Consider the following 114,314-nt stretch of genomic DNA (forward strand, 5'->3'; position numbering starts at 1 on the left):
CGCCACCCCCGCGGTTCCGCCCGCAGCACCCGCCCATGGCGTGCCCCCGGTGCCGATCATGCCTCCGGGCCCCGTGCCCCCGCCTGCTCTCGGACAGCCGCCCGCACCCGCTGCTCACACGTATCAGCCGCCCGCATTCCCGGCGCCGCCCGTTCCCGGTTCACCCGCTCCGGCTCCGGCGCCCGGTGCGTACGAGGCACCCGGCGCGTACGTGCCGCCTGCTGCGCCGCAGGCCACCCCTTCCCCGGCTTTCACGCAGACCGACTCCGCGGCTGCGGCGTTCACGCCTCCGACTCCTCCGGCTGCTGCCGGCGACCCGTCTCTGATCGCGTACGTCCCCGGCGTGACGCAGCCGGGCCCGGTCGTGCGCCAGGATCCCGAGGACGAGGATCTCGACCCAGAGCTGTACGAGACCGTCATCCAGGGGCGCACGCCCGCGCAGCCCGAGCCGACCCCTGCGCCCGCGCTATGGACGGAGGCGGGCGCCCCTGCCGCACCGCAGCCAGTGCTGCCGGCATCCGCTCCCGCAGCTCCCGCCGTGCCGGCTCCGGCTCCGGCGGCGGTGCCATCCGCCGCACCCGTGGCGCCGACGGCCCCCACGCCTGCGATCTCCGAGCCGCCTGCGTCGGCATCCGCACCCGTCGATCCTCACGAGGCCGAGATCGAGGCGACGCGCATCAGCATCCCCGGCCACGGCCTCGTGTTCACCTGGGATGACGGTGTCCGCATGACCGTGAGCCGCCGCACGATCTTCGGACGCAACCCCGCTCCTGAACCGGGCGCGGCGCTCGTGACCGTGCGCGACGAGACGCTGTCGCTGTCGAAGACGCACTTCGAGGCCGCCGCCGAGGTCTCCGGGGGATGGGTGCTGGATCGCCATTCGACCAACGGCATGACGATCGTGCGCGACGGCCAGCGCATCGCCTGCCCTCCGGGTCAGCGCGTTCCCGTGAGACTGGGCGACGCGATCGAGATCGGCGACCGCATCGTCGTCATCGGCGGCTACGCATGACGCCCGCGATGGTCGTCGCGACCGGGTCGGCGACGCACACGGGTCTCCGCCGCGCGCTGAACGAGGACTCCTATCTCGCCGATGCTCCCGTATTCGTGGTCGCCGACGGCATGGGCGGGCACGAGGCGGGCGAGCGCGCGAGCGCCACGGTGATCGAGGAGTTCTCGAAGTATCTCGGCCGTTCGTCGCTCGAGCTCGCCGAGGTCCGCGGCGCGCTGGAGCGCGCCCGCAACGGAGTCGAGCATCTGTCGACCACAGGCAACGGGCGTGCCGGCACCACGCTCAGCGGCGTCGTCGTGGCATCCGTCGACGGCATCGGGTACTGGCTGGCGATCAACATCGGCGACTCCCGCACCTACCGTCTCGCCGACGGCGAGCTCGAGCAGATCACCGTCGACCACTCTGTCGTGCAGGAGCTCATCGAGGCGGGCGAGCTGACCGCCGAGACCGCGGCGACCGACCGCCGGCGCAACATCATCACCAGGGCCATCGGTGCGAGCAGCACGGGGGATGCCGACTACTGGATGTTCCCGGCCGAGCTGGGTGATCGCATGATGATCTGCTCGGACGGGCTCACCTCGGAGCTCGGAGACGAGCGCATCCGCGAGATCCTGAGCGCGGTGAAGGACCCGCAGGAGGCCGCCGATGCGCTCGTGGCCGCGGCGCTGCTCGCGGGCGGGCGCGATAACATCACGGTCGTGATCGCGGATGCGGTGCATGTGGCCTCGAGACAGGGCGCCCCGCGCGCGACCGACGACATGGACGTGGACACTCGTCCGCGTGAAGCAGCAGGAGGGGTTCGCTGATGCAGACGATCTACCGACCGGGGCAGTGGTACCTGATCGTGATTCCGGGCGCGCTGGTCGCCCTGCCGCCGGACGTGCCCAGCGACATCATCTCGCGGCTCTGGGACCGTCTTCCCGCCGAGAAGACGCTCGCGAGCGTGGTCGACGTCCTGACGACCGCGGCAGGCGGCTCGTTCGTGGCGCTGCCGCCGTTCGTCGCGGCCGTCGCCGAGGGCGCGGACGTGCGCATCGCGCTGCGCGGCGGTGCCGTCGCTCGCGTCAGCTGCGGGACGGGTGCCGCATACGAGCTCTCCGGCGCCGAGGTGACCACGTGGAGCGAGCGCTTCGTCGCGGGCGCCACGCGCATCGAGATCACGGTGGAGGAGACAGATGCCGCCTCCGCGCTGCCCGTGAAGAGTGGCATCGTCTGCGCCGCGGCGGTGAGCGCTGAGCTCGAGACGAGCGACGCCGAGCCGATCGTCGCGGTGCTCGGCCCAGCCCCGCGTATCGACGAGATCGAGGCGGGTGCTTCGGCCGCGTCTCTGGGCGGTGGCCCGGCGCCCGCGCTCGCGCTGTTCGGGGTGCCGTCGGCGCCGCACGTCGACGATGTGCCCGATGCCCCTCCCGCCGTCGACGCCTCGCCGGTCGTCGACGCCTCGCCGGTCGTCGAGCAGGCGGAGGTAGATGGAGCACCCGTCTCGGATCAGGACGAGGAGCCCGCGGTCGTCGAGCAGCCGGAGGAAGACGAGACGCCGGCATCCGACCTCGAAGACGAGCCTCCGGTCGTCGAGCAGCCGGAGGAAGACGAGACGCCGGCATCCGACCTCGAAGACGAGCCCCCGGTAGCCGAGCAGCCGGAGGAGGACGAGACGCCGGTCTCGGACCAGAACGAGGAGCCCCCGGTCGTTGAGCGAGCGGAGCGAGACGAAACGCCCGAACCCGTCCTCGAGGCGATCACCGCCGAGGAGGCGGAGGAGGACCCTTCGCTCGACGACAACGGCCTCGACGAGCACACCTGGGAGCCGCCGGAGCAGACGTTCGCTCCGGCAGACGACTCCGCCGCGAGCGACATCGACGAGTTCGAGCAGCTGTTCGGCGAGACCCTGCACTCAGGCACCGGCCAGCCCATCGGTCAGCCCGCTGCTGCGCCCGCGATCCCGCCGCTGCCGGGCGCAGACCTCGGCGATCACGACGGCGCGACCATCTCGGCATCCGAGCTGGCAGCGCTGCGTCAGCAGCGCGCGAGCTCCGACGAGACCGCCACACAGGTGCTCCCGGTGCTCCCCGCAGTGCCCGGTGCCTCCGGCCGAATCCGGATCTCCACGGGGCAGGTCGTCGAGCTCGATCGCACTGTGATCATCGGCCGCCGACCGCGCGCGACCCGCGCGAGCGGCGACAGCATGCCGCACCTCGTCGCGGTCGACAGCCCGCAGCAGGACATCTCCCGCAGCCATCTCGAAGTGCGTCCGGAGGCCGGTTCCGTGGTCGTGATCGACCTCCACACCACCAACGGCTCCACTCTGCTGCGGCCCGGAGCCGACCCCGTTCGTCTGCACCCCGGAGAGCAGACGCTCGTCCTGTCCGGTGATGTCGTCGATCTGGGAGACGGAGTGACGGTCGCCTTCGAGGGCGTTTCGTGAGCCGACGTCCGTCGCCGCCGCCGCAGCTGCCCGGATTCACCTACCTCGAGCCGCTCGGGACGGGTGGCTTCGCCGACGTCTTCCTCTACGAGCAGCAGATGCCGCGCCGCCGTGTGGCGGTGAAGGTGCTCCTCGCCGATCGCCCCTCGGCGCAGGCCGCGAAGGAGTTCGCCGACGAGGCGAACGTGATGGCGATGCTGTCGGCACATCCGGCGATCGTGACGATCTACCAGTCCGGCGTCGCCGGTGACGGGCGCCCGTACCTCGTCATGGAGTACTGCCCGCGGCCCAACCTCCAGGTCCGAGCCCGCAAGGAGACCTTCCTCGTCGCGGAGGCGCTGCGCGTCGGCATCCAGGTCGCCGGTGCGGTGGAGACCGCTCATCGAGCGGGGGTCCTGCACCGCGACATCAAGCCCGCGAACATCCTCGTGACCGAGTACAACCGCCCCGCGCTCACCGACTTCGGCATCGCATCGACCACCGATGCCACGGGAGAGTCCGCGGGGATGTCGATCCCGTGGTCGCCCCCCGAATCGTTCGCCGAACCGCCGCAGAGCGGCCCGCGCACCGATGTGTGGGCGCTCGGCGCGACCCTCTACACGCTTCTTGCGGGGCGCTCTCCGTTCGAGCGGCCGGGCGAGCGCAACTCCAGCGCCGACCTCATCGAGCGCATCGAGAGGGCGGCGCTTCCGCCGCTGGGCCGCCCCGATTCGCCCGAGAGCCTGCAGCGCGTGCTCGAGCGCGCGATGGCGAAGAACCCGGATGACAGGTTCCCCAGCGCGGTCGCGTTCGCGCGCGCCCTGCAGAAGGTGCAGATCGAGCTGTCGCACTCGGTGACGCCCATCGACATCGTCGACGAGCATCCGGCGCCCGACGAGCTCGAAGACGACGGGGACGGCCTCACCAGGGTCCGCGACGTCCGCTCGATCAATCCTGACAGTCCCACGGCGACGCGTCCCTCCGCGACCACGCTGCGCAAGCAGCCGGGCGGCGAGGCCGTCGAGGTCCCGCGATTCGACCGCCCGCCCGCAGCCGACTCCCTCGCAGCGACCCAGCACCGTGCTCCGGCCGTTCCGCAGCCCGACGACGACGCGACAGCGCTGCGTGCGCCTGCCGTGGTCGTGCCCGAGATGCTGACGCCGCAGGCTCCCCCATGGACTCCTGCAGCCGAGCCCGTCGCGCACGAAGCCCCGCGGCAGACCAGGAGCGGCATGCCCTGGTGGGGATGGCTCATCGCCGTTCTCGGTCTCGTGCTGCTCATCGGCGGCGTCGTGTTCGCAAGCAGCCTGACCGGCGCTCTCGTGCCCGCGCCCACGCCGACCACGGAGGAGCCGGAGCCGGTGGACCCTCTTGCAGGCGTTGTACCTGGTCCGGAAGATGTCACCGGCGTCACCCAGGGCGGGATCGTCTCGTTCACGTGGACGAACCCCGACCCCGAAGAGGGCGACACGTACATCTGGTACGAAGTCACGCTCGACGGACCCGGCGAACCGCATATCGTGGAACAGGCGAACGCCACCCTGGAGGGGGAGCGGACGGGACGCACCTGCATCGAGGTGCTGATCAAGAGAGCTGACGGGCGTTCGACGCCCGAGGGGGTCAGGGGGTGCGTGGGCTGATGGACATCACAGTCGAATTCGCGGGAGAGTACTACTCACCGCAGCCGGACGAGCCGTTCTACGTCGGACGACAGGGAGACCTGGAGCTGGACGAGGACAACCTGTTCCTGCACCGCCACTTCCTCGAGATCTCGCACACCGACGGCCTGTGGTGGCTGTCGAACGTCGGAGCGAGGCTGACGGCCACCGTGACCGACTCCTCCGGGGGCGTCAACGCCTGGCTCGCACCGGGAGCGCGCCTGCCGATCGTGTTCGAGCAGACCACGGTGGTCTTCACCGCGGGCCCCGTGACCTACGAGTTCACGATCCACTCCAAGGCGCCCACGCTGCGCATCGACTCGAGCGGGGGTGCGGACAGCGGGCAGTCGACGATCGGCCACGTGCCGCTCACCGTGCGGCAGAAGCTTCTGATCCTCGCGCTCGCCGAACCCGCCCTCAAGCGCGAGGGCACCGGCGCCAGCGAGATCCCCAGTTCTGCACAGGCCGCGCAGCGGCTGGGATGGACGAGCACGCGGTTCAACCGCAAGCTCGACAACGTGTGCGAGAAGTTCGACCGCATCGGCGTGCAGGGTATGCGCGGCGGCCAGGGGAGGCTCGCGATGAACCGCAAGGCCAGACTGGTCGAATACGCCGTCTCCAGCCGGCTGGTGACCAAGGACGACCTGGCGCTGCTGGACGCGCCAGTGGCCGACGCCGAGGACGACGAGGACTCGTAGCAGCCGGCGCCATCGCACGGGAGGCCGGGAAGCCGGCCGTGCGCGCGATAGTGTGAAACGCGCGTGTTCAATCAGAAGCAGGGGGATCGATGTCGCCTCAGACGACAGCTGCCGCATCGTCGCAGCTCATGCGCCTGTCGGTGCAGTGGGAATCCGAGCGCATCGATGTCGGCGTCCCCGGCGGCGTCCCGATCGCCGAGGTGCTTCCGTCGCTGACACGCCGTCTGCGGATGCTCGACAGCCATTCGGCGTCTTCGGGCTTCCGGCTGGTCCAGGCCGATGGACAGGTGCTGGACGGCGACCGGACCCTCGCGGCCCAGGGTGTGCAGGACGGCGACTTCCTCGTGCTGGAGCAGGGGGCGTCGGCCGCCCGCACGAAGCGCTATGACGACCTCGTCGAGGCCGTCGCCGACGCGGTCGAGCACAACGCGCCCGCCTGGTCGGTGCAGAACTCCGTCACGACCGCCACGGTGGTCGCATCCGTGCTGCTGCTGCTCGGACTCGTTCCCGCAGTGTGGGCATGGGCCGACACCGGCACGATCGTGACTGCCGCCGGCGCTGGAGCCGCCGCGCTGGTGCTCCTGATCTGCGCGCTCGTGATGGCGCGCACCGGTGCGCCGAAACAGGCGACGATGTCGCTGGCGCTCGTGTCGTCGGTGTACGCCGGGGCGTCCGCGTACACGCTGCTTCCGCGGGGCGACGCGTGGGGCCTGCCGCTGGTCCTCGGCGGCGTCGCGATGCTCGTGTCCGGAGTCGTCGCGCTCCTCGCGCTGAGGGATCTCCGGGAGTACGGGCTCATCCCCGTCGCGGTCGGCGGCGTTCTTCTCGCCATCGGCGCCGTCATCACCTGGCTCGATGCGCCGGTCGCGGGAACCCTCGCGGCCGCGATGGCGCTCGCGGGCATCGCCGGACTCGGCGCTCCCTGGGTCGCCCTGGCGTCCGTGCCGCTGCGCGTGGTGTCGGCGCGCGACGAGTCGGAGGTCTACGACGCTCCCACGCACATCTCGCCGGCCGAGGTCGCCAAGCTCTACAGCCGTGCTCACCGCTACCAGGTCTCGCTGCGGATCTCGCTCTGCGTGATCGTGCTGGTCGCGACGGCGCCGGTCGTGGCATCCGGCTTCTGGGGGCTGCTGCTGTGCGCGGTGACGTATATCGGGATGTTCCTAGGAACGCGGCAGGTCTATTCGCGCTTCGACATCGTGGCGGTCGCCTCCGGCGTCCTCTCCGGCGTCGCGCTGAGCGTCGTCACGGCGATCATCGCGCACCCCGCCTGGATGGGCGGTCTGGTGGCCGGACTCGCCGTGGTCGCGGTCTGCATCATCGTCGTGGTGCTGCTGAATCCGAAGACGCGGCTCGCGCTCACCCGGTTCGCCGACTTCGCCGAGTGGGCGACGATCGCGCTGCTGCTGCCCTTGGCCATCATCGCCGGGGGCTGGTTCTGAGACATGGCATCCAAATCCGAGCTGCTGCAGGCGCAGGCCTTCAACCGTCGGCGTCTGCAGCGGGCATTCGTCAGCGGCGCCCCCGGCGGCCGTGAGCTTCCACCGGGCAAGCCGTTGCGCGGGGTCGTGGTGAGCGTCGCGCTCGGCATCCTGACGATCATCGTGTCGCTCCTGATCGGCACGTTCACGGGCAGCCTGCCCAAGGACTGGCGCGAGGGCGCGATCATCGTCGTGCAGGGCGAGGGGTCGCGCTATGTGGCCCTCGACGGCACGCTCTATCCCGTCAAGAATCTCGCCAGTGCACGGCTGCTCACAGGCGGGGTGAAGATCACCTCGGTGCCTGCGAGCAAACTCGACGGCATCACGCGCGACCCGTCGCCGGTCGGCATCGACGGGGCCCCCGACTACCTTCCGGCACCTGACCGACAGTACGACGACGCCTGGCTCAGCTGCGTCGCCGCCGATCGTCCGCTGGAGATCTCGACGCGGCTCCTCGGCGATCGTGTCGGCCCGCTCGACCAGGGCGCGCTCGTGAAGGACGATCGCGACCGTTACTGGTTCGTCGAGGGCTCCCGCCGGTACGCAGTGCCCGAAGACAACGTGGCGGTCGTCGCGAGCGTGTTCCTCGGCATCGATGACGTGTCGTCCGTGCCGACGGTGCCGGCGCTCTGGCTCAACCTCGTCTCGCCCGGATCGCCGCTCGCGGTCGACCTGGGCAGCGAGCTGGGCGAGGATGCCGGGGCAGCCGGCCTCGTCGTCGGTCAGGCCGTGCAGACGCAGGCCGACGGGAAGGTCGTCGCGGAGTACATCGCGGATGCCGACGGGCGCCTCGTTCCCGCCACGGCCTTCGCGCGGCAGCTCCTCACCGCATACGTCGGAGTGGACCCGGTCATCATGACCGTCGCCGAGGCGACAGACCTCGCCGACGTGAACTCGGACGCGATTCCCGAGGACTGGCCCGAAGATGCGCCGTCGCCGTCGGGAGACGGCTCCACAGCATGCCTGCAGATGACGCCTGGCTCGGACGGCCCCGTGGTGTCGGTGGCCACGAGCCCGGAGGACCTGGAGCCTGGGACGCGGGTGATGCCCGGAGCGGGTTCTGCGATCACGTCGAAGTCCAAGGGCGAGGGAGCCACCTACGGCTTCGTCTCGGAGGCCGGGGTGTACTTCCCGGTCGAGACGGCGGCGGATCTGGCGCTGCTCGGCTACTCGACCAAGGAGTCCGTGACCGTGCCCTCCGCGTGGACGCAGCTGCTCGAGCAGGGGCCGGCGCTCAGCCGGGCCATCGCGCAGAGGACGGCGTCGGGGCAGGACGGCTGATGCGCACGCGCAGTCTGCGCAATGCGGCGGCGATGGTCGGACTCGTCGCGATGCTGGGAGCCGCGGGGACGGGCATCTCCGGTATGGCGATCGCTGATGAGACCCCGACCGGACCAGCCGTCGACGCGGGGCAGCAGTGCACGCCCGGTTCGCAGGTCCTGGTCTCGGGCGCGAGCTACCTCGTCGAGCGGCTCGGACTCGAGGAAGCCTGGACGCTCAGCCGGGGTCGTGGCGTGACCGTCGCGGTCGTCGATTCCGGCGTCGAAGCAGCCAACGTCCATTTCGCGGATGCGCTCGTGCCGGGGGTCAGCACGTTCGGCGACGGCACGGCTCCGGCGGCCGATGACCTCTTCGGCCACGGAACGGCGGTGGCCGGCCTGATCGCTGCTCGCCCGGCAGAAGGCTCTGGCGTCGTGGGCATCGCACCCGAGGCGAAGATCATGCCGGTGCGCGCCTTCGAATCGGCGCCTGAGGACGGGCAGTCGTCGCGCGACCTGGTGGCGCCGAGCGCGGCATCCGTCACGTCCGGCATCCGCTGGGCGGCCGATCATGGCGCGCAGATCATCAACGTCTCGCTGTCCGACGACCAGTCGGCAGACCTCTACGCCGACGCGGTGGCGTATGCGCACGCACGCGGCTCGCTCGTGATCGCGAGCGCAGGAAACCGCAACACAGCGAACGCCGACAGTCCGGATCCGGCGCACTTCTATCCGGGTGAGCTGCCGGGCGCCCTCGCCGTCTCCGCCGTGCTGAAGGACGGCACATGGAATGCGGACTCCTCATACGCCGGCGCGCACGTCGACATCGCGGCGCCCGGTCAGTCGATGCCCTCGGCTTACATCTCGGGCGGCGACTGCGTGTTCAACGGCGACTCGGCATCGTCGAGCTACGCGACCGCGGTGGTGTCCGGGGCGGCGGCCCTCGTCGCGGCACGCTATCCGACGGAGTCGCCCGACCAGTGGGCGTTCCGCCTGACGCAATCGGCCATGCGGGTGTCTCCGGCGGAGCGCAGCGACACCGTCGGCTGGGGCGAGGTGCGCCCCGCCGAGGCGCTCTCGCTGGTCGACGATGGCGCGCTCCCCGGCCCGCAGTCCCCGGCCTTCCCCTCGGCGACGCCGACGCCGGAGCCGACCCGCACGATCTCGGTCGACGCGGACGCGGACCCGCTGGACCCTGCTCGGGCGATCGTCGGGTGGGGCTTCGGCACGGCCGCCACGATCTCGGTCATCACGCTGCTGCTCGCCCGCGGGCGAGCACGGCGCAGCTCCGCGGGCCCGAGCACCCGGTAGGGGAGCCTATGGGGACTTCTCCCCCTATGGGCATCACGCACCGCTTCGTAGGATTGCCTCAACGGTCTACGGAAGAGGAGCCCATGGTCAGCATGGATATGGCGGATGCCAACCGCCTGATGGCGGAGCTGCGGCAGACGGCAGGCGAGCTGCAGCGCGAGCTGCGGGCCCTCGCCACGGCGTCGGAGCAGCTGACTCCGATCACGGTGAAGGACGATCGCGGGGCGGTCACGCTCTCGCTCGACGCGAAGGGATCGGTGCAGTCGCTGCTCCTCGACGAGGACTGGCGCGACACGATCGGCGAGGGATCGCTCGGTCTCGCGATCAGCTCCTGCTACCAGGACGCGATCAGCCAGCGCTCGGCGCAGTGGATGAAGGCGTACTCCGAGAACGCCGACCAGAAGGGCGAGGCGACTCCGCTCCCCGCCCCTCAGCCTGTTCAGCTCGGCGACCCGAGCTCTTCCTGGGGCATCGAGGGCCGCGAGAAGCTGCGCGAGCTGTATGCGGCAGCGGATGCCGAGCAGCAGGACTTCCTCGCGCACCGCGCGCAGCGGGCGCGCCAGCAGCGCGACGGCGTGAACTCGACCAAGACGGTGACGGTCACGCGCGAGGGCGACACCATCACCGCGGTGAAGGTCGACGAGCGGTGGGTGCGGAACACGAACGACGAGGTGATCGAAAGGGAGATCGTCCGCGCGATGAACAACGTGATGGCGATGTCCGCCCGCGAGCGGGAGAACAAGTACGAGGGTTTCCCCGCGATCGAGGAACTGGCCAAGATCGCGCACAACCCCCACGAACTGATGCGCCGCATGGGCGCCATCCGCTGAGGCAGGGAGAACAGCAATGGGAATCGGAGATGCATTCGGCGATTTCGTCGACGCGGTGAACCCTGTCGACGAGATCGTCGACTTCGGAAAGAACGTCGCAGAGGGAGACGTCCTCGGAGCGTTCGGCAACGTACTCGACGCGGCCACTCCGCTCGACGAGGCGGTGAGCGCGGCGACCCACCTGCTCCCGTCAGGCGGAGGAGGGGTGAGCAACCCCGGGCTGCAGAGTCCGACGGCGACGCCGATGCCGAACACGCAGGGCCACTCCGTCCTGCCGGAGCCGACACCGCAGCCGCCGGCCTCGTCGTTCACCTCCGGAAGCGAAACCGGCTTCGAGGTAGACACCAACACGCTGTACCAGGACGCGGGCAAGTTCGAAGCGGCCTCGGAAACGTACAGTTCCATCCAGTCCGCCGCCGAGGCGCTGACGATCGACTCGGCAGCGTTCTCGTTCATCGGAGGACAGGCGTCGGCTGCGTACAACAACTTCCAGGCGACCATGGTCGCGATCCTCGACACCGCGCCGGAGGCGCTCACAGGGTTCGCCGATTCGCTTCGCAAGACCGCCGAGGACTACGACAAGCGGGAAGATGAAGAAGCCTGCAACTATCCGGGTAACACCGGCGACGCCGGCGGTGACACCGGCGGCACGGGGGGTGGCACGGGCGGTGGCACGGGTGGCGGTACCGGCGGCGGTTCTGGCGGCGGCGTCGGCGGCGGCACGGGTGGTGGCGGCCCCGCGCAGATCGATGACCCCCGCGTCGACGGCTCGCTCGAGGGCGAGACGGGCGACGACGAGGCACAGGCCGAAGCCGATGCCAAGGCTGATCAGCTCGATGCTCGCGCCGATGCGCTCGACAGGCAGGCCGATCAGGCCGACCAGCACGCAGACAAGGCGCAGGAGCAGGTCGACGAGCTCGACAAGCAGATCGATGCTCTCGAGGAGCAGGCTGCAGAGCTCGACAGCAGCGCTACCGAGACCGAGTACCGGGCGACCGAGCTCGATCTGAAGGCAGAGCAGCAGGAAGCGGCCGGCGACCAGGCGGGCGCGCTGCAGACCCGTACCGAGTCGGCAGCGCTGCGGGCGGACGCCGCAGCGCAGCGCGCGGAGGCCGCCGACATCCGTGAGCAGATCGAGAAGCTCGAGGACAGTCGCGACGATGCTGTCGAAGAGGTGACGGATGCTCGCGAGGATGCCGCTGAGCTGCGCGACAAGGCCGCCGAGCTCCGCGACCAGGCCGCCCAACTGCACCACGAGGCCACAGGTCTCGACCACGGCCCGCAGACCGACGTCTCAGGTGAGGTGAGTGTCGAAGGCGACGTCGAAGGCGGCACCGACGTGAACGCGGGGACGGAGGGCACCGACGGGACTGATGGAACCGACGGAACCGATGGAACCGACGGAACCGATGGAACCGACGGAACCGATGGAACCGACGGGACCGATGGCACGGACGGGACTGACGGCACCGACGGGACTGATGGAACCGACGGGACCGATGGGACTGACGGCACCGACGGCACCTCGAACGACGACGATGCGCCGGCATCCGAGACCGGCACGGGCGATGCCGATGACGATGATGCGCAGCCGACACCGACCACGGATGGCGAGGCGGATCAGCGCTTCACCATCGGCACCCTCCCCGACGACATCATCGACACTGCGATGCCTGCCCCGCCGCTTCCGGCATGGCAGACCCGGCTGAGCAGCTGATCCCGAATCACGACTGAAGGAAAGACGTCATCATGGTTAGTACTCGCAGAGGTCCGCACGGCGGCGGTTCGGGTTCGCACGGCAGCAGCGGTTCGCATGGCACAGGCAGTTCCCACGGCCGGAGCGGTTCTGGTTCGCACGGCGGCGGCGACAACGCGGGCGATGTCGCACGCTCCACGTCGAAGTTCGATGAGATCCTCGACCGGACGAACTCGGTCATCGACATCATCAACGGCGTCCTCGAGCTCGCCAGCCACATCCCGCTCATCGGCGAGCTGATCGACAGGATCAACGACCTCATCGGCAGGATGTTCGAGAAGGTCAACGAGGCGATCCAGCAGACCACGCAGATCTTCGCCTTCGTCGGCAATCCGGCCCTTCTGCGTCAGACCGGCACCACCTGGGTCCAGACGGTCGGCACACCGGCAACCGTGGCGACGTCGACCGTCGTCCTGACCGCGCTGCCCAGCACGGGTCACTGGACGGGTGCGGCGCACGACGCCTACGCGGCGCGCGTGGAGCTGCAGAACCCGGCATCCGAGAGCATCTACGCGAAGTGCGAGATGATCGACCAGGAGCTGAACACCTTCGCCGACGCGATCGTCGACTTCTGGGTGAACTTCTCGATCTCCGTCCTCATGACCGCGATCGGGGTCGGCCTCGGCATCGCCGAGATCGTGTCGGTCTGGGGCGCGCCGGGCGGCGTCGTCACGATCATCGCCGAGATCGTCTCGATGATCGCCGATGTCGTTAGTCTCGTGGACATCATCAACACCGCGAACCAGGCCGCTGCGGACTTCATGACCAACGTGACCAGCGAGCTCGCTGCGGCCAGCGCGTTCCCGGGCGGGGCATGGCCGCGCCACACGGCAGCATGACGACGGCGGACCTCGAAGCGGTTGCCGACGTGACGGGCGGTGCGCTCGTGCTCCAGTGGGGCGATCGGCGCGAGCGCATCGCGGCCGGGACGACGTTCGTGATCGGACGCGGTGCCGACCTCTCCATCGGGGACAACCAGTACGTGCACCGGCGCTTCCTGGAGATCGCGCAGCAGGAGGGCGTCTGGCGGCTGTCGAACGTCGGCTCGAGGCTGACCGCATCCGTCGCCTCGGCCGACGGGATGGCCCAATCGTGGCTGGCGCCTGGCGCATCGATGCCTCTGGTGTTCGACTCGACCGTGGTGATGTTCACCGCCGGTGAGACGACCTACGAGCTCACGCTCGTGGCGGAGAACCCGTTCTACCAGGTGTCCGCACCGTGGACGGAGGCGGACGATGGCGTCGCGGGCCTGCTCTCGCCGATGCAGAAGATCGTGCTGACGGCCCTCGCAGAGCCCATGCTGCGGCTGAATACGCCGGGTTCCGTGCGCTTGCCCGCGATGGACGAGGTGGCTCACCGTCTGGGCTGGTCGCAGGAGAAGCTCGAGCGCCGAGTCGGCAGCCTCGTCGACAAGTTCGCGAGGCACGGCGTCCGGGGCCTGGAGCGCACCTCGGCAGGAGAGCTGCCGGATTCCGCACGCTCGCGCCTCGTCGAGCACGCGGTCGGGGCCCGAATCGTCACGGTCGACGACCTCGATCTGCTCGAGGCCTTCGCACGGGACGCCTTCGTCGGCGCGGCTTCCTGATCTCGCACGAGTCGACGTCGGCACAGTGACGGGACGTCGTCCAGGGGTCGCCACCGTTGGATCTGATGCGGCGAGGAGGGTGCGCACATGAGTATGCCGGCTGGATGGTACGACGATGGTTCGGGGCGTCAGCGGTGGTGGGATGGCGGGCGCTGGACGGATGACTTCGCTCCCGCTCTCGGGGCTGTGGGGCAGTATTCTCGGTCCCTGAGCTTGTCGAAGCGTCAAGGGGCTCCGGTGCGGGGTTTCGTGGGTCTGGGGCTCGCGGTTCTAGGCACGGTGCTGGCGTGCATTCCGGCGGTGTTCGGGATCGGCGTGGTCGTGCTGGTGGCGGCTTTCGTGGTGTCGCTGATCGGGTTGTTCCGCAAGGGTGCGGCGAAGTGGCCGTCGATCGTGGGGATGATCCTGTCTGTCGTCGGGGCGTGGTGGGCGCGGTCGTGGTGGTCGTGTCGCTGCTGGCGAGTGTTCAGGGTCCGGTGGTCCCTCCGACCGACGTGCCCACGTCGGCCTCGCCAGAGGAGCCGTCCGAGTCGCCGAGCGCGGGCACCAGCGAAGGGCGTCCCTCTCCCGAAGAGATCGCTGAAGGCTTCAAGGCCCTCGCGCAGGCGGAGGGGCTCACCACCTACGACGACATGCCCGACTTCTACCCCTGTTTCGGGCAGCACCTGTACGACTCCGATGTGTCGGACGAGAGCCTTCGACTCGTCGTCGCGGGACAGGATCCCCTCGCGTCTGAGCGCGAATCCGCCGGCCAGGCGATCATCGACGCCACACTTGCCTGCGACCCGCATCCCTAGCGCCGGGGGCTCAATCGCGGGCGAGGGCGAACACCGATGAACGTGATCTGGTGAAGACAGGCACCATGGATGCGATGCGGTTCTGCAGCCCCAGCGAGTGCCGACTGGCGTTCGCGGAGCGTGGACAGGGGCTGCCGGTGAACCGGTGGCGCGCAGTTCGCGAACGTAGGATGGTGCGAGTTATTGCGAGGAGGAGGGTGCGCGGATGAGTATGCCGGCTGGGTGGTATGACGATGGTTCGGGGCGTCAGCGGTGGTGGGATGGTGCGCGGTGGACCGATGATTTCGCTCCCGCCGGTCAGCCGTCGCCCTCTGGGCCATCTGGCCCGGCTTCGTCCGTTGGTCTGGTTTCGTCCGCTGGGTCCCTGAGCTTGTCGAAGGGTCCTGGGGCTCCGGTGCTGGGTTTCGTGGGTCTGGGGCTCGCGGTTCTGGGCACGGTGCTCGCGTGCATTCCGGCGGCGTTCGGGATCGGGGTCGTGGTGCTGCTGGCGGCTTTCGTGGTGTCGTTGATCGGGTTGTTCCGCAAGGGAGCGGCGAAGTGGCCCTCGATCGTCGGCATGATCCTGTCGGTCGTGGGCGGGATCATCGGCAGCATCGTCCTCGTCGTGTCGCTGCTGGCGAGTGCGCCGGGTCCGGTGGATCCGATCATTCCGACCGATACACCGTCATCGAGTTCCTCGGAGCAGCCCTCGACGGACCCGACCGCGGGGCGCCCGTCGCCGGAAGAGCTGAGCGAGACGATCCTCGCCGACCTCCAGCGTTCCGGCATGCACCAGTACGATGACGATCCCGAATGGGTCGCCTGCTGGGGGGAGTACGCCTACGACTCCGATCTGTCGGATGCCGCGCTGCGCGAGTATGTCGAAACCATGGACGTCGTCGGGGAAGAAAGGGAGCTGATGAAGACCGTCAGCTCGGACGCGACGGTGTTCTGCAGCTCACAGTGAGCTGACGAAAACCGTCGCCGGGATTCTGAGCGCTGTCCATGGGGACAGCTACCCATGGAAAATCATCGAACCTGCAGATTAGTATTCTCGTGCGGAACGTCGGAGGGGTACGTGATGGTGATCAAAATGCAGCGGTTCCTCGAGATGGATCTCGAGACCGCGGAGACCCAGGTCGACCTGGTGGTGGAGGCATACGACTCGGTCGTGTCGTCGCGAAAGACGTTGGGAGAACTCGCGGACGGTCAGACCGCGTCGTTGTGGACTGCAGACGGCAAGTCCGTAGCCCTCGCAACGGCCCTGACCACCAGATACACGGCGGCTCTCAAGTGGCTGGACGCCATCGAGGCCAATCTGAAGGCGGCAGCCGAGAACATCAGCCTTGCCATAAAGGAGACGACTCAGCTGAACGAGTCGCAGAAGGACGGATACTACGCACAGCTCGAGACGATTCTCGGGACCGGTTCGGTCGAGGCCTGAGGGGGGACCATGGGAAAGAACCTTGAGCGGCTCGGAAGGCTGCAGGCCAACCGCACGAGCATCGCGGTGATCGGTGTCCAGACTGGGCAAGTGGTGATGCAGACCGCTGCCCAGGCGGCCACCACCGAAGCGACCACAAGCATCCAGAAGGCCGCACGCACGGAAGGGTTCGGCGGCGAGTACGGGGTGACCGTCGCGGAAGCGCTTACCATCATCCGTGCCGATCTCGACAAGTTCGCCGACTATCAGGCCGCTGTGAGCACGGCCTTCGCGCAGGCGACCCAAGCACTCCAGGACACGGCGAACGGCGTGACCGGGCTCCCGGATGCGGGCCTCACGCCGGCGCAGCAGGAGACGATCGCCATCCATTCGGCGACGAACAGCCCTGTGCACGTTCAGCCCGGGGTGACGATGACTCCCGCCGAGGCCCAGCAGTACTACCTGGAGCAGGCAGCTGCAGCACAGGAGGAGCAGGCCGCCAAGCTGGCTGCAGCTCTCGACGCTCGGCTGCAGGAGATCATCGACGGGATGCCGACCTCGGACTACGACCCTCCGAAACCGCCGGAGGATCCGTCGGGTGACGACGAGACCGGAGGCGACGGGTCGGGAGACTACCCGGGAGTGACCGGTGGCACCGGGCCCGGAGGCTCGAACGACACCGGTGGTGGTGGCGGCGGTGGTGGCGGTTACGTCATCGGGCATCCCTCTGAGCCCCACCTCTTCGTCGATCCGCCTTACGATCCGGATGGTCACGACGATCCCGTGTACGACCCTCCCGTCCACGACCCGCGATTCCCCCACCCCGACGACGACGGTACCGACGATCCGAACGTGGATGGAAACGTCGACGGTGAAGTTCCCGGTGTTCGCCCCGGGGGGAACGTCCCCAGCCCCGGCGGCAGCGGTGGAGGCGGCGCAGGAACGGTCGGCGGTGCTCTGGGCGGCCTCGCCGGAGGTGTCGGGCTCGCCGCCGGTGGCGCTGCTCTGGCTCGGCGCCTCAACGGTGGCGCGGGTCTGCTCGCGGGTGTAGGCGGAGTCGGAGGAGTCGGCGCCGGCGGTGTCGGTGGAGCCGGTGGAGCCGGCGGAGCCGGAGCATCAGGGGTCGTCGCCGCTCAGCCCGGCGGCGCGACCGGCGGACGAGGCGGCATGGTCGGCGGTGCAGCAGCCGGTGGTGGCGCTGGCGGCGGGCGCGGCAAGCGCAACCGTCGCCGCGGACAGGACCTGATGGCCTTCGAGGTCGAACCCGACGATGATGAGGCAGTGCCCGACATCGGTGAAGCCGGCGCCGCCGGCCGTTCGACCTCAGAGGGCCGCGAAGAGATCACCTGGTAATCCGGTCGTCGATCGAGAAGCCGCTCGTCCGCATTGCGGGCGAGCGGCTTTCGTCTGCCGTGGGGTCGGGGTTCAGACGGTGACGACGCGGATGACGCAGTCGCCGAGCTGCAGGACCATGCCGGGGAGCAGTCCGAACCGCTGATGCGGGGTCATCGGACCGGATCGCCCGTCGGCGGTTCGCAGTGACGAGCCGTTGCCCGAGCCGAGGTCCTCGAACCACGTCTGCCCGTCGACGATGCCGAATCGGCCGTGCGTACGCGACACCGAGCGGTCGCCGTCGGGCACGGCGACCAGCGAGGCGTTCGGATGCTCTCCTTCAGGAAGCCGGGGAGCGCGTCCGATGTAGCCCAGGCCCAGGATCGGCGCCGTCGTGCCGTCCTGGAACTGCAGAGCGAGGACGGCGGGGGCGGGTGCGATAGCTTCGGCAGGCGGGCCCGCCTGCGCCGCCGCTGCCGCTTGTGCGTTCTCCTCGGCGAGGGCGGGCCCGGGCTGCGCAGCTCTGCGAAGGGGCGCATCGCCCGAGGACGCGGACGCGGGCTCCTTGTTCCCGCGAGCGGACACACGCTGGAACGCGAGTTCCGCGTCTCCTCCGAGCACCAGGACATCACCGGGGACCAGGAAGCACGGGACGTGCGGCGCGAGCTCGGTCACGCTGCCGCCGAGGTGCCGGACAGACGCGCCGTTGGCGGAGCCGAGATCCTGCACCCAGAGCTGGTCGTCCTCGACGCCGAACGCCGCGTGGGTCCGCGAGAGCGAACGCGTGCCGTCGGGCACGCGGATCAGGATCGCGTCCGGAACCGACTCGGGAGCGCGTGGTGCTCGGCCGATGAACCCGAGGCCCGTCGCCTGGATCACGGTTCCGTCAGCGAGCTGGAACACAGGAATTCCTCCTGCGTCTGCAGGAATCGAGGGAGCAGGAGCGGGCGCCTGAGTCTGCGCGACCGGGGCCTGCGCAGGCGGAATCGCGGTCGGCGCCTGCGTGATGACTCCCGGCGCCGGCGGGGGCGTGAGAGGCGTCTGCGTGATGACTCCGGGCTGGGCGGCGATGACGCTCGTCGACGAGTCGGCACCCGTCACCCGCGCCTCGAGGTCGAGTTCGCGACGCGCTCCGCCGGTCGCCGACTGCCGGGCCTTGCGCACGTCGATCATCCTGGCGCCGGCGAGACCGTCGAGAAGACCGGAGGCGGCGAGGCCCACGGGCAGCAGGACGGGGACGATGTGAGAGATCCCGAGCACGAGGCTGCGGAAGAAGAGGCCTCGGGCGCCGACGCTGATGTCGGCGTCCCTCTGCACCGTGCGGATGCCGCAGATCAGGTTCCCAGGGGTCGCTCCGGTGTGACCCTCCCACACCCAGCCGATCGCCCACAGCTCGATCACAGTGACGGCGAGCAGGACGAGGGAACCGGTCGTGAGCCAGACCAGGAGGCCGATGAGCGAGACGATCAGGATGTCGATCAGGTAGGCGCCGGCTCGCTGTCCGGCGGTCGCGCGTGCGGCGGGGGAGGCCGCCGCGCGCGGAGGCGTCGAGCGGGCCTGCGACCTCAGTGGAGCAGCCGGTGGAGAGATGGTCACGAGAAGACCTCCAGAATCTGTCCGGCGATCCCGGAGCCGTACAGCAGCGCCGCCGGCGCCAGCGCGAGGAGTATTCCTTCGACGATGTCGCCGGTGCGTGACCAGCCGAGTGAACGCCAATCACGCGAGAGCGGCACGGTGAGGCATCCGACAACGGCACCGGCGAGCATGAGGATGAGGGCGACGAGCAGGGGGCTGAGCTGCAGCGACATGATCAGGGCGGCGGCAGCGATCGCCGTGATGAGGGCGCCCGTCACGAGTGCGGCCGCACGCGCGAGCCCATTGCGGAGCATCCTCGAGGTGAGCAGGAAGTAGCAGCCTGCGCCCAGGGTTCCGCCGAGCACGCACCAGGTCTCGATGGAGTGCCCGGTCGCGGAGGTCACGGTGTACAGGGCCGAGAGCAGCGCGAGTGCGCATGCCGAGATGATCCCCGCCTCCGAGCGCCTGCGAGCGAGCAGGAACTGCCGCTCGGCCTCCTCGGCATGCACGGGAGAGGGCTCGACCGGGGCCTCGAAACGAAGGCCCTGCGCATCGCGGATCACGAAGGGGATGTCGATGAGATCGTGCGCGTCGACATCGAGGGCGGCGGCACGGATGTAATGGAACACCGGCACGGCGCAGGCGAGCTGCACCGCGGTGATGGCAGCGGCCGGCACCCCGGCCAGGAACGCCGCGGTGTCGACGACCGCGACGACGGCCCACAACACGGCGATCACCGCCGTGGTCGACGCCGGGACGGAGCCGGTCACCCTCGCCTGAGCGTGCCGGACGCATGCGATGGTGGCGCCTGCGACGGCGCCAGCCGCCATCATCCCTCCGGCGTCGCGGAAGGTCGCGAGCGCCACCGCACCCGCCGCGCAGCCGAGGAAGGGAGCGACGAACGCGACATAGGTGGTCGCATCCGTCACGGGCTGGGCGAGCAGAGCGAGCGCGGCCGTCAGGAGCAGCACCGAAGATGCCGACACGATCAGCGGAGCGGGTTCGATCACGGCGCAGCCGACGAGCACGGAGGTGATCACAAGGAGCAGTGCGAGCAGCAGCGGATGCTGCCGGGGCGAGGAGGGAGCGGCGCTCTTCGACGTCGGGTCTGTGCGCAGGCCGGCCTGGGTGCGGTCGAAGAGCCAGATCACCCCGCCGTCGCCCGGGCTGACAGACACCTCGCTGTCGGGGTCGATGGCCGCGCCGGAGGTGGTGATGCCGACGTAGCGCCGCAGATCGACTCCGCCTACCGCGAGCAGCTCCGACACGGTCGAATCGGCGGCGACGACCAGATCGTGCCGACCGTGCGCGTCCGCGACGGTGAGGCGAATCGTCTTCGCTGACATCCCCGCCCCTCGAAGTTCCGCAGCTCCGATGCCGGTTCGTCGCGGCATCCTGACACAATAGTAGGCGACTCGAGGAGGGCCAGTCGTGAGCATCACCAGCAATCGCCGTGCACCGAAACCGCCGGCAGGCGGGCAGCTGACCCTGCAGCAGGCGCCAGAGCTCCCGAAGCCCGAGGGTGCGTCGAACACCCTCATGATGGCGCTTCCGATGGTCGGCAGCCTGGGATCCGTCGCGGTGCTCTCGCTGACCCAGGGAGGCGACTCGACGCGCACCTACATCATGGGCGGGCTGTTCCTGTTCATGGCGCTGTCGATGGTCGGCGGCCAGATGTGGCGGCAGAAGTCGCAGCACTCGGCGAATGTCGAGAACACCCGCCGCGAGTATCTCGCGTATCTCGCCGAGACCCGCGAGGCTGTGCGCGAGGTCGCCGCACGGCAGCGCAGGTACGAGGAATGGATCCTGCCCGCGCCCGAGTCGCTGCCCTTCATCGTCGAGGACGGCTCCCGCGTCTGGGAGCGCCCGGTCGGAGACCCGCAGTTCCTCGTCACGCGCGTGGGCACTGCCACGCAGCCGCTCGCGATGACCCTCGACGAGGCGCCCATCCCGCCGCTGGCGCAGCTGGACCCCGTGAGCGCCTCGGCGGCGCACCGGTTCGTGCTCACGCACGATCAGGTGCCCGACCTCCCCTTCGGTCTCAACATCGGCACGTGCGCCCGCCTCGAGCTCGTGGGTGATGTGACCCGTGCCCGTGGCCTGGCCAGGTCCATGATCGCGCACCTGGTGACATTCGCGGCCCCCGAGGATCTGCATATCGCCGTGGTCGCGTCGGGCGTGGAGCTGCCGTACTGGGAATGGATCAAGTGGCTTCCGCACGCGCAGTCCGAGAGCAGGACGGATGCCGTCGGCGGCGCCCGTCGCATCGGCTCGTCGTGGGCCGAGGTCGAGCCGCTCATCGCGGACATCCGGTCGCGGGGGCCCGTGAGCGGTCGCGGCGGGGGAGCCGTGCCGCACGTCGTCGTCATCACCGACGGAGTGGATCTGCCTCCCGGGAGCATGCTCGCCGAAGACGGCGGGGTCGACGGCGTCACCGTCATCGACATCGCGCGCGAGTGGGACCAGCTCGCCGATCCGCTCACGATCCGGCTCATCCTCGAGGGCGAGGAGGGATCGAAGCTCACCGTCGCCCGTCGCGGAGCCGGCGCCGTCTCGGCATCCGCCGACTTCCTCGGCATCGCATCGGCCGAGGCCGTCGCCCGCCGCCTCACGGGCCTGGGTGAGAGCGCGCAGGATGAGGACGCCGCGGGAGGCGCGCGCACGATCAGCGCGGAGCTGACCGACCTGCTCGGCCTGCCCGACGTGCGCGACTTCGACCCCGAGCTGGCGTGGAAGCCGCGCTCGGCCAGAGACCGGCTCCGGGTGCCGATCGGACTCACCACGACCGGTCAGCCCATGATCCTCGACATCAAGGAATCGGCGCAGCAGGGTATGGGCCCGCACGGCATGCTCATCGGCGCCACCGGCTCGGGAAAATCCGAGGTGCTGCGCACGCTCGTGCTCTCGCTGGCGATGACCCATTCCTCCGAGGCGCTGAACTTCGTGCTGATCGACTTCAAGGGTGGTGCGACCTTCGCCGGCATGGCCGACATGCCGCATGTGTCCGCGGTCATCACGAACCTCGGCGACGATCTCACGCTCGTCGACCGCATGCAGGACGCGATCCAGGGCGAGATGACGCGGCGGCAGGAGCTGCTGCGCGATGCCGGCAACTTCGCCAATGTGACGGACTACGAGACCGCGCGCAAGGGAGGGCGCACCGACCTCAAGCCGCTGCCCGCGCTGCTGATCGTCGCCGACGAGTTCTCCGAGCTGCTTTCGGCCAAGCCGGACTTCACCGAGCTGTTCGTCGCGATCGGCCGCCTCGGGCGCTCGCTGCAGGTGCACCTGCTGCTGTCCACGCAGCGTCTCGAAGAGGGCAAGCTCCGCGGGCTCGACTCGCACCTGTCGTACCGGATCGGCCTGAAGACCTTCTCCGGCGCCGACTCCCGCGCGGTCATCGGCGTCCCCGACGCGTTCACGCTCCCCGGCGGCGGTGGCCACGGCATCCTGAAATCCGATGCCGAGACGCTCACGCAGTTCCGTGCGGCCTACGTCTCGGCCCCGCCCAAGACGCGACGTCGCAAGCCCGGTGCGGCCCCGGAGTCCGCAGAGACCGGGCAGCCGATCCGCGCCATCGAGGCGCGCGCGTTCACGGCAGCCCCCGTGCTCGCGCAGGAGAATGCGGAAGAGCAGGCGCCCGAGCAGGGCTTCGCCGGCGCCGAGCCGCAGGAGAAGCGCGTCACCTTCGACATCGCCGTGTCGCTCATGAAGGGCCGGAGCATGCCCGCGCACCAGGTGTGGCTGCCCCCGCTCGATGTGCCCTCCACCTTCGACGAGCTGCTCGGCGACCTGGTGGAGGACCCGCAGCTCGGGCTCATCTCCCCGCGCTGGCGCCAGGCCGGCCCGCTCACCATTCCGCTCGGCATCGTCGACCGCCCGCTCGAGCAGCGCCGCGACAGCCTCGTGATGAGCCTGACCGGTGCCGGCGGCCACCTGGCTATCGTCGGCGGTGCGCGCAGCGGCAAGAGCACGCTCGCGCGCAGCGTTCTGACGGGCATCGCGCTGACTCACACGCCGCAGGAGGTGCAGTTCTACGTCATGGACTTCGGCGGCGGCACGTTCGTGCCGTTCTCGAAGATGGCGCACGTCGCGGGCGTCGCTGGCCGCAACCAGCCCGACGTGCTCCGGCGCATGTTCCAGGAGGTCGTGGGCATCGTCAATGCCCGCGAGCGCTATTTCACGGCGAACGCGATCGATTCGATCGAGACCTACCGTCGGCTGCGTGCTCAGGGCCGGGCTGACGACGGCTACGGCGACGTGTTCCTCGTGATCGACGGCTGGCCGACGATCCGCGCCGAATTCGACGACATGGAGTTCGAGATCCAGGCGCTCGCGGGCCGGGCGCTCACGTTCGGCGTGCACCTGATCGCGACCACGACGCGCTGGATGGACTTCCGAACCGCCATCCGTGACACCTTCGGATCCAAACTCGAGCTGCGCCTGGGTGACACCAGCGACTCGGAGATCGACCGCAAGGTGGCGGCGAACGTGCCGATCGGTCGCCCGGGGCGCGGTCTCGCGCCGTCGAAGCACCACATGCTGACCGCGCTGCCCCGCGTAGACGGCTCGGGCGACCCCGAGACGCTCAGCGAGGGCGTAGAGCACCTGATCGAGCGCGTGAACGCCGCATGGAAGGGCCCGCGCGGACCCAAGCTGCGTCTGCTGCCCGAGATGCTCGAGCTGTCGCAGCTGCAGCAGCTGGCTGCCGGCACCCCCTTGCAGAACCAGGTTCTGCTCGGAGTCGACGAAGCAGAGCTCGCTCCCAGCGCGTTCGACGTGCGCCGCAACCCGCACCTCTACCTGTTCGGCGACAGCCAGTCCGGCAAGTCGAGCTTCCTGCGCACGTTCGCCCGTGAGGTGATGCGCACGACCACGCCGAAGACCGCCCAGCTCTTCGTGGTGGACTACCGGCGCGCGCTGCTGTCCGAGATCCCCGACGAGTATCTTGCCGGCTACTACACCACGGCGCAGCAGGTGTCGGAGGAGCTGTCGGGGCTGGCGGAGTACCTGCGCAGTCGTCTGCCGGGGCCGGACATCACGCCGCAGCAGCTGCGCGATCGTTCCTGGTGGTCGGGCGCCGAGGTCTACGTCCTCGTCGACGACTACGACCTCGTCAACACCCAGTCCGGAAATCCCATCGCCGTGCTGCAGCCGCTTCTCGCCCAGGCCGCGGACGTCGGTCTGCACCTGGTGCTCGCCCGCCGTTCCGGCGGGGCGTCGCGTGCGACCTTCGAGCCCGTCATGCAGACCCTGCGGGATCTGGCGACACCCGGCATCCTGCTGTCTGGCAGCCCCGACGAAGGCCCGCTGATCGGCAACGTCAAGGCGACGCCGGCCATCCCCGGGCGCGCGAAGGTGATCACGCGCGAGCGCGGAGTGCAGACCATGCAGCTCGCGTACGCACCGTCGTCGCATCTCTGAGCAGGTGGGGACAAGGTGGGCAGAGCTACCCATGGGCATCGTGACACACGACCCGTAAGGTGTTATTTGTCGCCGGGCATCGGCGTCACGGCCCCTCCCGGGGCTGAACCACTCGGGGCGAAAACGCCCTTATGACCAGGAGGTGACCGTGGCCGGAGAAGTTTCCGCAGCGGATGGTGCCCTGCAGCGGGGTGCCAGTATCGTCAACAGCTCGAAGACGGACATCATCGGTGAACTGAACGCGATTCAGAACCAGCTGTCCGGCATCGGCTCGTCGTGGGCAGGCTCGGGGGCCGCCGCCTTCCAGCAGACGTTCCAGGCGTGGCAGGAGAAGTCGCGCAAGATCACGAACGCGCTCGACGGGTTCGAGCAGAACCTGCGCGACTCGCAGTCGACCTACACGGCGACCGACGACGACTCGGCGCAGGCGCAGAACAAGTTCATGGGCCGTCTCGGCTGAGACCGGAGGGATAGACATCATGGGTGGTAACGGCTACAAGATGCAGTTCGGCGCCGTCGACACGGCGGGTACCGACCTCGTCGCCGGCGCAGGCAAGATCGAGAACAAGCTCAACGAGATGGAGAACGCGCTCAAGCCTCTCCAGGCCGACTGGACCGGTGAGGCCTCCGAGGCCTACATCCAGGCCAAGGCGCAGTGGAACTCGGCGATCAGCGAGATGAAGGTGCTCCTCAGCGACATCGGACGCCAGGTCTCGCAGGACTCGGCCGACGCGCAGTCGACGGAGACCCGCAACCGCAACCGCTGGTGACCTTGAGTCGCTGACGCGGTCAGTCTCTGAACCGGCTGTCATCCCGAACGGGATGGCAGCCGGTTCTCGCTTTCTCCAGGGGATGCAGCGGCCAGGGGATGCAGCGGCTAGCGGATGCGGCGGCCAGCGGGCGGGGCTCAGCGGGCGGCGTCGGCCAGATGCCGGGCGTTGTGGCTGAGCACCTTCACCATGATGCCGTGCCGGCGCAGCTCCGCCACAGCGCGGCGGCCCTCTTCGGCGTCGCGTCCGAGAGCGTTGATGTTCGCGACGACGAGCACGTCGCCCGTACGCAGCGTGGCGATCAGCCGGGCGATGCGATCGCTCCAGCTCTCCAGGATGTCGGGCGCCGGATGCCGGAACCCTTCGATCGGCACTCCGAAGCGCGCGAGGTCTTCACGCTGCTGGACGACCGACGGCATCCCCTCGCGCGCCACAACGAGCCCGACCAGACGCGAGCCGTCGGGGCGCGCAGACCAGAAATCGCGGTTCTGCTGCAGCTCGGTGAAGCACTTCGGGCACTCGGCCGCGGCATGCGGCAGGTGCAGGGGGCTCGTCAGGGCGTCATCGACGGATGCCGTGGACTTCGCCGTCTCGTTCGTCTCGCTCATCGCGCACCTCCGGCATCCATTCTGCCCTGCTCGGGCCGCGTCGGGATACGCCGTCGTCGCCGCGGACCGGTGCCGTCTTCAGAGCAGACCGAGAGCTCGAACGGCCTCGCGCTCTTCGACGAGCTCGGCCACGGAGGCGTCGATGCGAGCGCGGGCCCAATCGTCGATGTCGAGCCCTTCGACGATGCGCCATCGACCCTCGACGGACCGCACGGGGAACGAGGAGATGAGTCCCTCGGGAACGCCGTACTCTCCGTGCGAGACCACCCCCGCCGACGTCCAGTCGTCGGTGCCGAGCACCCAGTCGCGCACATGATCGATCGTCGCGCTCGCCGCGGAGGCGACAGACGAGGAGCCGCGCACCTGGATGATCTCCGCGCCGCGCTTCGCGACCCGCGGGATGAACGTCTGCTCGAGCCAGGCGGGCACGTCGCCGACGATCTTCGCGAGCGCTTCGGATGCCGGCAGGCCCGCCACGGTCGCGTGCGAGATGTCGGGAAACTGCGTGGCGGAGTGATTGCCCCAGATCGGCACCCGCCGCACCGTGCCGACGGGCATCCCTAGCGTCTGCGCGAGTTGCGCGCGGGCCCGGTTCTCGTCGAGCCTGGTGAGCGCGCTGAAGCGCTCGGCCGGCACTCCCTCGGCGGATGCCGCGGCGATCAGCGCGTTCGTGTTCGCGGGGTTGCCCACGACTGTCACGCGCACCCCCGCAGCCGCATTCTCGGCGATCGCCCGACCTTGCGGGCCGAAGATCCCGCCGTTGGCCGCGAGCAGATCACCGCGCTCCATGCCCGGTCCGCGCGGGCGGGCGCCCACCAGCAGAGCGAGATCGCAGCCGTCGAATCCCACGGCCGCGTCATCCGTCGCCTCCACGTCCTCCAGCAGCCCGAACGCGCCGTCCTGCAGCTCGAGCGCGGCGCCCTCGGCGGCCCCGAGCCCCTGCGGGATCTCGAGCAGTCGCAGCCGCACTTTCTCGTCGGGCCCGAGAAGATCTCCTGCCGCGATGCGGAAGAGAAGCGCGTAACCGATCTGTCCGCCGGCGCCGGTGATCGTGATCGTCGTCGTCATGTCAAGAGCCTACGTCTGCGGCGGCCCCGGAGTACCCTCGATCCATGACGTTCAATCCGGATGCCGACATCTCGACCAACACCACGCGTCGTCGCGGACGCGGCGCGGTCGTCGCCGGTGCCGGCGGCATCGGCCTGCTCGGTATCATCGCGCTGATCGCCGGCCCGCTGCTGGGGATCGACCTGACCGGCCTGATCCCGTCGGGCGACGGGGGAGGCGGAGGGGGCGCGGGGTCACCGCAGGAGTCCACCCTCAGCGAATGCAAGACCGGCGAGGATGCGAACGAGAACGTCGACTGCCGCATGGCCGGCGCCGAAGTGGTGCTGAACGCCTACTGGGAGGATCACGTCGACGGCTACGTCAAGCCCGGCCTGGTCGTGGTCGACGGCTCCGCATCCACAGGATGCGGCACAGCATCCAACGCCGTGGGCCCGTTCTACTGCCCGCCCGATCAGACCGTCTACATCGACCCGACCTTCTTCGACCTCATGAGGCAGCAGTTCGGAGCCTCAGCCGGCAACCTCGCGCAGCTCTACATCGTCGGACACGAGTGGGGCCACCACATCCAGTACATCACCGGCACGATGGACAAGTATCCCAACAACGGCACCGGACCGGACAGCAATGGCGTGCGCACCGAGCTGCAGGCCGACTGCTACGCGGGAGCGTGGATCGGCGAGATGACGAAGGAGAAGGATGCGGACGGCGTGCCCTATCTGAAGGCTCCGACCGAGACGGAGCTCGCCGATGCGGTCAACGCCGCGTACACCGTCGGCGACGACCACATCCAGGAGCAGTCCGGCGGGTTCGTGAGTCCCGAGAGCTTCACGCACGGCACCAGCGAGCAGCGTCAGTTCTGGTTCGCGAACGGCTACAAGAACGGCCTCGATGTGTGCGCCGCGACGTTCACCCTGCCTGGGGATCAGCTCGGACCCCAGTAGCGTTGACGGCGTAGGTCTGTGATCTGGAGGGTCGACGACGATGAATCTGGATGCGCTGTATCCGCCGATCGAGCCGTATGAGACGGGTGAGCTGCTCGTCGGCGACGGTCACCGCATGTACTGGGAGGCCAGCGGCAACCCCGAGGGCAAGCCCGTGGTATTCCTGCACGGCGGACCGGGCAGTGGCACGTCGCCATGGCAACGGCAGTTCTTCGACCCCGAGGTGTACCGGATCGTGCTGCTCGACCAGCGCGGGTGCGGGCGCAGCACCCCGCACGCGGGCGACCCCGACGCCGACCTGCGCTACGTCACCACGGCGCACCTGATCGCCGACATCGAGCTGCTGCGCAAGAACCTCGGTATCACGGCGTGGCAGGTGTTCGGCGGTTCGTGGGGGAGCGCACTCGCGCTCGCCTATGCGCAGGCGCATCCGGATGCGGTCACCGAGCTCGTGATCCGCGGCATCTTCACTCTGCGTCGTGAAGAGCTCGAGTGGTTCTACGAGGGCGGAGCCGCAGCGCTGTACCCCGATCTGTGGGAGGCGTTCGTCGCCCCGATCCCGGTGCTCGAGCGCACGCGGATGATCGAGGCGTATCACCGGCGGCTGTTCGATCCTGATCCGGCGGTGCACGAGCCGGCCGCGATCGCCTGGTCGAGGTGGGAGGCGTCGACGGTCACGCTGGTGCCGGATGCCGAGCAGATCGAGGCCATGTCGGACCCGCGAAAGGCCACGGCGTTCGCGCGCATCGAGAACCACTTCTTCGTCCACCGGGGCTGGTGGGAGGAAGGGCAGCTGATCGCGGGGGTCGACGGCATCCGTCACATCCCCACTGTCATCGTGCAGGGGCGGCACGACGTGTGCACGCCGATGATGACCGCGTGGGATCTGCACCAGGCCTGGCCGGAGGCCGAGTTCGTCGTGGTCGACGATGCCGGGCACTCCGCGGCCGAGCCCGGCATCCAGCGGGCCCTTCGCGCCGCGACCGATCGATTCGCCGGGCGCTGACGCTCAGGCCCTGACGGTCAGGCGCGCAGCGCCTTCAGCAGCGTCTTGACGAGCAGGCCGGCGCCGCCCTTCGCTCGGAATCTCGTGAGCCCCTCGCTGACCTCGGCACCGGTGCGTGCGGATACGAACCACGGCGGCTTCGGGAGGATCGTGCCCTTCGACAGGCTCAGTGACCCAGGGGAGCGAATCGCCCCGGAGAGCCAGCGGGGGAACGGCCGGAACGGCCCGCGGATGATGGAGCGCTCCACGCCGTCGAGCAGCAGCGCGTTGTGAACCACGCCGATTCCGCTGCCGACGTCGGCGATCGTGCCGCCCGGGAACGCGCCCCAGGTGAGAGTCGGCGTGATGAATCCGAAGGCGGTCCAGCCGTTGATCGCGATCGAGCCGTAGCGAAGCTCGGCGATGGCCCGCTCGAAGCCGGTGCCGAGCGTCTTCTCGGTCGCAGGATCGATCAGCAGATTCGCGCCCAGCGTGCCCTGCAGTCGGTCGTTCGAGTAGGCCACGGCTGCGTCGAGGAAGGCCTGCCCCGATCCGGGCAGCGCGACGACGCCCAGCACGGGAGCGAAGTACTCGGTGCTCCGCAGCGCGGCGGAATCGTCGTCGTCGCTGATCTCGACCAGCAGCCGGTCGCCGAGGACGAGGGCGTCGGGGTAGGCGTCTGCCGCGAGGCCCATCCGCGACGGCGATCCTGGGTACCAGATGGGCCTCTCGGGCGCGTTCGCATAGGCCCGGCGGAGTTCGGCGCGGAACTGGTCGGCCTGCGCCCAGTCGCTCGACATGATCACGACCTGTCCGGCGATGCAGTTGTGTCCGCTGTTCTGCAGGCGCATGGTCGCGATGTGCTCGGCCTGATAGGTCAGGTCGGCGGGCGTCCATTCTCCCGGGACGACGATGATCGGAGACACCCCGCCGAGCTCGGCCGTGATGGGCTTCTCGAGCAGCGGACGGTTCTCGCGCCGGCGACGCGCGGCCGATGCGGACTGGGCTCCTGAGCCCGTCGAAGGACCCCACACGATCGCATCGAACGTGGCCGCCGAGCCTGTGATGTGCACGTGGGAGAGATCAGGGTGCGCGGTCAGGTAGGCGCCGACCTCGGGGCCGCCGCGGACGATGCGCAGCAGGCCCGGTTCGATGAGCGCGGCGAAGGCGCGCTTGTACACCGGCACCAGGGCGTCCTGAGTGGGGTTGACCTTGAGCAGCACCGTGCGGTTGTGCGCCAGGAGTTCATACAGGACGTCGAGCACGGGGATCGAGGTGACGTTGCCCGCCCCGAGCACGAGGCCGACTCCGCCCGATTCCGTGGGCGTGCGCTGTGCGAGTCCGGCGGCGGCGCGCGCCCGGTTGGGTGTCATGCCCGGCTCGAGCCACACCTCGCCGGTGAACCCGGACAGCAGGAACCGGTCGATGCCCGTCAGCGGGAAGGCGTGCACCCTGACCCGCCCGCCCGGAGCGCGGTCGATCGTGATGCCGTCGAGAGGGTTGGTGCCGTTCGCGAGTCGTGACAGGGTCTCGATATAGGCGTCGAGTGCCCCGAGCGTGCTGTACGGGCCGCTCAGCCACTCCTCGCCTCGGAGCGGATGCCGAGCATCGAGACCCTTCGATGCCGCCGCAGTGTTCGCCCAGTCTTCGGCCGTCGCTGCGACGCTCGTGCGGACGGCCCGCAGCAGCGTGACTCGCTGCGCGATCGTGAGTGCCGACCAGATCGACGTCCCGGTCTGCAGGTCACGGATCACCGCGTCGAGGTCGGCGCGGCGGCCGTCGCTCAGATCCGGGAGGGCGGGGGAGCCGGCATCCGTCTTCCGGGCCGGTGCCACAGCATCCGTCTTCCTGGCCTTGCCAGCGGGCGTTGTCGCAGAAGTCATCGGCGCCTCCTTAGAGCGGGATCCCAGCTTATGCCGCCCGGTTGTCGCATGCGCGACGGAGTTCCCGCATGCGAACCGGGACGCGCGGAGGCATGCTCAGGCGTCGATGTCGCTCCGCCGCAGGCGATACCGGGCGAGCGTCGCGAGACTTGCCATCATGAGCAGTGCGGGGAGGATGCTGAAGCTCAGCACGATGCCGGTGATGGCGGCGTCGGGCTGCTGCGTCGCGGCTCCGGCGACCGTCGAGACGTACCCGGTCGCGGCGAGCGTGAGCGAGACGAAGGTCGCACCGAGGGCGAAGCCGACGGTCTCGCCGGCGGTCCACACGCCCGTGAACGTTCCGGCCTGGCCCGGGGTGTGAGCACGCTCGTCGTGCGCGATCACATCGGGCAGCATCGCCATGGGCAGCGACTGCAGGCCGGCATAGGCGATGCCCGCGACGGCAACGGAGGCGTAGATCCAGGCGCCCGGCATCCACACGGCCGCCGTGATGCTCGCCGCGGCGATCGCGAACACGACGCTGGCGACGCGGAACGCGCGCTCCTTGCCCGAGCGGCGGGCGATCGCCGTCCATCCCGGAGTCGCCAGCAGCGCCGGGCCCACGAGCGCGAGGAAGACCAGCGTCACCGCGTCTTCCGAGCGCAGCACCCACGTCGCCACGTACTGAGCGCCGGCGAGCATGGTTCCCGTCGCGAGCGCCTGGAGCAGGAACGTCGCCAGCAGAGCGCGGAAGGGCTGACTGCGACGCAGGGCGCGGAATCCCGACGCGTACTGCTCGCGGATTCCCGCGGGATGCTCCGCGGCAGCGGCCGGGGCGATGCGGGTCGCCGCAGCATCCGCCGTCTTCGACGCCACGTACATGCCGAGGCCGATCGCAAGACCGGCGGCGACGCCCATGACGAGGTAGCCGATGACCTGATCGCCGCCCGCTCCGCGCAACTCGGGTCCGCCGGCGCCGAAGAGCAGGATGGCCGCGGTCAGCACGACCACTCGCCAGCCGAGCAGGCGGGTGCGCTCGTCGTAGCTGTCGGTGAGCTCGGCGGGCAGGGCCACGTAGGGCACCTGGAACAGGCTGAACGCGGTCGCCGTCGCGAGGAAGGCGAGCAGCACGCAGAGCGCTCCGGCAGCCGGCCCCCACGTCGGGGGCACGGCGAACGTGAGCGCGAAGAACAGCGGAAGCGTTGCCGCTCCGGCGATCATGAAGCCACGGCGCGACCCCGTGCGGGCGAGCTGGCGATCGGATGCTGCGCCGATGAGCGGATCGATCACCACATCCCAGATCTTGGCCGCGGTGACGATGAGGCCGGCCGCGAGCGCGGAGACGCCGAGATTGTCGGTGAGGAAGTACGTCAGGACGAGCCCGGGCAGTGTCGCATATCCGCCCGTGCCCAGCGACCCGATCGCATAGAGCGCGATCGTGCGGGGCCGCAGGCGGGCGGCGGATGCTCGTCCGGGGCGAGCGTCGGTGCTCATCGCGCCAGTGTAGCGGCGCGGTGCGTGCTCAGATCAGCGAGAGCTCGCGGAGCTTCGCCTCGACGTCGGCGTTCGAGGGCTCGACGTGGTGCGAGGAGTCGGGGTACACGACCACGGGGATGTTCGTGCGGCCCGAGATCTCCTTCGCGACATCGGCCGCAGCGGGATCGGCGACCAGGTCGACATAGGCGTATTCGATGCCGAGTTCATCGAGCTGCTTCTTCGTGCGGATGCAGTCGCGGCACCAGTCGGCGCCGAACATCGTGATCTCGGATGCTGCGGGAGTGCTCATGCATCAAGCCTACGGCCGCCTCGCTGAGGGAGGGCCGTGCTCGTTCCCGACTCCGTACCGCCTGCTGCATCGTCGCACGGATGCCGGAACCCCAGATTCCGGCCCCCAGCCGTGCGGTGCTGTCAGGCGGTACGGGCGGGGGTCAGTGACCGGCCGCCGCGACCGGCGTCGCGCCGGCGGTGATCGCATCGAGAGCGCGCCGCAGCGAGGAACTCGAGGTATGAGCGGTGTAGGGGAAGTACACGACTTCCACCCCGACCTCGGCGAACTCGCGCTCGAGCCGCAGGCCCTTCTCCGTGCCGCGCCAATCGTCACCCTTGAAGAAGTGGGTGAACTGCACGTCGCGCCACGAGTCCATCTTGGATGGCGTGGTCTCGACGTAGACGTCGTCGACGAACGAGATGTGTCGAACGATCTCGGCACGCTCCGCCGTCGGGATGACGGGCTCGATGCCCTTCACCTGGCGCAGCATCTCGTCGCTGACGACGCCCGCGATCAGAATGTCGCAGTGCTGCTTGGCGTGACGAAGAAGGTTCAGGTGCCCGACGTGAAACAGGTCGAAAGCACCAACGGCATAGCCGATGCGCGTCCCCATGATCTCCCCAGATCAGTATTCCCCAGAAGCGGATCCCCATCCGCTCGGCGACTCCCACAGCCGCCTCGGGTCAGCATATCAGACGGGGGCTGTCGATGACAGAGCGGGAGAATGGTTTGAAAATATCGTTTCCAAACCCCCACGGATGGGTTCTCAACTCATAGCAAGCCGTGAAACGATAGTCGTGCAGCCGTAGAGGGGGAGCAGTGGTGACAGAGGTCACGGTCATCGTGCCGACGTACAACGAGCGCGACAACGTCGCGGAACTCGTCGCACGCACGGCGGCCGCGCTCGACGGACGTGACGCCGAGATCCTCTTCGTCGACGACAGCACTGATGACACGGCGCTCGAGATCGAACGCGTCGCCGCCGACGCGCCGCTCCCCGTGCGCGTGATCCACCGTGACGACAACATCGGCGGGCTCGGCGGCGCGGTGGTCGCGGGCCTCAGGGCCGCGGCATCCGACCTCTGCATCGTCATGGACGGCGACCTCCAGCATCCGCCCGAGCTCGTGCCCGCGCTGCTCGAACGCCATGAGGAAGGCGGAGCCGACGTCGTCGCGGCCTCGCGCTACGTCGGCGGCGGCGACACCAGCGGACTCGGAACCGCCGTCCGCTTCGGCGTCTCGCGTGTGGCGACCTGGCTCACGAGAGCGATGTTCCCGATCCGCCTGGCGCGCAGCACCGACCCGATGACCGGATTCTTCCTCGTCGACAGGGCGAAGCTCGACCTGGGCGCGCTCAGGCCCCAGGGATTCAAGATCCTGCTGGAGATCCTCGCCCGCACCGACCTGCGCATCGCGGAGGTCCCGATGGAGTTCGGCGAACGCCGGCACGGCACGTCGAAGGCGAGCCTCCGGCAGGGCGCCACGTTCGTCGCCCATCTCGCGAGGCTCCGATTCGGAAAGATGTCGCTGTTCGCGCTGATCGGCGTGATCGGCGCTGTCGCCAACCTCGGCATCATGTGGCTGCTGACCGCTGCGGGCGTGCCCTACGTGTGGGCGGCGATCATCGGCGCCGAGGTCACGATCCTCGGGAACTTCGTGCTGCAGGAGCGCTTCGTCTTCGCCGACATGCGCACGGACGCTCGAAGCCTCGGCATCCGCTTCTTCACCTCGTTCGCCTTCAACAACGTCGAGGCCGCGCTGCGCATACCTGTGATGGCTCTGATGGTCGAGAGCTGGCACATCTCCAGCGTGCTCGCCACCGGGCTCTCACTGATCGTCGCGTTCTTCGCCCGGTTCCTGTTCCACTCGCTCGTGGTCTATGCGCCCAGCCGGCGAGCGCAGACCGGGGCTGCCGGCGCCGAGCCTAAGCCCGATACCGCGGCGATCCGCGTGATCAGGGCGATCGACGCGGAGGCGATGCGGCCGGGGGAGCTGTAGGGAACCGGTTCCGGACCGATCAAATCACGTTGACTACTGATCCGGTGGCCATGGTGCTGCCGCCCAGGGCCGCCACGCCGTTCACATCTGTGACCACGTCGACGATCCCCTTGATCCCGGCGTAGGCCACTTCCACGCCGTACTGCTGGTAAAGTCCCCTGCCGCCTTCGTTCTTGTCAAGTGCGATGCCCTGGAGTGTGACGTAACCCGCGATGTAGAAGCCAGAGCCGGTCCATCCGACGCCCGCTCCCCCGCCACCGCCGCGGTTGTAGCCGTTGGAGTCGGCGAAACAAGCGCTTAGCGTATTGTTGCCGCCGCCGAGATAAAAGCCATCACCATAGTTGTCTTGAGCCTCGCAAGCGGAGAACTGATTGCGTTGTGCGCCGGTGACATAGAACCCGCTGCCCTGGTGATCGGTCGTAGCCATCGAGCCTGAGTACCAGGATTTACACGACACGAACCGATTGTTGGCGCCGGAGATGAGCACTCCGTGCGATGCGGAGGACCCCACGTCGATGCCGATGAAGAAGCTATCTACGGACAGCACCTTCATTCCATTGGCAGTGGAGGTCACAGTGGTCCCGGCGTCGATGATCCGCACGTTCTGCACGTAATACGCGCGGTTGCGGGCTCCCGCCCCGGTAGATGTCAAGAACATGCCGTGCCAGCCCGTGGCGTAGATGTAAAGATCCAGCAGACGGTGGGCTGCATCCCACTCCTGTCCTGCACCTTGCTGATAGAAGACCCCGCATGTCCGCGCGCCGGCGGCGGCATTGCCATGAATCGTGAGACTGCTTACCGTTGTGTATTGCGTATTCGTGCTGTACAGCTCGAACACGCCTGAGTTCTCGCCACCGCTGAAACTCGAAGACGCGCGAACTGTCGTCGCCCATTGGCCCATCCCGGAGAGAGTTACTTGACTCCGCATCTTGATGGCGGCACCAACTGTGAATTCTTTGCCCCACAGGAGCACCGAACCGCCCTGCCCTCCTAAGGAGACCGAATCGTTTGAAGCGGTGGCGATCGCGGCATTGATCTCCACTTCATCCGCGGTGCCGTCGCAGACGAAATCCGCGGTGGACTTGATCGACGCGGGCGCATCATTCGACGCAACAACGACCGTGGCCGGCGGTGAGCCGACACCCATCAGCTGGACCCCGCACGTCGGTCGTCGAACTTCGACATCGTTGCTCTCCCGTCAGTACAAGTCTTTCTCCGACTTGTTGACTGGATGCTCGCAGATAGCCTAGGAACTATCAAGAGCACCGGACGAACGATCGTTAGTGCGACGCGTGAGCTCTAGTATGGGGCAGATCCGGCAGGGAGCTGGACCACGGGGGAGCCATGAAGCGCACGATCTTCGAAGCCAAGACGCGCCTGCTCATGCGCCGTGACCGTCGGGCGTTCGCCGCGATGCTCCGCAATGAACGCGTCGATGAGCCGACGTTCGTGGAAAACATGTCGAAGTCGTCAGCGCGGATCGCGCTTCATTCGTTTGACTCGTCGCCGTTCTACCGGGACCTTTACACGGCAGCGGGATTCTCGCGGATCGACATCGCGGAGCCGGACAACTTCACCAGTCTGCCGATCGTGACGAAGACCATGCTCCGCGACGGTGGCGACCGCCTGCTGTCATCAACTGTGCCGTCGCGCAGGGCCTTGGTGTCGCAGACCGGTGGTAGCACGGGCGCACCGCTCCGCGTGCGAAACGACGCGGATGCTCCCACGGCAGCCATGTGGTGGCGTATCTATCGCTGGTGGGGTGTGCACCCCGGTGACGATATGGCGTTCATCTACCGGCGCCTGCGGCGGGGCAAGGAGGCGCTGGCGTATGCCGCGCAGTGGTGGCCGAGCAGGCACATCCACCTCGACGCCCGCGCGATCACAGACGCGTCGATTGAGGAGTTCGTGCGGAAGTGGGAGCGCGTGCATCCTCGTCTCCTTGTCGCATACGTGGAGGGTGCGACGGCCGTCGCCACGCACCTTGCGAAGTTGGGCAGGACTCTGCCGACGACGGCGGTGTCCGTCACTGCTGCCATGCTGCAGCCAGGACAGCGCGCGCTTCTGGAGTCGGTCTTCCAGGCGCCGGTGTTCGACACCTATCGTTCGGCGGAGATTCCGTGGATCGCCGCCGAGTGCGAAGCGCACGAGGGGCTCCACGTGGCGGCCGATCAGCGCCGCGTCGACATCGTCGATGATCAGGGACGCCAAGTTCGCGAAGGCGCAGAGGGGTCGGTGGTCGTCACGGACTTCAGCAACGAGGTCTTCCCGCTCGTGCGCTACGAGATGGGCGACCGTTCGCGGAGGATTGAGGGACGCTGCGGCTGCGGCCGGGCGTTCCCGCGCATCGCACCCGTTCAGGGGAGACTGGCCGATGTCATCCGGACCCCGTCGGGCCGGCGCATCACCGGCGGGCTCAGCGGCCTCTTCCTGGGCGATCCTGGCGCGATCCGTCAGATGCAGATCGTGCAAGCGGCGGACTATGGGATCGTCATCCATTACGTGCCCTCCGCACCGGGCAGCGGAACAGTCGCTGCCGAATCGGCTGTGCGCTCACTGCGTGAGCTGCTCGCCGAGGATCTTCCCGTCACAGCGGTCGAGGTCGCGAGCATCGAGAGTCAGGGCGGCAAGGCGCGCTTAGTCATCTCGAACGCTCCGGAGATGTGAGCGATTCGCGACCCACGGTGTTTCAATAGGCCCGAGGACTAGACTGACCGGGTTCTGTACTCGACGACCGCGTCGGGGGCCGCTTGGGGGAGTGCACAATTGGCAACGCATTGGACATTGGAAGACCTCTACCGAGGGGTCATGCAGTCGTGGCTGGTCCTGGTAGGGACGATCGTCGCCTTCGCGGTGATCGGATTCGGGGTCTTCCTCGTTTATCCGCAGAAGTACACGGCTGAGGCGCAGCACACGGTAGAGCCAATCAGCGTGCTCTCGACGGGGTCGAGCTTCAACACAGTGAACATGGAGACCGAGAAGGTGGTCGCCACGTCGACGGCAGTGCTGGAGCGTGCAGTGGCGGAGCTCGATGACACGTCGATCGAGGCGCTGCGCGCCAACACTGTGATCGAGGTGCCGCGCAACTCGCAGGTGCTCATCTTCCAGGTCACGGCGAACACGCCGAAGCTGGCGGCGGAGCGGGCGAACGCGCTGGCCAACGCATACGGCGCACAGCGCACCGACAACGCCAAGGCGGTCGTCGAGCAGACGACCACGGAGCTAGGAAAATCGATCGCGCAGCTTCAGGCCGTCGTCGAGTCGCAGCCGATCGGGAGCAACGAGCGAGCGGCGACGCAGCTGCAGCTGCAGGGCCTGCTCGACCAGCAGGCTCGGATCACGGCGACACCGTTCTACTCGGGCATGCTCGTGACTCCGGCCGACCCGCCGCAGAAGTCGAACCGTCCATCGGCGCTCGTGTTCATCGCCGCGGGTTTGTTCCTGGGGATTCTCGTCGGCGCCATCGCAGCGCTGATCGTGTCGCGCGTGCGGAACGGGCCGGGATCATCCTACAAGCGCAGCGTGGCCGACGAGCGAGCCGAGGGGAACGACTCCGAGGATCCGGAGGCAGCTGAGTCGGAGGCGGTTGAGTCGGAGACAGTCGGGACGGACGACGAGGTGGAGCTTGATCTCGATGACTCGCTCCTCGAGCCTGACGACTCCCATATCGAAGTGTCCGCGCCGATCGTGGCCCCCAAACGCGGGCATACGACGAAATCCCGCAGCTGAAGTCAGCGAGCAAGAGGGTGCCGAGGAACGCGTTCCGCGGCACCCTCGCTCCTGCCGTCAGCCGGTGTAGCTCCAGACCCTTACGTAGTCGACCTGGAAGTCGAGGTTCTGCGTGGCTGATCTGTCGTTCGGGTCCGGCAGGCCCCAGTAGGTCGACGATGGCCCGACATGCAGGTTCAGTCGCATGTGGAGCGGAGAACCGAAATAGTCCGGGTTCCACAGGTTGGGATGAGTCGCGGGTGTCGCGCGAAGAAGCTCGACACCGTCGACGATCACTGCCGCGTAGGAGGGCGTGAACTCGAACGCGTAGGTGTGAAAGTCCTTCCACACGGGAGTCGCGGCGCCGTAGTCCGCGTGGTGCCAGATGTATCGCTGGTTCGCCGAGGGCGTCGAGGTGTGGGTGTGCACGGTCGTCGTCGCAGTATCAATGCGCTGGTCTCGCACGGCGGACTCGTCGTAGCCCCAGGCCTCCATGATGTCGATCTCGCCGGACTGGTTGTTCCGCAGCCAGAACGCGGCGAGCGATCCGAACGTGTTCGGTCCGCTGGGGGTCTTGGCCCGGATCTCCCAGCGGCCGTACGGCTGCGCCATGCTCACGTCGCCGGGCTTGATCTTGCGCTGATCGAGGTAACCGGTATCGTGCCAGAGCTCTGTGGGGCCGCTTTGTCCAGACGGTCGTATCGCCGGAGTGCTCCGCCAGTCCGCGCGGATGTGCAGCACCCCCGAACCATCGACGGAGACCTGATCGCGGTCCACGACTGCCGCGTCGAAGAGCAGGCCGAGATCATCCTGGCCGCGAACATTCCACTTCGTCGGATCGACGGCGGGCCTGCCCGACGAATCACGGTAGGTGAACTCGTCTCGCCAGCTCGGTGCGCCCCAGCCCGGGATGCTGCCGTCGGTCGGCTGCTCGGGGACAGGTTGCGGGGAGGTCACCGGCGGGGTCGTCGGTTCCGGTGTCGGGGCTGGCGGGGTGGGAGCTGGAGTCGCGGCGGGCTGGTCCTCCCGCACCAGATGCGCGTCGAAGCTCAAGTTGCGCGTCTGACGCCAGTTCGACAGCACCTGCACCGCCATCGTGTTGGCACCGGCTCTGAGGACACCGGCGGGAATGGTGAACGACGCCGGCGACTTGCGGGCGGTCGTCGACGACGGCGCACTGGTCGCGTAGCTCGTCGGGGTGATGCGGCCGGTGGGCGCGTTCTCACGGCCGATCTCGACACCGTTGATCCAGACGACGATGCCGTCATCCGCCCAGGTGTTGACCCAGGACCATTCCGGAAGGTCCGTGGTCAGTGTGAACGTTTTGGTGAAGTAGGTCGCGAGAGGCTGTCGCCCTGGGATCGCCGGGATCAGAGTGTTGACCTGGCCGGTGTCGGCTCCCACGCCGAAGGGGGCTGTACCGAGCTTCCAGCCCGCTGGCATGGTCTGCCATCCGGATGCGGGGGCCGCGGATCCGCGGTAGTACGACCAGCCCGAGGCGCCACGCGGGATCACCGAGGAGATCGTGTTGGAGGCCGACGAGGCCGACGCTGCCGGGCGGTCGATGACGAAGGATGCCCCCAGGAGCGCGAACGCGGCCAAGGAGGCGAACAGGAATCGAAGGAATGAGGTTCGGGTGTATGTCTTCAGCTTCATTTCGAGGGGGAGCTACGGTGCTGCGTGAACCTGCGTTCGCGCAGCACCGTCCGGTTTGCGGATGCGGGTCGAGCATTCCCCCTCGAAGCATCCTGTGGACGGGTGTGATCCGCCTACTATACGGGGTCGCTTCCCCAGAACTCCCTGACAATGGCCGTAGTGCTCTCGATCGACGACCGCGAGGAGGCCCCGAATACGATGGACTCGACGTTCGCGTGGTCGTGGATCCACTGCAGCGCTGGACGTGGTGCGATCGCCCCGGAGGCGAAGACCGACATGGCGACCGGGCGGAACGGGCGCTCGCGCAGGGCTGTCTTGTACGCGTCGATACCGCCGGACATGCGGAACCCGATCTCGTTGATGTTCGCGCACACGATCGGGTTCTTCACCCCCACGCGGTCAAGAGTGTCGAGCAGCATCGGCAGGTTCATCGTGATGAAGCCCGGCTCAGCGTTGTAGCGCTCGCGCACGTGCCGGTCGAAGATCGCGAAGGCCTCGTCGAACCCGAGTCCGAGCATGAGATCGACGACCACGTTCTGCAGGAAGATCACTGGGGTGTTCAGCCCCTGGAACATCTTCATCTCGGCGTCGACGAGCAGGGTGATGATGCCCTCGATGTCCTTCTTCACAAACGACTTGCCACCCCGTAGCGCCGCGTTCAGCAGGCCCTCCTCGGGGAGGAACTGCTTAAGCGCGCCGAGCATGCCGTTGTCGGTCACGGCGTTCGCGTACTTGTGGGCATACGGCATGCACGGGTAGAAGCGATAGTCGGCATACCGCTCGGGGTTCGCGCGCATGTGATCGCAGACCTCCGCGATGCGCTCGTGCGTCGTGCACATAAGCGTGCGGATGCCGTTGTCGAGGGCGATGTCGACCACGTCGAGGATCGCCTTCGTGTCCTGAAAACGGATCGCCTGCGCGCGCGCCTTCTCCTCGGACATGTGGTTGATGCCGAAGAACTGGTTGTCGCCGAGCAGCAACCGGTCCATGGTCGTGGTGGTCATCTCGCTCATGCTTTCCTCCCGCGTCCGAAGAGTCCGCGTCTCGTCGTGGGAGCCACGGCGACCGCGGCGGGCACCGGTGCGGAGGCCGCGCCGGTAGCGGAGTCCTGCAGAATCCACTCGATGACGCGGTCGGTCTCGGCCGCGCCGGCGAAGCCGTTCTGGCGCGCCTCCTTCTCGCCGGCGGCGACGGCGTCGACGAACGATTCCAGCTGTGCACTGTACTCCTCGCCGCGCAGATAGAACGACACCTGCTCGGTGAGGTCCGTGGTGTACGAGATGTTCCATCCTGCGCGGTACCCGGCAGGGAGAGCTGCGCCTTCGCGCAAGTAGACTCGGAGCTCCTGACGATCGGCGACGATACGCCCCTGCGAGCCGCTGATCGTGATGGACGTCGACATCTTGCGGTATGACTCGTCGGACCAGTTGACGGACAGCTGCACGCTGAGTCCGTCGGCGTAGTCGAGCGTCGAGTACACCTCGTCATCGGTGTCGGCGGAGAAGATGCTGTTCAGCACCGAACCGCGTACGCGCTGGGGGGTGCCCAGATACCAATTGACGAGGTCGAGAGGATGGGCGGCATAGTCGTACAGGCACCCGCCGCCGGTCGTGCGCTTGCTGCGCCAGGTCGAGCCCTTCGGCTTGAGCACGACGGGGCCGTAGGCCTCAGCCAAGACGTGCGTCACCTGCCCCAGAGCTCCGGCATCCAGGAGGCGCTTGACCTCCTGGAACGTAGCGATGAAGCGGTTGTGGTACCCGACCTGCGCGATGAGGCCGCGCTCAGCAGCCAGGGCAGCCAGCTCGATGGACTCGGCGGCCGTGAGCGTGAGCGGCTTCTCGCAGAAGACGTGCACACCGCGGTCCAGTGCGCTGCGCACCAGCGCAGCGTGCGACCCGGTGGGCGTGGCGATGACGATCGCCTCCGGCGTCGCCTCCTCCAGCATCTTGTCGAGCGACGAGAACGTCGCGGCACCCGTGTACTTGTTCAGCACGTCGAGCAGATACTCGGTGGCGTCGACGACGCCCACCAGCTCCACGTTCCTCAGTGCGCGGACGATCGCAAGATGGGAGAGTCCCATCTTGCCGACACCCACGACACCGACACGAACACGTCGTGTACCAGTGTTTTGCGGCACGACGAAATCCCTTCCCCAGTTGATTCCCCTATAGCGCTCCTCCCCTAAGGAGCTCCATTCGCTATAATAACCCGAAAGATCGCGCAGATGTCAGTGCGAGTCGCCAGTTCGGGATGGGGCCCGGACGGGCAAGGGGATCTCGAGTCTGTTTGCGACAGAACTCGGACGCGTCACATAAGGGGAGTGCGCATGGTGGAAGTCTCTGTCGTCCTGCCGACACACAACAGGCCCGAGCTGATGAAGCTTGGAGTCGAGAGCGTGCTCGCGCAGGGTACGACCGTCACCGGGGAGGTCGTCATCGTCTTCGATGCCTGCCCCGTCGAGGTGCCGGACGTGCCGGTGCCGGATGGATGGATCGTGCGCGGCATCTCTAACACTCGCAGCCGCGGTCTCGCAGGCGCCCGTAACTCGGGGATTCTGGCTGCGGAGGGCCGGCTGGTCGCGTTCCTGGATGACGACGATGAATGGCTGCCGGGGAAGCTCGACGCCCAGCTGCGGCGGTTCGCGGAGAAGCCGGATGCCATGGTCGTCGGTACAGCGATGGTCGTCGACGATGGTGACAACCGCATCGTGCGACGGGTGCCGTCCGACGAGCTCTCCCACGAAGACTTCCTCCGCAACCGGAACCCTGGTCTGCACTCGTCGAGCCTCATGTTCCGCAGAGAGGTGCTGCTAGGCGATCTCGGGTTGATCGATGAGGAACTGCCACGCAGCTACGGTGAGGACTACGACATCCTTCTTCGCGGGTCCGCGCTCGGTCTCGTGACGGTCGTGAACGAGCCACTGGTCCGCGTGCTCTGGAACGGCCAGTCCTACTACTTCGGACAGTGGGCCGCCTATGCCGAAGCGCTGCAGTACCTATTGGCCAAGCACCCGGACTTCGCGACGATCCCCGCCGCGCTAGGACGCATCGAGGCGCAGGTCGCCTTCGCGCTGGCATCGGCCGGTAAGCGCAAGGAATCCCGTTCATGGGCCTGGCGGGCGCTCCGGCACAACCCGGGACAGGTGAAGGCGGCGCTCGCGCTTGCCATCTCATGGAAGCTCGTCACGCCGCAAGCGATCACGAAGATCGTCCAGAAGTTCGGTCGGGGGATCTGAGCCCATGAAGATCCTCATCGCCTGCTCGTCGGGAGGACACCTCACTCAAGCGCTCGCCCTGCGCGAGTGGTGGGGCGAGCACGAGCGCTGCTGGGCGACCTTCCCCGTAGAAGACGCGCGTTCGCGACTCTCAGAGGAGAAGGTCTACGAGATCCACTACCCGACCGTACGCAACGTGCCCAACCTGCTGCGGAATTTCGGCCTTGCGAGACGGGTGCTTGCGGCGGAGCGTCCGGACGTGGTCTTCTCGACGGGTGCCGCGATCGCTCTGCCGTTCTTCACACAGGCGCGCTTCTTCGGTGCCCGCACCGTATACCTCGAACCCGTCGATCGCATCACGTCGCCGGGACTGAGCGGGCGCCTCGTGTACCCCTTCGCCGACGAGTTCCTCGTGCAGTGGGAGCAGATGCGGGAGTTCTACCCCGGATCGCGCAACGTGGGAGTCGTCCTGTGACCGGCTCGCTGATCGTGGTGTCCGCCGGAACCTACCATCTGCCATTCGACCGCCTCTCCTCATGGGTCGAGGAGTGGCTCGTCCGCAACCCCGGGGCCAGGGTCGTCATGCAGCATGGGCCGTCCGCGCCCGTCGCCGGTGCAGAGAACGTCGAGATCCTGCCTTACTCGGAACTGCTGGAGCTGTGCCGGAAGGCCGATGCGGTGGTGTTGCAGGGCGGTGCAGGCGGAGTCATGGACATGCGAGCGCTCGGTATCGTGCCCATCGTTGTGCCCCGGGTCCCGGGCGACGGAGAAGTGGTCGACGACCATCAGCTCGTGTTCAGCGCCGAGATGGCTGATCTCGGCATCATCCGCCGCGCGCTCAGGTCGGACGAGCTGTCCGACCTGATCGATCGCTCGTTGTCCGGTGAGATGGCGCCGCCCGGCACGATCGCCACTCCAGGAGCCGATGCCGTGCGTGCGCTGCTCGAGCGCCCCATCCGCCGGGCGCGGTGGTACGCGTTCCTGCCTCGGGGTGTGCGCAGTCTCACCGCGATCGTCGCCGCCAAGCTGCGTCGTTGAGTCACTCCGCCACCGGAACCTCAGGCCCAGCGGCCGATGAACGGAATTCGACGCCAGAGCGTCTCGACGTGCAGCGGACGTCTGAGCAGCCACAGCACGGCCGCGTAGACCACGCACAACGCGGCACCGGCGAGCAACAGCACGATGAGGCTGGACCCCGCCCACCAGGTGACGAGGAACCCGCCCCCGCCGAACACGAGCACCGGCGGGAGCATCGGAGCGATGAGCCTCGTGGGCTGCAGGTCGACGTGCATCCGATGATGCACCTGCACGGCGGCGATGAGGTTGTCAGTGACGACCACGATCATCCAGGTCACAGCTGCTCCCCAGACGCCGAGCAACGGCACGAGCGCCAGGTTGCCGCCGATGCTCAGGCCCAACGCGATCGCCTTGTTGTACATCTGCCATGTGCTCTTGCCACCCTGCAACAGGATGCTCTGCAGCATGCCGCACGCGGTCTGGAACATCATCGCGAGCGAGAGCAGGACCATGGGTCCCCAACCGGAGCGGAACTCCGCGCCGAAGATTCCGAGCACGGCCGGGCCCATCGAGACGAGCAACATGTAGAACGGCCAGTTCATGAGGATCATCGCGCGCACGACCGAGGTGTGCAACCGCGTCGACTCGCGGTAGTCCTCACGAGCCAGCAGCGCCGAGATCGTGGGCGAGACCGCCACGCGCATGGCCTTGTCGACAACGCCGCCCGCCCGGACGGCGCGCGTGATGACGGCGTACACGCCGGCGGAAGACGGAGACGCCAACGCAGCGATGATGAGCACATCTGACCATTCGAGGGCGGTCTCGAGGCCGGAGCTCACTGTGCGCGGAGCGTTGAAGCGCCAGAAGCCACTGAACGTAGGTCGAGTCTCCCGCGTGCTCTCACCACGCCGCCGGAAGTCGCGCACGAAGGGCATGGCGATCGTCGCGACCGTCACGATCAGCCAGAACGGCAGCGGAAGCAGCCACGCTTCGAACGCGCCCCACGCCGCGACGCCGGCGAATGACACCGCGAGGAGCACCGTCAGCAGTCGGCTCGCGGGCAGCAGGATGCTCTGCAACAGCGTGAATGCTGCGACGCCGCGCAACATCCGTGCGCCGATCTGAAGAACGCCGATGAGCGCTCCCATCACGACATACGGCACCATGGCACGGAGCAAGTCGGCCATCGCCGCGGCATCCTCGGGGGTTGCCAGCCACGCTCCCAACGCATCTGCGAGCAGCCAGACGCCCAGCGACACCAGACCGGATATGACTGCGACCGGGCCGACCGCGAACATGACGATCCGCCACTCGGCGCCGGCGCGGTGGAACGCGCGCTGCTCAGCGATGTACCGGACGATGCCGCTGTTGGTGCCGAGGCGCAGCACCTGCGTGAGGATCGTGAAGACGCCCATCGCCTGGAAGAACAGCCCTGTGCCGTCGGCTCCGAGGGCGTTGCCGACGATTGCGGTGAGTAGCAGCGCCGCGAGCGCGGCGAATGCCGATCCGAAGAGGCTGATCAGACCACTCCGTGCGAGACCCTCACTCTTCATTCTTGGCTCGTGCGAACGGCATGGGCTGCGGCGTCCAGTAGGACGAGTTGCCCAGGTACTTCTCCCGCAGCAGCATGGCGAGGGCGATTCCGACGAACACCAGCTGACGGTCGAGACCGTAGAAGATCGAGAGGAATACCGTCACGACGGCACTGGCGTGGATCCACACGGCAGAGAGATTCGGTGCGTCGAACGTGCGCACCGCCCCCATCACGATCATGCCGAGGAACAGAAAGAGTCCTACGAGGCCGAAGCAGAACATGGCGTTCCAGATCGCACCCTGGGTTCCGACGTAGATCTCGCTCCAGGTGCTGGGGCGCGGCGCCCCGTAGCCGAGGATGGGCGACTGCAGAGTCCGCTCCCAGGTCTCGGCGTAGAGGTTTCCCCGGCCCTCCGTCGTATCGACGGTCTCCTGGCGCGCGACGATGCCGTCGAGGAAGCCGGAGAGGAACAGGATGACAGCCCCCGCGATGCCGAGGGTCGTCACCCAGAAGAAGGCCAGGAGGCGGCCGCGGATCAAGAGGCAGAAGAGCACGTAGACGACGGCGCCGGCGAGGCCGAGGAACAGGCCGCGGTTCGTGGTGGCGATGGCCGGCGGGATGGCTGCGACGAGTGTGATGACGAGTACCCACATGGCACGCGCGGTCCGGTGCCCGATCGCGTTGCCGATGGCGATCGGGGTGAGCACGGCCATCGCAGCGCCCCAGCCGTTCGTGTAGGAGAAGGGCGCCGAAGGGCGGACGAAGGGTTCCGCTGCTCCCCATGGCGTCTGGATCTCGGCGAGTGTCGGGAACACGAGCTCCGACACGTAGTCGTTGCTCGAGATCGCGTCGGGGAGAAGCCGCCCGATCGTCATCGTCAGCTGCACCTCTGGAAAGAGCATGCCCAGATAACCGCCTACGATCACGAACATCCAGATGAAGGTCAGTCCGTTGAGGATGCGCTTGGGTGTCAGCGAGGAGCGGGCGTTGACGATGTATACCATGATGATCGCCAGCGCGAGGAACTGGCTGAACCGCACACCGAGGCCGACGCCGCGGCCGAGCTGATCGATCATCAACGCCGAGGGGATCATCCACAGCACGAAGCCGATCCACGGCAGGATGCCCGGAACGATGAGGATGCGGCGGCGCATGATCAGCAGCGCGAGCATAGGGATCGCCATGATCACCGACGCGAAGGGGAGCATCCCGACGAGCCAGAACAGGGGATAGCCCCACAGCACCGTCAGCACCGGCCAGGCAGGAAGGACCCTCGTCTCGACTTCGAGGCTTGCATCCTGACCGGTCGCTGCGATCAGCGAACGGCTGGGCGATGCGATGAGGGAGGGCATGAGTGACTCTCAGTCAGAGGGATGCGAGCTGGACGTACTTGCGCCGGAGTGACCCGGCGAAGAACAGCAAGTGCCAGACGAACATACCGGCGTAGAGAATCGCGAAGGCGGTCGGAAGACCGATGATCGCGAGGATGAAGTACGCCGTGGAGGGATCCTGCGGCTGCTTGAGTATAGATTCCAGGATGCCGGATCGTGAGTCGTCGGTGCTTCTTGGCGCCTTGGGGAGCAGCTTCTCAGCGAGCAACTGCGAGAGGAACCAGGCGGATGCGACGACTGCGGAGAGCGCGGCGACAAGCACCAGCCACGATGCGGCACCGGTCAATAGCAGGTGGACCGCGACAGCGATGTGGACGAGCGGCGCGCGGATTCCGTCGACGACGTGGTCGAGCCACTCGCCGGCCGGGCCGCTTCGCCCTTGGATCCGAGCGAGCTGTCCATCAGCCGAGTCGAACACGTATCCGATGAGCAGCAGGATCGCCGCGACAGGACCTGACCACCACTGCGGGATCGCGGCGAGGACGACGATGCCAACCGCACCGGAGGCGGCGCTGATCGCCGTGACTCCGTTGGGAGTGCCACCCAGCGCCGCTGCGAGAACTGCGACGCGACCGCCGAGTGGGCGATTGACCCAGCGGAGGTAGGCGGGAACACCCGCACCTGCCTTCTGTGCAGATGCGAGCGCCCGCCGCGCGTCAGCGTAGGAAACCCTGCTCATTCGCGAAGCATACTCAATGCGAGGTCGAAACTGAGGTCAGGGGTACTGCGGTAGTTGGCGTGAACCGACGCGGAGATCACGTTCGTGCCTTCCACCAGCAGTGCGGCAGGAACCGTGAACGTCACCTGATTCGCGACCGCGGTGGAATAGCGCGGCGCTGCTGTGGCGTAGCTGTTCTGCGTGATCGTTCCAGTTCCGAGGTTCGCCCGACCGAGCTCGACGCCGTTCAGGTAGACCACGACGCCATCATCAGCGATGACGGAGACGGTGCCATCGTGCACGCCAGCGGCATCGACGACCGTGAACGCGTGACGGAACTGCGCACTGATCGGCTTCGTCGCGAGGTTGGTCGGGTCGATATTCGTCGCCGCTGTAGTCACCCCGCGTGCCAGTACCCCTTGGCCGGTGGACCACGCCGATGCGTCGAACGACATCGTGTTCCAGTCGGTGGGCAGCGCATCGGCGGAGTAGCGCCATGACCAGGCGGAACCGGCCGCGATGGTGACCGGCAGTTCATTGTCGGACGGGGGCGCCGCAGTGGTCACCTGAACTTCTGCCGGGGCAGAGAGGAGTCCACCGATTCCGACGGCCGTCACCGCGTAGTTGTACGCCGTCGAGGCCGTGAGTCCACTCTCAGTGAAGGTGAGCGTCGCGGCATCTGTCGTGCCGACCTGCTGACCGTCCCTGCTGATCGCGTACGACTGCGGTTCGGTTCCGCTGGCCGGGGCCGACCAGGTGAGCGTCGCCGAGTCCACGGTGCTCGTGGCGGCGAGACCGCCTACGGCGTCCGGAGCCGCGGGTGCTGCGCCGCGCTCGGCAGTGAAACTCAGGTCGAAGCTCAGGTCCGCGGTCGAACGGTAGTTGGCATGAACGGAGGCGGCCAGCACGTTGGTGCCGTCAACGAGGGCGCCCTGAGGTACGTCGAACAGCACGCGGTTCGCGGATGCCGTGGCGTGAGAGATCACGGCGTTCGCGTACGTGTTCTGCGTGATCGCGCCTGCGGGCATGCGCACTCGTCCGAGCTCGGTGCCATTCAGATAGAGCACGACGCCGTCGTTCGCAATCACGGAGATCTTCCCGTTGACGACGCTGAGCGCGTCCTGAACCTGGAACTGCGTGCGGAACTGCGCGCTGATCGGCTTCGTCACGAGGTTCGTCGGATCGATGTTCGTCGTCGCCGAGGCAACGCCACGAGCGAAGAATCCGTTGCCGGTCGCCCACGCGGAGGCATCGAATGCCGTGGACGCCCAGTCGGACGGAAGCGCGTCGGAGGAGTAGCGCCACTTCCACGCCGACCCGTTCTCGACGAACGTGAGGGCAGTCTCAGGGGCAGGTTCGGCCACGAACGCAGCTGTGCTCGCCGAGCGGTTGCCCGCGTTGTCACGGGCTCGAACGTAGTAGTTCGTCGGATCCTCCGTGATCGGGACGGTGTACGCCGCAGACGTCGTCGACGCGATCACACGATTGTCGCGGAGGATCTCGTAAGTCACGCCGTTGGTATCCGTCGACCCGGTCCAGGTGAGGTTCGCCGTGGTCCCGCCGTTGCTGGTGGTCGCGGTGATCTCTCCTGGTTTCGTCGGAGCCGTCGTGTCACGGGGTGCGAAGCGTACGAAGCCGCCGGACCACTGGTTCGTCTCGCCAGCGCGCACGGAGCGAGTGAAATCGCCGCCGACCCAGAGCACTCCGGTGCTGTCGAAGAACGTGCCCCATGCTCCATATCCGGCGCGAGCCTGAAGGGTAGGGGACCATTCGTAGACGTACTTGCCGGTCTGCGCGTTCCAGGCGCCAACGAGGTTCATCTTGTCGCCCTGAGTCCAGCCGGTGCCGATATCGCTCCACGAGTAGGCATCCTGGTAGACCCAGTACCCGCAGTGGCATCCACCGACGACGAGTGACGAATCGGCGTTGTGCTCCACAGTCTGGAAATCGCCGCCCGCCTTCGTGATCGAGCCGTTGACGCGCTCGAACGTGTTGCGGTCATAAGCGAACAGCGAGTGCTCCGAGCCGCCGAGCCAGACCTTGCCGCCGGCCTCTGTGACACCGAGCTGCCAGATGTTGCCCGTGTAGTTGCCGGACGCGTCGATCGAAGCCTTGCTGAACTTCGGCACCCAGAGCGGATCCACCAGCGGAGCGCCTGCCGTGGTCTGGATGGCTGCGGCGCTCGGAGTCGATGTGCTCTGCTTCATCTTGAAGTATCCCGAGAAGTACGCGCGGTCACCGAGGTCGGACGCGTCGACTGCGACGGACGTGCCGTTCAGGAACGCGTTCCAGTTTGTGTCGGGGCGGCCGGTCGTGAGGTTGATGCGTCCGCCGTTCCAGGCGCTGGCGCTCGAGGTGGAGCCGACAGCGGTGAGGTGCGTCATCGAGCCTGCGACATACAGGTAGTTGCCCTGGACGTCGAGGTCGCGGATGTAAGGGACCCCGCCGGTGGTGCGGTGCTCGGCGAACACCTGCCAACCGGTGAGCTGACCGGTGTCGGGATCAAGGATGGCGATACCTGCCTGGGAGGTGCCATTGACCATGGAGAACTGACCCGCGACAGCGAGTCGTCCGTCGGGAAGTCCGGTGATCGCCTTGACCTGGCCGTTCAGCTGCGGCCGGAAAGAGGAGACCCATTCACCGCTGGCGACATCGAAGGCGGCGATGTACGGCTGCTCGACCTGGTCGGCGCCCGCCTCGGTACGCTGCACGTACTTGAAGTTTCCTCCGACGTAGACCTTGCCGTCGACCTCACCGAATTCGGCGACTTCGGTGTTGAGCTCCCCGCTGCTTCCGTTGGCGAATCCGGAGACGCCCCATTTGGTCGTCAGCGCATTGCTGTCGGGAATGTTGGAATGCGTGGTCTGAGGTGTGCCGCTCGCCGGCACGGTACCGAAGTCGAGGGACGAGAGTTTCAGCTGCGGGCGCAGGAACATCTGCGTGAACGGGCGTGCGTATCCCTGACCCGACGGGCTCCACAGGTATGACGTCGCGGACGTGCTTCCCCCGGTGCTCGAGCCGAACGCGAATCCGTTCAGGAAGTTGTGGGTCGACTGCTCGCTGAAAACCACTCGGCGTTGCTGGTTGTTGCTACCGAAGTTGTTGGTCTGCCCGCCGGTGCCCGACACCCCGTCGAACGAGAAGGTCTTCACCCGATGCTCCGCACCGAACGTCCAGACCCACCGGTCACGCTGGGTGAAGCTGAAACGGGCTTCCTGCCACGTGGTGCCGCTGGTGTTGGTCGCCCGGCGGAGACGCACGCCGTCAGCGAGGGCATCCACGCGACCGCCGTTCAGCAGTCCGTCGACCGTCGCCGCAGGCAGCTGGGCGGGCTGGAAGGCGTCCGTCCCGGTCGGTGTGTTGCGGAGTTGAGCCGCCGTGCGAAGACCGTTGTAGCCTTCCTTCCAGCCTTCGCGGCCGCGACCGATGAGCACCCAGCCTCCGCCGGAGGTGGTCTGGTCGCAGTAGAACTGTTCGGGCGCGACCAGCGAGGGCGTGACGAGCCAGTAGATGCCGTCGGTGGATGACGGATAGTTCTGCTTGACCTCCCAGCAGGAGGCCGCGGCGGTCTCCTGGGTGAGGCCGTCTGGCAGCGGTGCTGCCGCGGACGCCGCTGCGACCGGGGTCATCAGCGACCCCATCAATGCTGCAGCGGCGATGGCTGCGCCCGCTGCGAGGCGTGCGGAGAACGACCGCCGTGTGGTGGATGTGATGGTCATGATCTTCCTGTCGGGTATGAGAAGCCACGCATTCAGGCTGCGGGGCAGTCCTGAATGTCGGGGATGTCGTGAGACGAGATCTTCCAGGTGTCGTTCTCGAAGACGGCCCCATAGATGTGGGCCACGGGTCGGCCCGGGTTGTACAGCGAGTTCTTCATCGAGTTGCCCGAGGCATCGAGAACGTCGACCTTCGAGACGTCAACGCACACTTTCAGCGTGATGGTTGCGGGTGTGGCGGCGAGGTCGACGGCAGTCGGGGTCACGCTCGTCACGACCGCGCTGCCCACCTGCTTGTATCCGAGATCGAACTGCTCCCGTGCGTGGGACTGCAATTCGCCCAGTACCCAGCCGGTGGCGATCGATTCGATTCCGACGGCCGAACCGTCCCCGCGTTGGCTGATCTCGTCGAGCGCGGCTATGACAGCGTCCGCGGAAGCGGTCGCCCGCTGCACCTCGGATTCCTCGTTCGTGCTCATCGGGCCCGGCGCTGGGGTCGGCACAGACGTGAGTGGTGACACCGAAGTGTCGCTGTCGTCACCGCTGTCTGCGGGCTGCTCAGTGGAGGACGCAGTCGGAGCGGATGGCGTCGAGTTGGTGAGAACGATGGCGACCGTGGCAACGGCGATTGCGAGGGCGGTCACCGCGGCGATGCTGATCCAGCGTCTGACTGGCCGTGTTTCGGCGTTTGAAGTGTTCATCAGTATGCCCCGCTCGGCTGCACCATGACCTTGGCGGTGCGCCACATGATCTGCAGGTCGTTGACGACAGACCAGTTCTCGACGTACCGGAGGTCGAGGCGGACGCTCTCGTCCCACGAGAGATCGCTGCGGCCGGAGACCTGCCAGAGACCCGTGATGCCGGGCTTGATGTACAGGCGACGGAACACGGTTCCGTCGTAGGCGGTGACCTCGCTGGGCAGCGGCGGGCGAGGCCCGACCACGCTCATGTCTCCGGTCAGCACGTTCCAGAACTGCGGCAGCTCGTCGAGCGACAGCTTGCGCAGCACGCGACCCACACGGGTCACACGCGGGTCGTCCTTCATCTTGAACAGCAGGCCGGCACCTTCGTTCTGCTCCTTGAGAGCGGTGAGCTGCTGCTCGGCATCCGTCTTCATGGAGCGGAACTTGACCATCTTGAACGTGCGCCCGTCGCGCCCCACCCGCTCCTGGAAGAAGAACAGCGGACCCGGGGAATCGAGCTTCACGAGCAGTGCGATCACCGGCGTCGCCAGGGCGATCGGGATCAGCGCGAGGGTCGCCACGACGACGTCGAGCGCACGCTTGAGAACGTGCCGACCGCCTTCGTACGTCGGGATCTGCACCTGGATCAGGGGCAGGCCCTCGACGGGGGCGAAGGAGATGCGGGGACCTGCGACGTCGGTCAGGCGACTGGAGAGTACGAGCTCGGCCGCCGTGCCCTCCAGCTGCCAGCTCAGCTTCTTGATGAACTCCGGGTCGCCGTCGGGCCGGCTCGCCACGATGATCGTGTCGGCGCCGAGCTCCGCCGCGACGGATGCGACGGTGTTGACGTTGCCCAGCACGGGGAAACGCGCGCCGTCGATGTCGACGTCGCGAGCATTGCCGTCGAGGAGAGTGGCCCCGACCACCTGGTACCCGGAAGGGCCGATCGGATGCAGCGTGCTCACCACGTACTCGACGTCGTCTTTGTTGCCCACGACCAGGGTGCGTGAGGTGAACCGGCCGTTCACCCGCTGCGCGCCCAGCCAGTTGCGCCACGCCCACCGCGTGATCAGCAGTGCGAGCAGCCCGACAGGCAGCCCGACGAGCAGCACGAGCTGCAGGTGCTGCCAGGCCAGCAGCACCCCGATCATCGCGGTCATCCCGAATGCGAGACCGCTGGCGTGCACGACGCTGCGGTACTCAGCGGCGCTGGCGCGGAAGAGAGCTGCATCCCGAGTGTGCAGCGCACTGAGCGTCAGGTACCAGAGTCCACCCAGCAGGATGCCGTCGCGCAGGGCCTCTTCCCCTGCGGCGCCGACGACCAGCTGGATCGCCGCTGTGATACCGACCGCGAAGAGGATGCCGACGGCATCCGTGATCCGCAGTCGCATCCGGTAGCGGCGCTCCCATTGGCGGCGCCGCTCGAGGGTGGCGGACACACGCGGCGCGATGGCCGGGCGCGGTGCCACCCTGGTGACCCGTGGTGCAGAGGCCGGCAGAAAGACCGAGCCCGTGCGAGCGATGCTGACAGCATCCTCGACGGAGGTCATGCCGACGCCTCACAGGCCGTCAATGTACGCAGAAATCCCCAGTGCGACATAGTGTTCCCCAGTTGTTCCCCAGACCGAGAGCCCCACGCTCACGGCGTTCTGTCTGCACTCCGACCCCTCGGATCCTGCTGAGTTCTCGTGACCCCACGTCACAACTCGCCATCGCCGTCCCACACGGCGCGGTTTGCAGCAGGAACTGCAGACGAATCAACACTAGCCCAAATGGGAGGTGAACGGAAGGTATTTCCGCCGTCTGGATGAATGGAGTATTCCGGAACACCGACTTCGTCGCGGCCGACGCGCCGCTATTCTGACCCGGTGACCGCTGAACGCACGACTCGACTCCGTCTCGTCCGCATGCTCCCGCGCGACCCCTCGCAACCGCATCGTGCCGCCAGTTCCCTCGAGCTGTTCTTCGATCTCGTGTTCGTCGTCGCGGTGAGCGCGGCATCCGCGCAGCTGCACCATGCGCTGAGCCATGGCGACTTCGTGCACGGCATCACCTCCTACGCGATGCTGTTCTTCGCGATCTGGTGGGCCTGGATGAACTTCACCTGGTTCGCGACCTCGTTCGACACGGACGACTGGCTGTACCGCCTGACGACCATCATCCAGATGGGCGGCGTACTGGTCCTCGCGGCGGGCGTCCCGCAGGCGTTCGAGGGGAACTTCACACTCCCCGTCATCGGGTACATCGTGATGCGCGTGGCCATGATCACGCAGTGGCTGCGAGCCAGTCGAGCCGCCGAAGGGCCGCTGCGCACCGCGGCCGTCCGCTATGCGGTCGGGATCGCGACGGTCCAGGTGCTCTGGATCGCGTTCCTGCTCATCCCGAGCGGGCCGCTGCAGCTCATCGCCTTCGTCGTCTTCGCTCTCATCGAGATCGGCGTTCCCGTCTTCGCGGAGTACCGCCACCAGACGCCCTGGCATCCGCACCACATCACGGAGCGCTACGGCCTGTTCACCCTCATCGTGCTGGGTGAGAGCCTGCTGGCCTCTGCGAACGCCATCATCAAGGCGATCGACGAGCTCGACGACGCCGAATCGCTCGCTCCGCTGATCGCCATCTCAGCCCTGACCCTCATCGTGACGGCGTCCCTGTGGTGGATCTACTTCTGGCCCCCGCACCACCGCGCTATCACGAGCTTCCGCAGGTCGCTGCGCTACGGATACAGCCATTACTTCGTCTTCGCCGCGGCCGCAGCGTTCTCCGCCGGCATCGAAGTGCAGCTCGACATGCTCACTCACGAGAGCCACATCTCGCCGACCGCCGCGTCGCTCACGGTCTCGATCCCGATCGCGCTGTTCCTGCTCGGCATCTGGTGGATCGCCATCCGCGACAACGCCGATCGCATCGTGAACGCAGTGATGCCGATCGGCGTCGCGCTGGTGCTCCTCGACGCGTTCCTTCCGACGTCGATCGCGATCACCGCCCTCGTCATGGTGGCGATCGTCGTCGTCCTGGTCTGGCGTCAGCCCACCGGAGACGAGGGCGCGGATTAGCCTTGCGCCGTCAGGCCGAGGCGAGGATCAGGCCCTCGCATTCCCGGCGCAGGCGTTCGACCGCGTCGACGTCTCCTCGGACGAAGCGGATCAGCGCGTGCTGGAACATGCCGTCGACCAGCGCGTAGGCGAGGGGCGGGGTCAAGGTGCTCGGCCGCCCCGCAAGCTCCGCGTGACGCGTGAGAATCGACCACACCATCTTCTCGAGCAGCTCGTCGATGCGCACGATCGTCTCCCCGAAGCCGGTCCCGAACAGGGCCTGATTGCGCAAGTCGTACCAGAGCCTGTGCATCGACGACTCGTCACGCAGCGTCCTCGACATCTCCTCCGCCACGCGGGAGGCGAGCTCATCGCAGCTCAGCGACGTGGCGACGGCTTCGTCGTAGCGGCGTGCGCACTCGGACTTGAACAGCCAGACGGATTCGGCGATGAGGTCGTCTTTGTCGGAGAAGTAGTAGTGCAGGGAACCATGCGACAGCTCGGAGTGCTTGGCGATCTCGCGCAGGCCTGTGTTGGCGAAACCGCGCTGGGCGATGGTCGAGCTGGCGGAGAGCGCGAGCATCTGCCGGCGCTGCGCGAACTTGTCGACGCTGCCTCGCGCGGCACGCTGGTCGGCTGTCGTCATCGCGTGCCTCCCATCGACATGCTCACCCTGCCGCGATCTTAGCGCTGATGATCCTCTTTTTGGACAGTCGTCAGGAAGAATCTTGACAAGTGTCCAGAATACTGGTGCAATTAAAGGGTAGATCGAGAGCCCGGATCCCCAGTCCGGGAATGCCGATCTACGCGCTTCGTTCGCGGTCCCCAGTCGTGAACCCAGCAGCACGGCCACCGCGATTCGATCCCGTGGTCGCGACATCACAGAGAAGAGCGGATGCTTCGGCACCCGCTCTTCTCTGCTTTCGGCTTCATGGAAAGCGCTTAGGCGAGTCAAAGGCTCCTGATGGTCGGCTCGGTGAGCCTGGTATGCAACACCAGCCGTTCTCACGCGAGGAGCCAGAACATGAGCCGCATCCCAGAGCCGACCCAGACCCCCGAGGGGCCCGCCTACGAAGGCCGCCTGCTCGACCACCCGCATGAGGAGGTGGTCGATCAGGGCGCGCCCTTCGACATCCGCACCCTGCTCAGCCGTCGCGGGGTGCTCGGTCTCGCCGGCCTCGGGGTTGGTGCCGTGGTCCTTGCAGCCTGCGCTCCGATCTCCTCGAACGGCTCGGCGGCTACGACGAGCGACAGCAGTGACACGAGTGATTCGAGCACCACCACCACGACCTCCGGCGAGATTCCCGATGAGACCGCCGGGCCTTATCCGGGGGACGGATCCAACGGCCCTGACGTGCTCGAGGAATCCGGGATCGTCCGAAAGGACATCACCACCTCGATCGATGGGGCGGCCGCCGCCGAGGGGGTGCTCCTGGCCTTCGAGTTCCAGGTGCTCGACGCGGCGAACGGCGATGCGCCTTTCGAGGGTGTCGCCGTCTACGCCTGGCACTGCACCGCCCAGGGCGAGTACTCCATGTACTCCTCGGGGCTCGAGGACGTCACCTACCTGCGGGGAGTGCAGGTGGCGGATGCCGAGGGCAGGGTCTCGTTCACCTCGATCTACCCCGGCTGCTATTCGGGCCGCTGGCCCCACATCCACTTCGAGATCTACCCCGACGTCGACTCGATCACGGACTCGAGCAATGCGATCGCGACCTCGCAGATGGCGATGCCCGAGGACTCGAGCAACGAGGTATACGCACTGTCAGGCTACGACGGCTCGGCGCAGAACCTCTCGCAGATCACTCTGGCGAGCGACAACGTCTTCGGCGACGACTCCGCCGCGTCGCAGCTCGCGACGATTTCGGGAGACCCGACCGGCGGATACGCGGCCACTCTCGTCGTCCGCGTCGACACGACGACCACTCCGACCGCGGGATCCGCGCCCTCCGGGGGCGCCGGCGGCGGCCAGGGCGGACCTGACGCCGGCGGCCAGCCCCCGGCCAACTGACAGCACGGAAGGACAGACCAATGCTTCAGAACCTCACAGGGTGGCACGCCCTGATCATCCTCGCCATCATCGTTCTCATCTTCGGCGCCGCGAAGCTCCCGGCGCTCGCGAGGAGCGTCGGGCAATCGGTCCGCATCCTCCGTGCGGAGGCCGCGGAGCACGTCGAGACGGTCCCCGCATCGGCCTCACCGCGATCGGAGCAGACGGATGCCCCGGCTCCCGTCCGGCCCGAGACACCGGATGCCCCACGTCCGGTGCTGAACGTCGCGGAGTAGACCCATGACCGCTCTGGCCCCGCCCGGGACGACCAGGATGCCGCTGTCGTCGCACCTCCGGGAGGCGCGGACCCGCGCCTCCCGCGCGGCGGTCGCCCTCGTGGCCGGCGTCGCGATCGGGTACCTGCTCGCGGAGGGCGTCCTCGAGGTGCTGCGCGCTCCGATCGCGGCGCTCGCCGAATCGCGGGATGCCAGCCTGAACTACGACAGCATCACCGGCGCATTCGACCTGAAGCTCAAGATCGCGCTGTTCACCGGGGTCGCGCTGTCGAGTCCTGTGTGGCTGTACGAGCTCTTCGCGTTCCTCGCCCCGGGGCTGAGCACGCGAGAGAAGAAGTACACGTTCGGGTTCCTGGGCGCCGCACTTCCGCTGTTCGCCGCAGGGTGCGCGACCGGCTTCCTGCTGTTCCCGCACATGGTCGAACTGCTCGCGGGCTTCGCCTCCACGGAGGACAGCACCCTCCTGCAGGCCTCCTATTACGTGGACTTCGTGCTGAAGATCGTGATCGCCACCGGTATCGCGTTCGTGCTGCCCGTGTTCGTCGTGATGCTCAATCTCCTCGGCGTCCTCCCCGCGCGATCCATCGCCCGCAGCTGGCGCGGCGTGGTCGTCCTGATCGTGCTGTTCAGCGCCATGGTGACGCCCGCGGCAGATGTGCTGTCGATGTTCCTCATCGCCGTCCCGATGGCGCTGCTCTTCGGCGCGGCACTGCTGATCTCCTGGTTGCACGACCGGCGGATCGCCGGACGGGAGAGCTGAGATGTTCGGGCTCACGATCGAGAAGCTCTTCGTGGTGGCGGTGCTCGCGGCGATCGTCATCGGGCCGCAGCGTCTGCCCGACTGCGCGGCCTGGCTGGGCGCCCTGGTGCGGCGGATGACGCTGCTGGCTGTCGACGCGCGGCAGCGCGTGACGGAGGAGACGGACGCCGTGGACTGGCATGCACTCGACCCGCGGCAGTATGACCCTCGCCGCATCATCCGCGAGGCGTGGGCGGACGCCGAGCTGGTGGCGGGCGCCGAGACGGGGGCGGACGCCGAGTTGGGGGCGGACGCCGAGATTGCGGTGGGCGACGAGATTGCGGTGGAGGGCAGAACCGGCGAGGTCGTCGCCGGCGCCATGCCTGCCGGGCGCTGGGTGGTCGCCGGCTCGTCGGCCCATCCGCGACGAGTGTGGGTGCCCGCCGAGGAGTGACTCCTGGCCGAGAGGTCCAGTCTGCTAGAGTAGATGAGCTACGTGTGTGCCTTGCCCTCTCGGCCGCCCACGTCGCCACTGATCAGGGCCATTCCGGACCGCGTGCATCGACGCGCGCGGCATCCGCTCTTGATCTCACATCTTGCGAGGCGCGCCGACGTGCGCCCGCCACACAGCAATGAGCACCACCATGAGCATGACCACCATCCCCCCGTCCGATCCCCTGTCCTGGAAGCAGGCCGACGTCGACGTGCACGTCGCGACCCGCGACGGCGAGTTCGCCGGCTTCGTCGAATTCGACGGATCCATCCACCTCGTCCGCGACCAGCACGGCACGCACCTCGGATCCTTCCCGGCCCTCGATGACGCGCGTCTCGCCCTCGAGGCCGCGCACGAACCCGCAGCCCGCACCTCGGGCTTTCCGCTCTCGCTTCCGCGAGCCCTGCGTCGGCGTCCGAGGCGCGTCCGCGCCTGACGATCCGAGCGCACCTGGCAGACCCCTGGCAGTGCGGTTCGTATGCCGTGCGGCGCATGCACCCAGGGCTACCCTGAGTTAAGCGAACGGCATCCGCCCTTGGCTTCCACAGCTCAAGGGCTCCCGATCGACAGGAGAACATCATCTCCATCACTCAGGTCGATAAGACCGTCGCAACTCTCGGGCCGGTGCGCCAGACCTATTCCGGCAATGCCGAGTTCCCGCCGATGGCCCAGGCCTACAAGCAGGTCTCGCAGGTCGTCAAGGAGACGGGACTGCTGCAGCGCGCCCGTTGGTTCTACCTGGTCGTCGGCGCGGGCATCGTCCTCGCGCTGGGTGGAGCCGTCACCGGCTTCATCCTCCTCGGCGACAGCTGGTTCCAGCTGCTGATCGCCGGCGCACTCGGCATCATCTTCACGCAGATCGCCTTCCTCTCGCACGAGGCCGCGCATCGGCAGATCCTCAGCACGGGCCCCGCGAACTTCCGGCTCGCCCGCATCCTCGCGGGCAGCATCGGCATGAGCTACTCCTGGTGGGACTCCAAGCACACCAAGCACCACGGCAACCCGAACCAGGTCGGCAAAGACCCGGACATCCAGGTCGACACGATCTCGTTCCTCGAGACGGATGCCGCGCAGTCGCGGGGTCTGATCCGGCTGATCACGCGCAAGCAGGGGTGGCTGTTCTTCCCCCTCCTCACGCTGGAGGGGCTGAACCTGCACTACATCGGCCTGAAGCACCTTCTCACGAAGAAGAACGTCAAGGGGCGCTGGACCGAGCTCGGCATCATCGCCCTGCGCTTCGCGATCATCTTGATCCCGGTCTTCATGATGCTGCCGCTGGGTATGGCGTTCGCGTTCATGGGCGTGCAGCTGGCCGTGTTCGGCGTCTACATGGGCGCCTCCTTCGCACCGAACCACAAGGGCATGCCGATCATCGATCCGAACGCGCGCCTGGACTTCTTCTCGAAGCAGGTCCGCACCTCGCGCAACATCCGCGGCGGCTGGTGGGCGACGACGCTCATGGGCGGGCTCAACTACCAGGTCGAGCACCACCTGTTCCCGAGCATGCCGCGCCCGCACCTCGCCAAGGCCCGCGAGATCGTGCGCGACTACTGCGCCGCGAACGACGTGCCGTACACCGAGACGAGCCTCGGCCGTTCGTACGCGATCGTGATCGCCTACCTCAACCGCGTGGGCCTGGCTGCGGGTGCCGATCCCTTCGACTGCCCCGCTGTGGCGCAGTTCGGTCGCGCCTAGCAGCCCCGCGAGAAAGGGCGCGAGCGGTTCACACCGCTCGTGCCCTTCTCTGTGCGCCTGGTGGGGGAGGGTGCGCGCCGGGCGGTCGGCGGTGATTTCGAAGTTCTGCGGCCGGACTGCGTCGGGTGGCCGCAGAAGTTGGGATTGGCCGCTGGGGCGTCACGCATTGACTGCGCGAAAGGGCCGCGAGCGGATCGCTCGCGGCCCTTTCGGCAGAGGCTGGGTCAGCGGGAGCTGGGCTCCTCGACCTCGACCACATCGATCGTGATCTTGCCGTCGATCGTGGCGTCGTCGTCGTCCAGAAGCTCGTCTTCGAGAACCTCGTCGCCGAGGAACACATCGGCCGGGTCTGCCTCGATGATCTCGGCCTCGAAGGTCTCGACCTCGTCGTCCACGTCGGCCAGACCGTCGAGGTCTGCCGCTTCGACGGTCGAGGGGGCGGCTGCCGCGGCATCCGTCCTGGGAGCTGTGGCCGGAGTCTCATCGCTGAAGACGCCCTCCGGGCGGATGAGCTCTCGCACCTCGGCCATGAAGCTCGCGAGCTGCTGCTGCTGCCAGCGCAGCTTGCGGGCGTGGTCCTCCGCGTCGCGGAGAACGGTCGAGGTGTGGCCGGTGACCGACTCGACGATCTTCTGCGACTTCACGCGGGCGCGCTCGAGCGTGTCACGGGCACGCACCTGCGCGTCGGCCTCGATGGCCGCAGCCTGCGTGCGCATCAGGCGCTCGTAGTCGTCGGCCTTCGCCGAGATCCGCTGCGCGTGGTCGAGCGACGCGGCGACCTGCTCGTTGGCGTCGGTCGTGATGCGCTCGGCGTGCGCGACGGCCTGGTTGTGCAGCACGAGGAACTCCTGCTGCGCGTCGTCCTGACGGCGGGTGAGGGTCTCCTCGAACTCCAGGACGCGAGCGTTCATCTCGCGGACCTCACGCTCGGCGTCGGCGCGCAGCTGCTCGGTCTCGCGCGTGACGAGCGCGCGCAGCGCGGCGGCGCCCTTCTCCGCCTCGGTGCGGATGGCCGTGGCCTCCTGCGAGGCCTGGTGCACCTTCTCGGCGGCGTGCGCGGCCTCACGCTCGATACGAGCCTCGTGCGCGGTGAACTCGGTGTCGATCTTCAGGCGGATCTGGTCGGCGTCGTGCTGCGCGTGCGCGATGATGCGCGTGGCGTCGGCCTCGGCCTCGGCGCGCTGAGCGGCGACCTCCTCGCGTGCGGCGGCCATCAGACGGTCCGCCTGCACCGCGGCGTTCTGGATGAGGACGTTGGCCTGCTCTTCGGCGACGCGCAGGATGGCCTCGAACTGCTCGCGCGACGGGGCGTCCTTGCCCTCGGGGCGCGGGGCATCGACGAGCTCGTTGGTCAGCGTGGAGACGCGATCCTCGGCATCCGACGCCTGCGCCTTGGCCGCCGTGAGCTCGGCCTCGAGCTGCTCGCGGGCTGAGCGCTCTTCGGCCCGCACCGCCTCGAGCGCGTCCTCGTGGCGGGCTTCGGCGTCGGCGAGGTCGGCCTTCAGCTGCTGCAGCTGGTTGCGCAGGGTGTTCAGAGCGGAGTCGACCTCAGCCTTGTCGTAGCCGCGGAACGATGCGGTGAAGCCGCCGGGCTGCTCGCGCGGAGTCTCCTCGATCAGCTTGTCGAAGAAGTCGTTGTCGGCGGGGGATTCGCTCATGGGTCGGCCTTTCTGGCAGGGCCGTGGCGCAGACCGTTCGTGGGGCCGCGCAGGCCGAAGGAGGAGGGGCTGACGCACCGCGAAGACGTGCGGTGGCGCTGGGATCCAGCCTAGCCGCGCTCGCTGTGAGTTGTGCAGGGGGTTCTTGCGGAATGAGAGCCGTCAGCGGAGGGCATCGTCGACCTCCCAGAACGAGGGATCGCCGTCGCGACGCGTGAAGCCATGGCGCGGGCCGTCGATCACCGCGATCTCCCGCGCGCCGGCGCCGGAGGCCACGCGCGAGCGCAGATCCTTCCAGAACTCGACGTTCTGCGGCATCCCCAGCCGCTCGGTCGACCGCACCACCTGCATCCGCGTCCCCCAGCCATCGTCGACGAGGCGAACGACGGCGTCGTCAGACTCCACGAAGCGGATGCCGTACTCGCCCTCCTCGAGGATCGAGAACCTGCGCGGCTGCTCCCGCACCACACCGTCGACGATCTCCCTCGTCTCGAGCTCGGGGGCCTGGACGACGAGGGTCGCCCCGAGTTCGTCGAGCATGCGGTTCACCCGGTCTTCGGCCGTCCTGCGGGCGTAGCGACCGCCTGACCTCGAGACGCCCCTGCGGAGTCCTCGGCCGAGGAACATCGCGCCGATGATCACGGCGACGATGATCGCGACGTAGATGACGGGATTGTCCACGGCACCAATCTACGCAGGTCCCCGGTCCGGCGATTCGCACGAGGCATACTCCCGCGAGAGCACGGCCGGAGTCTCCCGAGAGCGGATGCCGGGGGAGACCTCGCGGGATAGCATCGGGGGATGCCGGACGAGGGGCGCACACCATGGGGCGAGGGGCCGCCATGGGCGACGCGCCGGGCGCGGCTGATCGCTCCGGTGGTGATCGCTTTCGTCGTGCAGGTCCCGGCATCCGTCTGGGGTGCCGTCCGCCCGCATCACGGGGTCCCCTGGCCGGCCGTGCTGCACATCGCGCTCGCCATCGCCGGGCCTCTCGTCCTGCTCGGCGCCCGCCGTTTCCCCGGCCCCGTCGTCGCGCTCGTGAGCGCCTTCGCGGCTGTCGATCTGCTCATCCTTCCCGTCTCCGGTCCTCCCTACATCGCGCTCGCGTTCGCGATCGTCGGCGCCGTGGCGCGCGGAGCTGCGGTGTGGGCGGCGTCATCGGTCGCCACAGCCTGGGCGGTCGTGCTGCTGGTCACCTCGTTCGAGGGGCGCGAATGGCGGCCGCCGGCCGTGGTCGTGGCGACCATCGGGCTTGCGGCGTGCTTCGGCGTCGGCGCGTTCGTGCGCACCCGGAGGGCCCGTTTCGCCGCGATGCGCGCGGAGTCGGCGCGACAGCGGCAGAGCGTCGAGGAGCGCGAACGCGTGCGGATCGCGCGCGAGCTGCATGATGTCCTCGGGCATGCACTGTCGCAGATCAACGTGCAGGCCGGAGTGGGCCTGCACCTGTTCGATCGCGATCCCGAGCAGGCGCGGGCGGCGCTCGCGAACGTGAAGGAGTCGTCGAAGCGCGCACTCGATGAGGTCCGCGGGGTGCTCGGGGTTCTGCGCGACGGCGAGACTCCGCTCACGCCAGAGGCGGGCCTCAGTGAGCTGCCCGGTCTGGTCGCCGGCGCCGCCGGACCAGGATTCGAGACCATGCTCGACGACCGGCTCGCAGGCGCCCTGCCGGACCGATCGACGCAGCTCGCCGCGTACCGCATCGTCCAGGAGGCGCTGACCAACGTCATCCGCCATTCCCGCGCTCGCCGCGTCGACGTCGTGCTGGAACGCGGGCTGGAGCGGATGCTGACGGTCAGGGTCACAGACGACGGGCGCGGCCTCGGCGCGCCCGTGTCGACCGCCGGCGGTCACCGGGGGATCCTCGGGATGCAGGAGAGGGCGGCGCTGCTCGGAGGCTCCGTGACCGTCGCAGACGCGCCGGGTGGCGGTGTCGAGGTCGTCGCCGTGCTGCCGTGGAGATCAGCTGATGCAGGTGCGGAGGAGGACCGATGATCAGAGTCGCGCTCGCGGACGACCAGCTGCTCGTGCGAGCCGGGTTCAGAGCCCTGCTGGACTCGGAGCCCGACATCGAGGTCGTCGCCCAAGCATCCGGCGGGCGGGAGCTGCTCGAGCAGATCAGGCGAACGTCCGTCGACGTCGTGCTCATGGACATCCGGATGCCGGAGGGCGACGGCCTGTGGGCGACCGAGCAGATCGCCGCCGACCCCGCGCTCGCACACGTGCACGTCGTGATCGTGACGACGTTCGAGCTCGACGAGTACGTGGTGCGCGCCGTGCGTGCGGGCGCCGCGGGCTTCCTCGTGAAGGACACCGAGCCGGCCGACCTCGTTCGGGCCGTGCGCTCGGTCGCCGCCGGTGACGCGCTGCTGTCGCCGGGTGTCACGAAGACCCTGCTGGCGCGGATGGCCGCCGGGCTCCGCGAAGCGCCCTCGGGCCCGTCGCTCGAGGTGATCACCGAGCGCGAGCGCGAGGTGCTTCGGCTGGTCGGAATGGGGCTGACGAACGACGAGATCGCGGAGCGGCTGTTCCTCAGCCCCCTGACCGCGAAGACGCACGTGTCGCGCATCATGAGCAAGCTGCAGGCGCGTGATCGCGTGCATCTCGTCGTCGTGGCATACGAGACGGGTCTCGTCGCGCCCGGCTGGCAGTGACGGCGTACTCCCGCGGGAGCAGTCGAAGAGACGCCCCTGGCCGGATTCGCCGCGAGGCTCGGACGAGGAGGCTGATGTGCACCGGTCGAGACACGACCGGACGAATCGAGGGATGCACATCATGCTCAGCACAGTCGCGGCGATGACCGCACAGCACGTCGGCTACTGGGGCGGCGGAGCCCCGTTCTGGCCCTTCTTCATCATCTTCCCGCTGATGTTCCTGCTCGTCGTGGGCCTGATCATCAGCCTCGTCGTCAGGCGTCGCCGGTTCGGCGCCTATGGGCCGCCGTGGGCGCAGGCCCACACTCCGGGTGCGCGCAGCGCCGAGCAGACCCTCGCAGAGCGCTTCGCGAAGGGCGACATCGACGAGACCGAGTACCGCGCCCGCCTCGAGGTGCTCAGGGCCAATCGCCCGGAGATGTGACGCGCCGCGTCGTTGCCCGGGCCGGCCACGGTCCGGGCATCGTCGCGTTCAGCCCAGCAGGGTCATCACCAGAAGCAGCACGGGCAGGCATCCGATCGTCGTGAGGAAGACCGTGTCGCGCGAGATCGCCTCGCCGATGTCGTAGCGCTGCGAGTAGTTGAACACGTTCTGCGCGGTCGGAAGCGCGGCGAGTACGACGACGATCAGCGTCTGCGCCGCAGAGAGCCCGAACAGCAGGGCGGCAGCCCAGGCGATGACGGGCATCGCGATCAGTTTCAGGATGCTGGCCAGGATCACGTCGCGGCGGTGGCCCTGCGTGCCCAGCACGCGCTGGCCGTGCAGGGAGATGCCGTAGCTGATCAGGAGCACGGGGACGGCGGCGTTCGCGATCAGCTGGACGGGGTCCATCACGATGTCGGGCACCGTGATGCCGAACACCGACACGAGGGTGCCCAGCAGCGAGCCGATGATGATCGGGTTGGTGGCCGTGCGCAGGAGGGTGCGGCGGATCGAGATCTTCTCGCTCGTCACGGCGTCGAGGATCGTGAGGGAGATCGGCGTGAAGATCAGCAGCTGCATGAGGATCACGGGCGCAGGGTACGCGGCGCTGCCGAGCAGATAGATCGACAGCGGGATGCCGATGTTGTTCGAGTTCACCTGGCCGGCCGAGAGCGCCCCGATCACGGTCTCGCCGATCGACCGCTTCCACACGAGCCTCGCGACGAGTGCATATGCGGCGATCACGGCGACCGCGGCGACGGCCGAGACAGGCAGCAGCGCCGAGAACAGCATCTTCGCGTCGGCGTGCGCGAGGACGCTGAAGAGCAGGAACGGCGACAGCACGAAGAAGATGAGCCGCCCCAGCACGTGGCGGGCGTGCGGCCCCAGGAGGTCGATGCGCCCGATGATGTACCCGAGGGCGATCGCGACGGCCACCACGGCGAATCCGGTGAGCGTCTCAAGCATGATTCGAGCGTAACCGGGGGAGGGCGGCGGGTCAGACCGGAGCGACCCCGTGCGCGCGGGCGAACGCCTCGAGAACCGTCTCCGGGATGATGTGGAGCTCGGCATCAGGGACATCGTTCGTCGCGATGTGGTCGGCCTGCAGGCCTTCGATCTCCTCCGCGAAGATGCGTGCGCTGCGTCCGTTCGCCCGCTCGTTCTCGGGGAGGGCTCGGTAGGCGGCGGCGGTCAGCGCGGCGAGTCCGGCGGAGTCGACGGTCCATGTCTTCGTGAGGATCCGCACGACGATCTCGGCGACCTCCTCCGGGGAGTAGTCGGCGAAGTGCACGGTGTGCGGCACGCGCGAGCGGAGCCCGGGATTCGCAGTGAAGAAGACATCCATCTCGGCGGCGTATCCGGCGAGGATCGCGACGAACTTGTCACGGTCGTTCTCGAGACGTGGAAGCAGCGTCGCGATCACGGCCTGGCCGTAGTCGGAGGAGCCTGCGCGACCGCGGAAGAGATCGTATGCCTCGTCGATGAACATGACTCCGCCCATCGCCTCGTCGATCGCGAGAGACGTGCGCTCCTCGCTCTGCCCGACGGCAGACCCCACGAGAGCGGCGCGGTTCACCTCCTTGACGGTCGGCTTGCTCAGCACGCCGAGCTCGTGGAAGAGCTGGGCGACGATGCGCGCGACCGTGGTCTTGCCCGTGCCAGGGCTGCCCGTGAAGGTGACGTGATACGTGGGTCGCGAGATGGTCGCATCGGCCTGGATGCGCCGCTGATCGGCGTTGACGCGGTTGACGAGCTTCGCGACCCAGGCCTTGACCTCGGCGAGACCCACCATGCCGTCGAGCTCCGCGAGCAGATCTCTCACCGCGGTCGACGAGCCCTCGGCATCCGCGTCGATCCCCGCGACCGCGTAGAGATCGTCGTCGGCGATCAGACGGTAGTCCTCGACGGTCCGGGTGCGGAGCTCGTGCACGCGGTCCACCTGGCGGCCGATGAGCTCCTGGTTGAAGTTGCGCACCCAGCGAGCGTTGCTGCGATCGGCGCTCTGCGTGTACCCGCGCGTGAGGATCCGCCGGTACAGCTCCTCGTCCTCGAGTTCGTAGTCGGTGTCTCGGAGCGCCTTCACGCCGATCGTGGCCAGCTCCTCGCCGGTGTAGTCCTCGAAATCGAAGCGGTTGGGCGCCCGCGATTCCAGCCCCGCGTTCATGTCGAGCAGTCGCTGCATCTTGTCGGTGTACCCCGCGAAGATGATCATGAGGTCGTCTCGATGGTTCTCCATGTAGGCGATGATCGTGTCGATCACCTCCTGGCCGTAGTCCTCTTCGAAATCCTGGGCCAGCGAGTAGGCCTCGTCGATGAAGAGGATGCCGCCGCGTGCGCTGTCGAGCACCTTCTCGGTCATCGGGGCCGAATCGCCGATGTACCTTCCGACGAGATCGGCGCGGCCCGCCTCCACGAACACGTCCGACGAGACGACGCCCTCTGCATACAGGGCCTTACCCAGCAGGCGCGCCACTGTGGTCTTGCCTGTGCCCGGATTGCCGAGGAACAGGCTGTGCAGCGTCAGCGGCATGGACTTGAGGCCGATCACGGCCCGTTCGCGGTTGATGACCGCGTTCTTCACGAACTGTGCGGCCTGCGCCTTCACCGTGCGGAGGCCGACCAGATGGTTGAGTGCGGTCAGCGAGTCCTCGCGCACCCCGGTGACATCTGACCCGTCGGCGACTGCGCCGGCGATGCGTGCCGAATCAGGAAGAGAGGAGGTGACCATTGCGCCCCTCGCGCCGTCGTGGCCGCCCGGAGAGCCCTGCGACAGCCGGGCGTATCCGCCGCGCGTGATCTTGGGCGCCGCGCCGGAGGCGAAGGACGAGATAGCGAGCGAGGACTGGTCCTGGATGTTGAGCTCATCGCCTGGTGGGCAGTCGAGCACGTCGATGTCGATGGATGCCTGCCCCTTCGCCGTCACGGAGCACTGATTGCGCGCGTTCGGGCGCACGCTCAGCCTGCCGGCGCTGGTCACCCGCGCCTGATCGCGTGTCGCGAGCCGGAACAACGAGCACGACTCGAGTGAGACGACGCTCGAGCCGCCGAAGTCCGCCCACCCCAGCTCGCACATGAGAGCCGAGAGGCGGCCCTCGCCCACGACCGTGACCGTGGCCCTCGAGTCGGCAGGGCCGGCGCGCAGTTCGCAGGCGGTCGCCGTGACTGCACCCTCGGAGTACAGGGCGGGAAGCTCGGCAGCCGGGTGGGTGCGTATCGTGACGCCGTGCATCGAGAGGTCGGCCGCTGCACTGACATGCACGGCATTGGTCGCGGCCGGATGCTCGATGGTGAGGTTCGTGAGGGTGACGTGGGCTGCGGGCGGGATGGTCAGCCGGCCACGCAGCACGATGCGGTCGCGCCGGCCCTCGCCGTCGAGGTTCACCTCGCATTCGAACTCGCCGCAGGCAAGGTCGTCGAACGCGTACTCGCCCTCCTCGAGCACGAGCGTGTCGCCCGGTCTGAGTCTCGGCTGCACGTCGGTCGCGAAGCTGCGGCCCTGTGCTGCGGGCCAGAGCACTCGCTGAGGACCGGATCCCGCGCGCGGGCGGGGCGCCTTGCGAGGCACGGCGGTCGCCCGCACGACTTCGGCGAGCGGGCTCTCGCACTGCACCAGTGCGTCGGACTCGGCGACGACTTTGAGGGGCGCCCCGGTCACGGACTCGATCTCCGAGATTCGCAGAGTCGCCGCGTTCGCCTGCGCCTCGAACGCCTGATCGCCGCTGAGACGGATGCTCTCGAGGTCGAGGGTCGCTCCGCTGAGCGAGCGGATCGTGCGCTTTCCCGGTACCGGCGCGAGCTCGAGGGGCGAGTACCCGCGCACCTGTCCGCCGTCTGCGGCGAGTACGAGATGTGCGGCGCACCTGATGAGGTCGGCGGTGCCTCCGCGCACCTCGAGTCCGCCGAGGCGGGACGACGTGGCGTGCAGGCGTGCACCCGCAGCGATCCTGACGGTGATGAGGTCTTCGTCATCTGCGACGACGACCCGGTCGAGCACCAGTGTGCCGCGGTCGACGGCCACCGTGAGCGTGCTGGCCGTCGCGTCACCGGCGATGCGGCAGTCCGTGATGCTGAGGTACGCATCGGCGCCGAGTGTCATGGCGATCGCGTTCGTCCGAGGTGGCGCGCTCAACGTCAGGGCGGCGACGGCGCACGCGCCGTACGGCGCGATCGTGCCGATCACCGTCGTCGCTGCGGGGCCACCCTCGCCCGTGAGCGTCACGCCGTTGAGCGTGACCGAGCCGATCGAGTGGGCGCCGGGGGCGAGCGAGAGGATGTCGCCGGGTCGCGCCTGCGCCAGGGCAGCGGCGATCGGCATCCGGTCAGGCGCGGTTCCGACGTAGAAGGTGGTCACGGGCGGGCGGTTCCTCGGCACGAGACGGTTTCACGGACCGTGTACTGCGCGACTGCACCCATGGACCCAGTATCGCGCAGAGGGTGCAGGGGCCGGCATAGCGCTCCGCCGACCCGCTCCGCGGGCCGACGGAAGTACGCCGATCACGACGCGAACTCCCGCGGAGTTCCGAGGCGAGTGTTCTCATCCCCGTTCGATCGCTCGACGACCGTAGTCGGAGCATCCGGAGTCGGCGGCGGAAACCCGCCCTCTCCAGGGCAAAGCAAAACCCCCGCCATGTAGAAGCTAGGCGAGGGTTTCTAAGGTGATTGTAATGATCACCCTGTGGCTCCGACGGGCGTCGATCCCGTGACCTCACGATTTTCAGTCGTGCGCTCTACCAACTGAGCTACAGAGCCGTGCGACCGGCGAACCTGTCGCATCTAGACGAAAGGCCCTCTCCGAAAAAAGGACCCATCGCTCAGAGCGACCCTGACGGGACTTGAACCCGCGACCTCCGCCGTGACAGGGCGGCACGCTAACCAACTGCGCTACAGGGCCATACTTGTTTTCAATTGTATCGGATGGAGTGACCCCAACGGGATTCGAACCCGTGCTACCGCCGTGAAAGGGCGGCGTCCTAGGCCGCTAAACGATGGGGCCGAGTCAGTCCCGGGGGACTTCCTTGCCGACGCTCAAGCATAAGGGATGTTTCGACCAAATCGCGAATCGAGGGCGAGTCTGCTTACGCCCGGGCGTGTTTCGGAGGACGATGGATGCTGTTCACCGTGCCCGCGGATGCACCGCAGACCCTGTTGCGGATGTGAAAGTTGTTGTTACTGTGGCATGAGTGAAACTGGGCGGAAGGGTCCGTGTGAACGACAAGCCATCCATCGCAGAGAGTGCGGAGGCGGCATCCGAAGACTGCGGATGCGCACCGACTCCTGCTGAGAGCCGCGCCTTCTGGAAGAACGGATCACTGAGCCGCCGTCACGCTCTCGGACTCGGCGCGCTCAGCGCTGTCGCGCTCAGCGCCTTCGGAGTCACCAGCGGCGTCTCCGCCGCCTATGCCGCCTCGTACCCGAGCTGGGACGACGTGCAGAACGCGATGGCCAACGAATCGGCCAAGGCCGCCGAGGTCACCCGCATCCAAGGGCTCATCAACAGCTTGACCCAGAAGGTCGCCGAGACGCAGGCCGCTGCAGAAGCCGCGGGGCAGGCGTTCTTCGAGGCGCAGCAGGCGTTCTTCGACGCCGCGGCCAAGGCCGACGAGCTGCAGTCGAAGGCAGATGTGCAGGCCGCCACGGCCGACGAAGCAGAGCGCAAGGCGGCGCAGGTCGCCACCCAGCTCTATCGCGACGGCGGGGATGACACCTCTCTCGAACTGTTCTTCTCCGGATCGTCCGAGAATGCCGACGAGCTGCTCTCGCGCCTCGGCACGATGGACAAGGTCTACGCCTACACCGAGAAGGTCTACGACTCTGCGACCCAAGCCCGTGACGCCGCGCAGTCGCTGAGCGATCAGGCCGTCGTCGCCAAGACCGAGCGCGACCGCCTGCAGCAGATCGCAGAGCAGAAGATGATCGAGGCTCAGGCGGCAGCGGACGCTGCACAGGCCGCCCTCGACGAGCAGACCGTCAACCTCGCCACGATGCAGGCGCAGCTCGCCGCCCTCAAGGACGCCACGGCCACCACGGTCGCCGGCTACCAGGAGGGTGTGCGCGTCGCCGAGGAGCAGCGCAAGGCGGCCGAGGCCGCGGCAGCTGCGGCAGCTGCTGCGAACGGCGGCGGTGGTGGCGGCGGTGGATCCGCAGGTCGCGACGGCTGGGTCCGTCCGCAGGGCGGGTACCGCAGCTCGGGCTACGGGCCCCGCGTTCGGCCGTGCAGCACCTGCTCGGCGTTCCACTACGGGGTCGACCTCGCGAACGGCTGCGGCGCCGCGATCTACGCGGCCCATTCGGGAACCGTCGATTTCGCGGGCCCCAACGGCGGCTACGGCAACTACATCCGCATCCAGCACGGTGGCGGCGTCGGCACCGGCTACGGCCACATCCGCCCCGGCGGCTTCGCGGTGAGCCGCGGCCAGCAGGTCAGCGCCGGTCAGGTCATCGCGTACGCAGGCACCACCGGAGCTTCGACCGGCTGCCACCTGCACTTCGAGGTCTACATCAACGGCAAGACCACGAACCCGATCGACTTCATGGCCGCGCGAGGCATCTCGGTCTGAGCATCCGCTCTTCCTCGCTCGCAGAGAACGACAAGAATCCCCCGGCCGCGAGGCGACCGGGGGATTCTTGCTTCGACAGGCTCAGCAACCCAGAGGCAGGCTCAGCAACCCAGAGGTCAGTGACCCTGCTCCTGGAAGCGGACGATCGCCTCGTCGAGGATGCGCTGCGCCTCGGCGGCGTCGCCCCACGCGTCGACCTTGACCCACTTGTTGGGCTCGAGGTCCTTGTAGTGCTCGAAGAAGTGCTCGATCTCCTTCTTGGTGTACTCGGCGACGTCGCCGATGTCCTGGATGTGCGCCCAGCGCGGGTCCTTCGACAGCACCGCGACGAGCTTGTCGTCTCCGCCGGCCTCGTCGCTCATCTTCAGCACGGCGACGGGGCGGACCTCGACGACGACCCCGGGGTAGATCGCCTGGTCGAGGAGCACGAGCACGTCGAGCGGGTCGCCGTCCTCGCCGAGCGTGTTGTCGAAGTAGCCGTAGTCGGCCGGGTACCCGAAGGTCGTGTAGAGGACGCGGTCGAGGTGCACTCGTCCGGTCTCGTGGTCGACCTCGTACTTCACGCGGCTGCCGCGCGGGATCTCGATGACGGCGTCGTGTGCGCCCATGCGTGTGCTCCTCAGAAAAGACGGTTGGATGCCGTCGACCAGCCTACCGGCGCAGCCTCAGGTCCGGCATCCGGCTGGTCAGACGTCTGCGGCATCGCCGCGTGGCGGCTCGACGCCTTCACCGTGCGTGCCGGGCCAGATGCGCAGGACCAGCCGCGCCAAGGGACCGGTGAGCACCAGCAGGAGCAGCGCGAGGTACCCCCGCGGGCCGAGGGGGATGCTGAGCGCCAGCGCGATGACGAACAGGGTGATGGTGGCGATGTCGGCCGCCGCGCCGTGCTGGACACGCGAGGGCGATGCCGTGGTGAGCTCCGGATGCCGCAGTACGTAGACGCGTCCGACGAGTGTCACGGCCTGGGTGAGGACGAGCGTTCCGATGTAGAGCGTCTGCTGCAGCGCATCGGTATCCATCTGCCCGAGCATCGCGGTCGGCACCGGCAGCCACACGATCGTCGCCATCCACAGGACGTTGCACAGCAGCAGGGGACGTGTGACGCGGATGACCTCGTCGTACTGACGGTGGTGCCCCATCCAGAAGTTCGCGATGAGGAAGAAGCTCAGCAGGAAGCTCATCAGCTGTCCCGAGTGCTCGTCGAGGAACTCGATGGTGCTCAGACCCTCGGCACCCGCCTCTGCGACCGACTCGGTCAGCGGCAGGATGAGAAGCGTCATCGCGATCGCGACGACCGCGTCGACGAACGCCTTGAAACGCTCGGTCTTGTAGGACTGGGTGCTGGTGCGATCTGCCACGGCGCAAGAATAGGGCGTATCGAACGGAGGGCTCATCCGACGCGCGGACAGCCGATCAGGGGTGCGGAGGGCGATCGACTCCGCGCAGCACCATCCAGTACGGCAGTCGCTCCGCGAACTCGGCGATCCCCGCCAGTTACACGATGGACGGCGGCTGGTCGGCGCGCTGACCGGGCCTGCGACTAACGTCGTAGTGTGCCCTCGCTGAAACCCGCCATCGCCGAGATCCGCCTCGCCGTGCGCACCGCGCTCGCCGATCTGCCGGAGGGCTCGACCATCGTCGTGGCGCTCTCCGGAGGAGCGGATTCGCTGGCGCTCGCCGCGGCCACCGCCTTCGAGGCTCCGAAGCGGAGGATGCGCGTCGCGTCGGTGACGGTCGACCACGGATTGCAGCAAGGGTCGGATGCCGTCGCCACCCGCACAGCCCAAACGGCGGCGCGCCTGGGCATCGACCCCCTGATCGTGAAGGTGAAGGTCGGCAACGAGGGCGGCCCGGAGAACGCCGCGCGCGAAGTGCGGTACGGCGTGCTGCGCGACGCCGCGCTCGATGCCGGGGCCGCCGCGGTGCTGCTCGGCCACACACTCGACGACCAGGCCGAGACCGTACTGCTCGGCCTCGCTCGCGGCTCGGGGGCGACGAGTCTGCAGGGCATGGCACCGGCTCGCGAGGACGGCGACGGCATCCGCTGGCTGCGCCCCCTGCTCGCAGTGCGGCGAGAGACGACGCGGGCGTTCTGCGCGGCATCCGATCTGGAGTTCTGGGACGACCCGCACAACCTCGACGACCGCTTTACGCGGGTCCGGGTGCGGGAGCGCGTGCTGCCGGTGCTCGAAGCCGAGCTCGGGCCGGGCATCGCCGAGGCCCTGGCGCGTACGGCCGAGCAGCTGCGAGAGGACGCCGAGGCTTTCGACGAGATGATCCACGAGACCATCGAGGACATCGTCGAGCATGCCGAGGCCGGCATCTCGGTCAGCGTCGCCGCGCTCGCCGCGAATCCCGCTGCGCTGCGCAACCGCATCATCCGGCTCGTCGTCGACAGCGAGTTCGGCGCGAGCCTGACGCGAGTGCAGACGCTCGAGGTCGCACGGCTCGCCACGGACTGGTCTGGTCAGGGGCCCATCGACCTGCCCGGATGCTCGGCCGCGCGCGTCGGCGGCCGCGTCGTGTTCACGGCCTCCACCGACCCCGCTCGCTGAGCGGGACGCAGCCGTCGCGCGAGGATCGGACGCCGTCAGGGCGCGACCGCCACGATCACCGCGCTCGCGATGAACAGGATCTGCAGCAGCGTGCGCGGAACGAGCGGCGTCCGGGGAGCGGCCGGATGCCGCTCCCCGGACGCGGCCCGGACGTTAGCGGGGAACATCGCGACGAGCAGTGCGGCGAGGCAGACGGCCGCCGCGGTCCGGATGCCTGGCATCGTCGCCGCGGGGATCAGCAGGCCCACCGCGCCCGCGATCTCGAGGATGCCGGTGGCCGTGATGATCAGATCGGGACGCGGCAGCCGGGGCGGCACGATCGCGATGAGCCCGTCGCGCCGCGGCTGCAGGAAATGCGCGCTCGAGGTCAGCAGGAACATCGCGGCCAGTCCGACGGCGAGCGAATCGGGCCAGGTCTGCACGTACCCGACTCCGAGCGCGCCCAGAAGCCGACAGGCGAGCGTCACGGTCACCAGAGCGAGAAAGGGTGCCATGGAGTGCTCCTATCTAGTCATTGACAAGTTAATCGCTCACTCCAAACTTGTCAATGACTAGATAATCGGTAGGGTGAAGGGATGAGCGATCGCTATCACCACGGCAGCCTCCGCGCCCAGGCCCTGCGCGCAGCCGCCGAGATCGTCGCGGACGAGGGGCCCGAAGCGCTGTCGCTTCGTGATCTGGCGCGACGGGCAGGGGTGTCGCACGCCGCCCCTGCTCACCACTTCGGAGACCGGAGGGGTCTGTTCACGGCTCTCGCCGCAGAGGGATTCACGCTGCTCGGCGACGCGCTGCAGCCTTCGGTCGACGCCGCAGATTTCGCCCGGACGGCCGTCGCCTACGTCGACTTCGCGACCGCGCATCCCGGGCACTTCGCCGTCATGTTCCGTCCGTCCCTGCTCGACGCCGACGACGTCGCGCTGCAGGAGGCGCAGACGCATGCCTCGGGTCTGCTGCAGGCGGGCTTCGACTCGGTGCCCGACGATCGCATCCGCATCGAACGGGACGACGCCCGCCGCGCCTCGTGGGCGCTCGTGCACGGGCTGGCCGCGCTGACGCTCTCCGGAGCGCTGCCGGGCGCCGACCTCGAGCGCCTCACCCTCGCGGCCGCGCGTCAGCTGCTCGGCGACCCCTGACCCGCCCGCCGAGTCCTGAGCGCGTCGGCGGCCGGCGTCATCCTTCCTCCGACTCGTCAGGCCCCGTGCGCAACGGCGAGGCCCCTGTTCAGCTGCGTGACTGAACAGGGGCCTCGCCGATCAGCCGGGGCGCTACTTCTTGCCGCCGAGCAGGCCGCCGATGATGTCTCCGAGACCGCCGCCTGAGCCGCTGCCCGAGCCGCCGCCCAGGAGCCCGCCGAGAATGTCTCCGATCCCGCCGCCTGCGGAGCTGCCCGAGCCGCCGCTTCCCCCGCCCAGGAGCCCGCCGATGATGTCGCCGATCCCGCCACCTCCGGATCCGGCATCCGACGACTTGCCCTTGGTCGCGTTCGCGATCAGGCCCATGATGATGGGCGCGAGGATCGGAAGGAGCTTTCCGAAGTCGATGCCCGCGGTCTTGTCGGACTTCGTGAGCTTCTCGGTGACGTCCTGCTTCTCGGAGCCGAGGATGTGCGAGACGATCTTGCCGCCGTCCTCCTCGTCGACCTCGTCGACAGACGTCACGTTCGCCGAGCCCTCGTGGCGCTTGAGCGCGTTCTCGATGGCCGAGGAGCCCTCGTCGGTCGAAGCGTTCTTCGCGAGGCCGCCGAGCAGCACGGCACCGCCCTGCGCCACGGCTTCCTTCGCGACTTCGTGAGAAACCCCCAGCTTCTTGGCGATGTCGTCGATCGGAACCTGCGAGAGGATGTCGTCAAGGGCCATGGTGGATCCTTCCGGTTGTCAGGCGTCTGCGCCTCTTTCCGCTCACAGTACCCGGGCGCGACCGGCGGCGACACCTCGCCATCGGACGAGTCGACGGACGGAGAACACGCATGGTCGGAGACAGCGGCGCCGAGGCTCTGCTCGCACTGCACCAAGGGCCCGGATTCGTGATCCCGAATGTCTGGGACGCAGGTTCCGCACGCCTGCTGGCGCAGCTGGGCTTTCCCGCCATCGCGACGACGAGCGCGGGCATCGCCTGGTCGAAAGGACTCCCCGACGGAGGCCCGCTCAGCGCCGACCTCATGTTCGAGGCCGTCGCCGAGATCGTCGCGGCGGTCGGCGTTCCGGTCTCGGCCGATCTCGAGGCCGGCTACGGAGACACCGCCGAGGCGGTGGGAAAGACGGTGGCGCGGGCGGCGGCCCTGGGCATAGCGGGCGGCAACATCGAGGATGCTGTCGGCGGCACGCTGATCCCGATCGACGACGCCGCCGGGCGGCTAGAGGCCGCACGCGCAGCGGCGCCTGCGGGCACGTTCGTGCTCAACGCGCGCACCGACGCGTACTTCTCGACCTTCGACGGCGACCCCTTCGGCGAGACGATCGCCAGGGCCGAGCGGTTCGTCGCCGCGGGCGCCGACTGCGTCTTCGTGCCGGGCGTGAAGGATGCCGAGACGATCCGGCGGCTCGCCGCCGAGATCCCCGTGCCGCTGAACATGGTCGCCGGTCTCACGGTCCCGGTGATCGCAGCACCCGCGCTGTTCGAACTCGGCGTCACCCGCGTCAGCGTCGGGGGCAGCATCGCCAGAGCCGCCTACGACGCCGTCGAGCGGGCGGGACGCGAGCTGCTCGAGTCCGGCACGCTGGGCTTTCTCGACGGAGCGGTCTCGTACGCGGACATGCAGCGCCGCCTGGGCGGTTGAGAAGACCGGATGCCGGGTGCCGCGGCATCCGATTCCATCACCTAAAATCGATCCATGCGCGCCGCGGACATCCAGGACGACCTTGCCCAGATCCTCGTCACAGAGGAAGAGATCATCGCGAAGCTCGACGAGCTCGCAGTGCAGGTCGCCGCGGACTACGAGGGCAAGGATCTGCTCCTGGTCGGCGTCCTGAAGGGCGCCGTGATGGTGATGGCCGACTTCGCGCGCGCGCTGCCGTTCCATGCGCCGATGGACTGGATGGCGGTGTCGAGCTACGGCGCGAGCACGAAGTCGAGCGGCGTGGTGCAGATCCGCAAGGACCTAGACAGCGACCTGAACGGCAAGCACGTGCTGATCGTCGAGGACATCATCGACTCCGGCCTGACCCTCAGCTGGCTGCTGGAGAACTTCGGCTCCCGCGGCGCCGAGTCGATCGAGGTGCTCGCGCTGCTGCGCAAGCCCGAGGCCGCGAAGGTGAAGATCGACTGCAAGTACGTGGGCTTCGACATCCCCACCGAATTCGTCGTGGGCTACGGCCTCGACTACGCCGAGCGCTACCGCAACCTGCGCGACGTGGCAGTGCTCGCACCGCACGTGTACGCCTGACGCTTCGACAGGCTCAGCGACCCAGCGGGACGGTCTCAGCGACCCAGCGGGACGGGCTCAGCGAACCAGAGGGGGGAGCCGGGTACGCCGTGGGTGAACGCACAGCCGACGGCAAGGACGCGCGCGATACTCTGATTCGATCATGGATGTGAAGAAGCTCAGCCGTAATCCGCTGATCTACGTTGCGCTGATCGGACTGCTGTTCGTCGGCGGGTTCCTGCTGATCTCGAACCTCGCCGGCCCCAAGCAGATCACCACGCAGGAGGGCCTGAAGCTGCTCTCCGGCGACACGGTCACAGAGGTGGTCAACACCGATGGCGACCAGCGCGTCGACATGACCCTGTCGAAGGAGTTCGAGGGGTCGAAGACCGTGCAGTTCTACTACGTCGAGGCCCGCGCGGCCGACGTGGTCGCTGCGATCGACGAGGCCGCGCCCAAGAAGGGCTTCGACGACGCGGTGCCGCGCGCGAGCTGGTTCGACGGCTTCCTCTCCCTCCTGATCCCGATGCTCCTGCTCGGCCTGCTGTTCTGGTGGCTGCTCTCCTCGATGCAGGGCGGCGGCGGCAAGGTCATGCAGTTCGGCAAGTCCAAGGCCAAGCTCGTCAACAAGGAGACCCCGACGGTCACCTTCGCCGACGTGGCAGGTGCCGACGAGGCCATCGAAGAGCTCCATGAGATCAAGGAGTTCCTGCAGAACCCCGCCAAGTTCCAGGCGATCGGCGCCCGCATCCCGAAGGGCGTGCTGCTGTACGGCCCCCCAGGAACCGGAAAGACGCTGCTCGCCCGCGCCGTCGCCGGTGAGGCAGGGGCCCCCTTCTACTCGATCTCCGGTTCGGACTTCGTCGAGATGTTCGTCGGCGTCGGCGCCTCGCGTGTGCGCGACCTGTTCAATGTCGCCAAGGAGAACGCCCCGGCCATCATCTTCATCGACGAGATCGACGCGGTCGGCCGTCACCGCGGCGCCGGTCTCGGCGGGGGCAACGACGAGCGCGAGCAGACCCTGAACCAGATGCTCGTCGAGATGGACGGCTTCGACCCGAACGCGAACGTCATCGTGATCGCGGCGACCAACCGTCCCGACATCCTCGATCCCGCCCTGCTGCGTCCCGGCCGCTTCGACCGTCAGATCGGCGTCGACGCGCCCGACCTGAAGGGTCGCCAGCGCATCCTCGAGGTGCACGCCAAGGGCAAGCCGCTGTCGAAGAGCGTCGACCTCGAGGTCGTCGCCCGCAAGACCCCCGGCTTCACGGGAGCCGACCTCGCCAACGTCCTCAACGAGGCGGCCCTCCTCACCGCCCGCTCGAACGCGCAGCTGATCGACAACCGCGCGCTCGACGAGGCCATCGACCGCGTGATCGCCGGCCCGCAGCGCCGCACCCGCGTCATGAAGGACAAGGAGAAGCTCATCACCGCGTACCACGAGGGCGGCCACGCTCTCGCTGCGGCGGCGATGAACTACACCGACCCGGTGACGAAGATCACCATCCTGCCGCGCGGCAAGGCTCTCGGCTACACGATGGTGCTGCCGCTGGACGACAAGTACTCTGTCACCCGCAATGAGCTGCAGGACCAGCTGACCTACGCCATGGGCGGCCGCGTCGCGGAGGAGATCGTCTTCCACGACCCCACCACGGGCGCTTCGAACGACATCGAGAAGGCGACCTCCATCGCCCGCAAGATGGTGATCGAGTACGGCATGACCACCGAGCTCGGGCCGGTCAAGCTCGGCTCCGAGAGCGGCGAGCCCTTCGCCGGACGCGACATGGGTCGCGGGCGCGAGTACTCCGAGACGATTGCAGAGCGGGTCGATGCCGAGGTGCGCGCACTCATCGAGCAGGCGCACAACGAGGCCTACCAGGTGATCAGCGACAACCGCGACATCCTCGACAAGCTCGCGCTGGCTCTGCTCGAGGAGGAGACCCTCGACCACAACCGGATCGCCGAGATCTTCACAGAAGTGCGCAAGCTGCCGGAGCGCCCGCTGTGGCTCTCGAGCACCGAGCGCCCGGTGTCGGAGCGGCCTCCGATCGAGGTGCCGAAGAAGGATGTGTCGCTCGCGGCGTCGGTGGAGGCGCCCGCGTCGGCCCCTCGCACGCAGTCGGGATCGGCAGGTGCCGGTCACGCACGACCTGCGACGGCGTGACCGTGGCCGTCGACCGGGAACGCGTCGAACGCCTCACCCATGAGCTGCTCGAGGCCATCGGCGAGGATCCCGATCGCCCCGGCCTCAAGCAGACTCCTGCGCGCATGGCCGAGCTGTACTCCGAGTTCTTCTCCGGAGTAGGGGCGGATGCGGCGGCTCCTCTCGCGCGCACGATCAGCGTGACTCGGGGGCCTGCACCGGACACGCTGCCCTCGGGTGCCGTGCTGCTGCGCGACATCCTCTTCCGCTCCGTGTGCGAGCATCATCTGCTGCCCTTCGCAGGGCATGCGCACATCGCGTACCTCCCGGGGGAGCAGGTCGTCGGGCTCGGCGCCCTGGTGAAGGTCGTCGAGATCCTCGCCGCCCGCCCGCAGGTGCAGGAGCGGCTGGGAGAGCAGATCGCCGACACGATCGCCGAGCACCTCGACACCCGCGGCGTGCTGGTCGTGCTCGACGCGAGCCACGGCTGTGTCACGATGCGCGGCGGCCGCCAGCCTGAAGCGTCGACGCTCACGATCGCGGCTCGCGGGGAGTATGCGGATGCCGCGGCGCGCGCCGAGCTCATCGCCCTCATCGGCGCTTCTGCAGGCTCGGCGACCCGGTTCTCGGACTCTGGCGGGGCGCTCTCATGACCGGCATCTGGGGCATCGTCAATGTCACTCCCGACTCGTTCAGCGACGGCGGACGCTACCTCGACGTCGACAGCGCCGTCGCGCGCGGGCTGAAGCTGCGCGGAGACGGAGCGAGCGTGCTCGACGTCGGTGGGGAGTCGACACGGCCGGGGGCGGAACGTGTCAGCCCCGAGACCGAGCAGCAGCGCGTGCTGCCCGTGATCGAGCAGCTGGCCGCCGCCGGCGTTCCCGTGAGCATCGACACACTCAACGCCTCGACCGCTGCGGCAGCCGTGCGGGCAGGGGCGCGTATCGTCAACGATGTGTCGGGCGGACTCGCCGACCCCGAGATGCGCGCCGCGGTCGCCGAATCGGGCGCCGACTATACGATCGGACACTGGCGCGGGTTCTCGGCCGACATGTACGCGCGCGCCGACTACCGTCGCGTCGCCCGTGAGGTCGCGGGCGAGCTGCAGGAGCGCATGGGGGAGGCTGCGGCAGCCGGCATCGCTCCCTCGAGGCTGATCGTCGACCCCGGGATCGGGTTCGCGAAGGCCGGGGCGCAGAACTGGGACGTGCTGCGCGGGCTCGATGAGATCGTCGCGCTCGGACCGCGGGTGCTCATCGGGACCTCTCGGAAGAGGTTTCTGGCGGAGGCCCTTCGCTCCCCACGCCCCACTCCAGTCAGCGCTGGCGCGCTGACTGGAGCCTCCGGGCGCGTGGCCCCGGCTCAGGGATTCGACGAGGAGATCGAGGTCTCCGAGGCGCGTCGCGACCTCGCCACGGCGGTCACGAGCGCGCTCGCCGCGCGCGCCGGAGTCTGGGCGGTGCGCGTGCACGACGTCGCCTCGACCCGCGACGCGCTCACGATCGCGCACGCCTGGGAAGGATGAACATGGACTTCATGGACCAGATCGCACTGACGGGACTCACGGTGTTCGGACGCCACGGCGTCTACGCGCACGAGCGCGAGAACGGGCAGGAGTTCACGATCGATGTGCGCCTGGGCATGCAGCTGCGGCAGGCTGCGGCATCCGACGATGTCGCAGACACCGTGCACTACGGCGAACTCGCGGAGAAGATCGCGGCCGTCGTCGGCGAGGAGCCGGTGAACCTCATCGAGACGCTCGCGGAGCGCATCGCGGATGTGGCGCTCGACGACCAGCGCGTTCATTTCGCGAGCGTGACGGTGCACAAGCCGCACGCGCCGATTCCGGTGAGCTTCGCCGATGTCTCGGTCACCGTGAACCGAGTCCGTACGGAGGATGTGGCATGAGCCGCAACCTCGCGAACCCGCCGCACATCCCGGGGCCCCGTGAGGGACGACCCGAAACCGTCGCGGTCGTGGCCTTCGGCGCCAACCTCGGCGACCGCGAGGACACGATCCGCAACGCGGCCGAGCGCATCGGCCGGCTCCCGCTCGTCAGTGACGTCCGGCTCTCCCCGCTGCACGAGACGGTCGCGCTCACCCTCGACGGACCCGATCCGGATGTGCCCGGCTATGTGAACGCGGTGGCGCTCGTCACGACACGCCTGGCCCCCAGCATCCTGCTCGGCATGCTGCACGCGATCGAAGACGAGAACGGTCGCGAGCGTCACCAGCGTTGGGGTGACCGCACGCTCGACCTCGACCTCATCGCCTACGGCGACGAGACCTCCACCGACCCGCACGTGCTGCTGCCGCACCCGCGGGCATTCGAGCGCCTGTTCGTCCTCGAACCGTGGCTCGAACTGGATCCGGATGCCGTGCTCCCCGGGCACGGCCTGGTCGCAGGACTCGTCGACGAGCTTCGCCGCCTGGGGCGCGGATGAAGCGCACCTCGGCCGGCATCCTCGTGCTCCTCGCCCTGATCGGTGCGGCGGCAGGGTTCGTCCTCGACCAGGTGCTCACGACGATGGGGCGCGCGACGTTCGCCCCCTCGTTGCTGCTGCCCGTGCTGCTCGTGATCATCGGCGGCGCGGCGCTCGCGCTCGCGTGGCCGGTGCGCAGAAGCGTTCGCACCGGCATCCGGATCGATCCCTTCCGCGCGATGCGCGCCGTGACCCTCGCGCGGGCGTCGAGCCTGCTCGGAGCCATCATGGGCGGCTTCGGCGCAGGCCTGCTGGCCTTCCTCCTGTCGCGGCCGATCGATCCGCAGGTAGGGTCGACTGTGGCGATGGTCGCCCTGATCGTGAGCTCGCTCGTGCTCGTGATCGCGGCGCTCGTCGCCGAACAGTTCTGCACCCTTCCGAAGGACCCTGATGACTCAGAACCCCGAGAGCCCGATGCCGAGCCCGGCCCCGCTGAGTTCGGCGGCAGTCACTGACGCCGGCGCTCTCGATCAGGGGACGTACACGCAGCTGCGCACCGCTCGCAGCGACGCGCGCCTCGAGCTCGACGGCGTGTGGCACCAGATCTCGCCCCGTTACGTGGTCTCCCAGTTCGTGCAGAACCTGATCTTCATCGCGGTGGTCGCGATCGCCGCGCTCGTGGTGTACTTCGCATTCGAGCAGACGTGGGTGCTGATCCCCGCAGGCGTCATCATCGTGCTCACACTTGCCACGCTCATCATCCTGCCCCGGCAGGCGAGGGCGATCGGCTACATGCTGCGCGACGACGACATCGTGTTCCGCAAGGGCATCCTCTGGCAGCGCATGATCGCCGTGCCCTACGGTCGCATGCAGCTCGTCGACATCACGCAGGGGCCGCTCGATCGCGCGTTCGGGGTGTCGCAGCTGAAGATGGTGACGGCGGCCGCCACGACCGGCGTGCAGATCCCGGGGCTCACTCAGGAGGCCGCGGAGGCGCTGCGCGACACCCTGATCCAGGTGGCCGAGACGCGCCGGACCGGGCTGTGAGCACGCAGCCCCCGACGCCGCAGGACGTCGCAGCGCCTGCGTCGGTGCCCGGGCCGCCTCCGACGCTCGCCGACGGCGAATGGCATCGGATGCATCCGCTCACCCCGCTGTTCAAGGGCGGGCTGGCGCTGATCGTGATCGGCGGGTTCCTGATCGCCAACCTGCGCGAGCGTCTGATCGCCTGGGTCGTCGACCTGTTCGAGCCCGATGCCCACTACGACCAGTACGGCGGCGATCCGGTGGACTGGGTGCTGTCGAACAACCTCGCGCTCGTGGTGCTGCTCTCGGTGCTCGGCGTCGTGATCGTGCTGATCGCGATCTTCTGGGTGATCTGGCGGTTCCAGCAGTTCCGCATCACCGGCGACCACGTCGAGGTGCGCAAGGGCATCGTGTTCCGCTCGCACCGCAGGGCGCCGCTCGACCGCGTGCAGGGCGTGAACCTGACTCGCCCGTTCCCCGCTCGCATCATCGGGCTCGCCAAGCTCGAGGTGGTGGGTGCGGGCAACGACGCGAACGTCGAGCTCGAGTATCTGGCCACCACCAGGGCCGAGGCGGTGCGAGCCGACATCCTCCGCCTCGCCTCCGGCGCCCGTGCCGCGCGCCACGGAGCGGCTCCCGCATCCGCATTCCCGTCCGTCTCGCCGCGTGCCCAGCTGCGCGGCGAGGTGAACCACGGGGTCACCGGGATGATCAACGGGGTCGACCTCGCCGATGTGGCGCCGCAGAGCGTCGTCAGGATCCCCACGGGGCGGCTGATCGGGGCCGAGCTCATCGGCACCCTGGTGTGGGTGATCTTCTTCGGATTGATCTTCCTCATCGCAATGGGCGGAGTGCTCATAGGCGCGATCCTCGATGGCGACGCTCCCCGCGGAGCCCTCGGTATCGGCCTCGGATTCGGCATCGGCGTTCCGATGATCGTCGCGATCGTCGGAATCACCTGGGCACGCATCTCCAAGTCCCTTCGGTATTCGATCGCGCCCACCCCCGACGGTGTGCGCATCACCTACGGTCTGCTCACGACGGTCACCGAGACTCTGCCGCCCGGCCGCATCTTCGCGGTCGAGGTGTCGCAGTCGCTGCTGTGGCGCCCGTTCGGATGGTGGACGATCAAGATCAACCGCATGGGCGGCAAGAGCGCGGCGCAGCAGCAGTCGGGCAACGCGCAGCAGTTCAACATCGTGCTGCCCGTCGGCAAGCGCGCCGACGTCGAGCGCGTGCTCGCGCTGATCCTTCCCGACGCTCCCGCCTCCGACATCCCGCTCGTGTGGGAGCACGGCATCCTCGGTCCTGTGGCGGGCGATCCGTATCGCACCATGCCGGGGCGCGCCTGGTGGCGTCGGCCCGTCTCGTGGAAGCGTCACGGCTACGCACTCACGGAGTTCGGCGTGCTCCTGCGCCGAGGCACGGTCTGGCGCAAGCTCGCGATCTTCCCGCTTGCGCGCCTTCAGGGAGTGTCGCTCTCTCAGGGGCCGATCGACCGCGCGCAGCGCGTGTCGGGCGCCCAGGTGCACTCGGTGCAGGGTCCGATCACGGGAACGCTGTCGGGGCTCGAACGCGCGGATGCGCTCGAGCTCATCAACGGGGTGAGCCGAGCCGCTGTGCTCGCGGCGGCCCGCGATCGGACGCACCGCTGGGGCGAGCATGCAGCGGTTGCCGGCGGACCGGCGTACGCCGCACCGGGATATCCGTCGGGTGCGCCGCTGCCGCCCGCGGCGCCGCTGCCGAACGGTTCACAAGGGCCCGGCGGAACGCCGGTCTACATGCCTCCCGGCTTCGCGCCGGCTGCCGCGCCGAGCTGGTCGCCTGCACCGGGATCCTCGGATGCACCGGCGTACCGACAGACTCCGCCTCCGCCTCCTGTGGCTCCACCGCCCGCGGTGGTTCCTCCGGCTCCGATCGTGCCGCAGGTCGATCCCGTGCCGCCGGCCGCACCGCCTGCGGCCTCTCCTCCGGCTCCGGCAGCGTCGCCGGTCAACCCCGTGCCGCCGGCGGACCCCGCGTCGACCGATGAGTGATCTGCAGCGGCGTGACGGTCGCCTCGGCGTCGGCATCATCGGAGCCGGCCGGGTCGGTCCCGTGATCGGCGCCGCGCTCGCCGGAGCGGGGCACGCCGTCGTCGGGATCACCTCAGGGTCTGATGACGAACGGGCCTCGGCGGTGCTGCCCGACGTGCCGGTGCTCGATGCGCTCGATGTGGTTCGCCGCAGCGAGCTGGTGGTGATCGCGGTTCCGCACGAGCAGCTCCCGGGACTGGTCGCCGGCATAGCCGAGATCGGGGGCTGGCAGCTCGGCCAGCTCGTGCTGCACACCGACCCCGCCTATGGCATCGAAGTGCTGCGCCCGGCTGCGGAGCGCGGTGCGATCCCGCTCGCCGTGCATCCGGCGATCACCTTCACGGGAACGACGATCGACCTGCGTCAGCTGCAGGCCGGATACGCCGCCGTGACCGCTCCGCCCGCGGTGCTGCCGATCGCGCAGGCGCTGGCGGTCGAGGTCGGGTGCGAGCCGGTGGTCGTGGCCGAGGCCGACCGAGCAGCCTACGCCGACGCGATCGAGGCGGTCACCGCGTTCTCGCGCTCGATCATCGGCCAGTCGACCGCGCAGCTGCGCGAGATCGGCGTGGAGAACCCGGGCGGATACCTCTCGGCCCTCGTGCAGTCGACCGTCGAGCGAGCGCTTCGCGAAGCATCCACGCCGCCGCCCCTGATCTGATCCCGCCGGCCGCGCCCGTTCGCGCTGCGGAACGTCGTGCAGCGCCGCTGAGAGGCGCTCGCGCTGCTGACGTTTCTCCCGCGTGAGCGTGGAAGAGCAGCGCGAGGGTGAGGGCCGGGGGCTCAGGCTCGCGTCGGTAAACTGGATGCGACTTCCAAGGAGCCCCGCACATGACTGACGCGTCCGCCGCGCCCACTTCGACAAGCTCAGCGACCCAGGACGGGGGCGCAGCGACCCAGACGGGGGTCGAGGCCACCGAAGAGGAGATCCACGAGCAGAAGGCCGTTCGGCTCGCAAAGCGCGAGCGTCTGATCGCGAAGCGCGCGGATGCCGGTGGGGGAGCGTTCCCCGTCAGCGTTCCCGTCACGCACACGATCCCTGCGCTGCGCACCGAGTACGGCGAGCTCGAGGCCGGCGCCGAGACAGGCGTCGTCGTCGGGGTGGCCGGCCGCGTCGTCTTCAGCCGCAACACCGGCAAGCTCTGCTTCGCGACGCTGCAGGCCGGTGACGGCTCGCGCATCCAGGCGATGATCTCTCTCGCCAACGTCGGCGAGGAGTCGCTCGCCGACTGGAAGGAGTACGTCGACCTGGGCGACCACGTCTTCGTGCACGGTGAGGTCATCTCCAGCCGCCGTGGTGAGCTGTCGATCATGGCCGACGACTGGAAGATCGCCTCGAAGGCGATCCTGCCGCTTCCGAACGCCTACGCCGAGCTGAGCGAGGAGGGCCGCGTCCGCAGCCGCTACCTCGACCTGATCGTGCGCGAGCAGGCTCGAACCACGGTGCGCGCCCGAGCTGCGGTGAACGCGAGCCTCCGAGCGACGTTCACGAGTCATGACTACCTCGAGGTCGAGACGCCGATGCTGCAGGTGCAGCACGGCGGTGCGTCCGCCCGCCCCTTCATCACTCACTCGAACGCCTTCGACACGGAGCTGTACCTGCGCATCGCGCCGGAGCTGTACCTGAAGCGCGCCGTGGTCGGCGGCATCGAGCGGGTGTACGAGATCAACCGCAACTTCCGCAACGAGGGGGCCGACTCCACGCACAGCCCCGAGTTCGCGATGCTCGAGGCCTACCAGGCCTACGGCGACTACAACCAGATGGCGGCTCTCACCCAGGAGCTCGTGCAGAACGCGGCCGTCGCCGTGGCAGGCTCCACGACCGTGACCTGGGCCGACGGCACCGAGTACGACCTCGGCGGCGAGTGGGATCGCATCTCGATGTACGAGTCGCTCTCGGCGGCGTCAGGCCGTGAGGTCACCCCGCAGGACTCGGTCGAGGACCTCATGGCCTTCGCCGAGGCGAGCGGCGTCGATCTGCCACCGCAGGCGACGCACGGCAAGCTCGTCGAAGAGCTGTGGGAGCACTTCGTGAAGGGCGACCTCGTGCGTCCGACCTTCGTGATGGACTTCCCCGTCGACACCTCCCCGCTCGTCCGCGAGCACCGCTCGACCCCGGGCGTCGTGGAGAAGTGGGACCTCTACATCCGCGGCTTCGAGCTGGCGACCGGATACTCGGAGCTGGTCGACCCCGTGATCCAGCGTGAGCGCTTCGAGGAGCAGGCGAAGCTCGCCGCCCGCGGAGACGTCGAGGCCATGCCCATCGACCAGGAGTTCCTGCGTGCGCTCGAGCACGCCATGCCGCCGTCCGGCGGAATGGGCATGGGCATCGACCGCCTGCTCATGGCGATCACCGGCCTCGGCATCCGCGAGACGATCCTCTTTCCGCTCGTCAAGTAGCTCGGCCGGCGCCGCGGGGGCCGCGTCGGAACGCCCACTCGGGCAGCATCCCGGCGCCCACCACCGTGCCCAGCAGCTCGGCCAGGCCGTACGCGGGGTCGATCTCGCGCACCAGCCTCAGATAGTGCTCCGCGTGGGTCGCGCGGCCCAGGGCCCACGACAGCCAGGCGGCGATCGTGAGGGGAGCGGGCCGTGAGTCGCGCGGCGCGCGAGCGGCGGCCAGCCGGACGACGGTGAGCGCGGTCTGGAGCCGATCGACGTCCGGAGACGGCCCGCGCCCGAGGAAGATGCTCCCCAGATCGTCGGGGGCGCGCGTGCCCGCCTCGGCGAACTCGTACTGCGCCTCGAGCGTGCGGACGCCGTCAGCGAGTGACGTCGCCCACTGCACGAGAGCGACGTCGCGCAGGAGCGGACGATCGAGACACCAGAGCAGGGCGGCGGTGGCGAACGGCGGCTGGTGGTCGGGTGACTCCAGCAGCGTCTCGAAGAACTCCGGGATGTCTTCCAGCATCACGAGTGCCGCGATGGCGAGAGGGTTCTCCGAGCCGTCGAGATGCGCGTGCTCCTCGCGGTCGAGCAGAGCGCGGATGTCGCTCAGCGCTCGTCCGACATGCTCCTTCTCGACGAGATCTGCCGTCGGTAGCTCGGCTCCGGCATGCTGATCGACCGCGAGCGGGTCCGCGGCAGGCAGCGGGGCGAGCTCGGGGTCGTCCTCGAGGTAGCTCGACCAGCCGCTCGGCGTCACGCACAGGGCGTCGACGATTCGCAGCCCGGCCTCTTCCGCACATCCGAGCAGCTCGTCGATCTGGATGATCAGCGGCAGCACGAGCCCATCGGGCGTGGGGCACGGATCGTCGTCGCAGTAGACGACGACGGCGACGGCATCCGCTCCCTCCACTTTCGCGATGAGACCGATGGCCGCATCCGCGTAGACGTCGGGGGAGACGTCGTCGTGCGGCAGATCCAGGCGCATGGCGCCGTGGGCGCGAGTACCGTGGAACGGAAGCAGAACCAGGCTCTGCGTCGGGGTGAATCCCGCCAGAGCGGGTACCAGGCCGAGGAACTCGGCGGAGTCGGATGCTCGGAGAAGTGTGGTCATTCCGAGAGTGTGCGAGCAATGCGGCGGCTGCGGGGGCTCTCCACAGGCGAAACCGCTCGAAAGCTGAAGATCGCCCAATGTGCAGTATGAGTCGCTCGCGTACCATGGAGGCATGGAGAACTTCTGGCTCACGGCTGCCTGGTCGATTCTGCCGACCCTCGCCGTGTGCACGGTCTTCTACTTCGTGATCCGCAGCATCCTGCGCTTCGACCGCACCGAGCGACGCGTGCACGCCAGGATCGAAGCCGAGGAGCGCGCCGCGCGCGGTCTGCCTCCGCGCGTCTGAGCGACGTCGCCGGCATCGGTTACTGTTAGCGAGAGCGTCGGGATCCGCGCTCGCCGCGGCCATCGTCGCGGCAACGACTCGCTGAGAGGCTCCGGATGAGTGCCGACGCGTGGGGACTGTGGCTCGCCGCGCTCCTCGTCGTGCTCGACCTCTCGATCCGCGTCACCGCGATCATCATCATCCCGCGCAATCGCCGCCCGACCGCCGCGATGGCCTGGCTGCTCGCGGTGTTCTTCATCCCCTACATCGGTGTTCTGCTCTTCCTGCTGATCGGCAATCCGCGGCTTCCTCGCGCCCGCCGCCGCAAGCAGGATCAGATCAACCAGTACATCCACGACACCAGCGAGCAGCTGCACTTCGGCACGCTTCGCCCCGACGCGCCCAACTGGTTCCCCCCTCTCGTCGAGATGAACCAGCGCCTGGGGGCGCTGCCGATCTCCGGCGACAACGGGGCGCACCTCATCGCCGGCTATCAGGATTCTCTGGACGCCATGGCAGAGGAGATCCGCAAGGCGACCGAGTACGTCCACGTCGAGTTCTACATCCTGCAGGCCGACGCCTCGACCGACAACTTCTTCCGCGCCCTCGAAGAGGTCTCCGCGCGCGGCGTGACCGTGCGAGTGCTTCTCGACCACTGGGCGAACCGCTGGAAGCCCCGCTATCGCGCCACGATCAGACGCCTGAACGACATGGGCGCCGACTGGCATCTCATGCTGCCCGTCCAGCCCTTGAAGGGGCGGATGCAGCGCCCTGACCTGCGCAATCACCGCAAGCTCCTCGTGGTCGACGGCAAGGTCGCGTTCCTCGGCTCGCAGAACGTCACCGACTCGACGTACAACCTGCCCAAGAACATCAAGCGCGGCCTGCACTGGGTCGACCTGATGGTGCGCATCGACGGGCCCGTCGTACTCAGCGTCAACGCGATCTTCGTGGCCGACTGGTACAGCGAGACCGACGACATCCTCGAAGAGATCGACATCACCTCTGCGCAGCCGGGCACGGGCGATCTCGACTGCCAGGTCGTGCCCTCGGGGCCGGGTTTCGAGGTCGAGAACAACCTGCGGCTCTTCCTCGGCCTTCTGTACGCGGCCAAAGAGAAGATCATGATCGTCAGCCCCTACTTCGTGCCCGATGAGGCGCTGCTGCTCGCGGTCACGGCGGCCGTCGACCGCGGCGTGGACGTGCAGCTCTTCGTCTCGGAAGAGGGCGATCAGGCGATGGTCTATCACGCGCAGCGCAGCTACTACGAGGCGCTTCTCAGGGCCGGCGTGCGCATCTGGATGTATCGCAAGCCGTACATCCTGCACACCAAGAGCCTCACGATCGACGATGAGGTCGCGGTGATCGGGTCGAGCAACATGGACATGCGGTCCTTCGGCCTGAACCTCGAGGTGTCGATGCTCGTGCGCGGCGAGGAGTTCGTCGCCGAGATGCGCGAGGTCGAGGCCGAATACCGCGCGCTCAGCCGCGAGCTGACGCTCGAGGAGTGGATGCAGCAGCCGCTCCGCTCGACGGTACTCGACAACCTCGCCCGGCTCACCTCGGCACTGCAGTAGCGACCGCCCGGAGTGCTGGATACCGTGGAGGGCATGAACTCCCCCACGCGCCTGCTTCCCGTCCTGTCCGCGCTCGCCGGCGTCCTGCTGATCGCCGGATGCGCGTCGTCGGGCCCGGGCGCGCAGATTCCGAGCGGTTCGGCCTCGCCGTCATCGGAGGCCTCGCAGGGGGCCGGCGACGCGGACTTCGACGCCACCATCCTGGACGGCGGGCGGATGTTCGCCGTGATCAGCCACGGATCGTCGAGCCTGGCCTGCGTCCCGCAGGTCGGAGAGGTCTCCGCACAGGGACAGGTCGTGTCGGTCGTGCTCGAGGACACCGCGCCCGCCGACACGGTCTGCACGGCCGACTACGCTCCTCGAGCGAGCATCGGAGCGCTCACCGAGGGCGTCGATCCGACGAAGGAGATCACTCTCGACGTCACCTACGGCGATGTCGTCGACGATGTCGACCTCGACGGCGACGCCGCGTTCGCCGGCGCCCCCGGAACGCCGACCGACTACCTCCCGAGCGCGGGCTGGATCGATGACGGCTCGCTCGTGCTGCTCACCTGGGGATCGTCGAGCTGCCCGCCCGTCGTCGAATCCGTCGACGGTGCGGGAGCTGCCGGAACCGTGACTTTCGTCACGGACGACAGCAAGGTGTGCACCATGGACATGGCGCCTCGAGGGACCCTCATCGCCTTCCCCGAAGACCAGGTCGACGATGATGCCTTCATGCTGACGCTGGTCGGCGGCGGTCTCGACGCCACGGTTCCGGTGCGCGGCTGACCGTCACAGCCGATCGATGGGGTGCCCGGCCGGAAGCGCGAGCAGCAGGGCTCCCGCCTCCACGCGGCAGACCATCCGCACGGCCTCGCCGAACTCGTCTCCGTCGATCTGCACGGGCGTGGGCTTCGTGGCGGCGGCCTCGGCCGCCTCGCCGCGGAAGTAGTGCACGGCCGCGTTCCTGCGGTGACGCTCCAGGGCTCTGCGCCCCACCCTGCTCCGGCGCAGCACCGAGTTGTCCCACCAGATCTTGCGCCAGACGTTCAGCCAGCCGAGGACGCCGGTCGGCTGGATGACGGCGATATCGAGCGTGCCATCGGCGATCGACGCCTCGGGCACGAGCTCGATACCCGCGGGAAGCGTGCCGCAGTTGGCGAACAGGATGCTGTGGACCTTGGCCGAGTGCAGCCGTTCCTCGTCGACCTGGTACACCGCGCGGAACGCCTGCGCCTTCGCGAGAGAGCGGGCCGCTCCGTCGACGTAGGCGATCCAGCCGACCGTCTTCTTGAGGTCGGACCGCGTGTTCGCGATCATGTCGGCATCCAGTCCGATGCCTGCCAGCACCACGAACGCGTGCGTCGTCTTCTCGCCGCCGAGCCGGGTGATCTCGGCCCACCCGATGTCGATCGCGTGCCGGTCGCCGCCCAGGGCGGCGCGGATCATGACCTCGGTCTCGCCGAGGGGGAGTCCGAGATTGCGGGCGAGCAGATTGCCTGTGCCGCTCGGGATGATCGCGAGGGGCACGCCGGAGCCGGCGATCGCCTCCGACACCGCGCGGACGGTGCCATCGCCTCCCGCGACGAGGACCACGGCGACGCCGCGTTCCAGCGCCTCGCGGGTGAGCCCCTGGCCGGCGTCGGCCACCGTCGTGGGGTAGAAGGCCGGATGCTCCCACCCCGCCTCCTTCGACAGGGCGAGCACCTGGGCGCGCAGTCGCTTCTCATCGACCTTGAGCGGGTTGTAGACGAGCGCTGCCTGCGGCCTGGCCCCGGGATGCGTCGTCATGGCGCTACTCTAATCCGGCATCCGCACCCTCTCCGTGCGAGCGAGGCCCGCTTGCGTGGTTCTGCGTCCGCGGGGCAGAATCAAGACACACGTAGAATCGGAGGATGATCGACCTCGCTCTGCTCCGCGACAATCCCGAGATCGTCCGCCGCTCACAGGCCGCCCGCGGAAACGACGTGGCGACCGTCGACGCTGCCCTCGAGGCCGACCGATCGCGCCGCACCGCGCTCGCCGCATTCGAAGAGCTGCGGGCGGAGCAGAACGCCTTCGGCAAGCAGGTCGCGAAGGCTCCCAAGGAGGAGAAGGCCGCCCTCGTCGCGCAGGCCAAAGACCTCGCCGACCGCGTCAAGCAGGCGCAGCAGGTCGCGAACGAGGCCTCGGATGCCGCATCCGCCGCCCTCGCCCTGATCGAGAACGTCGTGATCGACGGCGTTCCGGCCGGAGGCGAAGCCGACTTCGTCGAGCTGCGCCGCGTCGGCGACGTGCCGGCATTCGGATTCGAGCCCCGCGACCACCTCGAGATCGGCGAGATCCTCGGGGCGATCGACATGGAGCGCGGCGCGAAGGTCTCGGGTGCCCGCTTCTACTTCCTGAAGGGGATCGGCGCCCGCCTCGAGATCGCGCTGATGAACCTCGCGCTCGACAAGGCGCTGCAGAACGGCTTCACCCCGATGATCGTCCCCACGCTCGTGCGGCCCGAGATCATGCAGGGCACCGGATTCCTCGGCGAGCACGCCGACGAGGTCTACCACCTCGACAAGGAGGACCTGTACCTCGTCGGCACGAGCGAGGTCCCGCTCGCCGGATATCACAAGGACGAGATCCTCGACCTGTCGCAGGGCGCCCTCCGCTACGCCGGCTGGTCGACCTGCTACCGCAGCGAGGCCGGGTCGCACGGCAAGGACACCCGCGGGATCATCCGCGTGCATCAGTTCAACAAGCTCGAGATGTTCGTCTACACCACGCCTGAGGACGCCGAGGCGGAGCACCTCCGCCTGGTCGCGCTGCAGGAGGAGATGCTCACGGCTCTCGGCCTCGCCTACCGCGTGATCGACGTCGCGGCCGGGGACCTCGGATCGAGCGCTGCGCGCAAATACGACATCGAGGCGTGGGTGCCGACGCAGGGCGCGTTCCGCGAGCTCACCTCGACCTCGAACTGCACCACCTACCAGGCCCGTCGCCTGGACACGCGCTACCGTCCGGAGGACCCGGCGGGCGGGAGCGCTCCGTCCAAGACGCAGCCGGTCGCGACCCTCAACGGCACGCTGGCGACCACGCGGTGGATCGTGGCGATCCTCGAGACGCACCAGCAGGAGGACGGATCCGTGCGTGTGCCCGAGGTGCTGAGGCCCTACCTGGGCGGCCTGGACGTGCTGGAGCCGCTGGCGTGACCGACCCTTCCCCTCGACTCGCCGGCGTTCGCTCAGTACAGGCGACAGGCTCAGGGACCCCGTGGCTGGTGGCCCTCGACGTCGACGGAACGATCCTGCTCCAGGACGAGACGATGAGCCCCGGCGTGCCGGAGGCCGTCGCCCGCCTGCGGGACGGCGGCCACCATGTCACGATCGCCACCGGGCGCAGCTGGATGGCCACCCAGCGCTGGGTCGAGGAGCTCGGGATCGCACCCGAGTTCGTGGTGTGCTCGAACGGCGCGGTCACGATGCGGATGATCCAGGGGGAGTGGGTGCGCTGGAACGTCGAGACCTTCGACCCCTCGCCCGTGCTCGAGCTGCTCCGCGATCGCCTGCCCGATGCCCGGTACATGGTGGAGCTCGGGTCGGGGCAGCGGCTGTACACGCAGCAGCTCGACGACTGGACGCTCGACGGCGGCCGGCAGGTGTCGTTCGAGGAACTCGCGGATGAGCCGGTGTCGCGCATCGTCGTGGTCTCGCCGGGGCACGACGAGGACGACTTCCATCGGCTGGTCGCGGATGCCGGGCTCAACGAGGTCTCGTACGCGATCGGCTGGACGGCGTGGCTCGATATCGCCCCGAACGGCGTGGACAAGGGCACGGCCCTGGAGCGCGTGCGCACCGAGCTCGGGCTGGATGGCGACCGGATCCTCGTGGCGGGCGATGGACGCAACGACATCGGGATGTTCGGCTGGTCGCGCTCGCTGGGCGGACGCGCGGTCGCGATGGGGCAGGCCCCTGCCGAGGTGAAGGATGCCGCGGGCGAGGTGACGGACGACGTGCTCGACGGAGGACTCGCGCGCGCCCTCAACTCGCTTCCAGCACCCGCCCAGGTCAGCGCGGGAGAATAGAACTCGGCTAGACTCACGGCTTGTCGGCAGATTCGTCTGTCGGGAGGGTTGTCCGAGCGGCCGATGGAGCTGGTCTTGAAAACCAGTGGGCAGAAATGTCTCAAGGGTTCGAATCCCTTACCCTCCGCCCCAGAGGCACGATGTCTCCGCATCGATCGCTGAACCGAAAGGCCCCGAGTGAGTAAGAACACCCGACGCCGCCGTACCATCGCGCGCCACGGACAGTTGCGCACGCCCGGTCCGGTCAGCCAGCTGCTGGCATTCATCGCGATCGGTCTCTCGGTGGTCCTCGTCAGCGGTCTCGCGGTGGTCGGCTACATCGCCTACGACCTCACCAGCACGGTCAGCGCGAACGCGGTCGAGCTCGACGGGCAGAAAGAGCTCCCGCCGGACATCAGCGAGTACGAGGGCGGCTTCAACATGGTCCTCGCCGGCGTCGACACCTGCGAAGACGCGTACAAGCAGTACTTCGGCGCGCGCTGCACTGGCAAGGACTCGGAGGGCACCCTCAACGACGTCAACCTGCTCGTGCACGTCTCGGATGCGCCCCGCCGCATCACCGTCGTCAGCTTCCCGCGCGACCTCATGCTCCCCATCCCCGAATGCACCGACGCCGATGGCGAGACGCACTCGGCGATGAGCAAGCAGCCGCTGAACACGGCCTACACCGATGGCGGACTGAACTGCGTCGTCCAGACGCTCACCAAGCTCACCGGGCAGGAGATCCAGTTCGCGGCATCCGTCACCTTCGGCGGAGTGATCGAGATCACGAACGCCATCGGCGGCGTCGACGTGTGCCTGGCGAATCCGATCAAGGACAAGTACACCGGCCTCGACCTGGCCGCCGGCAACCACACGCTGCAGGGCCTCGAAGCGCTGCAGTTCCTGCGCACCCGCCACGGGGTCGGCGACGGCAGCGACCTCGGGCGCATCGGAAACCAGCAGCAGTACATGTCGAACCTCGCCAAGAAGCTCATCAGCAGCGACACGCTCGGCAACGTGCCGGTCATGCTCAAGCTCGCCACGACGGCGATCGACAACCTCGAGACGAGCACGTCTCTCGCCGACCCGATGAAGATCGTGCAGATCGGTCTCGCCGTGAAGTCGGTGCCGTTCGAGGACATCGTGTTCCTGCAGTATCCGACCGCGACCGACCCGGACAACCCCAACAAGGTCGTGCCGAGCAAGGCGGCGGCGCAGGAGATGTGGGACGCGATCAACGCGAACGCGCAGCTGCAGATCACTTACGAGAACACGAAGAACGACGGCGTCGTGGTCACGGACCCGGGAACGGCGACCCCCACGGAGCCGACCGATCCCACGGCGACTCCCGACCCGTCGGCGACGCCGGACAACGTGGTGGCGCTGCCCGACAGCATCAAGGGCACTTCGGCCGCGCAGACGACCTGCTCGAACGGCAACGTCCGCTGATCGAGGGCGGATGCCGCGGGGTCAGCTGATCCCGCTCGCTTCGCGAGGAGTGTGGGCGTTGAGCGAGGAACGCCAGCGACGAGACGACACGCCTGTCTGCTGCGGTCGACTGCAGGAGACAGGCGTTTCGTCTCGCTTCGCTCGCTCAACGGCCGGGGGTGGGCGTTTCGTCTCGCTTCGCTCGGTTGACGGCCGGGGTGGGCGTTTCGTCTCGCTTCGCTCGGTTGAAGATCCGGGGGTCAGTGGCCGGGGTGCGGAACCCTCAGGACTCCATTGCGGCGGTGCGGCAGATGCGCGAGCGACGCGTCGCGCAGCGGCTCGGGCAGCATCGCCTCAGGGGCGTCCTGGAAGGCGATCGGCCGCAGGAATCTGCGGATCGCGGTTGCTCCTACAGAGGTGTGCAGAGAGGTCGTCGCAGGCCACGGGCCGCCATGCTGCTGAGACCAGGTCACGGCGACGCCGGTCGGCCAGCCGGCGAACAGCACGCGCCCGGCGCGATCCTGCAGCAGCTCGAGCGTGCCGGCCACGTCGTCTCCGGCCTCCGCGTGGAGGGTGGCGGTGAGGCTCCCCGGCACGACCGCGAGCGCTGCGTGCAGTTCATCCTCCGAGTCGTATCGCACGAGCAGGGTCACGGGCCCGAAGCACTCCTCGAGCAGCACCTCCGGGCGCTCGGCGACGGCGCGGGCATCGGTCAGCAGGGCCACAGGACGAACGCCGTCGACCTCGACGCCGGTCGCGACGACGGACACCGATGAGTCCTGCTCCAGGTGCGCGAGCCCGTCGGGGAACGCGGCCGTGATGCGGTCGGTGAGCAGCGGCCCGCCGGCCGCGGTGGGCACGGCGGCCGCGACGGCATCCTCGAATCCGGCATCCGCCGGCACGAAGACGACGCCCGGCTTGGTGCAGAACTGCCCGACCCCCAGCGTGAACGAGCCGACCAGCCCCTGCGCCAGCGCCTCGCCGCGCGCCTCGACGGCGGCTCGGGTCATGACCACGGGGTTGATGCTGCCGAGCTCGCCGTAGAACGGGATCGGCTCGGGTCGCGCCGCAGCGAGGTCGAACAGCGCGCGCCCGCCGGAGACCGAGCCGGTGAAGCCCGCGGCCTTGATGAGCGGATGCTGCACGAGCGCGTTGCCGGCCTCGCGGCCTTCCACGAGACCGAGGGATCCGTCGGGAGCGCCCGCGGCAGACAGAGCCGCGGCGACGATCTCAGCTGTGCGGGCGGACAGCCGCGGATGCCCCGAGTGCGCCTTCACGACCACGGGGTTCCCCGACGCCAGGGCGGATGCGGTGTCGCCGCCGGCGACGGAGAACGCGAAGGGGAAGTTCGAGGCCGAGAACACGGCGACCGGCCCGACGCCGGTGAGCATGCGGCGCAGTTCGGGCCGGGGTGGCGTGGCCGCGGCATCCGCGTCGTCGATCGTCAACTCGAGATACGATCCCTCTTCGACGACGGTCGCGAACAGGCGGAGCTGCCCCGTCGTGCGGGCGACCTCACCGGTCAGACGGGCCGCGCCGAGCCGGGTCTCCTCATCGGCGATGGCCACGAGTTCGTCGGCGTTCGTGTCGAGGGCGTCGGCGGCGGCGCGGAGCCACGCGGAGCGGTCCGCCGCCGTGGCGTGGCGCCAGACGGGCGCTGCTTTGGCGGCGGCCCGGACGATCGCGTCGACGTCGGCGGGAGAGGTGGTCATGAGTCGTCCCTTTCGAAGGCGGTGAAGCGGATGCCGAGTCCCGCGTGCGCGTTCTCGGTGAGGCGTCCGTCGGCGATGGTGACCGGCGACGGGTCGGCGAGCGCGCCGAGGGTGGCGAAGCCCGCATCCTCGACGTCTTCGGTCCATGGGTCGCCGGGCAGGGTCAGCGCGAGCTGACCGGAGAGCTCGGGCAGCAGGTGCGGATGCACGGCCGCACCGAGGTCGGCGGCTGCGGCCGCGATGCGCAGGAACGGCGTGATGCCGCCGACGCGGATGATGTTGGGCTGCACGATCTGCGCGGCCCCCGCGTGGAGGAAGTCCTCGAAGCGGTGCCGGGTGTGCAGATTCTCTCCCACGGCGATGGGCACCTCGATGCGGCGGGCGAGCTCGGCGTGACCGGCGAGGTCGTCTGCCCGCAGCGGCTCCTCGATCCAGGCGAGGTCGTGCACCGCGAGGGCGTTCACGGCATCCGTCGCGCGATCGAGCGTCCACCGCTGGTTCGCGTCGATCATGAGCGCGCGATCCGGGCCGAGCACGTCGCGCACCGCGGCCAGCCGATCGAGGTCCTCCGCGACGTCGGGCTTGCCGACCTTGATCTTCACGGCATCGAAGCCCGCGTCGACCCACCGCCGCACCTGCGCGACGAGCTCGTCCTGGGAATAGTGCAGGTTCACGCCGGAGCCGTAGGCGCGGGCGCTCTCGCGCCGGCGCCCGATGATCTGCGAGACGGAGGCGCTCGCTGCGCGGGCTTCGGCATCCCACAGTGCGAGGTCGAGCCCGGCCAGCGCGATGGTCGTGATTCCGCCGCCGCCCGCCTCGTGAAGATGAGCCCAGATATCGTCCCAGGCTTCGCCGGGAGTCGCCGAGCGGCCGATCGCGGCGGGAGCGATGTCGTCGTCGAGAAGAGCCTGCACCGCCGACGCGCCGATCTGCGGCGTCCACGAGAAGCCGAACCCCTGAGCGCCGTCGCTGCGGGTCACCCGCGTGGCGATCACGGTGACGGAGTCGACCGCGCCCGGGTACTGGGTCGCTGAGCCTGTCGAAGGGCCCGACGCTTCGACAGGCTCAGCGACCCATTTCCCGGGGGCGGCATGCGACGGCCCCCATGGCCGGGTCAGCCGCACGCGCTGCGTGCGCGTCTCGAGGCGCTCGATCGTCGTCACAGCAGTGCGCGCCCCGCTGCGAGGATCTCTGCGAGACGCGCCTCCTGGGCCGGCGTCGGGTCGACCAGCGGTGCCCGCACCGAACCGACCGCCAGTCCCGAGAGTCGCAGCCCGGCCTTGATCAGCGAGACGCCGAAGCCGGGGGTCTCATCGCGCAGAGCCACGAGCGGGCGGTAGAACCCGTCGAGCAGCGCGAGCCGTGCGTCTTCGTCGCCCGCGGCGTACGCCCGGTAGTACCCGTCCGCGATGTCGGGCGCCATCGCGAACGCCGCCGAGGAGTACAGCGGCACGCCGATGCCCCGATAAGCACCCTGCGTGAGCTCGGCGGTGAGCAGGCCGTTGAAGAACGCGAAGTCGTCGCGCCCTGTTTCGGCGACCGTCCGCACGATGAGCTGGGTCGTGCCGATATCGCCCGTGCCGTCTTTGAATCCGACGACCTTCGGGTTCTCGGCCAGGCGGCGCATGGTCTCGATCGAGTACTGCGCGGTGCCTCGGTGGTACACGATCACGGGGAGGCCGGATGCCGCGGCGATCTGCTCCACGTAGGCGATGAGCCCCGCCTGGGTGCCGCCGACGAGGTAGGGCGGCAGCACGAGCAGGCCGTCGGCCCCGGCATCCGCCGCCCCGCGCGCCACGTCGAGAGCGTGACCGAGGGGGCCGCCGGCCCCGGCGATCACAGGTACGCGCCCGGCCACTGCAGCGACGGCGTCGCGGGTGACGGCGATCGCCTCCGCCGCGGAGAGGGCGTGGAACTCGCCCGTGCCGCAGGCGGGGAACACGCCACCCGCGCCGGCATCGACGCCGGTGGCGACGTGCGCGGCGAAGAGCTCGGGGTCGACCGTGCCGTCGGGCCGGAACGGGGTGACCGGGAAGAAGAGGATTCCGTTGAAGTCCACGGCGATGCCTTTCAGAGTGCGACGGCGGCGAGTTCGGTGCGCCAGCTGCGGGTGGGGCGCCAGCCGAGCAGTCGCGCGGCCTTGGCGGAGGAGAACGCGGGGGAGGTGCCGGTGAGGGCCGATGCGGCGTCGGCGGCGCCGGGGTGGAATCTCGGCAGCAGCTCGCTGAGCGGCTCACGCGCCAGGGCGTCGTCGGCCCCGACCATGAAGACCTCGCCGTTCGGGATGTCATCGAGCGCGCCGAGCAGCGTGTCGGCGAAGGCCGCGACGTCGCGCGCATCGACGTAGTTGAACAGGGCGGGGGCGGACAACGCGGGGTCGTCGAGGCGCTGCTGCACGGTGTGCCCCTGCTGGGTGGGAGCACCGGCCCACTCCTCGGGCGCGATCACGTAACAGGGGCGGAACGCGGCGAATCGCACGTCGTCTCCGGTCTGGCGCTGCAGCATGGCGGCGGTCTGCTCGATCAGCAGCTTCGACAGCGCATAGGCGTTCCAGGGCAGGGTCGGCGAGGTCTCGTCGAGAGGGAGGCGCTCGGGGCGCCAGTCCCGCGGCGCGCCGTAGCCGAAGACGGTCGGGCTGGAGGCCGCGACCACTCGACGGATGCCGGCGCCGACCGCGCCACCCAGCACCGACTGCGCGAGGGCGGCGTTGGTGCGGATGATGACGTCTTCGGGAGCGCTGAACGGCACCGCGATCGCGGCCAGGTGGATGAGCGCATCGGCGGAGGTCTCGGCCAGAGCGGATGCCGTGGCATCCGCATCCGTGAGATCGAGCGAGAGCTGACGGACGCCGTCGCGGTCGAGCTCGGCGACGGGCGCCCGATCGACCGAGATCAGCTCGTGCCCGGCATCCGCGAGCCCCGTGACCAGCGAACGCCCGAGCCGACCTGATCCGCCCGTGACGACGACCCTCATCGCGCGTCCCCCGGCGTCTCCTGCAGCAGCGCGATGCCCAGGTCGGAGATGCTCACCGGCTGACCCGTCTCGAGCGAGCGGTTGCCGGCGATGCCGACCGCGATCGAGCGGAGTCCGTCACTCCAGTCGGCCGGTCGGGCCAGAGGGTCGTCGCCCGGGCCGCGGAAGACGTCGGAGAGCAGCAGGGCGTCGCCGCCGCCGTGCCCGCCGGCGCCGGACTCGATCGGCACCTCGTACGCGGCCTCCCAGTGCTTCTGCACGAGAAGGCGCTCGCCCTCGGGGCGCAGGCTCGTGGTCGCGTCCGAGCCTGCGAGGCTCGGGTCGATGCTCGGATGCAGCCCCTCGCCCGCGAGCACGGCACCGCGCTCGACCACCTCGAGCTCGGCCCGCCCGAGAGTGCCGTTGACGGCGACCCGGTAGCCCTCCCACGGGGAGTGCGCGTTGAGCGAGTACGACAGGGTGGCGCCGGAGGCGTAGTCGACGACGAGAGCGAGGTTGTCCTCGATCGTGATGCCCTCGCTGAACACGTCGAGGTCTCGAACGTAGCCGTCGTGCTGCTCGGCGTCGAGGTACAGGGCCTTCAGTCGGGTGTCGGTGCGCAGATCGAGCTCGAACAGGTCGCCGTCGTCGTGGGTCCCGCGGGCCGGGCGCTCGCCGAGTCCTCGGGCTCGGGCGTTCTCGGCACCGTAGAAGCGCAGCCCGCCCGAGGCGTACACGCGACTCGGCTGCGAGCGGATCCACCAGTTCACGAGATCGAAGTGGTGACTCGCCTTGTGCACGAGCAGGCCGCCGGAGTTCTTCTTCTCGCGGTGCCAGCGGCGGAAGTAGTCCGCGCCGTGGTTCGTGTCGAGCACCCACGAGAAGTCGACCGAGGTGACCTGGCCGATCGTGCCGTCCTGGATCACCTGTCGCAGTGCGCTGTTGCGAGGGGAGTATCGGTAGTTGAAGGTCAGCACGACGCTGCGGCCGGTGCGGGCCACGGCCTCTTCGATCCGGGCTGCGCTGGGGGCGTCTATCGTGAGGGGCTTCTCGACCACCACGTCGGCCCCGGCGTCGAGAGAGCGCACGATGAGCTCGGCGTGCAGGTCGTCGCGCGAGCAGATGATGACCCGGTCGACCTCCTCCTCGCGGATCACGGCCTCGAGCTCTTCGGGTGCGGCCAGGCGCGGAGCGGGGGATCCGGCATCCGACACCTGCCTCGCATAGTGCTCTGCGCGCACCGGGTTCGGCTCGACGATCGCAACGAGCTCGGCGCGATCGCGGTGATCGCCGAGGATCGCGCCCACGTACATCTGCGCGCGGTGGCCGGCGCCGGCGAGGGCGTAACGGGTCTTCGACATCGGAGCTCCAGTCTCAGGAAACGTTTTCTCAGAGTAGCAGTGAGCGTCCATCTCCGAAAGCGGGTCTTCCGGGACGACATTCCACATCGAGCGCGTGACGCGCCGGGTGCGTGGACAGGAACCGGTTTCTCGACTACGTTGTGGAGGATGACACTCGTCGACGACGCGAGCTCGTATCGCAACCCGATCATCGATGCCGATGTGCCGGATCCTGACGCCATCCGCGTCGGAGACCGGTTCTACCTCGTGGCATCGAGCTTCCACCGCGCCCCCGGGCTGCCGATCTTCGTCTCCGACGACCTGATCACCTGGGAGCGCATCGGCTACGCGCTCGAGGGCAGCACGCCCACCGCCTGGTTCGCGCAGCCTCGGCACGGCGGCGGCGTGTGGGCACCGTCGATCCGCCATCACGACGGTCTCTTCCACGTCGTCTACCCCGACCCCGACCAGGGAGTGTTCGTGGTCACCGCAGCCGATCCCGCCGGCCCGTGGTCCGAGCCTCACCTGCTGCTCCCCGGGCTCGGCATCATCGATCCGTGCCCGCTATGGGACGAAGACGGCCGCACCTATCTCGTGCACGGCTGGGCGCGCTCGCGCGCCGGCCGCAAGAACCTCGTCACGGTGATCCCGGTCGACGCCGGGCTGCGGCATCCGCTCGGCCCCGCCGTCGACGTCATCGACGGTGACCGCATCGAGGGCTGCACCACCCTCGAGGGTCCGAAGTTCTACAAACGCGACGGGGAGTACTGGATCTTCGCCCCCGCCGGAGGCGTCGCCACAGGGTGGCAGAGCGTGTTCCGCGCCCCGACGCCGTTCGGGCCCTACGAGCACCGGATCACGCTCGCTCAGGGCGAGACCGAGGTGAACGGGCCGCACCAGGGCGCCTGGGTCGACGACGGCCGCGGCGGCGACTGGTTCCTGCACTTCCAGGACCGCGGGGTCTACGGCCGGGTGCTGCATCTGCAGCCGATGGCGTGGGCCGCCGACGGGTGGCCCGTGATGGGCGCGGCGGTGGGCGGAGGCGACGCGCAGCCCGTGCTGCGGCATCCCTCGCCCTTCGGCACGACTCAGGGGTCTCGGACACTCGCCCGCCCTGACGACTTCGCCGGCGGGCGACCGGGCGGTCACTGGCAGTGGGAGGCGAACGCCGATCCGCATGCCGTGGTCGGAACCGGCCCGGGGATGGGGCTGCGCGCGAGCCTCGACGGCGGCAACGTGCGCACTCTTGCGCGCGTGCTCTCGCAGAACCTCCCCGGTCAGCCCTGCAGTGCCCAGATCGAGGTCGCTCTGGAGTCGTCGTCGCCGGGGGATCGTGCCGGCATCGCGGTGCTCGGGCGCGACTACGCCTGGGCCGGCGTCCGACGGACGGACGCGGGGATGGAGGCCGTCGTCGCGATGCGCTTCCGCGATGATCAGAGCGAACGAGTGGTCGCGACGATTCCGCTCACGGAACCCCGCATCCGCGTCGGCGTCCGCCTGGACGCCGACGCTCGAGTGCGCTTCACGCTCGGCACGACCTCAGTCGACCCGCAGTTCACCGCGGTCGAGGGGCATTGGGTCGGCGCCGCGCTCTCGCTGTTCTCCGCGAGCCCCTACGGGGCGCCGGACGCGATCGGACGCTTCGCAGACTTCACCATCGATGTGCGGGAGAGATGACCATGGCTGCGAAACGCGCACGAACGACACCCACCCGTGAGACGACGATCAACGACATCGCGCGGGTCGCCGGCGTCTCGAAGGCGACCGTCTCGCGCGTCGCCAACGGAGTCAGCACGGTCAACGAGGAGATCGCGCAACGGGTCCGCAAGGTCATCGACGAGCTCGGGTACACGCCGAGCCAGACGGCCCGATCGCTGTCGCTCGGCTCGAGCCGCACGGTCGGCGTGCTGCTCCCCGATCTTGGAAACCCGATGTTCCACCAGGTGCTGCACGGGTTCAACAGGGCGGCGGCCAAGGACGGCTATCACGTGATCGTGACGGACGCGTTCGAAGACGCCGACGCGGAGGCCGATCTCGCGAGAGACCTCCGCGATCGCACCGACGCCGTCGCGCTGTTCGCTCCCCGCATGCCGCGCGAGAGCCTGCTCCAGCTGCTGCCCCGCGTCGCTCCGGTCGCGGTGCTCAACCGCACGACCGGCAAGAACGCCGGGTCCGTGCTCATCGACTATCACGAGGGCATCATCCTGCTGGCACGGCATCTGCTCGATCTCGGGCATCGGCGTATCGCGTTCCTGTCGGGCCCCGCATACGCGAGAGCCAACTGGGAGCGAGAGCGCGGACTCGAGGAGCTGCGTGCCGAGGAACCCGGCGTCGAGATCATCGACGTGCCGTGCGGCCATTCGTTCGAAGACGGCTACGAGGTCTGGCCTGCGCTGCACGCGACGGGCGCGACGGCCGTGATCGCGTACAACGACGTGGTCGCGCTGGGGCTCCTCGGACGTCTCTCCGAGGAAGGCGTCTCGGTGCCGGGAGAGCTCTCGGTCGCCGGATTCGACGACATCCCGTTCTCGCGTTTCTCTTCGCCGTCGCTCACCACCATGACCTCACGGCTGTCCGAGATCGGCGCCCGCATGTGGGAGGTGCTGCGCGCCGAGATGACCGACGAGCCGATCCGCGAGCCGATCATGTTCTCCCCGGAGCTCGCCGCACGCGCGAGCACGAGGAAGACCTCGTGACCATCGATCTGCTCTCGACGGATGCTGTCAGCATCCGCTATCACGACGGCGGCGAACTCGACCTGCCGCGCTCGCCGCGTCCCTACCTGACGGCCTCCGTCGGCGGGATCGAACTGACCGCCGTCGAGCCGGCGGATCACCTGCATCACCTCGGAGTGAGCGTGGCGATCCCCGACGTGAACGGCGTGACCTTCTGGGGTGGTCGCACCTTCGTGCGGGGGGCAGGCTCGACGATGCTGCCGAACCACGGCCAGCAGGTCGTGCGCAGCCGAGAGCTCGGCGACGGGCACCTCGTCGAGCGCCTGGCCTGGACCGGACCGGACGGCGAGCTGCTGCTCGACGAGCAGCGCTCGATCGCCGTGCGCGAGCGTGGTGACGGGATCGAGCTGCTCTGGAGCACGGATCTCCTCGCGGCGAACGGCCCTGTGAGCTTCGGCAGCCCGCAGACGAACGGGCGCGACGACGCCTTCTACGGCGGGATCTTCTGGCGGGCGCCCTTTCCCACCGCGCGCGTGCGCTGCGCGGACGGCGAGGGAGTGGATGCCGCCCACGGATCCTCGTCGCCGTGGCTCGCCGTCGACGGCTCCGGCGCCTCGCTGGTCGCCACCACTCGCAACTCCGACATGCCGTGGTTCGTCCGTGCCGAGGGCTATGTCGGCTTCGGTCCCGCGGTGGCCGTGACCGGCAGGCGGGAGATGGCCGCAGGCGAGAGTCTGCGCCTCGATCTCGCCGTCGCGATCCTGGATCGGCCGTCGAGCGATCCGGCCGCGATCGCTCGGCGTCTCGGCGCGCACGCCGTGCCCGCGCGGGCGGCAGACGACGTGCGGGCATGAGTGCAGCATTGCAGCGGCTGATCGATCGGGCGCACGCCGCCGATATCGCGATCCACGCGCTCGCGGTGAGCGTCGACGGAGACGTCGTCGTCCGAACCGGGGTGGCGCCGTTCGGCACCGACGTGCCGCACCGGATGTACTCGGTGTCGAAATCCATCACCGCGATCGCGATCCTGCTGCTGGCCGACGAAGGGCGCCTGAGCCTCGACGATCCGATCGCACTGCACTTTCCCGAGTTCGGGCCGGTGCATCCCTGGCTCGCGGCTACGCGCATCGACGACATGCTCGCGATGGCCGGACCGCACAGCCGCACCACGTACGTCGCCGATCGGGGCGGCTGGCTGGAGTCGTACTTCCGGATGCCGCCGACCCATCGGCCTGGCACGCTGTTCACCTACGACACCAGCGCGAGCTACGTGCTCAGCGCCCTGGTCGAACGGCTGTCCGGTGCGACGATGCTCGAGTATCTGCGTCCGCGGCTGCTCGAGCCGCTCGAGGTCGGCCGCGGCATGAGATTCCTCACCGGCCCCGAGGGCATCAGCCACGGCGGGTCGGGGCTGATCGCCGCGCCCGACGAGATGCTGCGCATCGCGGAGGCCGTGAACGGCGCATCCGATGTGCTGGCGCCGTCGATCCGCGATCGGCTGATCGAGCGCCGCAGCGATCCGGGAACGCAGACGTGGGGTGCCTCGCTGCGCCACGGCTACGGTCGGCAGATCTGGCTGCCCGCGGATGACAGCTGGCTGATGTTCGGCCTGGGCGGCCAGCTCGTCTACGGTGAGCCGTCGACGGGGATCGCCGCAGTCGTGACGGCCGACACCACCACCCTCGCCAGCGGCGATCAGCGGTTGATCGACCTGCTGCTGCCCGAGCTCGGAACGCAGCCGCACGGCCCGCTGCACCTGAGCGCGCCCTCGCCGCCGCACGATCCGGCAGCCGCCCGGCCGCTGCGTGGGGAGTATGCGCTGATCGGCGGCGAGAACGCGCCCCGGCGTCTCTCCGTCGCGCTCGACGGCGCGGGCGGCGCGATCGAGGTCCAGGGTTGCACCCTGCGTGTCGACACCGAGTGCGGGAGGGCCGCCGTGCTGCCGCTCGGCGACGCGGTCGTGACCGCGGGATGGTCCGCCGACGGCGTGCTCGACGTGCGGATCAGCGCCGCAGCCGACGACATCGCGTCGGTGCGCATGCGGCTGGTCGTGACGGATGACGACATCCTGACGGTGATGTCTCAGGGCTTCGGACCCGAGATCGGCGCCGAATGGACCTGGCAGGGGAGCTTTGAGCCGAGCCGGGCACCGGTCGCCTGAGCGGGCGCCCGGCCCGCGCGGCTGAGCCCCGCGCCCGGCCGGGATCCGATCAGCCCTTGATCGAGCCGACCAGCGCGCCCTTCACGAAGTACCGCTGTACGAACGGGTAGACGATGAGCATCGGCAGCGTGGCGACGAAGATCACGGCCATGCGCACGGACTGCGCGGGCGGCACCACCTCGACCGCCGAGTCGTCGGCGTTCATCCCGCTCGCCACGATCACGATCTGACGCAGCAGCACCTGGATCGGCCACTGCTCCGAGCTGTTGATGTACAGGATCGCGCTCTGGTAGGTGTTCCAGTAGTACACGGCGTAGAACAGCCCGATCGTCGCGATCGAGGCCAGCGACAGCGGCAGCACGATCCGCCAGAAGACGCCGAGCTCGCTGCATCCGTCGATCCGCGCCGCCTCCTCGAGGCTCTCAGGGATGCCCTGGAAGAAGCTGCGCATGATCACGAAGTTGAACGCGTTGATCGCGACCGGGATGATGAGCGACCACAGCGAGTCGATCAGGCCGAGGTTCTTCACGACGATGAAGGTCGGGATCATGCCGCCGGAGAACAGCATCGTGAACAGGACCAGGAAGTTGATCACCCGGCGACCCTTCAGGTGCTTCTTCGACAGCGCGTACGCCATGAAGGCCGTGAGGATCAGGCTGATCAGCGTGCCGCCGATCGTGACGATCGCCGATACGCCGAGGGCGCGGAAGATCGTCGGAGTCGACAGGATGTACCGGTACGCGTCGAGGCTGAACGTCTCGGGCCACAGGATGAACGGCCGAGTCGCCAGCTCTCCCGGTGTCGCCAGCGAACTCGCCAGCACGTTCACGAACGGCAGAAGGCATGCCAGCGCGAAGGCGATCAGGATCACGGCGTTGACCACCATGAAGACCCGGCGGCCGGGCGTGATCGAGCGACGCTTGCGGGCGACCTCGCGGATGCGGATCGGGATGGTCGCGTCGTCGACGCGGGGCGGCAGGGTGGCGGTCATGACGAACTCCGAGGGGTGGGGGTGCGTACCGCGAACAGCGCGGCGGAGAGGAGGAAGAAGAAGGCGACCGGGTACAGCACGAATTGCGTTCCGAACAGGCAGGCCAGGCCCGCCGCGAGGAACCACCAGCCGGTCGCCCGGCGGCGCGGGCGGAGCCGCGCGAAGAAGAAGCCGATCGCCGTGCACAGCGCGACCACGATGAAGGAGAACCCGAACCAGGCCGCGAGGGTGTTGAGCACGACGTGCGCCCGGGCGCCGTCGAGCTCGAGCCCGGCGCTGCGCAGAGCCGGGAGGATCGTCGCCTGCAGCGCGGCGTCGTCGCTGCGCGCGATCACGAGGGCGAACCCGCCCTGCAGCACGGCAGACCCCGCCAGGCCGATTCCGGCGATGACGAGCTCCGCGCGTCGCCGGAAGGCGACGACGGCATCCGTCTTCGTGGTCGCCGCCGCGGTCATCGCGTCACCTGCACGGTCTCGTCGGCCACCAGTTCCGGCCCGATCGCCCTGTCGAGGCGTAGCCCCGAGATGCGCAGGCCGGTGGCGAACTGCGCCTGGATCCCCGCTGCGGCCATCGCGGGGACGCCGTCGGCCATGGCCGGGACGGCGGGCTCGGCATCCGGGGCGAACGCGATGCTGACGTCGTCGAGCGTGACGTCGTCGAGAGGGGCCTCAGGCAGGCCGGAGAGGAACGCCGCGCAGGACTGCACGTTCGTCGCGGTGATGTGGGACAGGTGGATGCCGCGGAACCGCGGCGTGCCCTCATCGACCGGCTGGGGCGTGCGATCGGACACGATCGGCAGCTTGCCGTCGGGTCCGCAGAAGTAGAAGGGGTTGATGACGAGCGGGCACATCACGCGGTCCATCACGATGTTCGAGACCCGCACGTCGGCCACCGTGCCGCCGCGGCCTCGACGCGACTTGATGCGGATGCCGCGATCGGTGCCCTGGAACACGCAGTTCGAGATCACGACGCCGCGGACGCCGCCCGACATCTCGCTGCCGATCACGACGCCGCCGTGGCCGTGGATCATGGTGCAGTTCGTGATCGCGATGTTCTCGCACGGCACCCGGTCGAGGGAGTGCTCGCTGCCGGCCTTGATGGCGATGCAGTCGTCGCCCACGTCGATGTGGCAGTCGCTGATGCGCACGTTGCGGCTCGATTCGGGGTCGATGCCATCGGTGTTGGGGGAGTCCGGCGGGTTGAAGATGCGGATGCCGGTGATCCGCACGTCGTCGCAGAGCAGCGGGTGCACCGTCCAGGCCGGGGAGTCGCGCAGGGTGACGTCCGCGATGTCGATCCGGGAGCATCCGTGCAGTCCGATCAGCGTCGGGCGGGGATAGACCAGATCGCCCGCGCGGAACGCCGCCCACCACCACGCGCCGCCGCCGTCGATCTCGCCCCGACCGGTGATCGAGACGCCCACGGCATCCCGCGCGTAGATGCACGGAGAGTGGATGGTGGTGGTCGCGCCCTCCCAGCGAGCGGCCACCGGTGGGTACAGGGCCGGGTCGGGGACGAATCGCAGCACGGCCCCTGCCTCGAGGTGCAGCTCCACATGGGAACGCAGGCGCAGAGCGCCGGTCTCGTGCAGGCCAGGGGCGACGCTCACGCGACCGCCGCCCGCATCGGCTGCACTGTCGATCGCCGACTGCAGCGCGCGTGTCGTGCGCACGACGCTGCTGACGGCGCTCTGCACCTGCGTTCCGCTCATATCACTTGCTCTCGGCGTAGGAGGCGGTGAACTCCTCGATCATCTTGTCGAGTCCCTGGCTGCCGAGTGCGTCGATCGCATCCTCGTAGCCGTCCATGTCGAGCTGGCCGACCATGTACTTGTTGTAGGCATCGTTGGCGGCCTGCTGGATCGTCGACCAGCTCTGGTCGAACGTCACGGAGGAGAGCGGCTGCGTCGGGTCGACGACGGCGAACTCGGCGTTCTCGGCGATCTTCTCGTTGCCCTCGTCTACGTACGGCGAGGAGCTCTTGAACGTCGTGACGATGTCCGACGGGCGAGACGAGTTGTACGGCTGCACCTCCTGCTCCCACGTGGCCTGGTCGGTGATCGTGACGACGCCGTCGTCGTCCACCGTGTAGTGCTCGCCCTCGATGCCGTTCGTCATCAGCGCGTACGCCTCCTCGTCGAGCAGCTTGTCGATGAACGCGAGGATCGACTTCAGCTCGGCCTCGTCCTTCACCTGCGTGGTCGACATCGCCAGCCAGCCGCCGAATCCGCCGCCCGTGTCGGAGAGGATGCGGCGCGGTACGTCGTCGAAAGTGATGTCGTTGATGAGCGCCCACGCCATCGGGGTGTTCGGGTCGGCGCTCAGAGCGAGGTTCATGTAGTTCTTCGCCTCGAACAGGCCGGTCACGACGATGCCGCCCTTGCCCTGGGCGATCGCATCCTGCTGGTTCTGCTTCTGCATGGTCACGAACTCGCTGTTCACCGCTCCCTGCTCGTACAGGCCGCGGTACCACTCCATGGCGTCCTTGAACTCGTCGGTCTGGAAGGCGGGGACGACCTCGTCGTCATCCGTGATCTCCCAGTTGTTGCCTGCGCCGAAGTAGCCGGCCAGCGTCTTGAATCCGAGCTTGAAGCTCTCCAGCCGGTCGATGAACCCGGTGGTGTCGTCCTGTCCGTTGCCGTCCGGGTCCTGAGTGGCGAACGCCACCGCCACATCGCCGAGCTCCTCGATCGTGTGCGGTGCCTCGAGACCGAGGTTGTCGAGCCAGTCCTGGCGCACCAGCACGCCGTAGCGGGCCATCGGCTTCTGGAAGGGCACGCCGTACAGATGGCCGTCGACGCGGGCCGAGGCGATCGTCTGCTCGTCGATCTTCGACAGATTGGGGTAGTCCTTCAGATACTTCTCGACGTCCCAGAACTGCCCGGACTTGAGTGCCTGGCGCACCGAGGTGTTCGACGTGTTGGTGATGGAGGTGATGTCGGCGAGCGAGTCCGAGGCCAGCGCCGCGTTGATCTTCTCGTCCTTCGACGCGTCGGGCACCCACTGGATGTCGAGCTTCGTGCCGGTGTACTCCTCGAGCGCCGTCTGGATCGGGCCGTCGGCCTCCGGAGTGGTGGGCGTGTGCAGCATCGTCATCCAGGTGACGCTCTCTGCAGGCTTGGTCTCGGCGTTGCCGCCGCCGTCGGAGTCGCCCGACGAGCCGCACGCCGTGAGCGCGAGCGCCGCGGCGACGACGGAAGCGACGGTGATTCCGAGTCTGGACTGATTCCTCATTCTGATGTTCCTCTCGCAAGGTGCAGATGAGCCGGCGAGGTTTCGCGCGGCGTCGGGGGTGAAGTCTGAGCGTCGTCCAGCTGACCGAACACGATGCGCGTGACGAAGCCGACCGCGGCGGCGGGGATGCCGACGCCGAACAGCACGAGCACGGGCAGCGCGCAGGAGGCGAGCAGCCAGACGACGGCCGCGACCGCGGCGGCGGCGACGATCGTCCAGTGCAGCGATCCGACGCCGATCAGCAGGGCGGCGACGATCTGGCGGGGGATGCTGCGGATGTCGGTGGCCGCCATCACCGCGAACACGTAGGCCGCGATGATGCCGATCACGACGAGCGCGACGACGTTGGCGAACTGCAGCAGCCAGCTGGATCCGGTGAAGATGTTGGTCACGATGATCGCGGTCGCGGCGAGCAGGATCCAGCCCATCGCAGCCGTGTGCCAGTAGCGCGTGCGCAGATGGCCGATGAAGGCGGCGGTGACCGGCGGCGTCTCGCCACGGCGGAACCATCCGTCGATGTAGGCGGCTACCGCATACGAGGCCGGTCCGATGCCGAACACGACCAGCCCGAGCGCGGTCGCCGCGATCCAGAGCAGGTTGAGGTAGGCGACGCGGTAGACGGCCCGCAGGAACAGGTTCAGGCGCATGAACGCCTCGTACGAGAACATCAGTACACGCCCTCCTCGCCGAGCTTCTTCGCGAGCCTGTTGGCTGCGATGACGAGGATGAGCCCCACGAGCCCCTTGAACAGGCCCACCGCGGTGGCGTAGCTGAGCTGTCCGTTCTGGATTCCGGCGGTGTAGACGTAGGTGTCGAAGATCTCGCCGAGATCGCGGTTCAGCGAGTTCAGCATCAGGAACATGTGCTCGAACCCGAGTTCGAGGAAGTCGCCGATCGCGAGGATGAACATCACGATGATGGTCGGTCGGATCGCGGGGAGCGTGATGTGCCAGGTCTGCAGCCAGCGTCCGGCGCCGTCGAGCTCGGCAGCCTCGTAGAGCTCCATGTCGACCCCGGTCATCGCGGCGAGATAGATGATCGTTCCCCAGCCGGCCGTCTTCCAGATCTCCTGCATCGTGTAGAGCGGCCGCAGCCAGTTCGGGTCGGTGAGGAACGGGACGGCATCCATTCCCCACGACTTCAGAAGCGCGTTGATGCTGCCGCCGTCGGTGGTCAGCAGCACGTAGAAGAGCGAGACGACGATGACCCAGGACATGAAGTGCGGAAGGTAGATGATCGTCTGGATGCTGCGCTGGAACAGCTTCGAGCGCAGTTCGTTCAGCAGGAGCGCGAGGATGATCGGCACCGGGAACGAGAAGACGAGCAGCAGCAGCGACACCGACACCGTGTTGACCAGCAGCATCACGAACGTGGACTCGCTGAAGAACCGGATGAAGTGATCGAAGCCGACCCAGGGGCTGCCGCCGATGCCGCGGAACGGCGAGTAGTCCTGGAAGGCGATGATCAGCCCGCCCATCGGCACGTACTTGAAGATGATGAAGTACGCGATGCCAGGGATGGCCATCAGATACAGCGCGCGATGCCGCCATATGCTCTGCCACCACGGGCGGGTCCGAGGGGTGACGGAAGTGTGTGCTGCCGTCGCGTCAACGCTCACCATCGGTGCGCCCTTCTGTTCTCGCCGTCGAGTCCGGTGAGGGGGAATTCACCAGAAAGCGTTTCCCCGAGTAACCGGTTTCCCGAGAGTAGCATGCACGACGGATGCCGACAACCGGCAGTTTCTCCGCTGGGGGTCTCGACTCCCCGGCGCGCCGTCAGCGCCCGGAATCAGACCTGCGGAGCCGGGTTCCTGACCGGGCCTGTGCTGGCGCGGATGACGACCTCGGGCGTGAAGATCGCAGAGGCGGTGGGCTCGCCGCCGGTGAGAAGGGCGTGCATCGCGGCCCACGCGTCTCGTCCGATCTCGAAGGAGGGGACGGCCGCGGTCGTGAGCGGGGGCGTGGTGTACGCGGCGAACGGGATGTCGTCGAAACCGGCGATCGACAGATCTTCGGGCACGCGGATGCCGCGAGTCGAGACCGCCGACAGCAGCCCCATCGCCACGAGGTCGTTGAACGCCAGCGCAGCCGTCGCCCCGCTCGAGATCACCGCGTCGGCTGATGCGGCTCCGCTGTCGAAATCGACGCCGGCAGGTATCTCGACGAACTCGACGTCGCCGCTGGTCGAGGCGTCGGCGATGGCGCGCTTGCGCGCTTCGCCCGAGGCGCTGGCGACGACTCCGGAGAGGAATGCGATTCGTCGGTGGCCGAGGCTGCGCAGGTGCGCGATCAGCTCGGTGGTGGCGGCCCCGTAGTCAGCCGCCACGGTCGGCACGTCGGCCTGCGGAGGGCGATTGATCACGACGGCCGGGGCGACAGAGGGGAGGAGTGCGGACAGCCCGCTCTGCGGCAGGCGCGGAGCACAGAGGATCACGCCGTCCGTGCGGCGGCGCGTCGTCGTGACGAGCGCCGCCTCTTCGTCGACCTGCTCTGCGGTGTCGGAGATCAGCACGTGGTAGCCGTCGGCGGACGCCGCCCGGCTGAGCCCGCGGAGGATCGCCTGGAACGTGGGGTTGGCGAGATCGGGGATGACGACGGACACCGTCTGGGTTCGCCCGAGCACGAGGCTGCGCGCGACGGGGTTGGCGGCGTACCCGAGCTCGGCGGCTGCGGCTTTGACGCGGTCTGCCAGTGCGGGATCGACCGTCGGGTTGTCGTTCATCGCGCGCGACACGGTCGACAGGGAGACGCCGGCGAGTCGGGCGACGTCGATGATGCCGGGGCGCGTGGAGCGTGCCATGTGATTCCCATCTTCCGCATTCGGCGGAATCCGGTCATACTACGAGAAAACGTTTTATGACCGGAGGTGCCGTGGTCGGTTCGTACCTGGATCGTATCGAGAAGCAGCAGAGGATCGCCCGAGTGCGCGAGTCGGCCGGCGGACCGCTGCTGCTCACCTCTCACGAATCCATCGCCTGGTACCTCGAGGGGGTGCGCACGCACGTCTCGCTCGCCGGTCCCCCGGTGCTGGCGGTGCGGGCTGACGTCGACGGGGACACGCTGTACGTGGCCGACAACGAGGCTGACCGGCTGATCGCCGAAGAGCTGCTGCCGGAAGATGCCGAGCGCGTGGTCCGCGTGCCCTGGTGGATTCCACCGGCTGCGGCCGCCGAGCCCGCGATCGCCGAGACCGAGGTCGGTGCGGCCCTGCGGGCGGCCAGGGCGGGGATGCTGCCTGCCGAGGTCGG

103 protein-coding genes, 4 tRNA genes and 3 pseudogenes (1 of these 110 running past the window's edge) are annotated in these 114,314 nt (G+C 68.5%); 66 read left to right on the plus strand and 44 right to left on the minus strand.

What is annotated here, in order from left to right:
* The 18 genes and pseudogenes from RS84_RS09270 to RS84_RS09345 all read left to right on the plus strand — a co-directional run.
* A pseudogene (locus RS84_RS09270) lies at positions 1-1,012 on the plus strand (hypothetical protein); the annotation flags it as partial.
* Complete coding sequence (locus RS84_RS09275; protein ID WP_045257536.1) at positions 1,009-1,818, plus strand: PP2C family protein-serine/threonine phosphatase; 810 nt, start codon at positions 1,009-1,011, stop codon at positions 1,816-1,818. The pseudogene RS84_RS09270 and the gene RS84_RS09275, both read left to right, overlap by 4 nt.
* Positions 1,818-3,437 (plus strand): FHA domain-containing protein, encoded by a 1,620-nt coding sequence (locus RS84_RS09280; RefSeq protein ID WP_045257537.1) that lies wholly within the window; start codon positions 1,818-1,820, stop codon positions 3,435-3,437. The genes RS84_RS09275 and RS84_RS09280 overlap by 1 nt, the downstream gene beginning before the upstream one ends.
* On the plus strand, positions 3,434-5,056 hold the full coding sequence (locus RS84_RS09285) for a serine/threonine-protein kinase (RefSeq protein WP_045257538.1): 1,623 nt from the start codon (positions 3,434-3,436) through the stop codon (positions 5,054-5,056). The genes RS84_RS09280 and RS84_RS09285 overlap by 4 nt, the downstream gene beginning before the upstream one ends.
* Complete coding sequence (locus RS84_RS09290; RefSeq protein WP_414738813.1) at positions 5,056-5,772, plus strand: hypothetical protein; 717 nt, start codon at positions 5,056-5,058, stop codon at positions 5,770-5,772. The genes RS84_RS09285 and RS84_RS09290 overlap by 1 nt, the downstream gene beginning before the upstream one ends.
* A gap of 89 nt (positions 5,773-5,861) precedes the next feature.
* Positions 5,862-7,214 (plus strand): EsaB/YukD family protein, encoded by a 1,353-nt coding sequence (locus RS84_RS09295; protein ID WP_045257539.1) that lies wholly within the window; start codon positions 5,862-5,864, stop codon positions 7,212-7,214.
* Between the two features lie 3 nt (positions 7,215-7,217).
* A complete protein-coding gene (locus tag RS84_RS09300; protein WP_045257540.1) occupies positions 7,218-8,534 on the plus strand; it encodes a type VII secretion protein EccB in 1,317 nt (438 codons plus the stop codon).
* Positions 8,534-9,823, plus strand: coding sequence for a S8 family serine peptidase (locus RS84_RS09305; protein WP_152641793.1), 1,290 nt, complete (start codon positions 8,534-8,536; stop codon positions 9,821-9,823). The genes RS84_RS09300 and RS84_RS09305 overlap by 1 nt, the downstream gene beginning before the upstream one ends.
* 83 nt (positions 9,824-9,906) lie before the next feature.
* Entirely contained in the window at positions 9,907-10,653 is a 747-nt protein-coding gene (locus RS84_RS09310; RefSeq protein ID WP_152641794.1) for a hypothetical protein, read from the plus strand.
* A gap of 16 nt (positions 10,654-10,669) precedes the next feature.
* Positions 10,670-12,370, plus strand: a complete 1,701-nt coding sequence (locus tag RS84_RS19695) for a type VII secretion target (RefSeq protein ID WP_045257542.1) — start codon at positions 10,670-10,672, stop codon at positions 12,368-12,370.
* 32 nt (positions 12,371-12,402) lie between these two features.
* On the plus strand, positions 12,403-13,248 hold the full coding sequence (locus tag RS84_RS09320; RefSeq protein ID WP_045257543.1) for a hypothetical protein: 846 nt from the start codon (positions 12,403-12,405) through the stop codon (positions 13,246-13,248).
* Positions 13,245-13,994: a hypothetical protein gene (locus RS84_RS09325; protein ID WP_152641795.1), complete on the plus strand. Its 750-nt coding sequence runs from the start codon at positions 13,245-13,247 to the stop codon at positions 13,992-13,994. Before RS84_RS09320 ends, RS84_RS09325 begins: the two co-directional genes overlap by 4 nt.
* A gap of 93 nt (positions 13,995-14,087) precedes the next feature.
* A pseudogene (locus RS84_RS19595) lies at positions 14,088-14,138 on the plus strand (hypothetical protein); the annotation flags it as partial.
* Between the two features lie 278 nt (positions 14,139-14,416).
* On the plus strand, positions 14,417-14,791 hold the full coding sequence (locus RS84_RS19455; protein WP_045257544.1) for a hypothetical protein: 375 nt from the start codon (positions 14,417-14,419) through the stop codon (positions 14,789-14,791).
* A gap of 211 nt (positions 14,792-15,002) precedes the next feature.
* Positions 15,003-15,059: pseudogene (locus RS84_RS18920) on the plus strand (hypothetical protein); the annotation flags it as partial.
* A gap of 126 nt (positions 15,060-15,185) precedes the next feature.
* A complete protein-coding gene (locus tag RS84_RS19460; RefSeq protein WP_045257545.1) occupies positions 15,186-15,737 on the plus strand; it encodes a hypothetical protein in 552 nt (183 codons plus the stop codon).
* 114 nt (positions 15,738-15,851) lie between these two features.
* Entirely contained in the window at positions 15,852-16,214 is a 363-nt protein-coding gene (locus RS84_RS09340; protein ID WP_045257546.1) for a hypothetical protein, read from the plus strand.
* A gap of 9 nt (positions 16,215-16,223) precedes the next feature.
* Positions 16,224-17,546, plus strand: coding sequence for a hypothetical protein (locus RS84_RS09345; RefSeq protein WP_045257547.1), 1,323 nt, complete (start codon positions 16,224-16,226; stop codon positions 17,544-17,546).
* Positions 17,547-17,618: 72 nt separating this feature from the next.
* On the opposite strand, the gene RS84_RS18660 is transcribed toward RS84_RS09345, so the two are convergent.
* Together RS84_RS18660 and RS84_RS19325 are read right to left on the minus strand one after the other, a co-directional pair.
* Positions 17,619-19,121: an FHA domain-containing protein gene (locus tag RS84_RS18660; protein WP_052676300.1), complete on the minus strand. Its 1,503-nt coding sequence runs from the start codon at positions 19,119-19,121 to the stop codon at positions 17,619-17,621.
* A complete protein-coding gene (locus tag RS84_RS19325) occupies positions 19,118-20,446 on the minus strand; it encodes a hypothetical protein (RefSeq protein WP_045257548.1) in 1,329 nt (442 codons plus the stop codon). The genes RS84_RS18660 and RS84_RS19325 overlap by 4 nt, the downstream gene beginning before the upstream one ends.
* Positions 20,447-20,531: 85 nt before the next feature.
* On the opposite strand from RS84_RS19325, the gene RS84_RS09360 reads away from it, so the two are divergent.
* From RS84_RS09360 to RS84_RS09370, 3 genes are all read left to right on the plus strand, one after another.
* On the plus strand, positions 20,532-24,524 hold the full coding sequence (locus RS84_RS09360) for a type VII secretion protein EccC (protein WP_045257549.1): 3,993 nt from the start codon (positions 20,532-20,534) through the stop codon (positions 24,522-24,524).
* Between the two features lie 148 nt (positions 24,525-24,672).
* Positions 24,673-24,984, plus strand: coding sequence for a WXG100 family type VII secretion target (locus tag RS84_RS09365; protein WP_045258076.1), 312 nt, complete (start codon positions 24,673-24,675; stop codon positions 24,982-24,984).
* A gap of 19 nt (positions 24,985-25,003) precedes the next feature.
* Positions 25,004-25,294 carry a WXG100 family type VII secretion target gene (locus RS84_RS09370; RefSeq protein ID WP_045257550.1) on the plus strand — a complete coding sequence of 97 codons (291 nt, stop codon included), beginning with the start codon at positions 25,004-25,006 and terminating at the stop codon, positions 25,292-25,294.
* A gap of 137 nt (positions 25,295-25,431) precedes the next feature.
* Here RS84_RS09370 and RS84_RS09375 read toward each other — a convergent pair whose 3' ends face one another.
* Entirely contained in the window at positions 25,432-25,902 is a 471-nt protein-coding gene (locus tag RS84_RS09375; protein ID WP_052676302.1) for a recombinase family protein, read from the minus strand.
* Between the two features lie 78 nt (positions 25,903-25,980).
* A complete protein-coding gene (locus tag RS84_RS09380; RefSeq protein WP_045257551.1) occupies positions 25,981-26,970 on the minus strand; it encodes a malate dehydrogenase in 990 nt (329 codons plus the stop codon).
* A 44-nt stretch (positions 26,971-27,014) separates the two neighbouring features.
* Here RS84_RS09380 and RS84_RS09385 point away from each other — a divergent pair, with 44 nt between their 5' ends.
* Entirely contained in the window at positions 27,015-27,911 is an 897-nt protein-coding gene (locus RS84_RS09385) for a neutral zinc metallopeptidase (RefSeq protein WP_045257552.1), read from the plus strand.
* Positions 27,912-27,951: 40 nt separating this feature from the next.
* Positions 27,952-28,917 (plus strand): prolyl aminopeptidase, encoded by a 966-nt coding sequence (gene pip, locus RS84_RS09390; RefSeq protein WP_200892009.1) that lies wholly within the window; start codon positions 27,952-27,954, stop codon positions 28,915-28,917.
* 17 nt (positions 28,918-28,934) lie between these two features.
* On the opposite strand, the gene RS84_RS09395 is transcribed toward pip, so the two are convergent.
* The 4 genes from RS84_RS09395 to RS84_RS09410 form a co-directional block, all read right to left on the minus strand.
* The gene (locus RS84_RS09395) at positions 28,935-30,779 is read right to left on the minus strand and encodes an aldehyde dehydrogenase family protein (RefSeq protein ID WP_082062128.1); all 1,845 of its coding nucleotides are present in this window, start codon (positions 30,777-30,779) and stop codon (positions 28,935-28,937) included.
* A gap of 96 nt (positions 30,780-30,875) precedes the next feature.
* Positions 30,876-32,252, minus strand: a complete 1,377-nt coding sequence (locus RS84_RS09400) for an MFS transporter (protein WP_045257554.1) — start codon at positions 32,250-32,252, stop codon at positions 30,876-30,878.
* Positions 32,253-32,280: 28 nt separating this feature from the next.
* On the minus strand, positions 32,281-32,544 hold the full coding sequence (locus tag RS84_RS09405; RefSeq protein WP_045257555.1) for a glutaredoxin family protein: 264 nt from the start codon (positions 32,542-32,544) through the stop codon (positions 32,281-32,283).
* A 142-nt stretch (positions 32,545-32,686) separates the two neighbouring features.
* Positions 32,687-33,139 carry an adenylyltransferase/cytidyltransferase family protein gene (locus RS84_RS09410; RefSeq protein WP_045257556.1) on the minus strand — a complete coding sequence of 151 codons (453 nt, stop codon included), beginning with the start codon at positions 33,137-33,139 and terminating at the stop codon, positions 32,687-32,689.
* A 206-nt stretch (positions 33,140-33,345) separates the two neighbouring features.
* Here RS84_RS09410 and RS84_RS09415 point away from each other — a divergent pair, with 206 nt between their 5' ends.
* A complete protein-coding gene (locus tag RS84_RS09415) occupies positions 33,346-34,524 on the plus strand; it encodes a glycosyltransferase (protein WP_045257557.1) in 1,179 nt (392 codons plus the stop codon).
* Positions 34,525-34,543: 19 nt separating this feature from the next.
* Here RS84_RS09415 and RS84_RS09420 read toward each other — a convergent pair whose 3' ends face one another.
* Positions 34,544-35,671 carry a hypothetical protein gene (locus tag RS84_RS09420; RefSeq protein ID WP_045257558.1) on the minus strand — a complete coding sequence of 376 codons (1,128 nt, stop codon included), beginning with the start codon at positions 35,669-35,671 and terminating at the stop codon, positions 34,544-34,546.
* A gap of 197 nt (positions 35,672-35,868) precedes the next feature.
* Here RS84_RS09420 and RS84_RS09425 point away from each other — a divergent pair, with 197 nt between their 5' ends.
* Together RS84_RS09425 and RS84_RS09430 are read left to right on the plus strand one after the other, a co-directional pair.
* Positions 35,869-37,191: a phenylacetate--CoA ligase family protein gene (locus RS84_RS09425; RefSeq protein WP_045257559.1), complete on the plus strand. Its 1,323-nt coding sequence runs from the start codon at positions 35,869-35,871 to the stop codon at positions 37,189-37,191.
* 117 nt (positions 37,192-37,308) lie between these two features.
* A complete protein-coding gene (locus RS84_RS09430; RefSeq protein ID WP_268748615.1) occupies positions 37,309-38,253 on the plus strand; it encodes a Wzz/FepE/Etk N-terminal domain-containing protein in 945 nt (314 codons plus the stop codon).
* Positions 38,254-38,310: 57 nt separating this feature from the next.
* Here the strand turns inward: RS84_RS09430 and RS84_RS09435 are convergent, their stop codons facing one another.
* From RS84_RS09435 to RS84_RS09445, 3 genes are all read right to left on the minus strand, one after another.
* Positions 38,311-39,888, minus strand: coding sequence for a family 16 glycosylhydrolase (locus RS84_RS09435; RefSeq protein WP_045257561.1), 1,578 nt, complete (start codon positions 39,886-39,888; stop codon positions 38,311-38,313).
* A gap of 116 nt (positions 39,889-40,004) precedes the next feature.
* On the minus strand, positions 40,005-40,892 hold the full coding sequence (locus RS84_RS09440; RefSeq protein ID WP_200892010.1) for a hypothetical protein: 888 nt from the start codon (positions 40,890-40,892) through the stop codon (positions 40,005-40,007).
* Between the two features lie 5 nt (positions 40,893-40,897).
* On the minus strand, positions 40,898-42,025 hold the full coding sequence (locus RS84_RS09445) for a Gfo/Idh/MocA family protein (protein WP_268748611.1): 1,128 nt from the start codon (positions 42,023-42,025) through the stop codon (positions 40,898-40,900).
* Between the two features lie 189 nt (positions 42,026-42,214).
* On the opposite strand from RS84_RS09445, the gene RS84_RS09450 reads away from it, so the two are divergent.
* The 3 genes from RS84_RS09450 to RS84_RS09460 are packed head-to-tail and all read left to right on the plus strand — an operon-like array spanning position 42,215 to position 44,140.
* Entirely contained in the window at positions 42,215-43,123 is a 909-nt protein-coding gene (locus tag RS84_RS09450) for a glycosyltransferase family 2 protein (RefSeq protein ID WP_045257562.1), read from the plus strand.
* Positions 43,124-43,127: 4 nt separating this feature from the next.
* Positions 43,128-43,577, plus strand: coding sequence for a PssD/Cps14F family polysaccharide biosynthesis glycosyltransferase (gene pssD, locus RS84_RS09455; RefSeq protein ID WP_045257563.1), 450 nt, complete (start codon positions 43,128-43,130; stop codon positions 43,575-43,577).
* On the plus strand, positions 43,574-44,140 hold the full coding sequence (locus RS84_RS09460; protein ID WP_052676303.1) for a glycosyltransferase: 567 nt from the start codon (positions 43,574-43,576) through the stop codon (positions 44,138-44,140). Before pssD ends, RS84_RS09460 begins: the two co-directional genes overlap by 4 nt.
* A gap of 20 nt (positions 44,141-44,160) precedes the next feature.
* Here RS84_RS09460 and RS84_RS09465 read toward each other — a convergent pair whose 3' ends face one another.
* From RS84_RS09465 to RS84_RS09490, 6 genes are read right to left on the minus strand one after another with little or no spacing between them, the layout of a single operon-like run.
* Positions 44,161-45,672 carry a lipopolysaccharide biosynthesis protein gene (locus tag RS84_RS09465; RefSeq protein WP_045257564.1) on the minus strand — a complete coding sequence of 504 codons (1,512 nt, stop codon included), beginning with the start codon at positions 45,670-45,672 and terminating at the stop codon, positions 44,161-44,163.
* Positions 45,662-47,005, minus strand: a complete 1,344-nt coding sequence (locus RS84_RS09470) for an O-antigen ligase family protein (protein ID WP_052676304.1) — start codon at positions 47,003-47,005, stop codon at positions 45,662-45,664. The genes RS84_RS09465 and RS84_RS09470 overlap by 11 nt, the downstream gene beginning before the upstream one ends.
* 13 nt (positions 47,006-47,018) lie before the next feature.
* Positions 47,019-47,723 carry a CDP-alcohol phosphatidyltransferase family protein gene (locus RS84_RS09475; RefSeq protein ID WP_045257565.1) on the minus strand — a complete coding sequence of 235 codons (705 nt, stop codon included), beginning with the start codon at positions 47,721-47,723 and terminating at the stop codon, positions 47,019-47,021.
* The gene (locus RS84_RS09480; protein ID WP_045257566.1) at positions 47,720-51,421 is read right to left on the minus strand and encodes a fibronectin type III domain-containing protein; all 3,702 of its coding nucleotides are present in this window, start codon (positions 51,419-51,421) and stop codon (positions 47,720-47,722) included. Before RS84_RS09480 ends, RS84_RS09475 begins: the two co-directional genes overlap by 4 nt.
* Positions 51,422-51,453: 32 nt before the next feature.
* A complete protein-coding gene (locus tag RS84_RS09485) occupies positions 51,454-52,062 on the minus strand; it encodes a hypothetical protein (protein WP_045257567.1) in 609 nt (202 codons plus the stop codon).
* Positions 52,063-52,118: 56 nt separating this feature from the next.
* Positions 52,119-53,651, minus strand: a complete 1,533-nt coding sequence (locus tag RS84_RS09490; protein ID WP_045257568.1) for a sugar transferase — start codon at positions 53,649-53,651, stop codon at positions 52,119-52,121.
* A gap of 357 nt (positions 53,652-54,008) precedes the next feature.
* Here RS84_RS09490 and RS84_RS09495 point away from each other — a divergent pair, with 357 nt between their 5' ends.
* Positions 54,009-55,154 (plus strand): low temperature requirement protein A, encoded by a 1,146-nt coding sequence (locus RS84_RS09495; RefSeq protein ID WP_045258083.1) that lies wholly within the window; start codon positions 54,009-54,011, stop codon positions 55,152-55,154.
* Positions 55,155-55,164: 10 nt separating this feature from the next.
* On the opposite strand, the gene RS84_RS09500 is transcribed toward RS84_RS09495, so the two are convergent.
* Entirely contained in the window at positions 55,165-55,779 is a 615-nt protein-coding gene (locus tag RS84_RS09500) for a TetR/AcrR family transcriptional regulator (RefSeq protein WP_045257569.1), read from the minus strand.
* 378 nt (positions 55,780-56,157) lie between these two features.
* Here RS84_RS09500 and RS84_RS09505 point away from each other — a divergent pair, with 378 nt between their 5' ends.
* The 6 genes from RS84_RS09505 to RS84_RS09530 all read left to right on the plus strand — a co-directional run bounded on the left by RS84_RS09505 (position 56,158) and on the right by RS84_RS09530 (position 60,346).
* Positions 56,158-57,144: an intradiol ring-cleavage dioxygenase gene (locus RS84_RS09505; RefSeq protein WP_045257570.1), complete on the plus strand. Its 987-nt coding sequence runs from the start codon at positions 56,158-56,160 to the stop codon at positions 57,142-57,144.
* 20 nt (positions 57,145-57,164) lie between these two features.
* Positions 57,165-57,419 carry a twin-arginine translocase TatA/TatE family subunit gene (locus RS84_RS09510; protein ID WP_045257571.1) on the plus strand — a complete coding sequence of 85 codons (255 nt, stop codon included), beginning with the start codon at positions 57,165-57,167 and terminating at the stop codon, positions 57,417-57,419.
* A gap of 4 nt (positions 57,420-57,423) precedes the next feature.
* Positions 57,424-58,179, plus strand: a complete 756-nt coding sequence (tatC, locus tag RS84_RS09515; RefSeq protein ID WP_045257572.1) for a twin-arginine translocase subunit TatC — start codon at positions 57,424-57,426, stop codon at positions 58,177-58,179.
* A 1-nt stretch (position 58,180) separates the two neighbouring features.
* A complete protein-coding gene (locus RS84_RS19330; RefSeq protein ID WP_052676305.1) occupies positions 58,181-58,612 on the plus strand; it encodes a hypothetical protein in 432 nt (143 codons plus the stop codon).
* Positions 58,613-58,802: 190 nt separating this feature from the next.
* Positions 58,803-59,087: a hypothetical protein gene (locus RS84_RS09525; protein WP_045257573.1), complete on the plus strand. Its 285-nt coding sequence runs from the start codon at positions 58,803-58,805 to the stop codon at positions 59,085-59,087.
* A 140-nt stretch (positions 59,088-59,227) separates the two neighbouring features.
* Positions 59,228-60,346 carry a fatty acid desaturase family protein gene (locus tag RS84_RS09530; protein ID WP_414738818.1) on the plus strand — a complete coding sequence of 373 codons (1,119 nt, stop codon included), beginning with the start codon at positions 59,228-59,230 and terminating at the stop codon, positions 60,344-60,346.
* Between the two features lie 224 nt (positions 60,347-60,570).
* On the opposite strand, the gene RS84_RS09535 is transcribed toward RS84_RS09530, so the two are convergent.
* Positions 60,571-62,004, minus strand: a complete 1,434-nt coding sequence (locus RS84_RS09535) for a cell division initiation protein (protein ID WP_045257575.1) — start codon at positions 62,002-62,004, stop codon at positions 60,571-60,573.
* Between the two features lie 162 nt (positions 62,005-62,166).
* Positions 62,167-62,685 (minus strand): hypothetical protein, encoded by a 519-nt coding sequence (locus RS84_RS09540; RefSeq protein WP_052676306.1) that lies wholly within the window; start codon positions 62,683-62,685, stop codon positions 62,167-62,169.
* A gap of 120 nt (positions 62,686-62,805) precedes the next feature.
* Between RS84_RS09540 and RS84_RS09545 the strand changes: the two genes are divergently transcribed.
* The 3 genes from RS84_RS09545 to RS84_RS09555 all read left to right on the plus strand — a co-directional run bounded on the left by RS84_RS09545 (position 62,806) and on the right by RS84_RS09555 (position 65,079).
* Positions 62,806-63,996, plus strand: a complete 1,191-nt coding sequence (locus RS84_RS09545; RefSeq protein WP_045257577.1) for a sensor histidine kinase — start codon at positions 62,806-62,808, stop codon at positions 63,994-63,996.
* Positions 63,993-64,655 (plus strand): response regulator transcription factor, encoded by a 663-nt coding sequence (locus tag RS84_RS09550; protein WP_045257578.1) that lies wholly within the window; start codon positions 63,993-63,995, stop codon positions 64,653-64,655. The genes RS84_RS09545 and RS84_RS09550 overlap by 4 nt, the downstream gene beginning before the upstream one ends.
* Before the next feature lie 121 nt (positions 64,656-64,776).
* Positions 64,777-65,079, plus strand: coding sequence for an SHOCT domain-containing protein (locus RS84_RS09555; protein ID WP_045258085.1), 303 nt, complete (start codon positions 64,777-64,779; stop codon positions 65,077-65,079).
* Positions 65,080-65,127: 48 nt separating this feature from the next.
* On the opposite strand, the gene RS84_RS09560 is transcribed toward RS84_RS09555, so the two are convergent.
* The 5 genes from RS84_RS09560 to RS84_RS09580 all read right to left on the minus strand — a co-directional run bounded on the left by RS84_RS09560 (position 65,128) and on the right by RS84_RS09580 (position 70,072).
* Complete coding sequence (locus RS84_RS09560) at positions 65,128-66,045, minus strand: AEC family transporter (RefSeq protein ID WP_045257579.1); 918 nt, start codon at positions 66,043-66,045, stop codon at positions 65,128-65,130.
* Positions 66,046-66,076: 31 nt separating this feature from the next.
* Positions 66,077-69,430: an AAA family ATPase gene (locus RS84_RS18670; protein WP_052676309.1), complete on the minus strand. Its 3,354-nt coding sequence runs from the start codon at positions 69,428-69,430 to the stop codon at positions 66,077-66,079.
* A 325-nt stretch (positions 69,431-69,755) separates the two neighbouring features.
* Positions 69,756-69,828: transfer RNA gene (locus RS84_RS09570), tRNA-Phe, on the minus strand.
* Between the two features lie 68 nt (positions 69,829-69,896).
* Positions 69,897-69,970 (minus strand) — tRNA-Asp (locus tag RS84_RS09575).
* Between the two features lie 29 nt (positions 69,971-69,999).
* Positions 70,000-70,072 (minus strand) — tRNA-Glu (locus RS84_RS09580).
* 211 nt (positions 70,073-70,283) lie between these two features.
* On the opposite strand from RS84_RS09580, the gene RS84_RS09585 reads away from it, so the two are divergent.
* Positions 70,284-71,636, plus strand: a complete 1,353-nt coding sequence (locus RS84_RS09585; protein ID WP_052676310.1) for a M23 family metallopeptidase — start codon at positions 70,284-70,286, stop codon at positions 71,634-71,636.
* A 116-nt stretch (positions 71,637-71,752) separates the two neighbouring features.
* Here RS84_RS09585 and RS84_RS09590 read toward each other — a convergent pair whose 3' ends face one another.
* Both RS84_RS09590 and RS84_RS09595 read right to left on the minus strand, forming a co-directional pair.
* Complete coding sequence (locus RS84_RS09590) at positions 71,753-72,244, minus strand: inorganic diphosphatase (protein WP_045257580.1); 492 nt, start codon at positions 72,242-72,244, stop codon at positions 71,753-71,755.
* A gap of 78 nt (positions 72,245-72,322) precedes the next feature.
* On the minus strand, positions 72,323-72,994 hold the full coding sequence (locus RS84_RS09595) for a TMEM175 family protein (protein ID WP_045257581.1): 672 nt from the start codon (positions 72,992-72,994) through the stop codon (positions 72,323-72,325).
* Between the two features lie 195 nt (positions 72,995-73,189).
* Here RS84_RS09595 and tilS point away from each other — a divergent pair, with 195 nt between their 5' ends.
* Entirely contained in the window at positions 73,190-74,191 is a 1,002-nt protein-coding gene (gene tilS, locus RS84_RS09600; protein WP_045257582.1) for a tRNA lysidine(34) synthetase TilS, read from the plus strand.
* Between the two features lie 35 nt (positions 74,192-74,226).
* Here the strand turns inward: tilS and RS84_RS09605 are convergent, their stop codons facing one another.
* The gene (locus RS84_RS09605; protein WP_045257583.1) at positions 74,227-74,685 is read right to left on the minus strand and encodes a DoxX family protein; all 459 of its coding nucleotides are present in this window, start codon (positions 74,683-74,685) and stop codon (positions 74,227-74,229) included.
* Between the two features lie 81 nt (positions 74,686-74,766).
* Between RS84_RS09605 and RS84_RS09610 the strand changes: the two genes are divergently transcribed.
* Positions 74,767-75,324: a TetR/AcrR family transcriptional regulator gene (locus RS84_RS09610; protein WP_045257584.1), complete on the plus strand. Its 558-nt coding sequence runs from the start codon at positions 74,767-74,769 to the stop codon at positions 75,322-75,324.
* A 132-nt stretch (positions 75,325-75,456) separates the two neighbouring features.
* Here RS84_RS09610 and RS84_RS09615 read toward each other — a convergent pair whose 3' ends face one another.
* Complete coding sequence (locus RS84_RS09615) at positions 75,457-76,047, minus strand: DUF937 domain-containing protein (RefSeq protein ID WP_045257585.1); 591 nt, start codon at positions 76,045-76,047, stop codon at positions 75,457-75,459.
* Positions 76,048-76,157: 110 nt separating this feature from the next.
* Here RS84_RS09615 and RS84_RS09620 point away from each other — a divergent pair, with 110 nt between their 5' ends.
* The 12 genes from RS84_RS09620 (at position 76,158) to lysS (ending at position 87,616) form a co-directional block, all read left to right on the plus strand.
* Complete coding sequence (locus tag RS84_RS09620) at positions 76,158-76,967, plus strand: isocitrate lyase/PEP mutase family protein (RefSeq protein WP_045257586.1); 810 nt, start codon at positions 76,158-76,160, stop codon at positions 76,965-76,967.
* A 54-nt stretch (positions 76,968-77,021) separates the two neighbouring features.
* Entirely contained in the window at positions 77,022-77,573 is a 552-nt protein-coding gene (hpt, locus tag RS84_RS09625; protein ID WP_045257587.1) for a hypoxanthine phosphoribosyltransferase, read from the plus strand.
* Between the two features lie 142 nt (positions 77,574-77,715).
* Complete coding sequence (ftsH, locus tag RS84_RS09630) at positions 77,716-79,716, plus strand: ATP-dependent zinc metalloprotease FtsH (RefSeq protein WP_045257588.1); 2,001 nt, start codon at positions 77,716-77,718, stop codon at positions 79,714-79,716.
* Positions 79,717-79,718: 2 nt separating this feature from the next.
* Complete coding sequence (gene folE, locus RS84_RS09635) at positions 79,719-80,348, plus strand: GTP cyclohydrolase I (protein ID WP_045258088.1); 630 nt, start codon at positions 79,719-79,721, stop codon at positions 80,346-80,348.
* A complete protein-coding gene (gene folP / locus RS84_RS09640; protein WP_045257589.1) occupies positions 80,345-81,220 on the plus strand; it encodes a dihydropteroate synthase in 876 nt (291 codons plus the stop codon). Before folE ends, folP begins: the two co-directional genes overlap by 4 nt.
* A 2-nt stretch (positions 81,221-81,222) precedes the next feature.
* Positions 81,223-81,603 (plus strand): dihydroneopterin aldolase, encoded by a 381-nt coding sequence (gene folB / locus RS84_RS09645; RefSeq protein WP_045257590.1) that lies wholly within the window; start codon positions 81,223-81,225, stop codon positions 81,601-81,603.
* On the plus strand, positions 81,600-82,139 hold the full coding sequence (folK, locus tag RS84_RS09650) for a 2-amino-4-hydroxy-6-hydroxymethyldihydropteridine diphosphokinase (RefSeq protein ID WP_045257591.1): 540 nt from the start codon (positions 81,600-81,602) through the stop codon (positions 82,137-82,139). The genes folB and folK overlap by 4 nt, the downstream gene beginning before the upstream one ends.
* On the plus strand, positions 82,136-82,633 hold the full coding sequence (locus RS84_RS09655) for a DUF3180 domain-containing protein (protein ID WP_045257592.1): 498 nt from the start codon (positions 82,136-82,138) through the stop codon (positions 82,631-82,633). The genes folK and RS84_RS09655 overlap by 4 nt, the downstream gene beginning before the upstream one ends.
* A complete protein-coding gene (locus tag RS84_RS09660; protein WP_045257593.1) occupies positions 82,569-83,165 on the plus strand; it encodes a PH domain-containing protein in 597 nt (198 codons plus the stop codon). The genes RS84_RS09655 and RS84_RS09660 overlap by 65 nt, the downstream gene beginning before the upstream one ends.
* Complete coding sequence (locus RS84_RS09665) at positions 83,162-85,180, plus strand: PH domain-containing protein (RefSeq protein WP_045257594.1); 2,019 nt, start codon at positions 83,162-83,164, stop codon at positions 85,178-85,180. The genes RS84_RS09660 and RS84_RS09665 overlap by 4 nt, the downstream gene beginning before the upstream one ends.
* On the plus strand, positions 85,173-85,877 hold the full coding sequence (locus RS84_RS09670) for a DUF2520 domain-containing protein (RefSeq protein ID WP_045257595.1): 705 nt from the start codon (positions 85,173-85,175) through the stop codon (positions 85,875-85,877). Before RS84_RS09665 ends, RS84_RS09670 begins: the two co-directional genes overlap by 8 nt.
* A 170-nt stretch (positions 85,878-86,047) precedes the next feature.
* Positions 86,048-87,616 carry a lysine--tRNA ligase gene (lysS, locus tag RS84_RS09675; RefSeq protein WP_045257596.1) on the plus strand — a complete coding sequence of 523 codons (1,569 nt, stop codon included), beginning with the start codon at positions 86,048-86,050 and terminating at the stop codon, positions 87,614-87,616.
* Here the strand turns inward: lysS and RS84_RS09680 are convergent.
* Positions 87,609-88,715, minus strand: a complete 1,107-nt coding sequence (locus RS84_RS09680) for a DUF4192 family protein (protein ID WP_045257597.1) — start codon at positions 88,713-88,715, stop codon at positions 87,609-87,611. The genes lysS and RS84_RS09680 overlap by 8 nt on opposite strands.
* 112 nt (positions 88,716-88,827) lie before the next feature.
* Here RS84_RS09680 and RS84_RS19465 point away from each other — a divergent pair, with 112 nt between their 5' ends.
* From RS84_RS19465 to RS84_RS09690, 3 genes are all read left to right on the plus strand, one after another.
* A complete protein-coding gene (locus RS84_RS19465) occupies positions 88,828-89,001 on the plus strand; it encodes a hypothetical protein (RefSeq protein WP_192625960.1) in 174 nt (57 codons plus the stop codon).
* A 95-nt stretch (positions 89,002-89,096) separates the two neighbouring features.
* Positions 89,097-90,557: a cardiolipin synthase gene (gene cls, locus RS84_RS09685; RefSeq protein ID WP_045257598.1), complete on the plus strand. Its 1,461-nt coding sequence runs from the start codon at positions 89,097-89,099 to the stop codon at positions 90,555-90,557.
* A 33-nt stretch (positions 90,558-90,590) separates the two neighbouring features.
* A complete protein-coding gene (locus RS84_RS09690) occupies positions 90,591-91,328 on the plus strand; it encodes a hypothetical protein (RefSeq protein ID WP_045257599.1) in 738 nt (245 codons plus the stop codon).
* A gap of 3 nt (positions 91,329-91,331) precedes the next feature.
* On the opposite strand, the gene RS84_RS09695 is transcribed toward RS84_RS09690, so the two are convergent.
* Positions 91,332-92,330: a diacylglycerol/lipid kinase family protein gene (locus RS84_RS09695; RefSeq protein ID WP_045257600.1), complete on the minus strand. Its 999-nt coding sequence runs from the start codon at positions 92,328-92,330 to the stop codon at positions 91,332-91,334.
* 104 nt (positions 92,331-92,434) lie between these two features.
* Here RS84_RS09695 and serS point away from each other — a divergent pair, with 104 nt between their 5' ends.
* From serS to RS84_RS09715, 4 genes are all read left to right on the plus strand, one after another.
* Positions 92,435-93,721, plus strand: a complete 1,287-nt coding sequence (gene serS, locus RS84_RS09700) for a serine--tRNA ligase (protein WP_045257601.1) — start codon at positions 92,435-92,437, stop codon at positions 93,719-93,721.
* Positions 93,718-94,593: an HAD family hydrolase gene (locus tag RS84_RS09705; RefSeq protein WP_414738814.1), complete on the plus strand. Its 876-nt coding sequence runs from the start codon at positions 93,718-93,720 to the stop codon at positions 94,591-94,593. The genes serS and RS84_RS09705 overlap by 4 nt, the downstream gene beginning before the upstream one ends.
* Before the next feature lie 42 nt (positions 94,594-94,635).
* Positions 94,636-94,720: transfer RNA gene (locus RS84_RS09710), tRNA-Ser, on the plus strand.
* A 50-nt stretch (positions 94,721-94,770) separates the two neighbouring features.
* Positions 94,771-96,024 carry an LCP family protein gene (locus RS84_RS09715; protein ID WP_045257602.1) on the plus strand — a complete coding sequence of 418 codons (1,254 nt, stop codon included), beginning with the start codon at positions 94,771-94,773 and terminating at the stop codon, positions 96,022-96,024.
* Between the two features lie 239 nt (positions 96,025-96,263).
* Here RS84_RS09715 and RS84_RS09720 read toward each other — a convergent pair whose 3' ends face one another.
* From RS84_RS09720 to RS84_RS09740, 5 genes are read right to left on the minus strand one after another with little or no spacing between them, the layout of a single operon-like run.
* Positions 96,264-97,715, minus strand: a complete 1,452-nt coding sequence (locus RS84_RS09720) for an aldehyde dehydrogenase (NADP(+)) (RefSeq protein WP_045257603.1) — start codon at positions 97,713-97,715, stop codon at positions 96,264-96,266.
* Positions 97,712-98,878, minus strand: coding sequence for a mandelate racemase/muconate lactonizing enzyme family protein (locus RS84_RS09725; protein ID WP_045257604.1), 1,167 nt, complete (start codon positions 98,876-98,878; stop codon positions 97,712-97,714). The genes RS84_RS09720 and RS84_RS09725 overlap by 4 nt, the downstream gene beginning before the upstream one ends.
* Complete coding sequence (locus RS84_RS09730) at positions 98,875-99,774, minus strand: 5-dehydro-4-deoxyglucarate dehydratase (protein WP_045257605.1); 900 nt, start codon at positions 99,772-99,774, stop codon at positions 98,875-98,877. The genes RS84_RS09725 and RS84_RS09730 overlap by 4 nt, the downstream gene beginning before the upstream one ends.
* Before the next feature lie 11 nt (positions 99,775-99,785).
* A complete protein-coding gene (locus RS84_RS09735; RefSeq protein ID WP_045257606.1) occupies positions 99,786-100,688 on the minus strand; it encodes an NAD-dependent epimerase/dehydratase family protein in 903 nt (300 codons plus the stop codon).
* On the minus strand, positions 100,685-102,028 hold the full coding sequence (locus RS84_RS09740) for a Gfo/Idh/MocA family protein (RefSeq protein WP_045257607.1): 1,344 nt from the start codon (positions 102,026-102,028) through the stop codon (positions 100,685-100,687). The genes RS84_RS09735 and RS84_RS09740 overlap by 4 nt, the downstream gene beginning before the upstream one ends.
* A gap of 147 nt (positions 102,029-102,175) precedes the next feature.
* Here RS84_RS09740 and RS84_RS09745 point away from each other — a divergent pair, with 147 nt between their 5' ends.
* From RS84_RS09745 to RS84_RS09760, 4 genes are read left to right on the plus strand one after another with little or no spacing between them, the layout of a single operon-like run.
* Complete coding sequence (locus tag RS84_RS09745) at positions 102,176-103,684, plus strand: glycoside hydrolase 43 family protein (protein WP_045257608.1); 1,509 nt, start codon at positions 102,176-102,178, stop codon at positions 103,682-103,684.
* Positions 103,685-103,686: 2 nt separating this feature from the next.
* Positions 103,687-104,703 (plus strand): LacI family DNA-binding transcriptional regulator, encoded by a 1,017-nt coding sequence (locus RS84_RS09750; RefSeq protein ID WP_045257609.1) that lies wholly within the window; start codon positions 103,687-103,689, stop codon positions 104,701-104,703.
* Positions 104,700-105,536 (plus strand): DUF6807 family protein, encoded by an 837-nt coding sequence (locus tag RS84_RS09755; protein ID WP_045257610.1) that lies wholly within the window; start codon positions 104,700-104,702, stop codon positions 105,534-105,536. Before RS84_RS09750 ends, RS84_RS09755 begins: the two co-directional genes overlap by 4 nt.
* Entirely contained in the window at positions 105,533-106,843 is a 1,311-nt protein-coding gene (locus RS84_RS09760; protein WP_082062132.1) for a serine hydrolase domain-containing protein, read from the plus strand. The genes RS84_RS09755 and RS84_RS09760 overlap by 4 nt, the downstream gene beginning before the upstream one ends.
* Before the next feature lie 49 nt (positions 106,844-106,892).
* Here RS84_RS09760 and RS84_RS09765 read toward each other — a convergent pair whose 3' ends face one another.
* The 7 genes from RS84_RS09765 to RS84_RS09795 all read right to left on the minus strand — a co-directional run bounded on the left by RS84_RS09765 (position 106,893) and on the right by RS84_RS09795 (position 113,866).
* A complete protein-coding gene (locus tag RS84_RS09765; RefSeq protein ID WP_082062133.1) occupies positions 106,893-107,834 on the minus strand; it encodes a carbohydrate ABC transporter permease in 942 nt (313 codons plus the stop codon).
* Entirely contained in the window at positions 107,831-108,289 is a 459-nt protein-coding gene (locus RS84_RS09770) for a hypothetical protein (protein WP_045257611.1), read from the minus strand. Before RS84_RS09770 ends, RS84_RS09765 begins: the two co-directional genes overlap by 4 nt.
* Positions 108,286-109,545 (minus strand): glycoside hydrolase family 28 protein, encoded by a 1,260-nt coding sequence (locus RS84_RS09775; RefSeq protein WP_045257612.1) that lies wholly within the window; start codon positions 109,543-109,545, stop codon positions 108,286-108,288. Before RS84_RS09775 ends, RS84_RS09770 begins: the two co-directional genes overlap by 4 nt.
* A gap of 1 nt (position 109,546) precedes the next feature.
* Positions 109,547-111,067, minus strand: coding sequence for an extracellular solute-binding protein (locus tag RS84_RS09780; RefSeq protein ID WP_045257613.1), 1,521 nt, complete (start codon positions 111,065-111,067; stop codon positions 109,547-109,549).
* Positions 111,064-111,735: a YesL family protein gene (locus tag RS84_RS09785; protein WP_045257614.1), complete on the minus strand. Its 672-nt coding sequence runs from the start codon at positions 111,733-111,735 to the stop codon at positions 111,064-111,066. Before RS84_RS09785 ends, RS84_RS09780 begins: the two co-directional genes overlap by 4 nt.
* Positions 111,735-112,592: an ABC transporter permease gene (locus RS84_RS09790; RefSeq protein ID WP_321163037.1), complete on the minus strand. Its 858-nt coding sequence runs from the start codon at positions 112,590-112,592 to the stop codon at positions 111,735-111,737. Before RS84_RS09790 ends, RS84_RS09785 begins: the two co-directional genes overlap by 1 nt.
* Before the next feature lie 263 nt (positions 112,593-112,855).
* Positions 112,856-113,866, minus strand: coding sequence for a LacI family DNA-binding transcriptional regulator (locus RS84_RS09795; protein ID WP_045257616.1), 1,011 nt, complete (start codon positions 113,864-113,866; stop codon positions 112,856-112,858).
* A 56-nt stretch (positions 113,867-113,922) separates the two neighbouring features.
* Here RS84_RS09795 and RS84_RS09800 point away from each other — a divergent pair, with 56 nt between their 5' ends.
* A protein-coding gene (locus RS84_RS09800; protein ID WP_235281451.1) for a M24 family metallopeptidase crosses the window boundary here: on the plus strand, positions 113,923-114,314 show its start. The gene runs 655 nt beyond the window's last position; 392 of the gene's 1,047 nt are visible here — the first part of the coding sequence; its start codon is at positions 113,923-113,925; its stop codon lies off the right edge, out of view.

The sequence above is a fragment of the Microbacterium hydrocarbonoxydans genome, assembly GCF_000956475.1.
Lineage (GTDB): Bacteria > Actinomycetota > Actinomycetes > Actinomycetales > Microbacteriaceae > Microbacterium > Microbacterium hydrocarbonoxydans_A.

Bases quoted from the DNA above. Each gene is read 5' to 3' on its own strand.
- RS84_RS09275 (WP_045257536.1), top strand. From the start codon at position 1,009: ATGACGCCCGCGATGGTCGTCGCGACCGGGTCGGCGACGCACACGGGT.
- RS84_RS09280 (WP_045257537.1), top strand. From the start codon at position 1,818: ATGCAGACGATCTACCGACCGGGGCAGTGGTACCTGATCGTGATTCCG.
- RS84_RS09290 (WP_414738813.1), top strand. From the start codon at position 5,056: ATGGACATCACAGTCGAATTCGCGGGAGAGTACTACTCACCGCAGCCG.
- RS84_RS09295 (WP_045257539.1), top strand. From the start codon at position 5,862: ATGTCGCCTCAGACGACAGCTGCCGCATCGTCGCAGCTCATGCGCCTG.
- RS84_RS09300 (WP_045257540.1), top strand. From the start codon at position 7,218: ATGGCATCCAAATCCGAGCTGCTGCAGGCGCAGGCCTTCAACCGTCGG.
- RS84_RS09305 (WP_152641793.1), top strand. From the start codon at position 8,534: ATGCGCACGCGCAGTCTGCGCAATGCGGCGGCGATGGTCGGACTCGTC.
- RS84_RS09310 (WP_152641794.1), top strand. From the start codon at position 9,907: ATGGTCAGCATGGATATGGCGGATGCCAACCGCCTGATGGCGGAGCTG.
- RS84_RS19695 (WP_045257542.1), top strand. From the start codon at position 10,670: ATGGGAATCGGAGATGCATTCGGCGATTTCGTCGACGCGGTGAACCCT.
- RS84_RS09320 (WP_045257543.1), top strand. From the start codon at position 12,403: ATGGTTAGTACTCGCAGAGGTCCGCACGGCGGCGGTTCGGGTTCGCAC.
- RS84_RS09325 (WP_152641795.1), top strand. From the start codon at position 13,245: ATGACGACGGCGGACCTCGAAGCGGTTGCCGACGTGACGGGCGGTGCG.
- RS84_RS09340 (WP_045257546.1), top strand. From the start codon at position 15,852: ATGGTGATCAAAATGCAGCGGTTCCTCGAGATGGATCTCGAGACCGCG.
- RS84_RS09345 (WP_045257547.1), top strand. From the start codon at position 16,224: ATGGGAAAGAACCTTGAGCGGCTCGGAAGGCTGCAGGCCAACCGCACG.
- RS84_RS19325 (WP_045257548.1), bottom strand. From the start codon at position 20,446: ATGTCAGCGAAGACGATTCGCCTCACCGTCGCGGACGCGCACGGTCGG.
- RS84_RS09370 (WP_045257550.1), top strand. From the start codon at position 25,004: ATGGGTGGTAACGGCTACAAGATGCAGTTCGGCGCCGTCGACACGGCG.
- RS84_RS09375 (WP_052676302.1), bottom strand. From the start codon at position 25,902: ATGAGCGAGACGAACGAGACGGCGAAGTCCACGGCATCCGTCGATGAC.
- RS84_RS09380 (WP_045257551.1), bottom strand. From the start codon at position 26,970: ATGACGACGACGATCACGATCACCGGCGCCGGCGGACAGATCGGTTAC.
- RS84_RS09385 (WP_045257552.1), top strand. From the start codon at position 27,015: ATGACGTTCAATCCGGATGCCGACATCTCGACCAACACCACGCGTCGT.
- pip (WP_200892009.1), top strand. From the start codon at position 27,952: ATGAATCTGGATGCGCTGTATCCGCCGATCGAGCCGTATGAGACGGGT.
- RS84_RS09395 (WP_082062128.1), bottom strand. From the start codon at position 30,779: ATGACTTCTGCGACAACGCCCGCTGGCAAGGCCAGGAAGACGGATGCT.
- RS84_RS09400 (WP_045257554.1), bottom strand. From the start codon at position 32,252: ATGAGCACCGACGCTCGCCCCGGACGAGCATCCGCCGCCCGCCTGCGG.
- RS84_RS09405 (WP_045257555.1), bottom strand. From the start codon at position 32,544: ATGAGCACTCCCGCAGCATCCGAGATCACGATGTTCGGCGCCGACTGG.
- RS84_RS09410 (WP_045257556.1), bottom strand. From the start codon at position 33,139: ATGGGGACGCGCATCGGCTATGCCGTTGGTGCTTTCGACCTGTTTCAC.
- RS84_RS09420 (WP_045257558.1), bottom strand. From the start codon at position 35,671: ATGGGTGTCGGCTCACCGCCGGCCACGGTCGTTGTTGCGTCGAATGAT.
- RS84_RS09425 (WP_045257559.1), top strand. From the start codon at position 35,869: ATGAAGCGCACGATCTTCGAAGCCAAGACGCGCCTGCTCATGCGCCGT.
- RS84_RS09435 (WP_045257561.1), bottom strand. From the start codon at position 39,888: ATGAAGCTGAAGACATACACCCGAACCTCATTCCTTCGATTCCTGTTC.
- RS84_RS09440 (WP_200892010.1), bottom strand. From the start codon at position 40,892: ATGACCACCACGACCATGGACCGGTTGCTGCTCGGCGACAACCAGTTC.
- RS84_RS09450 (WP_045257562.1), top strand. From the start codon at position 42,215: ATGGTGGAAGTCTCTGTCGTCCTGCCGACACACAACAGGCCCGAGCTG.
- pssD (WP_045257563.1), top strand. From the start codon at position 43,128: ATGAAGATCCTCATCGCCTGCTCGTCGGGAGGACACCTCACTCAAGCG.
- RS84_RS09465 (WP_045257564.1), bottom strand. From the start codon at position 45,672: ATGAAGAGTGAGGGTCTCGCACGGAGTGGTCTGATCAGCCTCTTCGGA.
- RS84_RS09470 (WP_052676304.1), bottom strand. From the start codon at position 47,005: ATGCCCTCCCTCATCGCATCGCCCAGCCGTTCGCTGATCGCAGCGACC.
- RS84_RS09475 (WP_045257565.1), bottom strand. From the start codon at position 47,723: ATGAGCAGGGTTTCCTACGCTGACGCGCGGCGGGCGCTCGCATCTGCA.
- RS84_RS09480 (WP_045257566.1), bottom strand. From the start codon at position 51,421: ATGACCATCACATCCACCACACGGCGGTCGTTCTCCGCACGCCTCGCA.
- RS84_RS09490 (WP_045257568.1), bottom strand. From the start codon at position 53,651: ATGACCTCCGTCGAGGATGCTGTCAGCATCGCTCGCACGGGCTCGGTC.
- RS84_RS09495 (WP_045258083.1), top strand. From the start codon at position 54,009: ATGCTCCCGCGCGACCCCTCGCAACCGCATCGTGCCGCCAGTTCCCTC.
- RS84_RS09500 (WP_045257569.1), bottom strand. From the start codon at position 55,779: ATGACGACAGCCGACCAGCGTGCCGCGCGAGGCAGCGTCGACAAGTTC.
- RS84_RS09505 (WP_045257570.1), top strand. From the start codon at position 56,158: ATGAGCCGCATCCCAGAGCCGACCCAGACCCCCGAGGGGCCCGCCTAC.
- RS84_RS09510 (WP_045257571.1), top strand. From the start codon at position 57,165: ATGCTTCAGAACCTCACAGGGTGGCACGCCCTGATCATCCTCGCCATC.
- tatC (WP_045257572.1), top strand. From the start codon at position 57,424: ATGACCGCTCTGGCCCCGCCCGGGACGACCAGGATGCCGCTGTCGTCG.
- RS84_RS19330 (WP_052676305.1), top strand. From the start codon at position 58,181: ATGTTCGGGCTCACGATCGAGAAGCTCTTCGTGGTGGCGGTGCTCGCG.
- RS84_RS09525 (WP_045257573.1), top strand. From the start codon at position 58,803: ATGAGCATGACCACCATCCCCCCGTCCGATCCCCTGTCCTGGAAGCAG.
- RS84_RS09535 (WP_045257575.1), bottom strand. From the start codon at position 62,004: ATGAGCGAATCCCCCGCCGACAACGACTTCTTCGACAAGCTGATCGAG.
- RS84_RS09545 (WP_045257577.1), top strand. From the start codon at position 62,806: ATGCCGGACGAGGGGCGCACACCATGGGGCGAGGGGCCGCCATGGGCG.
- RS84_RS09550 (WP_045257578.1), top strand. From the start codon at position 63,993: ATGATCAGAGTCGCGCTCGCGGACGACCAGCTGCTCGTGCGAGCCGGG.
- RS84_RS09555 (WP_045258085.1), top strand. From the start codon at position 64,777: ATGCTCAGCACAGTCGCGGCGATGACCGCACAGCACGTCGGCTACTGG.
- RS84_RS09560 (WP_045257579.1), bottom strand. From the start codon at position 66,045: ATGCTTGAGACGCTCACCGGATTCGCCGTGGTGGCCGTCGCGATCGCC.
- RS84_RS09590 (WP_045257580.1), bottom strand. From the start codon at position 72,244: ATGGGCGCACACGACGCCGTCATCGAGATCCCGCGCGGCAGCCGCGTG.
- RS84_RS09605 (WP_045257583.1), bottom strand. From the start codon at position 74,685: ATGGCACCCTTTCTCGCTCTGGTGACCGTGACGCTCGCCTGTCGGCTT.
- RS84_RS09610 (WP_045257584.1), top strand. From the start codon at position 74,767: ATGAGCGATCGCTATCACCACGGCAGCCTCCGCGCCCAGGCCCTGCGC.
- RS84_RS09615 (WP_045257585.1), bottom strand. From the start codon at position 76,047: ATGGCCCTTGACGACATCCTCTCGCAGGTTCCGATCGACGACATCGCC.
- RS84_RS09620 (WP_045257586.1), top strand. From the start codon at position 76,158: ATGGTCGGAGACAGCGGCGCCGAGGCTCTGCTCGCACTGCACCAAGGG.
- hpt (WP_045257587.1), top strand. From the start codon at position 77,022: ATGCGCGCCGCGGACATCCAGGACGACCTTGCCCAGATCCTCGTCACA.
- ftsH (WP_045257588.1), top strand. From the start codon at position 77,716: ATGGATGTGAAGAAGCTCAGCCGTAATCCGCTGATCTACGTTGCGCTG.
- folP (WP_045257589.1), top strand. From the start codon at position 80,345: ATGACCGGCATCTGGGGCATCGTCAATGTCACTCCCGACTCGTTCAGC.
- folB (WP_045257590.1), top strand. From the start codon at position 81,223: ATGGACTTCATGGACCAGATCGCACTGACGGGACTCACGGTGTTCGGA.
- folK (WP_045257591.1), top strand. From the start codon at position 81,600: ATGAGCCGCAACCTCGCGAACCCGCCGCACATCCCGGGGCCCCGTGAG.
- RS84_RS09655 (WP_045257592.1), top strand. From the start codon at position 82,136: ATGAAGCGCACCTCGGCCGGCATCCTCGTGCTCCTCGCCCTGATCGGT.
- RS84_RS09660 (WP_045257593.1), top strand. From the start codon at position 82,569: ATGACTCAGAACCCCGAGAGCCCGATGCCGAGCCCGGCCCCGCTGAGT.
- RS84_RS09670 (WP_045257595.1), top strand. From the start codon at position 85,173: ATGAGTGATCTGCAGCGGCGTGACGGTCGCCTCGGCGTCGGCATCATC.
- lysS (WP_045257596.1), top strand. From the start codon at position 86,048: ATGACTGACGCGTCCGCCGCGCCCACTTCGACAAGCTCAGCGACCCAG.
- RS84_RS09680 (WP_045257597.1), bottom strand. From the start codon at position 88,715: ATGACCACACTTCTCCGAGCATCCGACTCCGCCGAGTTCCTCGGCCTG.
- RS84_RS19465 (WP_192625960.1), top strand. From the start codon at position 88,828: ATGGAGAACTTCTGGCTCACGGCTGCCTGGTCGATTCTGCCGACCCTC.
- cls (WP_045257598.1), top strand. From the start codon at position 89,097: ATGAGTGCCGACGCGTGGGGACTGTGGCTCGCCGCGCTCCTCGTCGTG.
- RS84_RS09690 (WP_045257599.1), top strand. From the start codon at position 90,591: ATGAACTCCCCCACGCGCCTGCTTCCCGTCCTGTCCGCGCTCGCCGGC.
- RS84_RS09695 (WP_045257600.1), bottom strand. From the start codon at position 92,330: ATGACGACGCATCCCGGGGCCAGGCCGCAGGCAGCGCTCGTCTACAAC.
- serS (WP_045257601.1), top strand. From the start codon at position 92,435: ATGATCGACCTCGCTCTGCTCCGCGACAATCCCGAGATCGTCCGCCGC.
- RS84_RS09720 (WP_045257603.1), bottom strand. From the start codon at position 97,715: ATGACCACCTCTCCCGCCGACGTCGACGCGATCGTCCGGGCCGCCGCC.
- RS84_RS09735 (WP_045257606.1), bottom strand. From the start codon at position 100,688: ATGAGGGTCGTCGTCACGGGCGGATCAGGTCGGCTCGGGCGTTCGCTG.
- RS84_RS09740 (WP_045257607.1), bottom strand. From the start codon at position 102,028: ATGTCGAAGACCCGTTACGCCCTCGCCGGCGCCGGCCACCGCGCGCAG.
- RS84_RS09745 (WP_045257608.1), top strand. From the start codon at position 102,176: ATGACACTCGTCGACGACGCGAGCTCGTATCGCAACCCGATCATCGAT.
- RS84_RS09750 (WP_045257609.1), top strand. From the start codon at position 103,687: ATGGCTGCGAAACGCGCACGAACGACACCCACCCGTGAGACGACGATC.
- RS84_RS09760 (WP_082062132.1), top strand. From the start codon at position 105,533: ATGAGTGCAGCATTGCAGCGGCTGATCGATCGGGCGCACGCCGCCGAT.
- RS84_RS09765 (WP_082062133.1), bottom strand. From the start codon at position 107,834: ATGACCGCCACCCTGCCGCCCCGCGTCGACGACGCGACCATCCCGATC.
- RS84_RS09770 (WP_045257611.1), bottom strand. From the start codon at position 108,289: ATGACCGCGGCGGCGACCACGAAGACGGATGCCGTCGTCGCCTTCCGG.
- RS84_RS09775 (WP_045257612.1), bottom strand. From the start codon at position 109,545: ATGAGCGGAACGCAGGTGCAGAGCGCCGTCAGCAGCGTCGTGCGCACG.
- RS84_RS09780 (WP_045257613.1), bottom strand. From the start codon at position 111,067: ATGAGGAATCAGTCCAGACTCGGAATCACCGTCGCTTCCGTCGTCGCC.
- RS84_RS09785 (WP_045257614.1), bottom strand. From the start codon at position 111,735: ATGTTCTCGTACGAGGCGTTCATGCGCCTGAACCTGTTCCTGCGGGCC.
- RS84_RS09790 (WP_321163037.1), bottom strand. From the start codon at position 112,592: ATGGCCATCCCTGGCATCGCGTACTTCATCATCTTCAAGTACGTGCCG.
- RS84_RS09795 (WP_045257616.1), bottom strand. From the start codon at position 113,866: ATGGCACGCTCCACGCGCCCCGGCATCATCGACGTCGCCCGACTCGCC.